Here is a 114007-nt window from a genome sequence, read left to right as displayed (position 1 = left end):
ACGTGCCGTCGGTGCTCATCGTCCGGCTCCATGGAAGCGGGCAGGTCGACCACGTCCAGCAGGGAAAGGCCGTGCGGCTGGGCAGCGAACCCCAGCCGTTCCGCCTGGTCCTGCCGCTCCCGCTGGAAACCGAATGGCCCGTCCAGCTGCGCATCACATGCACCGGCACATGGTCGACCTGGCTGCAAGCGGGTGACAGCGTCCCACCCCTCGAACAGGCCATCGCGTCACGCGGCTCGTTCATCTGCCGGTACATCGGCGGCGCAGCACGAATCCAGATGAAGCACAGGGAAGGGGGCGCGTACACCGTCACCGAACTGACCCCGGAATTCCAGCGAGGCCCGCGCGTCCTGTCCGGTAAAGGGATCTCGTCCGCCGAAGGCGAGCTGGCGGGCTCGGCCTTCCTCCTCGTGGAGGCGCAGGGCGAGTGGCACATCAGGGTGGGCTGACACCTTCCCGGTAGGGTCGGGGCCAGCCATGGACAGCCCGGAGATCCGCCCGCTCACCGCCCGCTCGGTCGTGCTGAGCACACTGCTCGGCGTCCATCCGCCCCGCCTCCCCGCCCGCTACCTCGTCCGCGTCGGCGACCTGTTCGGCATCGCCGAGGGGACGATCCGCGTCGCGCTCTCCCGGATGGTGGCCGCCGGCGACCTCGTCCAGTCCGACGGCGCGTACACGCTCACCGAACGCCTCCTCGCCCGCCAGGCCCGCCAGGACGAGAGCCGCTCCCCGCAGACCCTCCCCTGGGACGGCACCTGGGAGATCGCCGTCATCACCGCCGAACGCCGCCCCGCCGCCGACCGCGCCGCACTCCGCCAGGCCATGTCCGCGCTCCGCCTCGCGGAACTCCGCGAGGGCACCTGGCTGCGTCCCGCCAACCTCACCCGCACCCGCCCGGACCCGGTCGTCCGCCAGTGCACCTTCCTGACGGGCCGCCCCGAAGAGGACCCGGCACTGCTGGCCGCCACCCTCTGGGACCTGGACGCCTGGACGACCAAGGCCGACGCCCTCCGCGCCGCCTTGACGTCCGCCAGCGAAATAGCCGAACGCTTCACCCTGGCCGCCGCCGTCCTCCGCCACCTGTTGAACGACCCGCTGCTGCCCCCGCCCCTCCTCCCGGCCGCATGGCCGGGCCCCGCCCTCCGCACCCTCTACGAATCCTTCGAGAGGGACTTCGGACAACTCCTCACCACCCAAGTGCTCACCTGAACAGCCACTTGCTCCCCCTAGCCCGACCTGTTCGCAACCTCTAACCTGACAACCCGTCGGGCGGGAGGTGCGATGGACCGAGCAGAACAAGCGGCTTCCCTGTTACCGCACGTCAAACGATTAGCCGAAGAAGACGGCCCCGCCCTGAAACGCGCCCACACGCTCCTCCTCGACGGAGCCTTGGTGGGCCCGGCCGCCGACCGCCTCCAGAAGACCTTCGCGAACCAGCACGAGGACGTGCGCTCCGCCTTCTACGCCGCCTTCGACTCCGTCCGGCACCTGGCCGTGGGCGCCGGCCCGCCCCGCGTCCTGGACCCCTACATCCCGGGCGCACCCCGGGGAGGCCGTCCCGCATCGGCCGTCCGCAGCGGCTCACCGGAGAAGCTCGACCAGCTCAGCGCGGAACTGACGCGCGCCTCGAACTCCTGGGAGGGCGCCGCCCAGGCCCTCTCCGAAATACTCGCCAACCTCGCCCTCAGCACCGCCCCCGCCAGGACGATCTCACAAGCCGCGCGCACGATCTCCCAGCAGAAGTCCGAAGTACGCCGAAGCCGCGACGAACTCCTCAAGACCGACCGCCAACAGGTCGTCCAGCCCGCCAAAACCGGCAACGTGTTCCACGACGGCTGGAACGCCTACGCCCACCACTACCTCCCCGGCCTCGGCCAAGGCGTGAAGGACATGGGCCTCGGCGCGTTGGCCGGCAACCCGATGACCGCCCCCTTCTACATAGCGATCAAACCGAAGGGCTGGCTGGAGCGAGGCCCCGTAGGCCAGATTCAGGGCCTCGCCCAAGGCGTCCAACACCCGGTCGCCTTCGCCAAGGCCACCATCAACTGGGAAGAATGGAAACGCGACCCCGTCCGCGCGTTCGGCGAGGCCGCCCCCACGATCGTCATAACAGCAGTGACCGGCGGCACCGGCTCAGGCTCCGGCATAACCGCCCGCCTGGCCACAGCCCTCCGCCGCACCGGCAGAACCGAAACCGCCGCCTCCGCCCGCGCCCTCCAACAAGCCGCCGCCGAAGCCTCCAAAACCAGCAAACTATCCGAGAAACCCTCGGCGGCTCGTCATCCAACCACTCCTCACCCCGAGTCTCCCAAACAACCGAATATCGACACAAAGCCAGCCGACACACAGCCATCGCTCGCCGGAGCTGGAAAACTCGATGAATCCAGAAAGACATTCAACCAAAAAGAGCGCTTGATCGCGGATCTACTGATTTCAGAGGGCCGCCGTGTGGAGGCCGTGCCAGAATCCAAGGTCGACAGAGTGCGGACACCGGATGCTCTCGTGGACGACGTTCCAGTCGAGTTCAAAAGCCTTAAACCAGGTGCCGTACCCGGGAGCATCAAGAACGCCCTGAATACAGCGAAGGGACAGGCACCTAGTGCGATCATCGACGCCCGCGGCAGCGGACTGACAGAAGATGGCGCCAGAGAAGGATTGAACCGGTTCCTACGCCACAATCCCGGACGCATGGATTCAATCCGAATCCTTGGCGACGGGTACGACATAACCTGGCCTTGAGGGGCAACGTGAGCAGCTATCACGAAATATTCATCCGAACGAGCAACTCGATCGATCAACTCGTGACCGACATAGCGACCGCCGCGAACTGCAAGATGCGCAAGTTCGACACGAAAGACAACCCTATCGCCTACGCTGGGCGAACTCGTGACGTGGCAGTAGAGGTCGAACTGCACCACGATTTCGAAGACGACTTCGGCATGAATTTTTCCCAATACCCGATAGTCGTCACACTGCGCTCTTTTGACAGCGACAAGGCACATGAGGAGACGGTGGCCAAGGATATCTTCGAAAAAATGGCCGCGATCGACGACTATGCAATGATCCTCACATTCGACCTCCAGAGACTGATAGCGGAACACCCATCTGGCAATGCACCCCCTGGCCGCGGACAGTGAGGAGGCCGGAGCACGAAGATCGTCCCAGAAGCCCGCACCGCCTTCGGCTTCCGCAACCGCCACAACCAAGGACTCCGGTCACGTTGCGCAACCACCCGACGAGCCCGACGACATGGGTCCCCGCCCAAATTCGAAGACCCCACAAAGTTCACGAACGCAAAAGTCCCCGGCATGACCGGAACAGTATTTGGATCACTGCTCGTCCAGGACGGCGACAGGTCGACCGAACTCGCCGGCCCCCAGATGGGGGCGCCGGCTCAGAAGCAATGGCGCCCACGTCTCACATGCGTCACCGCGGGACGGCGGCGGTCAGGTGGATGCACGTGGTGAGGAGCCAGTGGACGATGCCCCTGACGCGGGACGGTGCGGCGCTCCGCCAGCCTCTGTCCGAGAGGCTCCAGCTTCCGTCGAGCCGACGGGGGGACGGCCGCGAACCATGGGGGACGTTCTCAGTCCTGGCAGTGGGGCGGGGACGGCTGACTGCGTTGGGCCGAGGACACGCGGTCTCGTCATGGGAGCGGGGTGGCGGGCCGGGCGTGACCGTTGCGTGCCGGACGCCATCCGCCGGGTGTACTGCCGGTTCGCGAAATGCGGGCGGGCGTTGCGGGGCGAGGGCGGCGTGGAGCCGACGGGCGAGGTCGGTGGACGTCTTCGCCTCGACCAGGCGGTCCGGGAGGAGCGCCCACAGCGAACCGCTGTATTCGCAATGCCAGATGCACAGGCCGGGAAAAGCGCGGCGCAGGTGGTCGAGGGCTTGGTCGATGTCGGCGTCCATCTCGATCGATGTATGCGGCCGGGCGGTGGGCGCGGCGCTGCTCGTCCGGCCCGAGTAGTCCTCGGGGAAACGGATCATCGGGATACCGCCGGCGGCGTGCGGTGTTACCAGGTGGCGGGGAACATGCGGTGCTTGAGGAGCGTGTCCACCTGCTCGGCGGCGTGCTCGGTGTCGCCGCACGGGGCGAGGTGGCCGTGCCATCCGCGTCCGGCCTCGTAGTAGGCCCAGCTCCCGCCGGACGTGGCGCAAACGGTCACCGCGGCGCGGACGTGGTCGTCCGGCCCGAACGCGAAGACCCACAGCACCGGCGGCCGGGTGGGGAGTTCGCCGGCTTGGTAGAGCTTGATGTGCCGGTAGCCCTTCGCTTGGACGGCGACGGCGAGCAGGTCCAGGTTGCGGGTGGCGGTGGCGCGTCCCAGCCGGGTCCGCCACCGCAGCAGGTGGCGGCGTGCGGCGATCTCAGCGGGCACGGAGCACCGCCCGGATGCGTTCGGCGAGTTGTTCGGGGGTGTCGGCGTCGGCGGACGCCTCCCGGTTGAGGTCTTCACGGGTGAGGGGCCCGCGAGTCGCCCACCAGCGTCCCCGGTCGGTCCGGATGATGCTCCAGCCCGGGAACTCCTCCCGAAAACGGGCCTTGACCCGCTCAATCTCGTCCAAGATGACCCCTTTCCAGGGGATATGTATGAGTAGTACTTCGATCACTGTTAGTGAACATGCGGCAGCGGCGGGGCGACCAGGGGAGAGTTGGGGGAGGAATAGGGGAGAGTTCCTCCTCCCCCACGACGGTCGGAAGGTGCGGTGCAGTGACCTCCCCCGGCAAGAAGGCCATCGGCGCGCGGCTGCGCGAGGCGCGCGAGGCTCCGCCCTACTGGTCGCGCACGACGATGGCCCAGCGTCTGCGTGAGGCGGCCGCCCCCGGCGTCCGGGTCGCCCTGCCCAGCTCCGAATCGCTCGTCGCGATGATCAAGCAGTGGGAGGCGGGGAGATTCGTCCCGCGCCCCGACTACCGCGCCCTCTACGCCAAGGCCACCGGCCGCAACGAACACGACCTCTTCGGCGACTACCCGCACTCCCCCGGCGTCCACTGGCACACCGACGGGATCACCCCGGACGACACCGAGCGCCTCACTCTTGCGACCCTGCGGCCCGCACGGATCGATGCCCCAGTGCTCGACACGCTCGCCGCCGTCCTGGCCGGGCAGCGGAGGCTGGAGGACGCGCTCGGAGCCGCAGCCCTCCTCGTCACCGTCTCCACCCAGCTCAACGCCCTGATGGCGACGCTCAAGGACGTTCGAAGCCCGCTGCGAGGACGACTCGGCCGCATCGTCGCCGAGTGGACCGTGTACGCCGGGTGGCTGAACGCGGCGGTGCGACGCGACAGGCAGGCGATCGCCCTGTTCGGGGTCGGCGAGGAGATGGCCGACGAGTTCGGCGACGGCACCGTCGCGGGGATCGCCACCTCGTTCCGTGGTTATGTCGCACGGCAGCAGGGCCGTCCTCGCGGGGTCGTGCGCGCGTCAATGGCGGCACTGGCCACGCCGGGCGGCCATCCCGTCCAGGCGACGTTCGACCGGTTGCAGGCCGCGCAGGGATACGCCGCGCTCGGGGAGGCCGACCGTGCGCGACGCTTTCTGGACGAGGCCGCCGCCCGGGCCGCTGACGATATCGAACCACCGCCGCCCGTCTATTGGTATTCCAGGCCGTTCTTCGCCCTGAACATCGGCGTCGCGCAGCTCGGCATCGGCGACCATTCGAACGCGGCGGCGCTCTTGGCCGAAGGGCTGGACGGCATCCCACCCGACCAGGCCGACGCCGAGTGGCTCGGCGAGTACCGGGTCGCATTGGCCAGGGCACGTGACCGATCCTGACCGGGTCAGGGGCGGTGGCTGGGCTGGCGGGTCGAAGCCCTGCTGCAGTGGTTGGTTATTCCTGCGGCCGGGCCCGGTCGCGGGTGTGGGAGGCGCTGGGGGTGTTTCAGGTCGTTGGGACGCAGGGATGGACGTCCTCAGAATGTGACGATCTGGCGGACGGCCTTGGCGGTGTGGAGGTGGTCGAAGCCCGAGTTGATGTCGTCCAGGGGGAGGCGGCCGGAGAGCAGGGCGTCCACGGGGAGGGTGCCGTTGCGGTACATGGCGATGAAGCGGGGGACGTCGCGGCGCGGGACGCAGGAGCCCAGGTAGCTGCCGCGCAGGGTCCTCTCCTCGGCGACGAGGCTGAGGGCCGGGAGCGACAGGGGGGCGCCGGGGGCGGGCAGGCCGACGGTGACCGTTGTGCCGCCGGGCCGGGTGGCGGCGTAGGCCTGTTCCAGGACGGGCACGACGCCTGTCGTGTCGATGACCTTCTCGGCGCCGCCGGGCGTCAGGTCGCGGAGGGCTTCGGTGGCGTCCGGGCCGCCCTCGACAGGGTGCGCGCCCAGCTTCTCCGCTAGGTCGAGTTTGTCCGGGACGAGGTCGATCGCGTAGACCGTCGCGGCGCCGGCGGCCTTGGCGGCGAGGACGGCGGCCAGGCCGACACCGCCCAGGCCGAAGACGGCGACGGTGTCGCCGGGGGTCACGGCGGCGCTGTAGAGCGCGGCGCCGGCGCCGGTCAGCACGGCGCAGCCGAACAGGGCCGCGATGTCGAACGGGAGGTCGCGGTCGATCTTCACGGCGGAGCGGGACGAGACGACGGTGTACTCGGAGAACGCCGAGACGCCCAGGTGGTGGTTGGGGCGGGTGCCGTCCGGGGCGACGAAGCGCTTGCCGCCGCCGAGCAGGGTGCCCGCGCCGTTCGCCTGCGCGCCGGGGCCGCAGAGGGCGGGACGTCCGGCGACGCAGCGCTCGCAGTGGCCGCAGGCCGGGACGAACGCGAGGACGACGTGGTCGCCCGGAGCGAATTCCGTGCCGGGGCCGGTCTCGATCACTTCGCCCGCCGCCTCGTGGCCGAGTGCCATCGGGAGGGGGCGGGGACGGGAGCCGTTGATGACCGACAGGTCGGAGTGGCAGAGGCCCGCCGCGCCGATCCTGATCAGGAGTTCGCCGGGGCCGGGCGGGTCGAGGCGCAGGTCGGTGATCTCCAGCGGGCGCGAGGACGCGTAGGGAGCGGGGCGTCCCGACTCGACGAGGACGGCGGCGCGGGTCTCGATCATGGGGTGAGCAGCTTCTCCATCTCGGTGCGGACGGTGCCCGTGATCTCCACCGGGCGGCGGGTGTGCCGGTCGACGAAGACGTGCACGAAATGGCCCTCGGCGACCAGTGCCTCGTCGGACGCGCGGAACATTCCGATCTCCCAGCGGACGCTGGAGCGGCCCAGCTTGCCGATGCGCAGCCCGATCTTGATCGCGTCCGGGAACGACACCTCGGCCTTGTACTCGCAGTGCGACTCGACGCACAGGCCGATGGCGTCGGACGCCGCGGGATCGAAACCGGCCGTCCGGATCATCCACTCGTTGATGACGGTGTCCATGAGCGAGTAGTGGACGACGTTGTTGACGTGCCCGTAGACGTCGTTGTCCTTCCACCGCGTCGGGACGTTCTCCCAGTGCTGGTACTCGCCGGTCATGCAGGGCAGCCTAGGGTCGTCCCGGCGGCATCGCGGCATCGGGCGGGAGGAACGGTGACCGTGCAAAACGGCGTCCGGGCGCGCCGGTGCGGGCGCCCAATGGGGAAGCGGCGTCCACCAGGCCGCGAGGAAAGGTTCTGAGCACGATCCCGGCCAGGTGAACGCCGCCCCCAGGCGGCGCCGCGCGGACGCCGCCCGCCTGTCGGGACGCGCGGGCGGCGTCGCGGGGAGGCGTCAGTGGCGTCGGCGGCCACCGCCTCCGCGTAGCCGGGCGAGCAGGCCGCGCGCCTTAGCCTGGGTGCGGGGGTCGCGGGCGTAGCGTTCGGCCTTCGCCCGCATCCTGCGGCCCTGCGGGCCCCGCGCGTACCTCATGATCCGGTCGACGACAGGCATGTTCGTCCTCCTCGGCCTAGGTCTCCGTTCAACGAGTGCCCGGTCCGAGAAGTTCAGAACGCCTCGTCGAGGGTGACGTTCCCCTCCACGCCGATCTGGTACGCCGAAACCCGCCGCTCGAAGAAGTTGGACAGCTCCTGGACGTCCTGCAGCTCCATGAACGCGAACGGGTTCGCGGTGCCGTAGCGGGCGGGGAGGCCGAGCCGGACGAGCCGCTGGTCCGCCACGTATTCGAGGTAGGCGCGCATGTCGCCGGCGCTCATGCCGGGCAGCCCGTCGCCGCACAGGTCGTGGGCGAAGGCCAGTTCCGCCTGGACGGCCTCCTCCAGCATCGCGGTGACCTGGGACGTCAGCTCGGCGTCGAACAGCTCCGGTTCCTCGGCCCGGACGGTGTCCACCACGGAGAACGCGAATTCCATGTGCATCGACTCGTCCCGGAACACCCAGTTCGTCCCGGAGGCGAGGCCGTTCAGCAGGCCGCGCGACCGGAGCCAGTACACGTAGGCGAAGGCGCCGTAGAAGAACAGCCCCTCGATGCAGGCCGCGAAGCAGATGAGGTTGAGCAGGAAGGTGCGCCGGTCGGCGGCGGAGCGGAGTTCGTCCAGGGCGCCGAGCGAGTCGATCCAGCGGAAGCAGAACTCCGCCTTCGCCCGGATGGACGGGATGTGCTCGATCGCCGCGAACGCCCGCGCGCGCTCGTCCTGATCGGGCAGGTAGGTGTCCAGGAGAGTCAGGTAGAACTGTACGTGGACGGCCTCCTCATATAGCTGCCTGGACAGGTAGAGCCGGGCCTCCGGGGCGTTCACGTGCTTGTAGAGGTTCAGCACCAGGTTGTTCGCCACGATCGAGTCGCCGGTGGCGAAGAACGCGACGAGCCGGTTGACGAGGTGCAGTTCGGCGGGCGTCAGGCGGGCCAGATCGGCCATGTCGGACGCGAGGTCGACCTCTTCCACCGTCCACGTGTTGCGGATCGCGGCCCGGTACCGCTCGTAGAAATCGGGGTAGCGCATGGGCCGCAAGGTCAAGTCCATGCCGGCATCGAGCAGCATGCCGTGCCCTTCCGTTCGCGCGCTCACTGGCAGGCCTCGCAAGTCTCGGGGTTCTCCAGGGAGCACACGGCGGCGGACGCGACGGTCGTCTGCGCGATGCGCGTCGCCGGGCGGGAACGCAGGTAGTAGGTCGTCTTGAGGCCCGCGCGCCACGCGTAGGCGTACATCGAGGAGAGCTTGCCGATCGTCGGCGTCTCCATGAACAGGTTCAGCGAGTGCGCCTGGTCGATGTACGGGGTGCGGGCGGCGGCGAGGTCGATGAGCGCCTTCTGCGGCAGTTCCCAGGCCGTCCGGTAGAGGACGCGCATCTCGTCCGGCAGGTCGGCGAGGCCCTGGACGGACCCGTTCGCCTTCTTGATCGCCTCCCGGACGGACGGCGTCCACCGGCCGAGCGACTTCAGGTCGTCCACCAGGTAGCCGTTGATCTGCAGGAACTCGCCCGACAGCGTCTCGCGCTTGAACAGGTTGGACACCTGCGGCTCGACGCACTCGAAGCAGCCCGCGATGGACGCGATCGTCGCGGTCGGCGCGATCGCGATCAGCAGCGAGTTGCGGAGCCCGACCTCGGCCACGCGAGCGCGAAGCGCCTCCCATTCGGCGGGACGGGTCGGCGCCGCGTCCGGGAAGTGGTCGATGTGGAGTTGGCCTCGCGCGGTGCGCGTCATGTCGTACGCGGGCAGCGGCCCATGGGCGGCGGCGAGATCGGCGGACGCGCCGTAGGCGGCCAGCGCGATCTCCTCCGCGATGCGTGTGGAGAGCGCGCGGGCCTCGTCCGAGTCGAACGGCAGGCGCAGCGTGAAGAAGACGTCCGCCAGGCCCATCACGCCCAGGCCGACCGGTCGCCACTTACGGTTGGCCTTCTCCGCCTCCGGCGTGGGGTAGAAGCCCCTGTCGATGGTGCGGTCCAAGAAGCGGACAGCGGTACGGACGGTCGAACGAAGCCGCTCCCAGTCGACCCCGGCGGACGTGACGTGCGCGGCCAGATTCACCGATCCGAGGTTGCAGACGGCCGCTTCGCCGTCGCTCGTCACCTCGAGGATCTCCGTGCACAGGTTCGACAGGTGGACGGTCTGCCCCGGCTCCGCGGTCTGGTTGCAGGCGCGGTTGGCGGCGTCCTTGAACGTCATCCAGCCGTTGCCTGTCTCGGCCAGGGTCCTCATCATGCGCCCGTACAGCTTGCGGGCCGGGATCTGCCGGACGAACCGCCCCTCCCGCTCCGCCGCCCGGTACGCCTCGTCGAACGCGTCGCCCCACAGGTCGGCCAGCTCGGGGACCTCCTTCGGGTCGAACAGCGACCACGTCGCGTCGTCCTCGACGCGGCGCATGAACTCGTCCGGGATCCAGTTGGCGAGGTTGAGGTTGTGGGTCCGGCGCGCGTCCTCGCCCGTGTTGTCGCGCAGTTCGAGGAACTCCTCGACGTCGGCGTGCCACGGCTCCAGGTACACGCAGGCCGCGCCCTTGCGGCGCCCGCCCTGGTTGACGGCGGCGACGGACGCGTCGAGCGTGCGCAGCCACGGGACGATCCCGTTCGAATGCCCGTTGGTGCCGCGGATCAGCGACCCCCGGGACCGGACCTTCGTCCACGAGATCCCGATGCCGCCCGCGTACTTGCTGAGCCGCGCGACCTGCCCGTACCGCTCGTAGATCGACTCCAGCTCGTCGCGCGGCGAGTCGAGCAGGAAGCAGGACGACAGCTGCGGGCGGCGCGCCGCCGAGTTGAACAGCGTCGGCGAGCTGGGCAGGTACGACAGCGTGCTGAGCAGCCCGTACAGTTCGGCCGCCTCGTCCACGGTGCCGGCGAGGCCGCAGGCCACGCGGAGCAGGAAGTGCTGCGGGTGTTCCAGGACGAGCCGCGACCGCGGATGCCTCAGCAGATACCGGTCGTAGAGGGTGCGCAGCCCGAAGTACTCGAACCGCTCGTCGGCGGAGTCGTCGACGAGCGCGTTCAGGGCGGGCGCGTTGGCGGCGGCGAAGGCGGCCGGGGCGTCCGCCAGCAGGCCCTCGCGGTGCGCGGTGGCGACCGAATCGGCGAACGCGACGACGCCGGCGGACGCCGCCTCGTCCCGGATCCGGGCGCCGAGCAGCCGCGCGGCGACCTTGGAGTAGCCGGGTTCGGCGGGCACGAGGGCGGCGGCCTCCCCGATCGCGAGGTCCCGCAGCGCCGCGGCGTCCAGCCCGTTCCCGGAGCGGACGGCGGCGAGCACCCGGCCCGCTTCGACGTCCGGTATGCCGTCGCAGGCGGCCTCGACCTCCGCGATGATCCCCCGCAAAGACGATGCGGCCGCCGGCGGCGCGGCCAGAGCCTGTGTCACGTGCGTCTCCCCTCGCAAGCCGCCTCGCGGAGGCATGCGGACGGGACGCGACGGCACGCCGCGCTCCGCCCTCCGGCCCACCCGCGAGGCCTGGACGTGTCGGTCCGGGGGACGACCCCCGGACTCCCGAAGAGTCGGTCGGGCGAGCCTCGCTCCGCTGGAGCTCCACTGCGGTCGCCCGGCTTCCTCGAACTGGCAGGTCTTCGGACTCGCGGGCGTCGCCTCATGGAGGCGTCCTACTGGCCGTCGCTTCCCAGGCCCGTAGCGGGCCCAGTGCTCGATGACGGCGGTCGTTCCCGCTCACCGCTGCGGGGCAGCCCCGGATTCACACCGGGTTCCCTCTCACGACGCCCCCGCCGCGAACGGCGGGGGCGTACCAGCACGGGATTGAACCCTACATGTAGTTGACGATCTTTGCGCAACCCCAAGATGTTGGGCGCGTCGACGCGGTTGCGGGGTCGGCTGCACGGACGGCGCCGGCGGTGGCACGATGGTCCCGTCATGCTCGACCGCCCCCGCGAACCCCTGTTCCGGACCGCCCGCGCGGTGGTCTTCGCGACCGCGTGCGTCGCGCTGGCCGTCCTCGGGCACAACCTCGCAGGTGGATGCGCGGTCCCGGTGTGGGCGGGGACGACGGGGTTCGGCGCGGTCCTCGGCGTGACGCTGATGCTGGCGGGCCACGAACGCTCCCTCGCCACGATCCTCGGCGGGCTGCTCGGCGGGCAGTTCGCGCTGCACACGCTGTTCACCAACGCGTCGGCGCACCCCGCACCGGCGATGCCGCACCACACGGCCGCCATGGCGGCGCCGGCCGCGCACGGCGGCAACGGCCTGCTCATGACGCTCGCGCACTGCGTGGCCGCGCTGGTCGCCGCCTGGTGGCTGCGGCGCGGCGAGCGGGCCGCGTGGACGATGGCCCGCCGGGTCGCCGCCGCGGCGGACCGTCCCATCCGGCTGCTGCCGGCCCTGCTCACCATCGAGGAGGCCACGTACCCGCAGCCGATTCCCGTGGTGCCGGAGAAGACCGCGGGCACGGCCAACGACCGGGTGCTGCGGCATCAGGTGGTCCGGCGGGGTCCCCCGCCGCGTTCGAGGGCGCTCGCACACCGCTGAGGTTCCGAGGCGGGCGCCGTACGTCACCGGACGCCGGTCCACGGCGCATCCGGATTTCCCGTACGACTCGAACGGAGTTCCGTCATGTCCTTCTTCCCGCATGTGCGCCGGCTGGGCGCCATCACGTCCCTCGCCGCCATGTCCGTGGCGGCCCTGGCCACCGCCGCGTCCGCGCACGTCACCGCCAACCCGAAGACCGCCGAGCAGGGCTCCTACGCCAAGGTGTCGTTCCGGGTGCCGAACGAGCGCGACAACGCGTCCACGACCAAGATCGTGGTGCACCTGCCGGTCGACCACCCGCTGGCGTCGGTGTCGGTCCGCCCCACCCCGGGCTGGACGGTGAAGGCCGAGAAGTCGAAGCTGCCGAAGCCGATCAAGTCCCACGGCGGCGAGCTGACCCGGGCCGTGACCACGATCACGTGGTCGGGCGGCAAGATCGAAGCGGGCCGGTTCCAGGAGTTCGACGTCTCGATGGGACCGCTTCCGACCGACACCGACCAGCTGATGTTCAAGACCGACCAGACGTACTCCAACGGCGAGGTCGTCAAGTGGCAGGAGGCCCCGGCCGAGGGCGCCGCCGAGCCGGAGCACCCGGCGCCGACGCTCAAGCTCACCCCGGAGGACGCCGCGACCACGGCGGGCCTGACCGCGGAGCGGAAGCCCGCCGCCAAGAGCACGGCGTCGTCCGATGACGGGACGGCCCGGCTCCTCGGCGGCATCGGCATCGCGGTCGGCGTGGCCGGCCTCGGCCTCGGCGGCTACGGCCTGAGCCGCGCGCGGAGCCGGGCATGAACAAGGCAACGCGGCGGATCGCGGCCGGCGTCCTCGCCGCCGGGACGGCCCTCGCCCTGACGGCGGCTCCGGCCTCCGCGCACACCACGCTGACGTCGGCGAACCCGGCGAAGGACGCGACGGTCTCGGCGCCGTCCCAGATCGTCCTCACCTACGCCGACCCGGTGCGCCTGCCCCGCGTGATCCTCATGGACGCGTCCAAGAAGCAGTACCAGACCGGGTCGGCCCAGGCGGTCGACAACAAGGTCACGCAGGCGGTGAACGGCGCGCTGCCGAACGGGAAGTACACGGTGGGCTGGCGCGTCGTGGCCTCGGACGGCCATCCGGTCGAGGGCACCTACACCTTCACCGTGACGGGGTCCTCGGGCGCCGCGCAGCCCGCCGCCCCGGCACCGTCCCCGGCCGCGGCGACGTCCGCGCAGACGTCGCCGGGCTCGTCCGGCTGGCTCTGGATCGGGCTGATCGTGCTGGTCATCGCCCTGGCCGCCGGAGCGGTCGCCTGGCTGCGCCGCTCGTCTTCCGCACAGGACTGATCACCGTCCCCCGGCCGGGTGATCGCGTGCTTCACGCGTGATCATCCGGCCGGGCAGGCCGGTCAATGGGCGGCCGCGTCGCAGCCGCGGGCCGCCGTCCGGGGAACCGTACAGCTATGGAAAAGAGCGGGTCACAACCGGGACCGGAGCAGTTCGCGGGAGGGGACGGCGGGTAATCGGCGCCGCAGAAGGCGCAGCGGGCGACCGCTGGCAGGCCAACGGGGAGGGTACGTATGTCCCGGATACGTCGACTGCCGATGATCATGGCGGGAGCGACCGCCGGAGTGGCTCTGGCGACGGTCGCCGGGTGCGGCGGAGGCGGATCGAGCGGATCGGGATCGTCCGGCTACGGCGGCGGATCGGCGACGTCCTCGGCGCCCACCGGCGGCACGTCCGGCCAGACGATCAAGGCGGCGAGCGTGGGGAACCTGGGGCCGATCCTGGTCGACGGCACGGGCCGGACGGTCTACCTCTTCGAGAAGGACACGGGGGGCAAGTCGTCCTGCTCCGGGGCGTGCACGTCGGTGTGGCCGCCGGTCACGACCAGCGTGCGGCCCCAGCCCGGTTCGGGCGCGGACGCCTCGAAGCTGAGCACCACCAAGCGGAGCGACGGCACGACGGAAGTCAGCTATTCCGGGCACCCGCTGTACTACTACGCGCCCGACGGCACCTCCGGCGGCAGCACCGGGGGGCAAGGGCTCGACCAGTTCGGCGCCAAGTGGTACGTGCTGTCGCCGTCCGGTAGCGCGGTCACCAAATAGTCCTACGGGTGATTGCCATGCGTGACCTACTGCGCTACCTGGGCGCCCTGCTCCTGTTCGGCATCGGCGCCCTCCATCTGTACGAGTACTTCGCCGACGACTACCGCGACGTCCCGACCATCGGCGTCCTGTTCCTGCTCAACTTCGCGGGGGCGGTGGCGCTCGGGCTCCTTCTGGTGAGCCCGCTCGGGTCGCTCCCGGGGGTCCGGTCGGTCCCGGCCGCCGGACGGGCGGCGCACGCGCTCGTGGCGCTCGGGGGGATCGTGTTCGCGGCCGGCACCATCATCGGCCTTCTGATCAGCGAGACGGGCACACTTTTCGGCTTCCAGGAAGGCGGCTACCGGACCGTCATCGCGGTCTCGCTGGGCCTGGAGTCCGCCGCCGTCGTCGTGCTCGCGGGTTTCCTGGCCCTCGAAGCGCGCCGGATGCGGACGCGGCCGTCCCGCTGAAGCACGCCCGTCGCACGGGGAGCCGGACATCCGGCCGGAAGACCACTCGCATCCGCCCCAGATTGATCATTTGGCTTCCGGTCCAATGATTACAGGATTACAGTGATAGCCCGACCGGTCGCTTCTGGGGGCTTCCTTGATCGTTGAGTACATCCGCTACCGCATCGACCCGCACCAGGCCGACGAGTTCGAGGCCGCCTACGCCCGCGCCTCCGTCCCCCTCGCCGCCGCGCCGCAATGCGTGGACTTCGAGCTGTCCCGCTGCGTCGAGGAGCCCTCGTCCTACATCCTGCGCATCGGCTGGACGTCCACCGACGACCACATGAAGGGGTTCCGCGGCGGCGAGCACTTCCCCGCCTTCTTCGCCGAGATCAAGCCGTACGTGCGGCAGATCGAGGAGATGCGGCACTACGAGCAGACGCCCGTGCGCGGCGCCGGCTCGTCCGTCCCGACGATCTACGACTGGGCGGGCGGAACCGAAGCCTTCGAACGCCTCACCGAGGTCTTCTACGGCAACGTCCTCAAGGACGACCTGCTGTTCCCCCTCTTCGAGCACATGGCCCCGGACCACCCGAAATGGGTCGCGATCTGGCTGAGCGAGGTCTTCCGCGGCCCTGAGCGCTACAGCCAGGAGCGCGGCGGCTACCACCACATGGTCCGCCAGCACCTGCGCCGCGGCATCACCGAGGCCCAGCGCCGCCGCTGGGTCTCCCTCCTCATGGACGCCGCGGACGAGGTCGGCCTCCCGGACGACCCCGAGTTCCGCGCCGCCTTCACGTCCTACATCGAGTGGGGCACGCGCATAGCCCTGTCCAACTCCCAGCCCGACGCGACCCCACCCCTGAAGGCCCCCATGCCGCACTGGGGCTGGGGCGTGGCCCCGCCCTACATCCCGTCCAAGTAGACCGGCTGGACGTACCGTCCTCCCCTGCGGAGGGCGGCACGTTCGCGTTTCGGTACAGGCACCCTGGCTCCCGGCCGAGCGCCACCCCGAGGGCACCTCAGCCGCAAGCCACGAGGCCGACTCGATCGAGTCTGGCAGTAAAATTCGCTTGGTTTTCGCCCACGGTGAGAGGTTCGGCACGATGGCAGACCGCGACGAGGTCGCGCTGGACGACCCTGTGGGCGAGTCGCTTCGTGGACACCATGCGCACCTTGCGCGCCGGCTGGGACGGGTCGCCGGTTATGTGCCGGGGGTCTCGACGTTCTCCGCGGTGTCCGCCGAGCCGGACGCGGCGGAGTGGTCCGACCTCGCCCGGCTACTCGGGAGCGGGGAACTCGCCGACATGTTCAGCAGCCCCGCGATCCCGCCGCCGGATTGGGAGCCAGTGTTCGTCCTGGACGGCCTCCAGATGGTGTGGCGCGGTAGCAGCGAGACTGACACGGGGGTGGAGGAACTGGGCGCGGATGACGTACCCGACATGCTCGACCTCGTCGCACGGACCCGGCCGGGGCCGTTCTGGGCGCGCACGCACGAACTCGGCACCTATGTCGGCGTCCGCGAGAACGGCGCCCTGGTGGCGATGGCGGGCGAACGGCTCCGGCCGCCGGGATGGACGGAGATCAGCACCGTCTGCACCGCCCCCGAGGCGCGCGGGCGCGGCCACGCCGCCCGGCTGGTACGCGCGCTCGCTGCCCACATCACGTCCCGGGGCAACCGTCCGTTCCTGCACGCGGCCGAGGCGAACACCGGGGCGATCGCGCTCTACGAACGGCTCGGCTTCAAGACCCGGAAGCACGTGACCTTCCGCGGCTTCCGAGTTCCCTGACGGCCGCGGCGACGTCGTCTGACGCACCGTGCAGAAGCCCCGACGCCCACGCGACTCACCGCTCTGACCTGCGGCGTTGGGGTCGCGAAGAAAATCTTGAAGAAAAATCGGGTGGGGTGTCGATCCGGGCGCGGGCCGTGCGACGCGTTAGTGAAAGGCCGATGAGACGCACCGCACGGAGGGACCACCACCATGACCACCCAGACCGCTCACGCCGCCCCGTCCACCATCACCGCCGCCGACCACGGCACCCGCCGCAAGGTGCTGTGGGGCGCGCAGATCCTGCTGGCCGCGTTCCTGCTGATCGCCTCGGGGCTCCCCAAGCTGATCGGCCAGGCCGACGCCGTCGAGACGTTCGAGCAGATCGGCTGGGGCCAGTGGTTCCGCTACGTCACCGGCCTCGTCGAGGTCGCCGGCGCGATCGGGCTGGTGATCCCCCGCCTGGCCGGGGTCGCCGCGACCGGGCTGATCGGCCTGATGATCGGCGCGATCCTCACCCAGATCCTGGTGCTGGAGCCCGCGTGGAGCGCGATGCCCGCTGCCTTCGCCGTCGTGTTCGCCCTGATCGCCTGGAACCGCCGCCCCGAAACCCGCCGGCTGCTCCACTCCCTCAAGCGCTGACGCGGACCCTGCGGCGGCGGGTGGGATTCCCGCCCCGGACCAGGCGGGTAGGACGGTTTCGACTACCCCCGTTCGGGGGTGGCGCAGGTCACCGGGATGGCGAACCATTCTTGTGACCGGGTGTCCGTCCGGCTACGAGGAGAGACCATGCCCGCAGTCGAGTTCCGCGCGGCGCGCGACTTCCTGCTCGCGCATCGCGACGACTACACGACGGCGTACGAGAAGTTCCGCTGGCCGGTGCTGACCGGTTTCAACTGGGCGCTGGACTGGTTCGACAAGATCGCCGAGGGCAACGACTCGCCCGCGCTGTGGATCGTCGAGGAGGACGGCTCGGAGGCGAAGTACTCGTTCCTGCAGCTGTCGCGGCGGTCCAACCAGGTCGCGAACATGCTGCGCCGGGCGGGCGTGCGGCGCGGCGACCGGGTCATCCTGATGCTCGGCAACCAGGTCGAGCTGTGGGAGACGGTGCTGGCGACGATGAAGATCGGCGCCATCATGATCCCGTGCACGCCGCTGCTGGGCACGGCCGACCTGCAGGACCGGGTGAACCGGGGCAAGGCGCGGCACGTGGTCGTCACCTCGTCCGACACCGGGAAGTTCGACGGGGTCGAGGGCGACTACACGAAGATCGCCGTGGGCGAGCCGGTGGAGGGGTGGGTCACCTACTCGGACGCCTACGAGGAGGCGGAGGGCTTCACCCCGTACGGGCTGACGATGTCGCGGGACACGCTGCTGCTCTACTTCACGTCCGGGACGACAGCGCAGCCGAAGCTGGTCGAGCACACGCACGCGTCCTACCCGGCCGGGCACCTGTCCACGATGTACTGGATCGGGCTGCGGCCCGGGGACGTCCACCTGAACATCTCCTCGCCGGGCTGGGCGAAGCACGCGTGGAGCAACATCTTCGCGCCGTGGGACGCCGAGGCGTGCGTGTTCATCTTCAACTACACGCGCTTCGACCCCGACCGGCTGCTCGACACGCTGGAGCGGTGCGGCGTGACGAGCTTCTGCGCGCCGCCGACCGTGTGGCGGATGCTGATCCAGGCCGATCTCGGCCGGCTCGGCACGCCGCCGCGCGAGGTCGTCGCGGCCGGCGAGCCGCTGAACCCCGAGGTCATCGAGCGGGTGAAGGACGCCTGGGGCCGGACGATCCGGGACGGGTTCGGGCAGACCGAGACGACCGCCCAGATCGCCAACACGCCCGGCCAGATGGTCAAGCCGGGGTCGATGGGACGTCCGCTGCCCGGCTACCAGGTCGTGCTGATCGACCCGCTGACCGGCGAGGCCGCGGACGAGGGCGAGATCTGCCTCGACCTGGAGGACCGTCCGATCGGGCTGATGACCGGGTACCACGGCGACGAGGCGCGCACGGACGAGGCGATGGCGGGCGGCCACTACCACACCGGCGACATCGGCTCCCGCGACAAGGACGGATACATCACCTATGTCGGACGCGCCGACGACGTGTTCAAGGCATCCGACTACAAGATCTCGCCGTTCGAGCTGGAGAGCGTGCTGATCGAGCACGAGGCGGTCGCGGAGGCCGCCGTCGTGCCGTCGCCGGACCCGGTCAGAGCGGCCGTCCCGAAGGCGTACGTGACCCTGGCGAACGGCTGGGCGCCGACCGCCGAGACCGCGCGGGCGATCTTCGCGCACAGCCGGGAGCAGCTGTCGCCGTACAAGCGGATCCGGCTGCTGGAGTTCGCCGAGCTGCCGAAGACGATCTCCGGCAAGATCCGCCGGGTCGAGCTGCGGACCGGCGAGATCGGCAAGCACCCCGGTGCGGAGGACCGGCCGGAGGGCGAGTTCCGTGAGGAGGACCTGCGATGACCCTCTCCTACGCATCCGGCATATCGAGCACCCCGCTGCTCGGTGACACCATCGGTGCGAACCTCGACAAGACGGTCGCCGCCTACTCCGAACGCGATGCGCTCGTCGACAGGACGTCCGGGCAACGCTGGACGTACGAGCAGTTCGCCGACGACGTGGAAGCGGTCGCGCTCGGCCTGCGCGACCTCGGTGTCGTCAAGGGCGACCGCGTCGGGATCTGGTCGCCGAACTGCGCCGAGTGGATGCTCGTCCAGTACGCGACGGCGAAGCTGGGCGCGATCCTGGTCAACATCAACCCCGCCTACCGGGTGCACGAACTGGAGTACGTCCTCAACCAGGCGGGCATACGGACGCTGGTATCGGCATCCACGTTCAAGACGTCCGACTACGCGGCGATGGTGGACGAGGTCAAGCCGAAGTGCACCGCCCTACGCGACGTCATCCTCATCGGCACGTCCGACTGGGACGCGCTCATGGAAGCCGGCCGCACGGCTGACCCGGCCGTCCTGAACGACATCGCCCGGACGCTGACCGCCGACGACCCCATCAACATCCAGTACACGTCCGGGACGACGGGTTTCCCCAAGGGCGCGACACTGTCGCACCACAACATCCTGAACAACGGCTACTTCGTCGGCGAACTGTGCGGCTACGACGAAGAAGACCGCGTGTGCGTCCCGGTGCCCTTCTACCACTGCTTCGGCATGGTCATGGGCAACCTCGCGGCGACCAGCCACGGCGCGTGCGTCGTCATCCCGGCGCCGGCGTTCGACCCGAAGGCGACCCTGGAGGCGGCCGCGGCCGAACGCTGCACGTCGCTGTACGGGGTGCCGACGATGTTCATCGCCGTCCTGAACGAGCCCTCGGTGGACGGCCTCGACCTCTCGGCCCTCCGCACCGGGATCATGGCGGGTTCGCCGTGCCCGGTCGAGGTGATGAAGCAGGTCATCGACCGGCTCGGGATGAGCGAGGTCGCGATCTGCTACGGCATGACGGAGACGTCCCCGGTGTCGACGCAGACCCGGGCGGGCGACTCGCTCGACCGGCGCGTCTCCACGGTCGGCACCGTCCTGCCGCACCTGGAGATCAAGATCATCGACCCGGAGACGGGCGTGACCGTCCCGCGCGGCACCACCGGCGAGTTCTGCACGCGCGGCTACTCGGTGATGCTCGGCTACTGGGAGGAACCCGACAAGACCGCCCAGGCCATCGACGCCGCCCGCTGGATGCACACCGGCGACCTCGCCGTGATGGACGGCGACGGCTACGTCAACATCACCGGCCGCATCAAGGACATGGTGATCCGCGGCGGGGAGAACATCTACCCGCGCGAGATCGAAGAGTTCCTCTACACCCATCCCGACATCGTGGACGCGCAGGTCATCGGCGTCCCCGACGAGAAGTACGGCGAGGAGCTGATGGCGTGGGTGCGCCTCCGCCAGGGCGTGCCGGGCCTGACCGCCGGTGAGCTGCGCGCGTTCTGCGAGGGCAAGCTCGCCCATTACAAGATCCCCCGCTACGTGCACGTCGTGGACGAGTTCCCGATGACGGTCACCGGAAAGATCCGCAAGGTCCAGATGCGCGCCGAGGCCATCGACATCCTGGGCCTGGAGGACGCCGCCACGACCAGGCACGCCTGAGTTTCTCAGCGCGTGACCTTCCGTGACGGCCCAGGGCAAGGCATGCTCGGGAGCATGGATGCGCCTGTACTGGGAGGCCCGGGGAGTGGCCCCAGCATGACGCGCGACGACGCGGGAGCCGTCCGGGCCGCGATACTGACGCTGCACCGCACGACCGGCCTGCCCATGGTGTTCGGCGGCGCGCTGAGCGGCCAGGACCGAATGCGCATCACCGAGCTCGTCGGCAACACGACCGACTCGCTGAACGGCCTGGTCGTGCGGCAGGGCAACGGCCTCGGCGGCAAGGCGATGGCCATGGGACGCCCCGCCTGGGTGAGCAACTACCCGTGCGCGGCGTCGATCAGCGACGACTACGACAGGCCGGTCGGACGCGAGGGGCTGCTGTCGATCGTCGCCGTCCCCATCGTGGTCCGCCGCCGCGTCCGGGGCGTCATCTACGGCGCGCTGCGGGAGCCGCTGGGCCTCGCCGACCGGGTCGTGGGCGCGGCCGTCCAGGTGGCCCGCGACCTCGAGCAGGACCTCGCCGTCCGGGACCGCGCGGACGACGCCCTCGCGCAGCTGCCGCCCGCCACGTCGGCCGCGCGCTGGGAGGAGGTGCGGGCCGTCCACGCCGAGTTGCGGGCGCTGGCCGAGGAGGTCCACGACCTGCCCACCCGCGACCGCCTCCGCCGGGCGTCGCTGCGCCTCGCCGCCGCCGGGCTGGACGAGTCGGACGCCTCGCCGCGGCCCGTCCTGTCGCCCCGCGAGCTGGACGTCCTGTCGTATGTGGCGATCGGGTGCACGAACGCGGAGGCCGCCGAACGCCTCGGCCTGCTGCCCGAGACGGTGAAGAGCTACCTGCGCTCGGCGATGCGCAAGCTCGACAGCCACACCCGCCTGGAGGCGGTGACCGCCGCGCGCCGCGCCGGTCTGCTGCCCTGACCGGGGGACGACCGCGGGGCCGCGCGGTGTTCCGGTGATCGGGGTTCGTCGATCGGACCCGGCGACGGGGTCAGCGCCGTGCCGCGGACGTCGTCCAGTGCAGATCGGCCCCCGTGGCGCACTGCCTGGACGGAACGTTCACCACACGCCGGCTGCGCCGGGCCGTGATCGCACGGCCGTCCCGCCTGCCTCGGCAGGGACGTCCGGCCCCCGTTTGCACACAGAACCGTAACACCACGGCGAACCCGATTGCTCGGAGTAAACGGATTTCCCGGACGCTAGAAGTACGTCCGGACGTAGTCGACGACACGGGGGCGCGGGGCGCCGGCGTCGTCCACGACCGGGATCATCGTCCACTTGTCGAACGCGGTGCAGGGGTGGGAGAGACCGAGCCGGACGACGTCGCCCACCTCGGCGGAGGAGTCGCGGAGGAACGCGTGCTGGTCGTTGAGCGCGGTGATGCGGGCGCCGTCCAGCGGGCCCTTGCCCCGGACGAACTGCGGCTCCGGGAGGCCCTCATCGAACGGGACGTCGCGTTTGCCCACGTCCAGGAGCGCAAGGGCGGGTTCTGGACGGGAGACGACGCGTCCCCAGGCGTGCATGGCCGAACGCAGCGGCGAGCCGGCGCCGCGCGCGAAGGGCGAGATGTTCCGGTAGAAGCCGTCGTCGTGGACGATGTACGCGCCCGACCGCAGCACGACCTTCCCGCCCTCCTCCGCGACCCGGCCGCCGAGCACGTCCGCGACCTGGTCGAAGAACGCGCTGCCGCCGGCGGTCACCATCGGCTCGTCCACCTCGTACTCCAGCCCCCGGTACAGGTTCGCGAGCCGGCGCAGGTAGGCGTCCACGGAGACGCGGCTCCGCTCGGACGCGTCGTGCGCGAGGGCGCCCTCGTACCCGCCGATCCCGACAAGGCGGAGCTTCAGGGCCTTCCGGACGGCGGCGGCGACCTCCCGCGCGTCGCCGTCGTCCCGGACGCCCGTGCGCCCCCTCGGCCCGCCCAGCTCGACGCACACGTCCACCGGGCGCTGGCTCCGCGCCGACCGGAGCGCCCCGTCCATCAGCTCCACGGAACGCACCGAGTCGACCCAGGAGACGAACTCGAAGTCCAGGTTGTCGTCCAGCTCCCCGGACAGCCACGCGAGACCGGCCGGATCGAGCAGCGTGCTCGCGTACACGACGGACCGGACGCCGAACGCGCGGGCGACCCGGAGCTGCGGCAGGTTCGCGACCGTGATCCCCCACGCCCCCGCGTCCAGCTGCCGCCGCCACAGCGCCGGCGCCATCGTCGTCTTCCCGTGGGGAGCGAGCAGGAGCCCGGCGTCGCGGGTCCATTCCGCCATCGTCCGGACGTTGTGGTCGAGCGCGCCGGCGTCGAGGGTCAGCAGCGGCGTCCCGAAGCCGTCCAGCGGCAGCCGCGCCGCGCGCGCCGCGTCGACCGTCATCCCGTGCGCGGACGCGGGGATCGCCTTGAACCGCCAGTCGAGCACCTCATCGCCGAGCGCGTCCAACGCCTTGGCGTCCATTCATGACCTCCTGTACGACTCGGCTTGGTCGACGTGGCCCCTCGCCACCAGTTCCAGTGTGATGAGCACCGCGACGGACTCGATGGCGAGCAGCCCGATGAGGACGAGCAGCTGCACCGCGCCCGCCTCGATCGGGTCGGCGCCGCCGAGCAGCACGCCGACGAACGCGCCCGGCAGCGTGACCAGCCCGACCGTGCGGGTCTGGTCGAGGACGGGGAACAGCGCGAGCGCCGCCGCCGGTCGGCACACCTCCAGCGCGGCGTCCCGCGCCGGCAGGCCGAGGGCGAGGCCGCCCTCGTACTCGCCGCGCCGCGCCGTCAGCTCGTCCAGCGCGCGGCGCCCGGTGAGCCCGGTCGCCGACATCGCGCCGCCGATGAAGATCCCGGCGATCGGCAGCACCGCCACCGTGCGGGCGGGGACCAGCGTGGTCGCCAGCAGCAGCCCGAGCACCGGCGCGACGCCGGCGACGATCGGCAGGGCCGTCCACCACCCGGACCCGCGAAGCGACCCGGTGACGCGGCGCCCCGCCGTCATGACCGCGATCACGACCATGCCCGCGATGAACGCGGCCGTCAGCCCCCCGCTCCGCAGCACCGCCGCGATCAGCAGCGACACGGCGGTGAGCTGCACGGCGGCCCGCACCGACACGACGAGCATGTCCCGGCCGAGCCCCAGCCCGCCGACCCGCATGAGCACCGCGGCGACCGCCGCGAGCGAGGCCAGGACGAAGGCCAGCAGCGGCCCGGCCTGCGGGGCCGCGCTCACCCGCCGCCCAAAACGCCCGATTCTGATGCCATAGCGGTCTCCTACCCGGTTAAAACCTCGATAGCGTGGGACTTGTGGAGGTTGAGGAGTCAGGCGGGACATCCCGCCGCAAAGCGCTCTGGCTGCTGGGAGCCGCCGCCGGGGTGACCGCGCTCGGCGCGGACGCCGCACGTCCCTCGGGCGGTTCCGCCGCCGCGCCCGCGCCCTCGTCGACGCCCCGCGCGCGACCGGTGATACATCCGACGCCGACCCCGAAGCCCACCCCCACCCCGCGGGCCGCGTCCTGGACGCCGGGCAAGCTCACCGCGCTGGACAAGCCCGTCCGCGAACTGTCCGAGCTGGCCCCGCCCGCGCCGCCGAAGTCGATCGCCCTCACCGTCGACGACGGCCCCAGCCCCACCTGGACTCCGAGGATGCTCGACCTGCTGGCCGAGCACGACGTCCACGCGACGTTCTTCATCATCGGCGAGCAGGTGAAGGAGTACCCGAAGCTCACCCGCCGCATCGCCGACGCCGGCCACCAGATCTGCAACCACACCGAGACCCACCCCATCGACATCGCGGACCTCTCGAAGAAGAGGGTCCGCAAGGAGATCGTCGAGGCCCACGACCGGATCGCGGACGTCACCGGCGTCGTCCCCCAGTTCTTCCGCTCCCCCGGCGGCGCGTGGTCGAAGACCGTCCTGGAACTGGTCGCCGAGCACGACATGCTCCCCATCGACTGGGCGGTGGACCCCCGCGACTGGGCCCGCCCCGGCGTGGGCCACATCCGCCGCGCCCTCCTGAAGGGCAAGGAGAACAACATCCTCCTCTGCCACGACGGCGGCGGTGACCGCTCCCAGACCATCAAGGCCCTGAGAACGGCCATCCCCAAGCTGAAGAAGCGCGGCCTGACCTTCGTCGCCCTCTAGCCACCGCGTCCTCTAGCCACCGCGTCCTCCCGACAACGGCGGGCGGGCACCGCGATCACCTCCCGGGGTGGAGGTAAGTACACCCCCTCTCGGTGTGCGGGCACACTGTGCTCGTGAGGGCGCACCAGAAGACTGGACTCCAGACAGCGGGAGAACTACGGAGGATCCAGTGAGCGTTGGATTGGTGAAAGAGAAGACAAGGGTGCAGCAGCACGCTGTCGCCGCCTGGCGCGGGCTCGCGTTCATGTTCCTGGCCGTCCCGGCGACGCTGGTCGGGCTGTGGTTCATCACGGTCATCTCGATGATCACGAGCTTCGTCGGGGTGCTGCTGTTCCCGTCCGCGACGATGCTGCTGCGCAACCAGCTCGACGCCTACCGCGAGCGCATCAACAAGTGGACGGACGTCGAGATCCAGCGGCCGTACCTGCCCGAGCCCGAAGAGGAGCCGGGCCTGCACGGCTACTTCAAGCGGTTCATCGCGCTGATCTCCGACCCGGCGACGTGGCGCGACTACCTGTGGGTGGTGATCGACCCGTTCGTCGCGATCTTCACGGCCGCGCTGCCCGGCCTGCTCATCCTGTACGGGCTGTGGGGGTACGTCCTCGCCGCGTTCGCCGGCGACTTGATCGGCCGGTACGGCGGCAACGACTGGTACGCCTTCGTCCACGTCACCGAGGGATACGGCGACGACATGGGTCGCATCGTGTCCACCCTGGTCGTCGCCACGGCCCTCGTCGCCGTCGGGTACGCGATCGCGCCGAAGATGCTGAACGTGTACGGGCGCTGGGGCCGGACGATCCTCGGGCCGACGACGAAGTCGCAGCTCGCGCTGCGCGTCCAGCACCTCACCGAGACCCGGTCGGAGGCCGTGGACTCGTCCGCCGCCGAGCTGCGCCGCATCGAGCGCGACCTGCACGACGGCGCGCAGGCCCGGCTGGTCGCGATGGGGATGACGCTCGGCGCGATCGAGCACCTGCTCGACAAGGACCCGGCGAAGGCGCGGCTGCTGCTCGCCGAGACCCGCGCGTCGTCGGCGAAGGCGCTGCACGAGCTGCGCGACCTGGTCCGCGGCATCCACCCGCCGGTGCTCGCCGACCGGGGGATCGGCGACGCGGTGAAGGCGCTCGCGCTCGACACCCGGATGCGGGTCGAGGTCACCGCCGACCTGCCGGGACGGGCGGAGCCGCCGGTCGAGTCCGCCGCCTACTTCGCGGTGTCGGAGATCCTCACCAACGCGGCCAAGCACTCCGGCGCGTCCCGCGTGTGGATCGACATCCGGTACGAGGACGGCATGCTGCGCGTCACGGTCACCGACGACGGGCGCGGCGGCGCCACCCTCGACGGCGGGACGGGGCTGCGCGGCATCGAGCGCAGGATCGGTACATTCGACGGCGTCCTCGCCCTCAGCTCGCCGGTGGGCGGCCCGACGATGGTGACCCTGGAGCTGCCGTGCGCGTTGTCCTCGCCGAAGACCTCGCCCTCCTGAGGGAGGGCCTGGTCAGCCTCCTGGAGTCGCACGGCTTCGAGATCGCGGCGGCCGTCGACAACGGCCCCTCGCTCCTGAAGGCACTGCTCGACCACCGCCCGGACGTGGCGGTGGTCGACGTGCGCCTGCCGCCGTCCTTCACCGACGAGGGGCTGCAGGCGGCGCTGGAGGCCCGCCGGCAGGTCCCGGGACTGCCGGTCCTCGTGCTGTCGCAGTACGTGGAGCAGCTCTACGCCCGCGAGCTGCTCGCGGACGGCACCGGAGCCATCGGCTACCTGCTGAAGGACCGGGTGTTCGACGCGGCGCAGTTCGTGGACGCGGTCCGCCGGGTCGCGGCGGGCGGCACCGCGATGGACCCCGAGGTCATCTCCCGGCTGCTCGCCAGCGGCACCCGCGACACCCCGCTGAGCCGGCTCACGCCGCGCGAGACCGAGGTGCTGGAGCTGATGGCGCAGGGCCGGTCCAACGCCGCGATCGCCGAGCGGCTCGTCGTCACCGAGCGGGCCGTCACCAAGCACACCGCGAACATCTTCACCAAGCTCGACCTGCCGGTGACCGGTGACGACAACCGCCGCGTCCTCGCCGTCCTCGCCTACCTGAACAAGTGACCGGTCAGCTGTAGTTGACGCCGTTCATGGACGGCTGGAGCGTGCCCTGGGACAGGGTGCCCGGGCACATCTCGCGCGGGCCGTTCTGCCAGCTCGCGTTGACGGGCAGCCAGCTCCCCTGCCAGGACACCGCCCAGCCGCCCGCGGTCGGGCAGTCGGGGCTCGTCCCGTAGCGGAGGCCGGCGAAGACCGTCCGGCCGGGGCGGACCGTGATGTTCACCCCGGGGCCCGGGTAGTTCTCGCGGGCGCCCTCGGCCGAGCTGTAGTAGGGGCCGCCGGCGCCGCCGAGCCCGAGCGGCGCCCAGCCGGCCGGGACCATGCAGGTCCGCCCCGACGTGTTGGTCAGCATCAGGGTCGCGAGCACCTTCTCCTCGGAGTCGGACGGCTGCTCCTGCATGTCCGCCCGCAACTGGGCGGCCGTGCACCTCGGCACGCTCGCGGCGGGCGCCTGCGCCGCGGGGCTCTGCCCGGACGAGGTGCCCGCGGTCCCGGCGCTGCCGGGCCCCCCGGTGCTGCCGGCGTCCGAACCGGTGGTCGGCTCCGTGTTCCCCACGTGGGCGCCGACCCGGCAGCCGGTGACGGAGAGCGTGAGCGCCAGCCCTGCCCCGGCCAGCATGAGCAGTGATCGACGGTTTGCACTCTGCGTCATCTTCCGGACCCCTTTGTAATCTTTCCTGGTCACTGGATGAGATGACCGATATGCCGGAAGAGTTCGAGCGATCTTCACGTTCGCGCCGTGCACGCTCCGGAGCCGTACCGGGTGGCATAGTTTGCTCCGCGAGACGGCCCCGGGAGGGCGCGATGACGGTGGTTCTGGTCCTGCTGTGCCTGGCGATCGCCGGCCGGGAGCTCTACCTGGCGTTCGAGCGCCGGCACTCGCCGGGCGCACCGGAGATCGCCGACATCCGCACCCAGCTCCGCGCGCTCAAAGACACCCGGGACGAGCTGGAGGGCTTCCGGGCGTCCCAGCGGGAGCGGCTGGACCGGCTCGCCGCCGACCAGGAGCACGACCGGGAGGCGCTCGCCGGCGCCGACGCGCGCATCCGGTCGCTGATCACGCAGATCAACGACCGGCTGCTGCCGGACGTCGGCGGACGGCTGCGGCAGCAGCGGGAGGCGGCCGACGAGCAGCGCGAGGCCCTCGACCGGCTGGCCGCCGAGGTCGCCGCGCTGCGCGCGCACCTGGTCGGGCGGCTCGACCAGGCCGTCGCCGCGTCCCTCGGCGCCGAGCCGGCCGAGCTGGTCACCGGACGTCTCAGCGCCGACCCGGCCGCCGGGCGGCCCGCGCTGACCGGCCCCTACGAGCGGTTCGCGGAGCACCACGGGCTGCGCGTCGAGCTGACCGACCGGGACCGCTACTACCTGTCCGGACGCAGCCCGCGCGCCCTGGAACGCGACTTCGTCGACCTCGTCGCCGCGCTGCGCGAGGACTGCCGGGAGACCACCGGCAGGGCCCGGAACCTGCTGGGCGCGCTGCGCGGCATCGAGCGGGGAGGCGCGCAGATCGGGCCGCTCCTCATCGTCCGCACGCCCGAGTCGCTGGTGTGCGGCGTGCTGCCGCTCGCCGAACTGCGCACGTCCGCGGGAAGCCCGCTGGACGATCCGCCCGCCGCGGCGCGGCGCCTGCACCGGCTCCCCGAGGCCCGGTTCTGCGACGTGCCGGCCTGGCCCGCCGTCAGCGAGCGGGAGACGTCCAGGTGAAGGCGGGGGCGCGGCGCTCCAGGAACGCGGCGATGCCCTCCTCGACCTCGCCGCTCGCGGCGACCTCCGCCAGCCAGCGGGCGGTGCGCTCCTCGACCGGGTCGGCGGCGGCGATGGCGTCCACGATGTCCTTGGTCGCCCGCTGGGTGAGCAGCGAGCGGGACGCGAGGGTCCCGGTGAACGCGGCGACCCGGTCGCGCAGGCCGCCGGCCGGGACGACCTCGTCCAGCAGCCCGATCCGCAGCGCGTGCTCGGCGCCGATCAGATCGGCGGAGAACAGCAGGTACTTCGCGGCGGACGGCCCGACGAGCCGGACGAGCCGGGTCGTCGCGGCGGCCGGGTAGACGATGCCGAGCTTCGCCGGGGTGATCCCGAACCGGGCGTCCGCGGCGGCGAAGCGCAGGTCGCAGGCCGCCGCGAGCTGGCAGCCGCCGCCCACGCAGTAGCCCTCGATCGCGGCGAGCGTCGGCTTCGGGAACGCGGCGAGCGCCCGCTCGGCGACCGTCGACAGGTGCGAGTCGTCGTCGCGGTGGATGTCGCCCAGCTCGGAGATGTCGGCGCCCGCGCAGAAGTCGCCGCCCGCTCCCGTGAGCACCACGGCCCGGACGCCGGAGTCCTTCGCGAGGGTGTCCAGGATGCCGGGAAGCGCCCGCCACATGTCCGCCGACATGGCGTTCCGCTTGGCCGGCCGGTCGATGGTGACCGTCCCGACGCCCGCGGCGACCTCGAAGCCGAGCCCGGCGGCCATGCTCATTCTCGGGTCCTCCCTCTGCCTGCGACGCGGCTCATCGTACGGAGCGCGTTTCCGCCGGCCGTCCCCGGGGCATCTCAATCGTTCGGAACCCCCAGGGCGTTCGCCGAGTCATACCCGGTATCGAGACGGCGGCGAGTACCGGGGGGCCACGCGCCGGCGACACTCCGCCGCGCCACCTCGCCGCGCCACCTCGCCGCGCCACCTCGCCGCGCCACCTCGCCACAGGGGAACCGACCTGCATGAAGGCAATCACCGGACATCGGGGAATGCGAAACCGGCTTCGAGTGCTGTACTGTCAAGGCAACGTCTTCGGAGTACCTCGAATCGCATCGAGGGCGTTTCTTCCCCGCCCGGGCCATCTGAGCGCCCGGTGATCCTCCCGGTTCGGAGCGCGCAGTTCGGCGTTTCGGACCGCCGCACAAGGGAGCCGACGTCAGCCCGGTGAACCGAGCTGCATTTCTCGTATTCCTCTCGCGTACGCGCCGCGGGTTCCGCCGCCGTATCCGGGAATCGAGTCCAGGCGGCGCGGACCGTTCCGCGCGAGCCTGAGAAGGGACCCACATGTCCACTTCCACCCTCACCACCGAACCCTCCGCAGAACGTGTCGCCGCAGACCGTTCCACCGCGGAGCGCTCCACCCCGGGCCGGCGGGCGCAGGCGCACACCGTGCCCGCGCAGGGCGCCCGGAAGGGCGGCCAGCAGGCACGGCGCCCCGCCGATGACGCGCCGGTCGTCCCGTTCCACGGCATCCTCGCCGTCCAGGACAAGCACGCGTTCGTCCGCACCTCCGGATACCTCCCCGGGCCGGACGACGTGCACGTCTCCCTCGCCCAGGTCAAGGCGCACCACCTGCGTCCCGGCGACGCCATCGAGGGCACCGCGAAGGCGCCGAAGTCGAACCGGGAGAAGTTCGGCGCGCTCGCCCGCGTCGAGACCGTCAACGGCCTCCCGGCCGCGGACGCCGCGAACCGCCCCGAGTTCGGCAAGCTGACCCCGCTGTACCCGGACGAGCGGCTGCGCCTCGACACCGGCCCGCTCGCCACCCGCGTCATCGACTTGGTCGCGCCGATCGGCAAGGGCCAGCGCGGGCTCATCGTGTCGCCGCCCAAGGTCGGCAAGACGATGATCCTGCAGGCCGTCGCGAACGCGATCGCGGAGAACAACCCCGAGGTCCACCTCATGGTCGTGCTCATCGACGAGCGGCCGGAGGAGGTCACCGACCTGCAGCGGTCCGTGCGCGGCGAGGTGGTCCACTCGACGTTCGACCGTCCCGCGCAGGACCACACCGCGCTCGCCGAGCTCACCGTGGAGCGGGCCAAGCGGCTCGTCGAGCAGGGCCACGACGTGGTCATGCTGCTCGACTCGATCACCCGGCTCGGCCGCGCCTACAACCTCGCGGCGCCGTCCAGCAGCCGCATCCTCGCCGGCGGTGTCGCGACGACCGCGATCTACCCGCCGAAGAAGTTCTTCGGCGCCGCCCGCAACATCGAGAACGGCGGCTCGCTCACGATTCTCGCGACCGCGCTCGTGGAGACCGGCTCCCGCATGGACGACCTCTTCTTCGAGGAGTACAAGGGCACCGGCAACATGGAGCTGAAGCTCGACCGGGGCCTCGCCGACCGCCGCGTCTTCCCCGCCGTCGACATCGAGGCGTCCGGCACCCGCCGCGACGAACTGCTCATGTCCCCCGAGGAACTCGCCCTCTCCTGGCGCCTGCGCCGCGCCCTCCAGGGGCTGGAGAGGCAGCAGGCCGTCGAGCAGCTCCTGGAGAAGATGAAGGGCACCACCTCCAACGCCGAATTCCTCCTCCGCCTCCAGCAGACCAGCTGACGCGAGCACGGCCCCTCCGGGCCCCGGTCAGTCGTCCTTTTCGGGTCTGAACGACTTGAGGATCCTGTCGTAGAGGCGCTGGCCCGGTGTCCAGCCGGGATCGGGCGCGTAGAAGCAGAACTCGTATCCGGCCGCCCTGCTGCACAGGACGTGCCTGACGCCGTCCTCGTCGCCGGCGTGCCGGCCGTCCCGCCAGGTGAACTCCCATTCGGCGGCGCCCGCGCTCATCTCGGGGACGGGCTCCAGCCGCAGCCGGTGGTAGCCCGGAAAGCGGTGCTGCCCGACGGCCCTGTGCTCTTCGGCGCGCAGCGCGGTCAGCGGATCACCGGGTGCGGGAGCGATGCGCAGGCCCCGCCCGGACGAGGCGTCCTTCCAGGTCATGGCCGAACCGCGCCGCTCGGCCTGCCAGCCCGACGGGACGCGCACCGAGTAGGCGCCCGCCTCGCGGTACCTCGACGTCTTGGCCGTCACCCCCGCCGCCGGACGCAGCGCGAGCGCGTCGCTCTTGCCGACCGACGTCCAGCGGGCCGCCCAGGTGCCCGCGCCCGCCGCGAGCACGGCGAGCACCGCGACGCTGGCGACCGCGCCGGGCCGCAGCCGCCGCCCTCGGAGCGGCCGCCGGGCACGCCGCGCACCGCACGATGGCGCGGCGCCCGATCCGGTGCGCAGCGTCCACGGGACGCGCGGCCCCCGGACGACCCGGCGCGCGGCCGGGACGCGAGCCTCCCTCGGGAGCGCCGCCCGCGTGATGCCCGGTTCCGGGAGGGAGCCGACGACGTCCCGCAGCAGGTCGGCCGTGGCCTCGGCCGTCAGGCGGTCCTCGGGCCGCTGGCGCAGCAGCCCCTCGATGACGGGGGTCAGCGGCCCCGCCCGCACCGGCCGCGCGTAGTCGCCGAGCAGCACCGCCACCATGGACGCGAGCGCGTGGCAGCGCAGGAACGGGGAGAAGCCCTCGACCGCCATGTAGAGCGTCGCGCCGAGCGCCCACAGGTCGGACGCCTCCACGCTCGGCTGCCCGTCGACGCGTTCCGGCGGAAGGTAGGCGGGGGACCCCTCAATGCCGGCGGGCATTGTGTCGGCCATCTCCCGGCCATTGCTCATTTGGACGGCGAGCCCGAAGTCGCCGAGGAGAATGCGCCCGTCGTCGCAGAGAAGGACATTGCTGGGTTTGACGTCGCGGTGCAGGATTCCCGACGCGTGCGACGCGCGGAGCACCGACAGGACCGCCGCGCCGATCTCCGCCGTCCGCCGCACGCCGAGCGGACCGTCCTCGGTGACGAGGCGGTTCAGCGAGGACGACTCCAGGAACTCCATGACGATCCACGGGCGGCCGTCCTCGATGATCAGGTCGTGCACGGCGACCACGCCGGGATGCCGGAGCGCGGCGGTGGCCCGCGCCTCCGCCAGCAGCCGCCGGCACATCACCCTGCGCTCGCTCTGGGTGATGCGCGGCGGCAGATGGACCTCCTTGACCGCGACGTCCCGGTCGAGCATCTCGTCGTAGGCCCGCCAGACGGTGCCCATGCCCCCTCTGCCGACCACAGAGAGCAGGCGATACCGTCGCGCGAGCGGTATCAACCGATCCCCATTCATGCTGGGGATAATCGCCGGAACGCGCCCAAGACACGCCCCTTCGGCATCAATTGATTTTTGACCGGGGCCCAGCGGGAAAGGCGCGCGCAGCCGTGGTATAACCGCGCGCGGCGCATTTACCCGAGGACGCCGTGTTCACCCGAGGACGCCGCGCGCCCACTTGTAGTCGGACTTGCCGACGGCCGTGCGCTGCACCTCGTCCACCACCGTGATCTGCCGGGGCAGTTTGTAGCCGGCGAGCCGGCCGCGGCAGTACTCGGTGAGCTGCTCCAGCGTGACGGACGCGCCGGGACGGGGCGCGACGACGGCCGCGACGCGCTGCCCGAACCGCTCGTCCGGCAGGCCGACGACGACCGCGTCGTACACGTCGGGGTGGTCCTTCAGCGCGACCTCGACCTCCTCCGGGTAGACCTTCTCGCCGCCCGTGTTGATCACGAGGGAGCCGCGGCCGAGGAGGGTGATCGTGCCGTCCTCCTCCAGGCTCGCGAAGTCGCCGGGGATCGACCAGCGGGTCCCGTCGGCGGCGGTGAAGAACGTCGACGCCGTCTTCTCCGGGTCGTTGTAGTAGCCGAGCGGGATGTGGCCGCTGCGGGCGAGCCTGCCGATCTCGCCGGGCTTGACCACGTTGAGGTCGTCGTCCAGGACGGTGATGCCCGGCTTCATCATGAACCGGGCCGTGCCCTCCTTGGCGCCGACGGACGGGCCGCACGCGCCGGTCTCCGAGGCGCCGTAGTTGTCGAGGAACATGATGTTCGGCAGGTGCTCCTGCAGCGCCTGCTTGGCGCCTTCGGTGAGCGGCGCGCCGCCCGACGCGATCGCGATCAGCGCGGACGTGTCGTGGCCGCCGCCCGCCAGCGCCTTCGCGACCGGCCGCGCCATGACGTCGCCGACCAGCATCAGCACGTTCGCCTTCTCCTCGGCGAGCAGCCGCAGCGCCTTGTCCGCGTCGAACGCGTGGTCGGTGTAGAGGACGACCTTGGCCCCGCTGAACAGGCCCATGAACGCGACCCACTGGCCGGCGCCGTGCATGACGGGCGCGCAGTCGAGGACGGCCATCCCGGGCTGGTCGGCGTTGGCGGCCAGCTCCTCGGGGCTGCCGATCGGGTCGCCGAGGACGTTCCCGCCGCCGAGCGCGCCGAAGAAGATGTCCTCGCAGCGCCACTCGACGCCCTTCGGGTAACCGGTCGTGCCGCCGGTGTACATGATGTAGCGGTCGTCGCTGGAACGTGGCGGGAAGTCGTCGCCGGGGCCGGCCTCCGCGAGCGCCTTCTCGTACTCGACCGCGCCCGGGATGTCGTCCACCGGGCCCGTCCGGGCGGCGTGCGGGGTCGTCTCCCCGCCGGAGGGCGCGCCGTCCTCTATGACGACGATGTGCCGCAGCTTGGGCAGATCGCCGCGGATCTCCTCCACCTTCGCCAAGAGCGAACGCTCCCCGATCAGCGCGACCGAGTCGGAGTCGTCGAGCACGTGCCGCAACTCGGCGGCGACGTAGCGGAAGTTCACCGGGATCGGCACGGCGCGGGCCTTGAACGCGCCGAGCATCGACTCGATCCACTCGGCCCGGTTGTAGGCGAGGATCGCGACGTGCTCGCCCGGCCGCACTCCGGCGTCCGCCAGATGGTGGCCGACCCGGCTGGCACGCTCGTTGAGCTGCCGGTACGTCCGCCGCTCGGCCCCCGCGACCAGCGCGGGACGGTCCGGCCCGGCCGCGGCCAGGATCTCGATCAGGTCGGCCAGGTTGTAGCTTCGCGCCATGCCACGTCCTCGCAGGTGTCGGGGGTGGAACCGGTTCCGATCCTGCTGGTGGACGGCGGCCGAACTCAATGCCTATTGGCGTCCGGTCCAATGAGATGAGTCACATCCCACATCGCCTCATCCGGCCACAGGCGAGGTCCTTACACGGCTCTTATCTGGGTACCGGCATGCTTGGCCGTAACGATTCAGTATCAGACGGGGGTAGTGGTGAGCGCAGGTGCGATGGCGTGGACCCCGCCGACGTGGGAGGAGATCGTCAGCGAGCACTCCACGAGAGTGTTCCGGCTGGCGTACCGGCTGACCGGCAACCGGCACGACGCCGAGGACCTGACGCAGGACGTCTTCATCCGGGTCTTCCGCTCGCTGTCCTCCTACAGCCCCGGCACGTTCGAGGGCTGGCTGCACCGGATCACCACGAACCTGTTCCTCGACCGCGCCCGCCGCAAGCAGCGCATCCGGTTCGACTCCCTCGGCGACGACGCCGCCGAGCGCCTGCAGGGCCGCGAGCCGACGCCGGCGCAGGCCTACGACGACCGGCACCTGGACTCCGACATCCAGAAGGCGCTGGACGCGCTCGCCCCCGAGTACCGCGCCGCCGTCGTCCTGTGCGACATCGAGGGCCTCTCCTACGAGGAGATCGCCGCGTCACTCAACGTCAAGCTCGGCACCGTCCGCTCCCGCATCCACCGGGGCCGCGCCCAGTTGCGCAGCGCCCTGGAGCACCGCCGCCCGGCCGAGTGCACGCAGTGACGAGCATCACTAGTGACCGATGAGTAACTTCCGGCCTACCCTTCGGCCGTGGACATCGTCTTCGATCGTCGCGGCGAAGGGCCGCCCCTCGTCCTCCTGCACGGCATCGGACACCGCCGCCAGGGCTGGACCCCCGTCATGGACCTGCTCGCCGCGGAACGCGACGTCATCGCGGTCGACCTGCCCGGCTTCGGCGACTCCCCGCCGCTCCCGCCCGGCACCCCCTACACGCTCGACACCGTCATCTCGATCCTGGCCGGCTCGTTCGCCGAGCTCGGCCTGGAGAAGCCGCACATCGCGGGCAACTCGCTCGGCGGCCTGTTCGCCCTCGAAGCGGCCGACCGCGGCCTCGCCAGCTCGGCGACCGTGCTGTCCCCGGCCGGCTTCTTCAACGCGGCCGAACTGCGCTACGCCGCGTCCGTCCTGCGCGCGTCCCGGCTCGGCGCCCGCGTGCCCGACACCGTCCTTGCCCGCCTGGCCCGCTCCCCGCGCCGCCGCACCGCGATGTTCGGCATGATCTACGGCCGCCCGGACCTGATGGACCTTGAGGCCCTCACCGGCGACGCCCGCGCCATGCGCGAGGCCCCCGGCTTCGAACCGACCCTCCGCGCGGGCCGCACCGCCCGCTTCGCCGGCTCCTGCGCGGACGTCCCCGTCACCATCGCCTGGGGCACCAAGGACCGCCTGCTCCTCCGCAGCCAGGCCATCCGCGCCCAGCGCAAACTGCCGCACGCCCGCTTCGTCTGGCTGGAGGGCTGCGGCCACGTCCCCATGGCCGACGACCCGTCCCTTGTGGCGGAGGTGCTCCTGGCCGGCAGCGCCCACCCTTTGAAGACCCAGACCGCCGCCTGACATCGTGCTGATCGTCATCGGGATTACCTGAGAAACCGAAACTTTTCGTCGCCGCCGAGAGATTGGCGCGTACGAACGGCCGGGTTAGCATCCGATTCATGGGCTCTGGCCATCGGATTCTCAGCGAAGAGCAGGCGGAACACTTCCTCGACCGGGGATATGTCGTCATCAACGACTGCTTCACCCCGGAGGCGGCCGAAGAGTACACGAGAACCATCTGGACGCGTCTCGGCTACGATCCCGACGACCGGTCGACCTGGGCGGAGCCCGCGATCCACCTGCCCGCACACCGTGAGATGGACATCAAGGAGTTCGCGCCCAAGGCATGGGACGCCGTATGCGACCTCATAGGCGGCGAAGACCGGATCGAGCAGCCCTACAACTGGGGCGACGGCTTCGTGGTCAACCTTTCGCAGGGCTCAGAAGAGCCATGGTCGCCGCCGTCGTCCCGATCGCCCGACTGGCACAAGGACGGCGACTTCTTCCGCCACTTCCTCGACTCCCCTGAGCAGGGCCTGCTCACCCTGGTCCTCTGGTCGGACGTCCTGCACCAGGGCGGCGCGACGTTCGTCGCCGCCGACTCGATCGCCCCCGTCGCGCGCTTCCTCGCCGGCCACCCGGAGGGCGTCCTGCCCGCCGATTTCCCTTACTCGAACCTGGTCGGCCAATGCACTGAATTCGTGGAGGCCACCGGCCGCATCGGCGACGTGTACCTGCTGCATCCCTACATCCTCCACGCGAAGGCCCAAAACCTGCGCCGCCTACCGCGCTTCATCACCAACCCACCGGTCACCTTGGCCGAACCGATGAATTTCGACCGGCCGGACCCGGGCGAGTTCTCTTTGGTGGAACGGGCCGTCCTTCGCGGTCTAGGCGTGGACCGCTACGCGTTCACCCCGGCCGCGCCACGGGAAGAGGTCGTCCCCGAACGCGTCCTCCGCCAAGCCCGGATGAAAGCCGAAGAGGAGGCCCGTCTCGCCGCCCGATCCAGTTGATCGTCCGGCTTCCGGCGGTCAGGTGGCCAGGATCGTTCCGAGGATGAGGAGGGCGAGGCTGAGGAGGCCGATCGAGGCGCGCAGCAGACCGGCGCCGCGTGCCCCGCGGCGGACCCGGGCGGCCAGCGGCTCGTCGTCGGGGTGGGCCAGGGCGTCGCGGCGGAGCCTGGTCATTCGGCGTGCCTGGAGGACGCCGAAGCCGAGGGCGGCGACCAGGGCGGCTGCCAGCACGGCGGTCGCGGTGAGCGTGCCGCCCCAGGGGCGGCCGGCGACCAGCGCCGCGCCGCTGCCCAGGGCGATCACCAGCGCGGCGGTTCCCACGATCCCGTACATCCGGCCCAGGGCGCGGAAGAACGCGACGCGGTCGGTGGGGCCGAGAGTCCGGAAGGTGACACGGGCGACCACGCCGATCGCGACGAAGCCGCCGAACCACACGGACGCGGCGGTGACAAGGACGCAGGCGAGCGCGACCTCGATCCCATGAGACATGTTCTCTTTTTTACAAGATGAGTTGTGTAAATACAAGTCCGCCCTGTGAGCTACGCCTTGTGAGCTACAGCTTGCGGGCCACGGCACAGAAGGCGTCCACCTCGGGTTCGCGGATCTCGGGGGCCGGGCGCCAGCGGGAGCAGGAGACCACGCCCGGCTCCTCGATCTCGAGGCCGTCGCAGTAGGCGGCGATCTCGGCGGGGGTGCGGAGGGTGACCGTGGGCCTGCCTCCGGACTCGTTCCACTTGCGGGCGCTCTGCTCCGATCGTTCGCCGTGCACCACGCTGGTCGGGTGGTTGATGACGAGCCGGCTCCCGGACGGCATGGCCGACATGAGGCGGCGCACGATCTCGTGAGACGCGGTGGCCCCCTCGATGTGGTGCAGGATTCCCACCAGCATCACGGCGATCGGGCGGGTGAAGTCGAGCAGGTTCCGTGCCTGGGAGAGGATCTCGTCCGGGTCGTGCAGGTCGGCGTCGATGTAGTGGCACTCGCCTTCGGGGGTGCTGGTCAGGAGGGCGCGCGCGTGCGCCAGGACCAGGGGGTCGTGGTCGACGTAGACGACGTGGCACTCCGGCGCGACCCTCTGCGCGACCTGGTGCGTGTTGTCGGCGGTGGGGAGCCCGGTGCCGATGTCGAGGAACTGGCGGATGCCTTCGTCCCCCGCGAGGTAACGGACGGCGCGGCCGAGGAACGCCCGGTCGGCGCGGGCCTGCTCCACCATGTCGGGCTTCAGGCGGATCGAGCGCTCGGCCGCCTGCCGGTCGGCCTCGAAGTTGTCCTTGCCGCCCAGAAGGTAGTTCCAGACCCGGGCAGAATGGGGGATGTGCGACTTGAGCACGTTCTCCGAGACCTCTCCCTGCTCGCCCATCGGACGGTCCCTCTCACTCGCCGGCAGTGAAACGAGATTCTAGAACGCGGTCGGCTGGCTCGTCCCGGGCTTCAGGCGGTCGGTCAGGTAGGCGAGGATCTCGTCTCTGGCCGTCAGCGTGGGGTGGCCGGCCTCGTCGACGAGGTGGGCGGTGACGACGCTGTGCGGGGTCCCGACCACGTCGCGGAAGAACGGCGGCGGGTCGGTGTTCGCGGCGCCGCCCGGGAGGACGCGGCCGTCGAAGGCGTCGCCGAGGAGGGCCCGGTAGGCGGCAAAGCGCTGCCCGGTGCACCAGCGGTCGTTGTCGAAGCGGTAGGCGAGGACGCTCAAGCCGTCGCGCTCGACGCGGTCGCGGATCGCGCGGGCGTCCTGATCGCTGAGCTCCAGTGCGGCGGGGTCGTCCAGCGGCAGGGACGGGTGGTTCACGACCGGCGCGATGACGGCCGGCTCAAGCGTCATGGTGAGGGCGAAATTGCCGGTGAAGCACAGTCCGATCGCGCCCACTCCCGGGCCGCCGCACTCGGCGTGGGCCCGGCGCGCGAGCCCGCGCAGCCAGGCGGTGACGGGGCTGGTGCCGCCGCCGGCGAACGCCCGGAACTCGGCGCTGACGCACGCGCGGCGGACGACCCGCTCGCCCTCCTTCGCCGTCGGATAGGCGCCGTCCCTCCCGAAGAGCGAGGGGACGTGGACGGTGAAGCCCGCGTCCCGCACCCACCGCGCCAGCCGCAGGACGTCGGGGCTGATGCCGGGCATCTCCGGCATCAGCACGACGGCCGGCCCGGAACCCGCCGTGTAGACCGTCTTCCGCACGCCGTCCACGTCGACAAGCCGGCGGGAGAAGTCCGTGATCGCGTCGTCAGTGTTCATGGTGGCCAGCATCGGGCGATGGGCCCGCAGGGCGGGATAGGCCGGATCGCCATGTTCAGGGGTAATCTCGCCATGTGAGCGCGTTGCGGGTCGGTGTCCTGGCGTATCCGGGCTGCTTCGCGTCCGAGGTGTTCGGCGTCCCCGATCTCCTGACGATGGCCGCGCACGTGGCCGGCCCGGACCGCGCCGGGTACGAGGTGACCGTCGTCTCGCCCCGCGGCCGCGTCGCCGCGTCGGGCGGCGCGGTGCTGGCCGTCGCCCCGCTCCGCGAGGTCGACGTCCTCGTCGTGCCGGGGTTCGAGCTCGTGCCGGGCGTCGACGTGGACGCGAGGCTCGCGGTCCTCACCCCGGAGATCGCGGCGATCCGCGCGCACGCCGCCGCGGGCGGCGCCGTCGTCTCGATCTGCGTCGGCGCGTTCCTGCTCGCCGGGGCCGGTCTCCTCGGCCGCCGCCGGGCCACGACGGCGTGGCTCTTCGCGGACGAGCTGGCCCGCCGCTGCCCGGACGCGGACGTGCGGCCCGAATGCCTGGTCGTCACCGACACGGGGGTGACGACCACGGCGGCCTTCAGCGCCATGTACGACTTCACGCTGGAGCTGATCCGCCGGCACAGCGGTCCCGGCGTGGCCCGGACGACCGCGCGCGTCGCGCTCGTGGACGACGCGCGTACGTCCCAGGCCCCGTACGTCGACGCGCGGCTCCTCCCGCAGCCCGGAGACACGTTCTCCCGCAGGGTGATGCGGCGGCTCGACCAGAACCTCGGCGCCCGCTACGAACTCGCCGGCCTGGCGGCCGCGTTCAACGTCAGCACCCGGACGCTGCTGCGGCGGTTCGCCGCCGAGACCGGCCAGAGCCCGCTGGAGTACCTGCAGGCGGCGCGCGTCCGCCGGGCCCGGCACCTCCTGGAGACCACGGACCGGACGGTCGCCGCCGTCGCCGCCGCCGTCGGGTACGCCGATCCCGGCACCTTCGCCGCCCTCTTCGCCCGGCACACCGGGCGGCGCCCGCGGGCCTACCGGACGGCCTTCCGCCGGGAGCGGGTCCCGGGAACAATCCGGAATTGACAGGTGTTTGAACCCTCAACTAACCTTCGACAAGTCGTTGAAGTTTCAAGCATCACCAGAGGGAGTTCCCATGAGCATCGCCGCCGTCGCCCCCGAACTGACCGCCGGAACCTGGAACATCGACCCCGGGCACTCCGAGGTCACCTTCGTGATCCGGCACCTCATGACCAAGGTGCGCGGCACATTCACCGAGTTCACCGGGGCCGTGCAGATCGCCGAGGACCTGTCGGCGTCCACCGCGGCGGCCGAGATCAAGGTCGCCTCGATCGACACGCGCAACCCCGACCGGGACGCCCACGTGCGCACCTCCGACGTCCTGGACGTCGAGAAGTACCCCACCATGACCTTCACGACCAAGGGCGTGCGCGCCGAGGGCGGCGAGTACCTCCTGGACGGCGAGCTGACGATCAAGGACGTCACCCGTCCGATCACGCTCACGGTCGAGTACAACGGCGTCGGCGAGGACCCCTGGGGCGGGACGCGCGCCGGGTTCTCCGCCGCGGCCACGATCAACCGCAAGGACTGGGGCATCGAGTTCAACATCCCGCTGAAGGGCGAGAAGGCCCTGCTCAGCGACAAGGTCGACATCCAGCTGGAGGTCCAGGCCGTCCGCGCCTGAGCATCCCCGCGCGAACTTCATCGAGAAGGGCCTCGCGGCGCCCGGCCGGTCCGGCGGGCGGCGGTGGCCTCGTCAGGAAGGGCCGTCCGGTTTCGGGCGGCCCTTCTCGCGTCCGGGCGGCGGGACGAGCGGCAGCCGGAGCGCGAAGCGGGCGCCGGCCGGGCCAGGAAGCCGCGGCACTCGGTGTAGTCGCGGACGCGCAGGTTGCTCGACGGCCATAGTCTGCTCACCGGCGGACGGCCGGCGCCGGCGGCCGTGGCGTTGGTCACCCTGCCGCCCGGTTCGACGACCTGGACGAGGATGCGTCCCCGCGTGACGTCCGGGATGGCGCCTTCCAGCGACCCGTCGCGGACCGCGCCGCTCACCCGGCGGGCGTCCACCTGGGTCTGCCGGAGGAGATCGGCCTTGACCTCCCCGCGCACGGCGACGTCGAGGCCGACCGCTGTGATGCCGAGGACCAGCGCCGCGATCACGGCGGCGGCGAGCGTGTCCCTGGCCCGGATGGACCGGGGGCGCATGCGCATGCTCCCTCCCGGGCACACGTTATCCGGCGCTCACCGGCGGGGGGAGCCCGAAAACCGATGTCGGGTTTTCACCTTCCCTCACCGGGACATCCCGTTTTATGACGGTTCTTCCGGAGCACAGGGACGGACACATGGGCAGGGACGTGGCTTCGGTCACCATCAGCGGCGAGGACAGGCGGCGGTATCGGGAGAAGGTGCGCAGATGCCTCGATGTGCTGGCCCGCATGCTGGGCGAATCCCAGTTCGATTTCGAGCGCCCCCATATCGGGCTGGAGATCGAGCTCAATCTGATCGACGCGATCGGCGATCCGCTAATGCGCAATGCGGACGTCCTCAAGGCGATCGCCGACCCGGCCTGGGCAACGGAGCTCGGCCAGTTCAACCTGGAGATCAACATCCCGCCCCGCGAACTCGGCGGGGAGGGCACCGGCGAGCTGGAGGCGGAGGTCCGCGGGCACCTGCAGCACGCCGACGACCGCGCCCACGAGGTCGGCGGCGGGCTCCTCATGATCGGCATCCTGCCGACCCTGCGGCGCTCCGACATCGGCGAGGAGACCCTCTCGTCCAACGCCCGCTACAAGATGCTGAACGACCAGATCTTCGCGGCGCGCGGCGAGGAGATGCGCATCGACATCGAGGGGCCCGAGCCGCTGCACATGCACGCCGACACGATCATCCCGGAGGCCGCCTGCACCAGCGTCCAGTTCCACCTCCAGGTCAGCCCCGACCAGTTCGGCGCCTACTGGAACGCCGCCCAGGCCGTCGCCGGTCCGCAGGTCGCGATGGGCGCCAACTCCCCGTTCCTGTTCGGGCGCCGGCTCTGGCAGGAGACCCGGATCACGCTGTTCGAGCAGGCCACCGACACCCGCCCGGACGAGCTGAAGACGCAGGGCGTCCGGCCCCGCGTCTGGTTCGGCGAGCGCTGGATCACGTCCGTGTTCGATCTGTTCGAGGAGAACACCCGCTACTTCCCGTCGCTGCTGCCGCTCTGCGACGACGAGGAGCCCCGCGAGGTCCTGGACGAGGGCGGCATCCCCGAACTCGGCGAGCTCACCCTCCACAACGGGACGATCTACCGCTGGAACCGCCCCATCTACGCGGTCGTGAAGGGCCGCCCCCACCTGCGCATCGAGAACCGCGTCCTGCCCGCCGGGCCGACCGTCGCCGACGTCGTCGCCAACGGCGCCTTCTACTACGGCGTCGTCCGCATGCTCGCCGAGGCCGACCGCCCCGTCTGGACCCGCATGTCGTTCGCCACCGCCGAGGAGAACCTCCACCGCGCCGCCCGCGACGGCCTCGACTCCACCCTCTACTGGCCCGGCATGGGCGAGGTGCCCGCCGCCGAACTCGTCCTCCGCAGACTGCTCCCCCTGGCCCACGAGGGCCTCGACCGCTGGGGCGTCGACCCGGCCCGCCGCGACCGCCTCCTCGGCATCATCGAACGCCGCTGCGTCACCGGCCAGACCGGCGCCGCCTGGCAGATCGCCACCGTGGACGCCATCGAGGAGTCCTACGGCACCCCGCGCCACGACGCCCTCCGCATGATGACCCGCTCGTACGCCGAGCACATGCGCGCCAACACTCCGGTCCACATGTGGCCCATCGGGCCGTAAACCTTGGGAGGGCGGCCCCAATCCCCGTCGGCGACGTCCCCAGGGGGCGAGTTGAGGTGATCTACACGAGTCCTGCACATTTCGTGCTCGTAGCGCGCATACCGGGCTCTTAGAGTCTGGGGTCGTGACAGGGAACGAGACTCGGGTCCTGGTGGTCGAGGACGAGCCGACCATCGCGCGGGCCGTGGCGGATCGGCTCGCGGCCGAAGGCTTCGGGGTCGAGGTGGCCGGGGACGGCCCCTCGGCCGTCGAGCGGGCGCGCGGCTACGAGCCGCATCTCATCGTGCTGGACGTGATGCTGCCCGGGTTCGACGGGCTTGAGGTGTGCCGGCGCGTCCAGGCGGAACGCCCCGTGCCGGTGCTGATGCTGACGGCGCGCGACGACGAGACCGATCTGCTGGTCGGGCTCGGCGTCGGCGCCGACGACTACGTCACCAAGCCGTTCAGCATGCGGGAGCTGGTCGCGCGCATCCGGGCGGTGCTGCGGCGGGTCGAGCGGCCCGCACTCGGCGCGGCGGGCGGCGCGGCGGCCGGCGGGGCGGTGCGGGTCGGGGAGCTGGAGGTCGACGAGCGGGCCCGGCGGGTCCGCAGGGACGGCCGCGAGGTGCACCTCACGCCGACCGAGTTCGACCTGCTCGCGTGCCTCCTGCGCAACCAGGGGGCGGTGCTCACCCGCGCCGTCCTGCTGGAGCAGGTGTGGAACTGGGCGGACGCGTCCGGAACCCGGGTCGTCGACAGCCACGTGAAGGCGCTGCGGCGGAAACTGGGGCAGGGGCTGATCCGGACGGTGCACGGTGTCGGCTACAGCCTGGAGACCGTGTCGTGACCGCCGTCATCCACAGGCTGTGGGCGCGGCTCCCCCGGCCGCTGGACCCGCTCCGGTCGATCAAGGTCAAGTTCGGCGTGGTGGTCGTCGTGACCGCGTGCGTCGCCGTGCTGATCGTCCTGTGGGGCTATCCGATGGGGTTCCGCGCGCGGCAGACGATGCCGGTCGGCGTGCTGATCTCGCTGGTCGTGATCCAGTTGCTGGCGCACGGGATGACCGCGCCGCTGCGGGAGATGACGGCGGCGGCGCGGGCCATGGCGCGCGGCGACTACAGCCGACGGGTACGGGCCACGTCGCGGGACGAGGTCGGCGAGCTGGCGCAGGCGTTCAACCGGATGGCGGCCGACCTCGCCGAGGTCGAGCGGCAGCGCCGCGAGTTCGTCGCCAACGTGTCGCACGAGCTGCGCACGCCGATCAGCGCGCTGCGGGCCGTCCTGGAGAACGTCGCGGACGGGGTCACGCCCGCGACGCCCGACGTCCTCGAATCGGCGCTCGACCAGACCGAGCGGCTCGGGCGGCTCGTCACGCAGCTCCTCGACCTGTCGCGGGCCGAGGCCGGGGCGGCGGTCCTCGACCTCGCCGACATCGACGTCGCCGAGTTCGTGGACGGCGTCACGGGCGAGGCGCGCGCCGGCCACCCGGACGCCCTGTTCGAGACCGACGTCGCCCCCGGCCTGCACGCCGTCGCCGACCGCGACCGGCTCCACCAGGTCGTCGCGAACCTGCTCGACAACGCCGCCCGGCACGGCCCGGACGGGCGGCCCGTCATCGTCACCGCGCGTCCCGCGAACGAACCGGGCGGACTGATCATCGAAGTGGCCGATGAGGGGCCCGGAATACCACCCGAGGAGCGCGCCCGCGTGTTCGAGCGCTTCTCCCGCGGCTCGGTGTCCGGGCCCGGGACGGCCGGCGGCGGCACCGGCCTCGGCCTCGCCATCGCGAGCTGGGCCACCGACCTGCACGGCGGCGACATCACCGTCCTGGACACGCCGTCCGGCTGCCGCATCCGCGTCATGATCCCCCCGAACATCGGAGAACCCGCATGACGACCAACCCGCCCGAGGACCCGGCCGAGCCCGCCGAGGCCGCTGCCCAGCAACCACCGGCGGCGGGCGGGTTCGCGCCGCCCGCCGCGGCCGCCGCGCCGGTCGTGGCCGGTCACCCGCCGGCCCACGGGCGGCCGGGATACCCGCCGTACGGGAGGCCGGCCGGGTATCCGCCGCCCCCACCGGCGTTCGTCTACCAGCCGACCAAGATCGAGAAGCTGTTCCGGGCGTGGCGGCGGCCCGCGCGGCCCATGTCGCCGTCGCTCGTGGTGGGCGCCCTGGTCGCGGGGGTGATCGGCGCCGTCACGGTCGGTCCCCAGTTCCGGGAGGGGCTGCTGGGCGTCGGTGTCCTCGTCGCCGCCGCGGCCGTCGCGTATGTGGCGGCGGCGTCGGCGTGGTCGGCGGGACGGGTCGTCCGGCCCGCCACCGAGAAGCGGAAAGCGCAGGTCAACCGGACGGCGATCGTGTTCGGGCTGCTCGCCGTGGGGCTGTCCGCGGTCGCGGCGGTGCGGGAGGCGGAGTGGGTCGTCGTCCCCGCGCTGCTGCTCGCCGTCGCGCTCGGCTCGTACGCGGCGTCCGGCGGGCGGTCGTGGCCGGAGGTCCTGTTCGGCGGGCTCGCGGTGCTGCCCGCGGCAGGCGCCATGCTGCCGTGGGCGGGACGCGGCGCGTACGGGGCGGTGACGTCCGACAAGAGCAACGCGTGGCCGGTCATCCGGACGGCGCTCGTCGCGGGCGGGCTGCTCGCGGTGTTCGGCGCGCTGTTCGTCGGCGCGGACGCGGCGTTCGGGAGCCTCGCCGCCGGGCTCGTCCCCGAGGTGTCGGCGGTCTCGGTCATCGTGTACGGGTTCACGGGCGTCGCGACGCTGCTGCTGGCGTCCGCCGGCGCGTACCTCGGGCAGGCGCCGCCGCCGCTGCGCGTGCTGAGCCCGGAGCCCGGCAGGCCCGCCGGACGCTGGTCGTGGGCGGTGCCGATCGCCGCGCTCGACCTGCTCTTCCTGGTGTTCTGCGCCATCCAGGCCGGCGTCTTCCTCGCCGCCGACAAGGACGCGCTGCTGCGCTCGACCGGCCTCACCTACGCCGAGTACGCGCGGCAGGGGTTCTTCCAGCTCGTCATCGTGACGGTGCTCGTGCTCGTCGTCGTCGCCGTCGCCAAGCGCTACGCGCCGAAGGGCGACCAGGGCATGGTCCGGGTGCTCCTCGGGCTGCTGTGCACGCTGACGCTCGTCGTCGTCGCGGTCGCGTTGCGGCGGCTCTACCTGTACGAGCAGATGTTCGGCTGGACGAGGCTGCGGCTGTGGGTGCACGCCTTCGAGCTCTGGCTCGGCTTCGTCGTGGTGCTCGTGGCCGTCGCCGGCGTCGTCAAGGGGCGCGTCCCGTGGCTGCCGCGCACGGTCGCCGTCAGCGGGGCGGTCGCGCTGATCGTCCTCGCGGTGCTCAACCCGGACCGGTTCATCGCCGAGCACAACGTCGCCCGGTACAAGGAGACCGGCAAGATCGACGTCCCGTACCTGCGGGGCCTGTCCGCCGACGCCGTGCCCGCCCTGGACGAGTTGCCCGAGCCGATGCGGAGCTGCGCGCTGCGCCAGATCGCCTTCGGGCTGAGCGAGAACGAACCGGCGATGAGCGCGAACCTGTCCCGCGCCGAAGCCCGGAAGGTCCTGGAGCGGCGCCCCATCGACGAGTCGGCGGACTGCTTCAGCCCGCCTCGTCCATCATGAGCCGGACTCGTCCATTATGAGCAGGGCGTAGGCGGCGATGGTCGAGTCGTCGGTGATGCGGCCCTCCCGGATCAGCGCCTTGAACTCGTCCCGCGAGAACCACTTCTGCCGCATGTCCTGCTCCTCGGGCTCCCGGTCGGCCTCCCCGGCCTCCAGATCGGACGCGACGAAGATGTTGAAGCCCTGGCCGCTCATCCCGTGCGCGCAGTTCAGGCGCCCGAGGTGCGTCAGCGTCCCGGCGCGCAGGCCCGTCTCCTCGGCCAGCTCCCGGCGGGCCAGCTCCTCCGGGTCGGTGTCCCGCCGGCCGGGGGCCGAGCCCTGCGGGAAGTTCCACGTGCGCTTCCCGATCGGGTACCGGTACTCCTCGACGAGGTGGAACCCGTCGCCCTCCACCGGGATGACCAGCACGAAGTCGGGTTTGTCGATGACGCCGTAGATGCCGCGCGAGCCGTCCGGCCGCTCGACCTCGTCCTCCCGGACGACCATCCACGGGTTCTCGTAGACGACGCGCGAGCCGACCTGGCGGACGGCGGGCTCCTCGCTCATGCTCACGCTCCCGACCCGTAGCGGTAGACGAGTTCGTGCCGGTCGCCGACCACCACCCGGTGGGTGACCTCGACGACGCGGTCGTCCTGGTCGTAGGCGCGGCGCCACAGCGTCAGGACGGGCTGCTCCGGGCCGATCCGCAGCGTCTCCTGCTCGTCCGCGCGCGGGAGCCGGCACGTCACCGACTCCTCGAACGTGATCCGGTGGCCCGCCTCCTCCAGCCGCGAGTAGAGCCCGCCCGGACCCGTGTTGACCTCCCGCAGCACCGGGATCTCCGCGACGACCTCCGCGATGATCCAGGTCGTCGCCGTCTGGACCGGCGGCTCCCCCTCCACGCCCTGGACGCGCGCCCGCTCCAGCACCCGGGTGCCGGCGGGGACGTCCAGCCGGGGCGCGAGCCGCTCGTCGGCCTCGACCTCGGTCACGGTCGTCCGCGTGAACGGCCGGCGGCCGTCCTCCTGCGCCGACACGTGGAAGCCGCGCCACTCGCCGACCTGCCGGGTGATGTCGGCCGCCGCGCGGCGCACCTTCGGCGCCGTCCGGACCTGCGCGCCCGCGCCGTGCCGCAGCCGGACGAGGCCCGCCTCGGCCAGCATCCGCAGCGCCCGCCGGACGGTCGAGCGGTCGGCGCCGTACTCGCCGGCCAGCCGCCGCTCGGACGGCAGCCAGGCGCCGGGGTCCAGCTCGCCCTCGACGATGCGGGCGGCGAGCGCGTTGGAGATCACCTGTGCCTTCGTGGGGGGTCGCGGCATACCAGATCCTGCTCCGGGTCATTGCTCTGACCTCACACCGTACAGATCCCACCCGCCCCGGCGGCCTCCCGGGTTCCGCCGAACGCGTTGTGGGCAGCGCTGGGCGGCCCTACGGTAGACCTACCATAGGCCGACCAAGGGAGTCCCGCACGATGTCGGTGATCATGTGCATGCCCGGGTGGCACAGCGAGCGCTCGGACAAGGGCCTGCGGGCCACCCGGATCACCCAGTTGTCGGACTACCAGCTCCTCAACGGCTGCCTCGAAGAGGTCGTCGCGGCGGACGAGGGCGAGCTGTGGCTGCTCTGCGACGCGCAGACCAGGCTCGCCGAACGCGTCGCCACCGCCGAGCGGTTCCGCTCGTCCCGCCGGAACTAGCCGCGGGTCAGGTTCGGCGGATGCTGACGACCTCGCCGGAGTCGCCGACCGCCTCACGGGCCGGCGGGATGATCCGCTCGCCCGCGTTGTCGGCCAGCAGCGCGCGGGCGCGCAGCACGATCTCCAGGTCGAAGCGCAGGTCCGGGTCGAGCAGCTGGTCGCCGAACAGCTCCTCCAGCTGGCGCAGCCGGTACCGCACCGTCTGCGGGTGGACGTGCAGCCGCATCGCGACCTCGTTGGCGTTGCGGCCCGACTGAAGCCAGGCCAGCAGCGTCTCGGCGAGCCGGTCCTGCTGGCTCGGCCGCAGGTGCGCGAGCGGCGCGAGGCGCAGGTCGGCGAGCGAGGTGATGAGGCCCTCGTCCTGGAACAGGATCAGCGTGGACATGTGCTCCACGCTGCGGATCACGCCGCTCTCCTCCTCGATCACGCCCCGCTGGACGAGGCACAGCGTCTTGCGCGCCCACTGGATGGAACGTGCCGCCTCCATCAGCGGGACGGTCGGGCCGACGACGGCGAGCGTCCCGGCCAGGGCGCGGTCGACGAGCTTGGCGCGGCCGGGGCCGTCCGGATCGGGGATGATCAGGCTGGGGGTGCGCCGGGTGAGGTCGGCGAGGACGTCCGGCGGGAACGCGGGCTGCCGGCCGTCCTGGTGCCGGCCGAGCGCGACCGCGGCGATCGTCCGCGGGATGGGCCAGTGCGCGGCGGCGGCGAGGTCGGCGATGGCCTCCTGCGCGGCGGGCGGATCGGCGAACAGCAGGTCGAGCAGCCGCTTGCGGCGGCGCTGCATCTCGCCCGCGACGGCGGCCTTGGCCTGGGAGAACCCCTCGGCGGCGGCGTGCGCCAGCTCGTCCTGGAACTGCATCAGCACCTCGCCGACGGCGCCGAGCGTGCGCGGCGACACCTCCAGCGCCTCGGCGCCCTCGGTCATCCGCCGCCACGCCACCATGCCGCCGACCCGCATCGCGGTCTGCATGGCGTCGAGGCTGCGCCCCTCGCCGGCCTCGCCGCGGCCGATGGCGCGGAAGAAGTCGGTCACCGGGGCGGGGTCGTGCGCCGGGTCGGCCACCCGGTCCACGAAGTAGTGGAGCACGCGCTCGACGGCGAGCCGCAGGGTGCCCGAGTAGGAGCCGTCTCCGGGGCGGTCGTACTCCCTGACGCGCGTCTGGATCTCCTGGATCATGTCGTCCGCCACCTCGTCGAGGTGCGGCCGCATGTGATCCGCCAGTTCCCTGGGCAGATCCGCCCACGGGCGCCCGCTGGTGGTCGAACCTTCGTTCGCCACAGAACCTCCCTTTCGTCCCCCAGCGTTGCGCGCCGTACACAGGGGGTAATTACTTACTTATGAGACCTGTGTGAGGCAAATCATGACCTGTGGGGTGCTCGGGCGCAAAGTCTAGGTCGACTTTCGACCAGCTTCGGCCTACCGGATGACGAACGATCGACATGCGCCAGGCATAGCGGGGACCGGCTCGCGGCGTCTGAAGGGGGGACAGCAATCCGGAGGTGACGATGGATGCCGCATCAGAGCGACATTTCCGTGAGTTCGTGGAGACGAGGTCGGTGGCGCTGATGCGCCTGGCGTACCTGCTCGCCGGAGGCGACCAGCACGCGGCCGAGGACCTTCTGCAGTCCGCGCTCGCCAAGACGGCGGCGCGCTGGAGCAGCGTCGACAACCCCGAGCCGTACGTGCGGCGGACCATGTACCGCCAGCAGGTCAGCACCTGGCGGCGGGCGGGGCGGCGGCGCGAGACGCGGGTCGCTGCGCTCCCCGACGAGGCCGGGCTCGACGCCACGTCGGCGGTCGACCTGAAGCTGACCGTGCGCAACGCCCTGGCGCGCCTCACGGCCAAGCAGCGGGCGGTGCTGGTGCTGCGGTTCTTCGAGGACCTGCCCGAGGCGGAGGTCGCGCGGATCCTCGGCTGCAGCGTCGGGACGGTCCGCAGCACGACGCATCGCTCGCTCGCACGCCTGCGCCAGCTCGCCCCCGAACTGAACGACCCGAAGCCGGAGGAGGCTCGACGATGAAGCCGGAAACGATCGTCAAAAGCACGCTCGACGAATGGGCCGCGGAGGCCCGCGTCCCCGTCGGCCTCGCCGACCGCGCGCTGCGCGGACGCACCCGCCGCCGCTCCCTCAAGTTCACGCTGATCGGCGGGACGAGCGCGCTCCTCGCCGGCGCGACGGCCGTCGCGCTCTTCTCCGCCGGCGGGCCCGTGCGGTCGGAGCCCTCCGAGGTCGCGTTCAAGCCCGCGTCCCTGTCCTCGGACACGAGCCTGCGCACCGACCTCGGCAGCGACTTCCCCCGCCGCCTCGTCGCCGCCGGGCACATGGCCGTGGCCGCCTACTACACGAGCGACACCCCGATGGGCGCCATAAAGGGCACTTTCCGCCGCACCTGGTACCTCTACAACCCGTCCACGGGCATGTACGAGCAGACGAACTGGACGTACCTCAGCGTCGCGCCCGGCATGCAGCGCGCGGCCGTTCTGCAGGGGCCGCTGCCCACGTCCCGGGTCGGAGTGCTCGACATGAGGACGCGCAAGGTCACGCGCTGGATCAAGGTCGACAAGCCGGTCGGAGGCGTCGCCTGGTCGCCGGACGCCCGTCGGCTGCTCCTCACGTCCTACGCCGCGAACCCCGACACACTGGGAGGCGATCCGAGGAAGTCGCCGAGGACGGGCTACTACGTCGTCAACAGCGCGGCCGAGCCCGGTGCGTTCCACGCCCTACCGGGGATGCGCGACAACCCGAACAACCGGCAGGACCTGGGGTGGAGCCGGGACGGCAAGCTGATCTGGGCGCCGACCGCCACCGTCCCGACCAAGGTCTTCTACGCCCCGGACGGCCGGCGGCAGTCCGCACCCGCGCACGAGGCGGAGACCGAGGACGCAGAGGCGGGCCTGTCCCCGAACGGCACCCTGCTGCCCGCTTTCGGCCCGCGCCCCGGCCCCGCCGTCACCGTCACCAACGTGGACAGCGGCCGGAAGGTGGCGGTCCTCCCGATCGAGCAGGCCCTGGCATGGGCCGACGACAGCCGGCTGTTCGCCATCGGCTGCGACGTCGAGAAGTGCACCGGCAAGGGCGAGTTCCGCAACCGGCTCCTGCTGGTCACCCTCAAGGGCAAGATCACCCCGCTCACCGGGTACCAGCATTCCGACCGGGCCGGCTCCTGGACTCCGGTCTTCACCCACCGCTGAACCGCGAACGATGCGCGTCGGCCGGGCGACGACACCCCCGGCCGGCGTGCTCGGCGATCCGCGGTCGCGTGCTGGCGCCGTCCGATCGCCCGGGAGCTCCCTACCTGGATTCCCGCGTCGAATCGGAGTCAGGCGAGGACGTGGTCTAGGAGCAAGTAGCCGCCCAGGGCGATCATGGCGGCGCCGGAGAGGCGGGTGATCAAGCGGGTTCCGTGGGGCGTGCCGTTCAGGACGGTCCGGGTGAGAGTGCCCAGGCAGAGGTACCAGACGGCGCCGGTGGCCATGAAGGTGAGACCGAGGACGCCGATCTGGCCCGCGATGGGCCAGCTGCCGCCGGGGTCGGTGAACTGCGGCAGGAGGGCCAGGAAGATCAGGAGGCCCTTGGGGTTGAGGCCGCTGACGCCGATGCCGCGCAGGAAGGTGCCCCAGTCGGTGCCGGGCGCGGCTTCGGTGCCGGGCGCGGCGGGGCGCGCGAAGGTCGACGCGCCCTGCCAGATGAGGTAGGCGCCGCCGGTCAGGGTCAGAGCGGTGAGGGCGGACGGGGAGCCGGCGACCAGCGCACCGACGCCCGCCGCGACGACGAGGGTCACGGCGGCGTAGCCGGCGACCAGCCCGCTCACCGCGGGGACGACGGAACGGCCGCGCAGGCCGGCGCCGATGGTGAACGCCCAGTCCGGGCCCGGCACGGCGATGAGCAGGAGCGCGACCGACCAGAAGGCGAGTACGGAGCCGGGCGCCATGGTCTTTCCCTTCCCCTTTGGCGGGTGTTCGGGGAAGCGTATTCTCGAATGGCCGGAAGGTGTTCCCAAGTTTGTCTCTGAAATACGGGTTCTGTGGAAGGATCTTCTCAGTGGACGCGATTGACCGGAAGATCCTTGCTGTACTCCAGCAGAACGGCCGCCTGACGATCACGGAACTGGCGGCCCGGGTCGGGTTGAGCGTCTCGCCGTGCCACCGGCGGCTGCGGGAACTGGAGCGCAGCGGCGCCATTCGCGGCTACCGGGCGGTCGTTGACGCCGCCGCTCTCGGGCTGACCTTCCAGGCGCTCGTTTTCGTCACCATGCGGCAGGAGGACCGGGAGACACTGCTCGGTTTCGAGGAGGCGGTCGCGCGCGTGCCCGAGGTCGTCCAGGCGCAGCGGCTGTTCGGCGACCCCGATTACCTGCTGCGCATCGTCACCGCGGATCTCACCGCGTACCAGGAGCTGGAGGACGATGTGCTGAGCGCCCTGCCCGGTGTGCAGCGGCTGAACTCCACGCTCGTGATGAAGCACGTCGTGGACGAACGGCCGCTGCCCACCTGAGCCCGGCGTTCAGCCGTCCCGTCCGGACGGGACGGCTGAACGCCCATGCTGCTCGTTACCTCTGGTGCTGGTGCCCGTGATGGCCGTGGTGGTGGCCGTGGTGCCCGTGGTGGTGGCCGTGGTGCCCGTGGTGGTGACCGTGCTTGCAGTGGTGGCCGTGGTGGCCGTGGTGACGGACACAAACGCACTTGTGCAGGTACCGGTTCCAGTACGTGCCGCGCGGGCAGTCGCGCCACGCCGCCTGTCCCGCGCCCTGCTGAACGTCGCCCTGCTGAACGGCGGCCGTTCGCACCGCGGCCGTTTCCGCCGCGCTCGCCGAAGTCGCGGGAGCGAACGCGGTCAGCCCCGCGGCCATGACCAGGCTGGCGGCGGTGACCGCCGCCGAACGCAGCGGGTTCGAAATTCTCATCTCTTCCTCCATGAGGCATGGGGACCCCGACGAGGTCCCTGCTCCTCACAGCATCTACCCGCTGCGCATTCAGTCGACTACTTAAAGTGAGTAGATCAAATTCTCTTCGGCCCCTGCGACATGTCGCACCCATGCCAATCTGCCGGTCACGGATTCGGCTGCTTATGCCCGGTGAAAGGTTTACACAATCCTCAAAGATGACCAAGTCCGGCCATTATGGAGCGAAGCGACTCATATTGCCCCGCAATAGCACAAACGCCCGCTAGGCTGCGAAGCTCATCGTTTTCTTCGGTCTCCCTGGCGCTCGTACCGCGAGTGCCCTGCATGCCAGCCGCCGGCCCGCGGCCCTTTCCCCGCCATTGCACGGGCACGTCTCGCCTCGCCCGGGGACGCGAAGAGCTCCGAACAGAGGAGAAGGGCAATGCGCGCAAGTCGGCTGGCTGCGGTGGGAATCGCTGCGGGATCCATGATGCTCGGAATGGCCGCGCCCGCACTCGCGGACACCCCGCCCAAGGCGGGTGACAACTGCACGAAGGAGCAGGTGGGCAGCACCACCAAGGCGGAGGACGGCACGCTCCTGAAGTGCGTGCTGCCGGACGGAGGCGACCAGCCCACGTGGGTCAAGGTCGGAGACGGCGACCCCGGCGGCGGCGAGCCCGGCGACGGCGACCCCAGTGAGTCGCCGACGCCGACACCGACCCCGACGCCGACGAAGCCGGCGTTCAAGTTCGGCTACGACAAGGTGAAGCTGTCCAGCCTGCGCGTCGCGCCCGGCTACAAGACGACCTTCACCGTGACCTGCCCGACGGCGGTCGTCATCACCGGAAACGGCTACACGCAGAACCCGCTGCCGGTGAAGAAGATCGGTGACGACACCTGGACGGCCACCGGGACGTTCCGCACCAAGCTGCCCAACCCGACGACCGCCACGGTGGCCTGCAAGGGCTACGGGTCGGTCGGCTACAGCACCGAGCCCGACAAGGGCGGGAACGGCGGCGGCGGAGGGAACGGCGGCAACACGATGAAGCCGAAGACGCCGAAGATCCCGTCCGGCCGCATCGACACCGGGGACGGCAGCATGTACATGCGCGGCGGGGGCTCGCCGCTGCCGGCCGCCGGCTGGGGCGCGCTGGCGCTCGCCGGCCTCGGCGGTCTCGGCGCGGCCGCGCTGCGCCGCCGGGCGGTTCGGGAGCGGTCGTAACGTTGCCGGAACTCCCAGCATCGGCCACCGGCCGCCGCGCCGCGGGCGCGGCGGCCGGTGCGCTGCTCATCGGACTGCTGTTCACCGGCTGCGGCGGGGACGGGGGCACCGCCTCTACAGCGAACTCGTCCGGCACCCCGGAGCCCGCGGCGACGGAGACGACCGGTGCGACCACGCCCGCGTCCAACATCCATCCCATGCCGCAGTCGCCGCCGACGAAGATCGCCATCCCGAAGATCGGCGTGTCGGCTCCGGTGGGTTCGATCGGGCTGCTGCCCGACGGACGCGTCGAGGAGCCGCCGCTGAGCAAGCCCGGCCTGGCCGGCTGGTACAAGGAGGGCGTCACGCCGGGCGAGATCGGCCCGGCGGTGATCCTCGGCCACGTCGACGCCAACGGCCGGCCGGCGGTGTTCTACCGGCTGAAGGACCTGAGGCCCGGCGACCGGATCCGGGTGGCCCGCCAGGACGGGTCCACCGCGACGTTCGCCGTGCGGCGGGCCCAGCGGGTCGACAAGGACGCCTTCCCGCACAAGAAGGTGTTCGGCGAGTCGCTCGACCACGCGGCGCTGCGGCTGGTGACGTGCGGCGGCGCCTTCGACCCGAAGATCGGCCACTACACCGACAACCTGATCGTCTACGCCGACCTGACCGGTTCCTGACCGCGAACGCCGGAACGCCCGCCGGAGCATGACCGGCGGGCGTTCCCCGATTCCGCTACCACCCGGCTACCAGGCCCCCCGCACTCGGCTGGACTCTCTCGCCGACCGAGACTTCGGCCGAGGGTGCAGCGGTCCAGCCTGCGTCCGGCTCGGGTAAAGGTCTTTCGCCGGCAGAGCCTTGTCCCCGCCAATGCACTTGACAGGATGATCAGCCTTTCTCATTCTTGGCTTCGGCTGACGATTTTCCATGGCGATCACCGGGGGCGGGTATGTCTTTCTGGAGTCGGCGGATAGTCGCACGGAGCGCGACCGGGCTTCTGTTGCTCACGGGATCGCCGGTAGCATTCGGCGCGGAACCCGCCATGGGGGCCGCCGACTCGAGTGTCACGGTCTGCGCGGTGCCGAAGAATTCCCCGCATACCGAGAAGACCGTGCAGGTGCCGAAGCGGGCTGTCGGCAAACTACTCGCCCGCTCCCTCTCCTATCCCGGGCCGTGTGCCCAGTACGGGCAGAGCGCGCCCCTCGGGAACGGGAGGCTCACCGCGTTCTCGCAGACAAGGGGGAGGACCCCGCTGGTCATCGGGCTCCTCGCCAAGGACAGCACCTACGACGGTCTTCCGTACGAACCGCCCACCAGCGGGATCTGGTGCTACGACAAGAACGGCGACGGTACCGTCGACCAGCACCGTGAATGCACGGGCGGGCATGAGAGATCCCTCCGGTTGAGCCCGAAGTTCAAGAAGAGGGTCGACTCGCCGTTCACCTACGTCCTGGCCAACTGGAACCCGACGGGGCACATGCCTGCCCACATATGGGACGTGCCGCATTTCGACGTCCATTTCTACATGAATCCCGAAGCGGAGCGGCTGGCGATCCGCCCCGGACCGTGCCCGCAGCTCACCAACTGCGATGACTACCCCAAGGGCAAGATTCTCCCGGCCGCGAAGTATCTGCACCCCGACTACAAGGACACCGACGCCGTCGAGCCTGGAATGGGCAACCACCTCGTTGACACAACCGCCCCCGAATTCCATGGGGGAAGATTCACGTCCTCGTTCATCTACGGCATCTGGAACGGCAAGGTCACCTTCTACGAGCCGATGGTGAACCTCACGCAATACAACGGATTGCGCAACGGCACCATTGATGACCGCTGCGTTCCGATCAAGCTGCCGCAGGCGTATGCGCGCTCGGGCTGGTACCCCACGCAATACTGCATGCGGCACCGCTACAACCGCGCCGAGACAGTGACCTCGCTTGAGGGGTTCGTCTACAGGACGGCGGGCTGAGCGGTCAGGCGATGCGGCGGAAGCGGCTCGTTCACCCTCGTCCAGAACGGACCGCGGAAGGCAAACCCGGGCGTTGAGACGTACGTTGTCCGCCAGCACGTCTACCAGGGTCTTCTCTGCATCCGATGGGGCGGGGGTTGGTGTATCGCGCGCGTATCGAAAATCGCATACGCCACCGCGACAATCTCCGGTCTTCGATGGAGGCACGGACCACAGTGGCGCGGGTCCAGGGCCCGGAGCCCGGCTTCGGCGTCCATCGCGGGAGAGGGAGAAGGAAAGGACATGGCCAGTGCGAATGACGGGGCATGGGATCGGCGTTCGATGTTGCGGGGCGCCGCCGTGGTGGCCGGTGCCGGCGCGGCCACGCCGCTGCTGGGCGGGGCGGCCACGGCACGAACCGGCAGAGGTGCACAGCTCGGCCCGATCCCGCCGGACACCCGTCCCGGCGGCGCCTACGACCGGTACATCGCGAAGCTGGCCGCCGAGGACGAGTTCTCCGGGGTGGTGCTGCTGTCGCACCGGGGCCGGACGGTGCTCTCGCGCAGCTGCGGCATGGCCGACAAGGAGAAGGGCATCCGCAACCATGAGGGTGTCGCGTTCAACCAGTACGGCGGGCCGTTCGTCAGCCTGTCCATCGTGCAGCTGGCGCAGCGGGGCAAGGTGAAGCTGTGGGACACGGTGGGCGCCTACCTGACCGGTTTCGCCAAGGAGATCGCTGAGCAGGTGCGCGTCCATCACCTGCTCAGGGGCACCTCGGGGTTGTCCTTTCCGGAGCGCGACTACCAGCGCATCTTCCACAGCAAGGACGAGCAGCGGGAGTACGACCAGCAGTACGCCCGGCAGGCCACGCTGGTCGCGGCCCCAGGTGCGGGTTCGCAGAAACCCGGCTGGGGTTCGGAAGTCGTCGTGCAGATCGTCGAGGCGGTGTCCGGCATGACGTTCTGGGACTACGTGCACAAGCACATCTTCGAGCGCTGCGGCATGACCGGCTCGGGGTACTACACCAGGCCGCAGTGGCTGGCCGACGAACATATCGCGCACTCGTACATGAAGCAGGCCGACGGCAGCCGGGTGGACGCCGTCCGCAACCTGGACAAGGGCAGCCCTGACCCGGGTATGGCGGGTATGAACAATGCCCGCAACTTCGTCCCGGACGGCGGGTTCGTCACCGCACCGGACATGGTCCGGTTCGCGGAAGCGTTGTACGACGGCACCGTGCTCGACCCGTCCTGGGCCGACGTGTACACCTCGGTCAAGGCCCCCAACTTCCGAGGCTCCCCGGGGTTCGCCACCTACGGGCCGACAGCCCACATCGTCGAAGGCCAGTGGGAGCTGGGGCGCGGCGGGCCCCACCCCGGCAGTTCCACCTACTACAGCATCTACCCGGATAGCGGGTGGGTCGGCGTCATCCTCGGCAACTACGACGACATATCGCTGCAGGAGATCACCGGACGGCAGACGCAGGCCATCACCGGGGCCGCACCCGGCGAGGGCGGCGGCTGACGCAGCCGACGACGACGCGGCGGCGGACGAAGCATGAGCAAAGGACGGACCCGGCGGCCCGGGCCCGTCCTTTGGGGCATGCGTCAGCGGCGGTAGAGGTTCAGCTTCTCCTCGCCGATGCGCTCGCGCAGCGCCGGGTCGTCAACGCCCTGGCCCTCCGCGGTGGCGCCGCACAGGACGGCGACCTTGCCGATGTGCTGGTTCGTCTGGACGGCGCGGGTCGCGTCCCCGGCCTCGTCCAGCGGGAACACCTTCGACAGCGTCGGGTGGATCATGCCGAGGCTGAACAGGCGGTTCACCTCGACGGCCTCGTGGTAGTTGAAGCCGTGCGAGCCGATGATGCTCTTCAGCCGCATCCACAGGAACCGGTTGTCGTACTCGTGCTTGAAGCCGGTCGACGAGCCGCAGGTGACGATCCTGCCGCCGCGCTTGGCGACGTAGACGGATGCGCCGAACGTCTCGCGGCCGAGGTACTCGAACACGATGCCCGGGTCCTCGCCGACGAGGCTCCGGATCGCCTCGCCGAGGACGCGGCCGGCCTTCGGGTGGCGCAGGCCCTGCTCGCCGAGGTTCAGCTCGTTGCGGTTGATGACGTGCTCGCAGCCCTGCGACCGGACGATGTCGGCCTTCTCGTCCGACGAGACGACCCCGACCGGGATGCCGCCGCCGTTCTTGACGAGCTGCGTCGCGAACGAGCCGAGCCCGCCGGTCGCGCCCCAGATCAGCACGACGTCGCCCTGCTTCATGCGGGCGCCGTGCGTCCCGACGAGCATCCGGTAGGCGGTGGCGGCGCAGAGGGTGTTGGAGCCCGCCTCCTCCCACGTCAGGTGCGCGGGCTTGCGGATCAGCTGGTTCGCCTTGACGATGCAGTACTCGCCGAGCGACCCGAAGTTCGTCTCGAAGCCCCAGGCGAGCTGCGTCTCCGACATCATGCCGTCGTCGTAGGAGCCGTGGTCCTCCTCGTCGACGTAGGACGGGGAGAGGACGACCTTGTCGCCGACCTTCCAGTGCTTCACGCCGGCGCCGGTGCGCACGACGACGCCCGAGCCGTCCGAGCCGAGGATGTGGTACGGCAGGTCGTGCCGGGCGCCGTACCAGCCCTGCCGCCCGAACTTCTCCAGGAACGCGAACGTCGGGATCGGCTCGAAGATCGCCGACCAGACGGTGTTGAAGTTGATCGCGGCCGACATCACCGCGACCACGCACTCGTCCGGCGCCAGTTCGGGCATGTCGACCTCGCCGACGTGCATGGAGCGGCGCACGTCCTTGTCGGTCTGACCCTCGAAGATGCCGACTTCTTCCTTGCGGGTGTGCGCGGCGCGGAAGCGTGTCGGAAGGTCGATCTCCTGCAGCTCGGGGCCGCTCGCGCCGCCGCGGACGGCGTCGAGCAGGGCATGAGACGAGCCGGAGTGGGCCATGGGTGTCCTCCGTGGAACGACGGGGTTCGGGGTGGGCCCTCAGCGGGCCGTTGTGGACATGAGGACGGCGTCGCTCTCCTGCCGTCCGGCCAGCCTGCCCTCCAGGTGCGCGGCGAGAACCTCCACACCGGGCGGGTCGAGCAGGTTGAGGTGGTGCACCCCGGGGATCGTGACGATCTCCAGGTGGGAGCAGAGCCCGCCGAAACCGTTGGTCCCGTCGAGCACATAGCGGGCATCCCGGACGGCCCAGGGGGTCTCCTCAGGCGCGTAGTAAAGGATGACGCGTCCGTCGTACGGCTCGGGCTGGTACGCCTCCAGGGAACGGGTGTCCTGGTGCGACGTGAGCTGGTGGGTCAGGGCCGCCGGCGGGATGTAGTCCACGAGCGGGGCCGCGCGCTCCATGACGAGCGCGAACTGTGCTTCCTCGTCCAGACCGGACAGCTCCTCGTAGGTGAGGGTGACGTCCAGGCCGTACGTCTCGTTGATGTAGTCGGCGAACGCGGAGAAGCGGCGGGCGAGGGTGTCGGACTCGTCGTCCACCGGCAGCGGCAGCCCCGCGTCGAACAGCGCGACGAACTCGACCTCGCGTCCGGCGGCCGTCAGCTGCCGGGCGGTCTCGTAGGCGAGGACGCCGCCGAACGACCAGCCGCCGAGCCGGAACGCGCCCTCGGGCTGCGCTTCGAGCAGGTGCTGGACGTAGCGGGCGGCGCGCTCCTCGACGGACGGCGCGTCCTCGAACCGCTCCAGCCCGTACACCGGCTGGTCGTCGCCGAGCAGGTCGATGAGCTGGCGGTAGCAGGCGGTGGTGCCGCCCGCCGGGTGCGCGATGAAGATCGGCCGCCGGGTGCCGGAAGGCTTGAGCGGGCGTACGGTCTGCCGCGCCGCCTCCTCGTCCGCGGCCCGGATGTACTCGGCGACGTTCTCCGCCGTCGGGACCTCGAACAGCTCGCCGCGGGTGACCTCGGCGCCGAGTTCGGTGGAGACGAGCGCCACGACCTGGTCGGCCTGGTGCTCCCGGCCGCCGAGGTCGGCGAAGAAGTCGGCGGTGACGCCGACGCGGTCGAGGCCGAGGACGTCCTCGAAGATGCGGGCCGCGAGCCGCTCGGCGGCGTCGCGCGGCATGACGTACCCGGATTCGGCGTTCGAGACGGCCGTGGGCGCCGGGGCGTCCGCGAGACCGAGCTCGCCCGCGGCCCACTCCTCGAACACGTTCACGCTGGCGCCCTGCAGCAGCACCGACGCGGGGACGGTCAACCCGAGGTCGTGCTCGACGCCGCTCTTGATCCGCACCGCGACGAGGGAGTCGAGGCCGAGGTCGGTGAGCGGGACGGACGGGTCCAGGCGCTGCGGCTCGAACCCGAGCACGGCCGCGATCCGGTGCTTGACCTGCGCGGCGATCATCTTCCGCGCGGTGGCGGGGTCGAGTTCCCTGAGCGCCTCGACGCCGGGCCAGTCGCCCGCGTCGTCGGCTCCGGCCTCGTCCGCCGCCTCGGTCAGCGCCGCGAAGTACGGCATGTCGCGGATCTCGGGGAACAGCCCGACCGCCGTGGCCGGGTCGAACCGCAGCACGCCCGTCGCGGCCATGCCGTGGACGAGCAGCGCCTCCAGCGCCTCCGCGCCCTCCGCCGGGCTGATCGGGTCGATGACGGCCACCGCCGCCTCGGCGGCGCCGCCGACCTGCGACCAGGTGCCCCAGTTGATGGTGGTCCCGGGGCGTCCGTTCGCGCGGCGGCGGGCCATCAGCGCGTCGATCGCGGCGTTCGCGGCGGCGTAGGCGCCCTGGCCGGGCGAGCCGAGCAGCGCGGCGGCCGACGAGTGCATGACGAGCCAGTCGAGGTCGAGGTCCCAGGTCGCCTCGCTGAGGCGGCGGGCGCCCTCGACCTTCGCCGTCCACACCCTGTGGAGATCGTCCGGGCCGAGGTCGGCGATCAGCCGGTCGTCGATCGCGCCGGCGCCGTGCACGATGCCGCACAGCCGCTTGCCGCCCTCCTGGGCGACCCTGATGAGGCGCTCGGCGGTGCCGGGCTCCGCGATGTCGCCGAGCACGACGCCGACGTCCACGCCGCCTTCGCGCAGGCGTGCGATCACCTTCTCGGCGTCGGCGTCGGGCCCGCTCCGCCCGGACAGGACGACGCGCCCGGCGCCCCTCTCGCCCAGCAGCCGCGCGGTGACGAGGCCGATGCCGCCGTACCCGCCGGTGATGATGTAGGCGCCGCCGCGCCGGACGATCCGCTTCTTCTTCGCCGCCGTCTCCGGCAGGACCGCCTGCCCGAGCCGCGCCACGTACCGCGTCCCCGCCCGCCAGGCGACCTCGCGGGCGGCGCCGTCGGCGAGAAGCTCCGCGACCAGGTCCTGCGGGCGGTCGATGTCCACATGCGTGGCCCGCTGCACGGTCCGCTCGAACGCCAGCACGCGCGTGAGCGCACTGACGAACCCGTGGCCGGGCAGCCCTTCCCCGCCGTCCAGGGCGAGGGCGTCGCGCGTCGCGACGTAGAGGCGCGGCCCGTCCGGCAGCGAACGGCTCACCCCGGCGACGGCGAGCACGAGATCCTCGTCGACCAGCTCGGCCGAGGGCACGAGAACGACGCCTTCGACCGGCTCGTCCATGGCCGGATGGTCGTCCGGCGTCCGGTTCGTCACCCGATGCCGGACGACCCGCTTCCCGCGCTCCGCCAGGCCGGCGGCCGCCACGTCGGCCAGCGCGTCGTTCTCCTCGGACAGCACCAGCCACGTGTCACCGGCGCGTTCGGCATCGGAGTCGGAGTCGGGAAGGGGGGATTCGTCCCAGACGAGTTCGACGAGTTTGTCTTCCAGGGGGACAGGGATGTCGGGGCGGTCGACCTTGCGCAGGACGACGCCCGTCGCCTCGGCCAGGAGGCCGCCGTCGGCGGACAGGAGGGTGACCGTGCCGGTCACGCCCTCGTCTTCGCGGACCACCGCCGCCTGGACGTGGCCGCCGCGGTGGGTCGGGCCGTAGACGCGGAGGCTGCCGATGGTCTCGGCCTGCCACAGGCCGCCCTCTCCGCCGTCCACCGGGCCGGCCGCCTCGTCCGACAGCACGGACAGGCAGCGGTCGAAGACCTCGGGGTGCAGCCGGTAGTGGCGGCTGCCGCGCTCGGCGGCGGCGACCTCGGTGGCGGCGACGGGCTCGGACGCCGCCGGCGCGCGGTGGTCCTCGCCGACGTCCGCGCTGGCCAGCCGCACCCAGGTGCCCGCCGGCGTCAGCGCGTGGATCTCGACCCGCTGCTCCGCCTCGGTGAACGTCGTGGTGACGGTCGTGTGGTCGGTGAGCGCGAGCGGCCGCTCCATCCACAGGCTGTTGACGCGGACGTCGTCGGTGCCGAGCGCGGTCGCGCCGGCGGCCAGTGCCATCTCGGCGAACGCGGCGACCGGGAGCACGTGCAGCCCGTGGACGGACGTGCCGGCGAGCCACGGCTGCGCGGCCAGGCCGACGTCGGCGCGCCAGGCGTGCCGGTCCTCGCCGGGCATCTCCACGTGCGCGCCCAGCAGCGGGTGCTCGTCCTTCTTGCCCGCCGTGCGGGCCGAGAGGTCGACCCAGTGGTGCTCGTGCCGCCACGGTGACTGCGGGACGCCGACGATGCGCCCGTCCGAGGGCGTGGCGACCTTGTGGCCGTGGGCGGCGAGGGTCGCGAGCTGCGCGTGGAAGGTCAGCGTGTCGTCGGTCTCCTCGCCCTTGCGCGCCCGCTTGAGCGTGTGGGTGACGAGCGCGCCCGTCCCGTCGAGGGTCTCGCCGACCGCGTGGGCGAGGATCGGGTGCGCGTTGACCTCGACGAACGTCCGGAACCCGTCCTCGGCGGCGGCCGAGACCGCGTCGGTGAGCCGCACCGCGTTGCGCAGGTTCGCGGCCCAGTGCTCGACGCCGAGCAGGGGGCCGGACGAGGGATCGGACCCGAGGTAGACACGGGGGTCGTCGAGGGCGGTCGTGTAGAGCTGGATGCCGTCGGCGAGCGGGGTGCCGCGCTCGGTGCCGACCTCGGCGAGGAGTTCGCGCAGTTCGGGGAGCAGCGGGTCGACCTGCGGGGAGTGTCCCGCGCCTTCGGCCTGGACCATCCGGGCGAGGCGTCCCTCGGCCTCGGCGCGCTTCACGACCTCGGCGATCTGGTCGGCGTCGCCGGTGACGACGGTCTGCTTCGGGGAGGAGTGCACGGCCGCGTAGACCTCGGGGAGGCCGTCCGCGAGGCGGGCGACCTCGTCGGCGGACGCGCCGAGGACCGCCATCGCGCCGCCGCCGACCAGGCGGGTCAGCAGCCGGGACCGGCGGCAGATGACGCGGACGCCGTCCTCCGGCGTGAGCGCCCCGGCGACGACGGCCGCCGCGACCTCGCCCATCGAGTGGCCGACCACCGCGCCGGGCGTGACGCCGTACGACTTCCACATGCGGGCCAGGGCGATCTGGATGGCGAACAGGACCGGCATGGCGTCGGCCGGCCCGGCCGGCTTGCGGCCCTCTTCGAGCAGCGCCCACAGGTCGGGGCCGCCCTCCTCGGCGAACAGGCCGTCCAGGTCGTCGATGGCCTCGGCGAACGCGGGCTCCTCCTCGAGGAGGCGCTGCGCCATGCCCGCGCGCTGCGCGCCGTACCCGGAGAAGACCCACACGGGACGGCCCGGCATACCGAGCGCGGAACCCGTCACCACACCGGGGTGGGGACGGCCTTCGGCGAGGGCGGTCAGCCCTTCGACGAACCCCGCGCGGTCCCTGGCGGCGACGGCGGCGCGAGCTCGTCCGCGGCCGGCGCGCCGGTGCAGCGTCCGGGCGACGTCGGCGAGCTTCACATCGTCCTGGGCCGGGAGCCACTCGGCGAGAAGGGCCGCGTGGTCGCGGATACGGTCGTCGCTGGTGTCCGACAGCGGGAACGTCCTGACGACGGCCGGGTGGACGGTCGTCTCCTGCGCGGGCGCCTCTTCCAGGACGACGTGCGCGTTCGTCCCGCCGAAGCCGAACCCGGACACGCCCGCGCGCGCGGGGTGGCCCCTGTCGGGCCACGGCGTCTCCTCCGCGACGACCGCGAGGTGCAGTTCGTCGAACGGGATGTGCGGGTTGGGTTCCTTGTAGTGCGCGCTAGGCGGGATGACCCGGTGATGCAGCGCGAGGACGGCCTTGATGAGCCCGGCTATGCCCGCCGCGGACTCCATGTGACCGAGATTCGACTTCGCGGAGCCCAGCAGGAGGGGCGCGTCGTCTTCGCGTCCCGCACCGAGGATCTCGCCGACCGACTTGGCCTCGATCGGGTCGCCGAGGAACGTCCCGGTCCCGTGGGCCTCGACGTAGTCGACCTCGCGCGTGTCGATGCCCGCGGTCGCGTAGACGTCCCGGAGCAGGGCGCGCTGCGCGTCGGAGTTCGGGGCGACGAGGCCGTTGGAGCGCCCGTCGGAGTTGACGCCGGAGCCCCTGACGACGGCGAGGATCCGGTCGCCGTCCCGCTGCGCGTCCGAGAGGCGCTTCAGGACGACGGCGCCGCAGCCCTCCGCGCGGACCATGCCGTCGGCGGACGCGTCGAACGCCTTGCAGTGCCCGTCCGCCGCCGTCCCGCCCGCGAGGTCGAACGTCATCGTGACGGTCGGCGACAGCAGCAGGTTCACGCCGCCCGCGAGCGCCACATCGGCCTCGCCGCTGCGCAGCGCCTGGACGGCGAGGTGCGTGGACACCAGCGACGACGAGCACGCCGTGTCGACGATCATGCTGGGGCCGCGCAGGTCGAGCAGGTAGGACAGCCGGTTCGCGATGATGCTGAGCGCGGCGCCGGTCGCCGTGAACGGTTCCAGGGACGCCAGGTCGGACGCGGTGAACGCCGCGTACTCGGGCGCCGACACGCCGACGAACACGCCGGTGCGGCTGCCGCGCAGCGACGCCGGGCCGATGCCCGCGTGCTCGAACGCCTCCCACGCCACTTCGAGGACGAGGCGCTGCTGCGGGTCCATGACGGCGGCCTCGCGCGGCGTGATGCCGAAGAACTGCGCGTCGAACCCGGCGACGTCGTCGAGGAAGCCGCCGAGCCGGGTCGTCCTGCCGAGGAGGTCGCGGACCTCGGGGGAGCCGTCGTCGAACGGGTCCCAGCGGCCGTCCGGCACCTCGCGGACGGCGTCGCCGCGTCCGGTCAGGAAGCGCCAGTAGTCGGCGGGGCCGGTCAGGTCGCGGTCGCCGCCGGGGAAGCGGCAGCCGATGCCGACGACGGCGATCGGCTCGTCGTTCGCGGCCGTCCGGACGGGCTCCGGCTCGGCCTGCGGCTCCTGCGCGGCGCCGCCCGCCAGCGCGACGGAGAGCTTGTTGATCGTGGGGTATTCCCAGACGAGGGTGGCCGGCAGGGAGCGTCCCAGCATCTGCTCCAGGTCGCCGGCGATCGCGACGGCGTCCCGGGACGCGAGCCCGAACTCCTCCAGGGGACGGTCGGGGTCGATCTCGGCGGCGGTGGTCCGGGAGCGACGCGCGATCTGCTCGATCAGGTGCCGGCGGATCGAATCCCCACTGATCCGAGTCTCGTCCTGCGGGGTCTCCCGCGCGGCTCCGGAACGATCATTGCTCTGCATGCGCTGGGGTCCCCCCATGAAACCGGGATCGTTCATCGAAGCGGAGGGACCACTTTGTCCTACACTGACCGGCTTACGATGCGCATCCAGACCACTTTTCTCAGCGACGTCTTGTCACGGTGATGACAAGACTCGGGAGTAACCAATGTGGCCTGATGGGATAGTTGAGGCAGCCCGGCACAGAGTCAGGGCTGAGTAACGAGACGCCAACCAATAGTAACAATAGCGACGACTGCTTTTAGGGGGAAGCGGCGGATTTCCCGGCGGTACGGGACCCTCGCCGTACGGACTCTTGACCCGGGGCCGATACCGATGGGCGCTGGCGGTGGTGGCCGTCAGCGCGTTCATGACCACCATGGACAACACGGTGGTCTTCACGGCGCTGCCCACGATCATGGCCGACCTCGACATGTCGTCCTCGGCCAAGGACTGGGTCGCCACCGGGTACATCCTGATGTTCTCCTGCCTGATGATCACGGGCGGGCGGCTCAGCGACGTGTACGGCTGCCGCGTCACGTTCACGTCCGGCATGGTCGTGTTCACCGCCGCGTCCGCCGTCTGCGGGCTCGCGCAGACCTCCGAGGTGCTCATCGTCGCCCGCATCGTGCAGGGCGCCGGGTCCGCGCTCGTGCTCCCCGCCACGCAGGTCATGGTCACCGTCGGACGCAACGACAAGCAGCGCTCGATCGGCAACATCGCCTTCATCGGCGCCGCGTCCGCCGCGACCGCGCTCGGCCCCGCGATCGGCGGGTTCATCGTCGAGCACTGGCACTGGGGCTGGATCTTCCTGATCAACATCCTGCCCGGCATCCTGGTGACCGTCCTCGGCCTGTTCGTCCTCACCTCCCGCGGCGAGAACAAGCACTCCCGCATCGACCTGCCCGGCGTGCTGATCTCCGCGACGATGCTGTTCGCGTTCATCTACGGGCTGGAGGCCGGCAACAAGCACGGCTGGGCCGACCCGTCGGTGCTCAGCGTCTTCGCGCTCGGCGCGATCGCGCTCGCCTGCTTCATCGTGGTGGAGAACTGGGCCCCGGAGCCGATGATCGACCTGCGGTTCTTCCGCAACCGGGTGTTCACCGGCGGGCTGCTGTCGCAGATGCTCTACGGCATCGGCTTCAACGGCATGATGTTCTACTCGCAGCCGTTCCTGCAGCGCTTCCTCGGCTTCTCGCCGTCCGAGGCGGGCCTGGTCATGCTGCCGCCGGCCCTCGCGATCATCGTGCTGACGCCGGTGGCGTTCCTGATGGCCGCCAAGATCGGCCCGCGCCCGGCGATCGGCGCCGGCATGGCGCTGATGGGCCTCGGCATGGTGCTGTTCTCCATGCTGCAGGTCGGCGACGGCTACGCCGACCTGATGCCCGGCGTCATGCTCGTCGGCGTCGGCGCCGCCCTCGGCATGCCGCTGGTGATGTACGTGCTGAAGGCCGTCCCGGAGCGGCGGGCCGGGGTCGCGAGCGGCGTCATCAACGTGATCCGCGAGGCCTCGGGCGCGTTCGGCATCGCCATCGTCGGCCTCCTCATCCTCCACATCCCGGACGAGGGCGCGAGCGCCGCCGAACTGGAGACGTTCCGCGCCGGCACGTCCTCGGGCCTCATCCTCGGCGCCGTCCTCGTCCTCATCGGCGGCCTGATCAGCGCCCTCACCCTGCCGAGCCGCCGCGGCTGGCTCGGCCCGAAGCACGGCAGGACGCCCCCGGTCATCGCCGACGCCCCGAAGTCCGACCCGGCCGCGACCCCCCGCGACCCGGTCCCGGCCCTCGTCGCGCCCGCGTCCGAGCCCCTCACGGCGCCCGTCGCCGTGGCGAGCGCCGCCCCACCGAACGTGCCCCTCCCGCTTCCCGTCACCTGGGAGGACGACCCCATGCCGGACGAGCCCGTCCCCGCCCCCACTCCAGGCCCCCACTGGTGGACCGACGACCTGAAGCCCACGGAGGACACCTACTCCTGGCAGGACGACGACCAGCCCGTCCCCTCGGCCCCATGGTCCGTACCCCCCGCCTCCCCGCCGCCGTCCCCCGGCCCCGCGAACACCTGGGAGGACTGGCCCGCCACCGACCCCGCCGGCCCGGCCGCCCCGCTCCCGGGTCCTCCCCCGCAGGTCCCCGCCAAGAGCGCCATAAGGCCCGCTCAACCCACCGAGGCGGCGCGTACCCCGGAGAAGCGTCCAGCCAGCGATGTGAACGTCGCACCGGACGAAACCGTCCTGGAACAGGCTCCCGCGCACACCAAGCCCGTCACCGCGGAACAGGACCGCGTCCAGAGCCGTATCCCACCGCTCGCGGCCGAGGCGGCGGAGTCGGGCGCACCGGAGCGCGCGGAGGAAGCACCGGCCTCGTTGCGGGCGTCCTGGAACCCCACTGAGGCGGGGCAGAGCGTATCGCCGCCGGCGACGGCCGTGGGTGAGGACGAGGTGCTCGAGGGGGAGCGGCCGGCACCGCCTGACGGGTGGTACGTGCCCTATGCCCCGGAAGAGGACGGCCCGGCGGAAGAGCCACAGGTCAGCCCGCGTAGCGACGCCTGGTAGGAGGCACCGTGAGCAGAATCGTGATCTTCGCGGCCGGGTCGCGGGGGGACATCCAGCCCTGCGTCGCGCTCGGGCGGGCGCTGCGGGCCCGCGGGGACGAGGTGCGGCTCGTGGCGAGCGCGCGGTACTCGCCGATGGTCGTCGCGGCGGGGCTGGAACTGGCGCCGCTGACGGCCGATCCGACGGAGATCCTCGAATCCGACGCTGGGCAGGAGTTGCTCGCCGGCGGGCGGAATCCGGTGAAGTTCCTCGGCGGGTTCCGGCGCATCCTCGGGCCTATGGCCGAACGGCTGCTGGCCGAGTGTTTGGACGCTTGTAAGGGCGCGGACCTCGTCTTGGGGCCTACTCTCGGTTTCCTTCCGCGCCATATCGGTGAGCATCTCGGGGTCCCTTGGGCGCTGATTCATTTCCAGCCGAGCGAGCCGACGGGCGCTTTCCCGCATCCGTTCGTCCCGCAGGCGGGGGCGCTCGGGCCGTGGGCGAAGCGGGCGAGCTTCCGGGCGGTCGACCAGATCGCGTGGCAGCTGTCGCGGCCCTTCATCAACCCGTGGCGGGACGAGACGCTGGGCCTGCGGCGGCTGCCGCTGCGGGGGCGGCGGCCGGACGGTCCGGTGCTGGCGTGCTTCAGCCCGGTGGTCGTCCCGAGGCCGAAGGACTGGGGACCCAACGTGCACCTGACGGGGTACTGGTTCCTTGAGGAGCCCGAGTGGGAGCCCCCGGAGGAGCTCGCGGAGTTCCTCGCGGCCGGGCCCGCGCCCGTCTACGCCGGGTTCGGAAGCATGGTCCCGAAGGACGCCGAGGTGACCGACCTGACCGTGCGGACGGCGTTGAAGCTCGCCGGGGTACGCGGCATCGTGCAGGGCGATCCGGCGACGTCGGACGAGGACGTGCTCGCGGTCCGGGACGTCCCGCACTCGTGGCTGTTCCCGCGCATGGCGGCGGTCGTCCACCACGGCGGCGCCGGGACGACCGCGGCCGGGCTGCGGGCCGGCGTGCCGACCGTCGTGTGCCCGTTCTTCGGCGACCAGCCCTACTGGGGCGAGCGCGTGGCGGCGCTGGGCGCGGGCACGAAGCCGCTGCCGTTCCGCGCGATGACGGTGCCGAGGCTCGCGTCGAAGATCCGGCAGGCGGTCCGGGACCGGGACATGGCGGACCGCGCGGACGCCCTCGGGCGGCGCGTCCGGGCCGAGGACGGCGTCGGCCGCGCCCGCGAGATCATCGACTCGCTCCTGCCGGCGCGTTGACCCGCGGCCCGCTCCGCTGACAGGGCGGCCCCGCCGGTGAGGCCGGGGTCAGGGCGCGCCGTGGTCCGGTACTTCGGCCCAGGACCACCCTGAGCCGTCCGGGTTCGGGACGATCGCCCGCTTGGTGCGCGGATTGTGCGGCGGCCTCGGCCGCGGCGGGCCGTCCGCCCAGGGACGCCACGGCGCGCCGCCGGCCGGGGCGCGCCCGTTGCCCCCCTCGGGGCCGCCGTCGGGCGTCCGGAAGACCATGCGCGGCGGCTCCGCGGCGCCCGCCGGCGGCACCGAGGCGGGCCGGAGACGTTGCTGCGCGGCCTCCGGCGCCGGGCGCGCCCGTTCGTGCGCGAGCGGCGGCTCCGCCGGTCTGAAGACCTCGCGGGGCGGGGCGTGGCGGGGCGGCCGGGGCGCCGGGGCGCGGACGGCCTCGTGCGCGTCCGCGTGCTGCGGGGCGGGCGGAGCGGGCGGAGCGGGCGGAGCGGCGCCCGCCTCCTCCCAGTGGAGGGCGTACGGGTACGGCTGCTCGTCCGGGAGGCGCGGCGGCCGGACGGTCGCCCCGGCCGGGACCATGGCGCTGTGCTCCCGCAGGTCCATGCGGGCGTGCAGGCCCGCGAGGAACGGCGGCAGCCACCAGTTCGCCGCGCCCATGAACCGCATCGTCGCCGGGACGAGCAGCGAGCGGACGAGCACGGCGTCCACGACGACCGCGACGAACATGCCGACGCCGATCAGCTTGACGACCGTGATGCCCGCCATGCTGAACGCGCCGATGACGACGAGGAACAGCAGGGCCGCGCTGGTGATGATGCCGCCCGTGTGCTGCATGCCGGACGCGACGGCCGTCCGGTTGTCGTGCGTGCGGTCCCATTCCTCCCGGATGCGGCTGAGCAGGAAGACCTCGTAGTCCATCGACAGGCCGAACACGACCGCGAGGATGAGGATCATGCTGGTGGCCTCGACGCCGCCCGTCGGGGTGAAGTTCAGGACGCCGGCGAGATGCCCGTACTGGAAGCCCCACACGATCGCGCCGAACGAGGCGCCGATCGACAGGACGTTCATCACGATCGCCTTCAGCGGCAGCACGATCGACCCGAAGAACATGAAGAGCAGGATGAACGTGGCGACCCCGACGAAGAGCGCCATCTTCGGCAGGGTGCGCATCAGGCTGGACATCAGGTCCATCTGCGCGGCCGTGCTGCCGCCGACGTCGACGTGCATCGGGTAGCCGTCCTTGGACAGGCTCATCCCGCGGATGTCGGAGACGAGGTCCTGGGCGTTCTGGGCCATCGGCTCGTACTTGTGCGTGACGGAGATGCGCACGCCCCCGTACGAGCCCGAGTAGCCGGTGAACTGGGCCTCCGTGACACCGGGGAGCTTCTCCAGGCGCTGCCGGAAGTCCTCCAGGTAGGGCGGGATGGGGTCGTCCTTCTTGGCGGGCTTCCAGTCGCGCGGGATGAGGTCTCCGGAGATGACCACGTCGATGGGCTCGGCGGAACCGTTGGGGAACTCGCTCTTGACGGTCTCGACCACCTGGCGGGTGGGGCTGCCCTTGGGCAGGACGCGGGCGTCCACACTCCCGAACTGGACGTTCAGGAACGGCACGAACATCACGCCGAGGATGACGAGCACGACCGTGAAGTACGGCAGCGGATGCTTCATCACGCTGTGGCCCAGGCGGTACCAGAAGCCGCTCTCGGGGTCGCGCTGCGCGCGCTTGGCCGTGGGTCGCCGCCATGGCATGCGGCCGATCTCGACGCGCGGCCCCAGCAGCGCCAAGAGCGTCGGGAGGAGGACCGTGGCGCCGAAGACGGCGACCATGACGGTGGCTATGCCGGCGAGCCCGATCGTCCGGAGGAACATCTGCGGGAAGAGCAGCAGCCCGGCGAGAGCCGCCGACACGGTGACGCCGCTGACGATGATGGTGCGGCCCGCGGTCGCCATGGTGGCGGACAGGGCCGACTGCCGGATCGGCTTCAAGTCAGTCTTGTACGCCTTCTTGGCGGCCTTGCGCGAAGCCCTGTCCCGCTCACGTTTCCACGGTTTGCCCGGTGGCAGCCCGTGCGCGGACATGCCTCGCTCCAGTTCCTCACGGAACCGGCTGATGATGAACAGCGAGTAGTCGATCGACAGGCCGACGCCCATCATCGTGACGACTTCCAAGGCGAACGACGTCACGTCCGCCGCATACGTCACCACATGGAGGACGGCCAGGCCGCCGATCGTCGAGAAGATCGCCACGGCCATCGGCAGCGTCGACGCCATGAACGCGCCGAACAGCACCATCAGCAGGATGAGCAGCGGCAGCGCGGTGATCATCTCGGCGCGCACGATGTCGGCGACGACCTGCTTGCCGAACTCCTCGCCCAGCGGGACGCTGCCGCCGTACTGGACGCTGAGCCCCGGCGCCGACAGCCGCTCCTTCACGGCGTGGTAGTTCTCGGCCTTGGTCGCGCCGTCCTTGCCGCGCAGCTTCACCGCGACGAACGTCTTGTGCCGGTCGTGGGACGCGAACGTCTCCGCCGCCTTACCGTCGAACGACCAGTAGGAGATGATCTCCTCGACGTTCGCCTTCGGCAGCCGCGACACGGTGGTGATGACGCTCGCCTCGTAGCGCGGGTCGTTCACCGTCATCGTGTCGCTGGAGTACAGGACGAGGACGTCGGGGTTGGTGCTGCCGAAGTAGGTCGCGCCCAGCTTGGCGACGAGCGTGGAGGACGCGTCCGGGTCCTCGAAGCCGCCCTCCTTGAACTTGGCGAACACGCCGAGGCCCCAGCCGCCCGCGATGACGGTCGTCACCAAGATCAGCACAAGGCTGGTCCAGCGTCGCCGGTGGATGAGACGCCCCAGCCCCGAAAGCATGATCCTCCTGTTTCGCCGCGGCCGGCGGGCCGCCACGGACGTGAGCTACTTGCGGGACGCTACTTGCGAGAAGCGAGGCGCGCCGCGGTCGTCGGCAGCTTGCCGTCAAGGTAGCGCTGCCGCGTCGCCGCGCGCGCGATCTTTCCGCTGGACGTGCGGGACACGCCGCCGGGCTCGATCAGCACGAAGTCGTGGACGCTCATCTCGTGCTCGATGTTGACGGCGCCGCGCACCGCCGCCTCGACCTCGTCCGCGTCCAGCCGTCCGAGGGGGACCCGGCGGTTGCGCTCGGCCACGATGACCAGGCGCTCCGTCTCCTCCCCGGTGAGCGCGAACGCCGCGACGTACTCGGGACGGATGGCGGGGTGCGCCTCCTGCGTCGTGACCTCGATGTCCTGCGGGTAGTGGTTGCGGCCGTCCACGATGATGAGGTCCTTGATGCGGCCGGTGACGTACAGCTCGCCTTCGTGGACGACGCCGTAGTCGCCCGTCTTCATCCAGGGCCCGGCGGGGAGTTCCCCGGGCTCGCGCAGCTCGCCGCCGAACGTCTCCTGGCTCCGCTCGGAGTTGCGCCAGTACCCGGGCGCGGTGTTGGGGCCGTGCACCCAGATCTCGCCGACGCGGCCGTCCGGCTGCTCCAGCCGGGTCTCCGGGTCGACGATCGCGACGAGCTGCCCGTAGGGGCCGCCGCACGACACGAGCTCGGACCCGCCGTCACTGAGCCGCAGCTCGCCGCGGGTGAGCGCCTCCCGGTCCACGGAGATGATCTTCGGCGGGGTGTCCTCGGCCGCCGCGGACACGAACACGGTCGCCTCCGCCAGCCCGTAGCCCGGCGCCTGCGCGCCCGGCCGCAGCCCGGCCGGCGCCAGCGCCTCCGCGAACGTCGACAGCGTCGACGTGCGGATCGGCTCGGCGCCGTTCAGGCAGGTCGTGAGGCCGGACAGGTCCAGACTCGCGATCTTCTCCGGCGACACCGCCGACGCGACGTACTCGTAGGCGAAGTTCGGCCCCGCCGTGTAGACGTTCTTGCCCGGCCGCTGCGCGATCAGCTGCAGCCAGCGCATCGGGTTCATGATGAACGACACGGGGTCGGTGTAGATGGCATGGTCGCCGTTCACCAGCGGCAGCGCCATCGTCGCGATCAGCCCCATGTCGTGGAACAGCGGCAGCCAGCTGACCAGCTCCGGGTCCGGCCGGTCGGGCGCCCACCCGGCCCACAGCTGCGCCGCGTTCGCCGTCACGTTCCCGTGCGTGATCTCCACACCCGCGGGGCGGCGCGTCGACCCCGACGTGTACTGCAGGTACGCGAGGTCGTCGAACGCGATGGGCTCGTCGTCCCACCGGTCGGCCAGCGCGAGATCGACCTCCTCGGCGAAGAGGATCTCCTTCGGCTGCGGGACGTCGTGGTCGGCGAGGAACTTCTCCACGTGCGGCAGCGCGTTCCGCGTCGTGACGATCACCGCGGGCTCGGCGTCGGAGTAGGCGCCGATCAGCCGGTCGGCGTGCCCGGGAAGGTCCGGCGAGAACAGCGGCACCGCGATGACGTGCGCGTACATCGCGCCGAGCATCGTCATCATGTACTCCAGCGTCTGCGGCAGCAGCAGCGCGGCCCGCTCACCGGGCCCGGTCACCTGCCGCAGCGTCGCCGCGACCGCCCGCGCGCGCCGGTCCGTCTCCGCCCAGCTCACCGTGATGTGCGCGCCCGCCGGGTCGGCCGAGTAGTCGACGAAGGTGTAGGCCGGCGCGTCCGGCTTCTCCTCCGCCCACCTCGCGACCCGTTCGATCAGCGGGGTGCGGCCGGAGCCGCCGGGCAGGAGTTCGGGAAGCAGCGAGCCCAATGCCATTGATCATTCTCCCGAGGGGACGGGCCTGACGGGACCCTGTGCGGTACGGGTGGGCGCCATCGGCGGATGTGGGCCGCGTCAGCCGGACGGCTGTGTCTGGACGGCCCGGCGACCGGCGATGATCGTAAAGCTACCGGATGGTAGTCAGTGAGCGATATTAGCCCGCGGACACATTCGGCAGCGCCGGGTTTGTCACCCTCGTGACAAGAGGAAATCCCCCTTCACACATGGGCGTACGCGCCGTCACCGACCGTGCCGGAGCCTACTGGTCAACGGCGAAGATCCGCTCCACGATGCCCCGGCGGTGCCGCCCCTGGTAGGTCGTCTCCGGGTTCACCTCGTCCGGAAGCTCGGCCAGGTAGCGGCTCTCCGCGTCGATCAGCTGCTCCAGCTCGCCGCGGTCGAGGAACACGCCCTTGCACCCCGGGCATTCCTCGATCACGACCCCGTGGCGCTCATGGGTGTCGAGCCTCGACTCGCACTTCGGGCATTGCAGCGTCGCGTCTGACATACCGGATCCCCTGTCCGTCACGACAGCGTTTACAGTCCGGCGGTCAGCTTACTGACACCGGGCCCGATTTGGGGTGGCACGTCCTTCGATACGGCTGTCTAGAACGGGCGCACCCACCGTTCTCGTCGTCGACGAACCGCGTCATCCGTCGGACAGGGCCCGCCGCAGTGCCAGCCGCCGCCGCACCAGGGCGACACAGGCGAAACCCCACAAGAGGCCGATCTCGGCCACGAGCGCGACGGCGATGACGACCGCCCAGTCCGTCTCGTCCGACTCCCGCATCCCGGCCGGCGCCACCAGCGTCATCCGGCTCTCCCCGGGCGCCACCACCGGCCCCGCCGGCGCATTGACAGGAGGCAGCGCAACCGCCCCGGGCGGCGACACGGTAGGCAGATCCGGCACTTCAAACCCTCCCGGCGACGGACCGCCCGCCCCACCGTGACCCCCCTGAGTCGGCGCAACCCCAGAATGTCCACCCGGCAACGGCCCACCCGTCGACGTATGGCTACCGCCAACGGTCGGCTCCGGGCTAGCAGGTTGCGCCGACACACAGGGCCTCTGACCCGCGCTCGCCTTACTGGACGTGCAGTGACCGGCCGTGGGCGCAACCCCAGAATGGCCACCCGGCAACGGCCCGCCTGTCGGCGTATGGCTGCCACCAACGCTCGGCCCCGGGCTGGCAGGCTGCGCAGACGGACACGTCCTCCCACCCGCACTCGCTTTACTGGACGTGCAGTGACCAGCCGTGGGCGCAAGCCCAGAATGGCCACTCTGGGATGGCTTGGCCCCCGTTGGCTTCGACGTAGGGCACGCACCACCACCCGCACACGGCACACCTGCCGACGAGTGACCGCCACCCACAGTCGGCCTCGGGCTAGGAGGTTGCGCAGACGTACAGGGCCTTCCACCCGCGCTCGCCTTACTGGACGTGCAGTGTCCGGCCCCGGGCGGCGTGACGGAGTGGCCGCTCGGGGTCGGCTTGCTCCCTGAGGGCTGCGTCGTAGGGCACGGTCGGGTGTGCGTGCACGGCGCTCTTGTCGGCGAGTGGCCGTCACCTGCAGTCGGCTTCGGGCTAGGGGGCTGCGTGGTCGGGCATGGGTTTTCGTGTGCGTTCGGCTTGCCGGTTCCGCACGGCTGCGGGCACGGGTCGTCGCCAGTCTTGGTCTTGGTGGACGGGCAGTCACCGGGTGTGCTGGAGAGGGCGAATTCCGCGCGGAGCGTGCGGCGGAGGGCGTTCGAGGCGTCCGCTACTGCGACGACGCTCAGGGACGGAGCAGACATCGCTGAGGGTGGGACTCGGATGGTGGCCGTTCGTTCTTGGGCGTCCTCGCCCAGGTCGCCCAGGGGGCAGCGGAGCCGGTGGGCGGAATCGGGCAGGCAGCCTGGAGAGTGCCGCGTCCAGGAAAGGGGGCGTTCGGCGGTGAGGCGCAGGGCCGTGTTGTGAGCGACGCCGTCTTCGGCGTGGACGCGGACCGTGTAGGTCAGGGCGTAGTCCGGTCCGGTGGTGGTGACCTTGGAGGTCGTGATGTCCATCAGCAACTGGACGGCGGGCTGCTCGGCCTCGGCGGACGTGCTCGCCAGCGTCAGTGGCGCGGCCAGTGCGGCACCGGCCGCGATGGCGCCCCAGCGTGTCCTCACCGTTCCCCCCCAGCGGTCTCCTGCATGGCTGCCAGGGGGGCGGCGCCGTGGCGCCGGGCACAGACTGTTATTGCCACGTCGCGCGGGCGAGTAACGTGCATCACTCTGGCAACCACCCCTCTTTCGCACAGTGAAATCGGTTCTCCGTAGAATCGGGTGGGTTGCGAGGGAGAGGAGACCCGGGGTGGCGGAGGCCGTTCGGTCGCTGGAGCGCGCGTTCGACCTGCTGGAGCATCTGGCGGACGCGGGGGGCGAGATGGCGCTGTCGGAGCTGACGGAGGTCTCCGGGCTGCCTATGCCGACGATCTACCGGCTGATGCGGACGCTGGTGAACCAGGGTTACGTGCGGCAGGAGCCGTCCAAGCGCTACGCCCTGGGCCCGCGGCTCGTCCGGCTGGGCGAGGGCGCGAGCCGGCTGCTCGGCACGTGGGCGCGGCCGGTGCTGGCCCGGCTGGTGGACGAAATCGGCGAGACGGCCAACATGGCGGTACTCGAAGGCGACGAGGCCGTCTACGTCGCGCAGGTGCCGTCCAAGCATTCGATGCGCATGTTCACCGAGGTGGGACGGCGCGTACAACCGCATTGCACCGGTGTAGGGAAGGCGCTGCTGTCGCAACTGCCCGATCAGCGGGTGCGGGAGATCCTGGCGCGGACCGGCATGGACGCGCACACCCCCAAGACCTTCACCGACCCCGACGCGCTCCTGGCGGAGCTGCGGCGGATCCGCGAGCGGGGCTACGCGCTGGACGACGAGGAGCAGGAGATCGGTGTCCGCTGCGTCGCGGTGCCGCTGCCCGGGGCGCCGGCGCTGACGGCGATCTCGGTCTCCGGCCCGTCCGGACGCATGACGCGCGAGGCCGTCCCGGACGTCGTGCCCATCATGCGGGACGCCGCCGAGCGGTTCGCGAAAGAGCTGAGCCCGGCCACGTGACGCGGCCGGGCCTCAGGTGACGCGGGTCAGTCGACGGGTTCGCCGACGATGACGGTGGGCCGGCCGCCGCGCTCCCAGGTGACGAAGTCGCCCGCGGACTTGACGAGCAGGGCGGCCAGCCACAGGGCCAGGCCGGTGTCGTCGGCGATGCCCGCGATCGGGATCACGTCGGGAATGGCGTCGATCGGGGAGACGATGTAGACGAGCCCCAGGGCGAGCAGTCCGAGCGTCCCGAAGGACATGCCCTTGTACCGCCCGCGCAGGACCGACTTCAGCATCCGGGGGACGGCGCGTACCCGCGTCCAGAGCCCCGGGGCGTCGGGCTGAAGTGTCTCGCTGTAGATCTGCCACGCCTGCCCGGCGGCGGCCGCACTGCGCTTCCTGTCCACAGGCACTCCTCGTCCGAACGTTCGGAGGGCGCGCCCCCGCGGCGCCCACGCATAACTAGGACGCGACGTCTGCCGGAAATGTTCCCTCACCTCGGGCATGAGGCGGGAGTCACAGGCGCCGCGCCGGAGGCGGTGCCGGAATGATCGCGGAGGATGCCTGCAAAACATCGCGCCGCGGTTCCATCCGGGTTACCTGAGGTGAGTCCTTCATCACTCTCCTGGACGACCTGCGGCGTTTCACGGCGTGTTCCCTCGCGCGCACTGCGAGCATGGGCCCGCGGGCGCCTCCCCCAGCACGACCGGCACGGCCCGTCGAGCATCGCAGGAGCTGACGAACCGACATGAGCGGCGACCCTACGCACCGTCCCGTCCACGGCGTCGCGGCAGGCGACGCCTACGTCGCGCTGCCGCCGACCGCGGTCGACGCGGCCGCCTCGGGCCCGACCCGGCTGATCGCGGCCTGGCCGGGTTTCGACCCGCCCCGCACGGCGGCCGCACTCGCGGCGGCGGTCCCGATGACCGGCGTGCCGGTGTGGCGGGTCTTCCTCGACCTGCCGGGACGCTCGCCCGGCGGGCTCGGCTCGGGCGCGATCCTGGAGACCGAGGCCATCGAGCTGTACTGCGCGGCGGTGGAGAGCGCCGTCGAGCGGCTGCCCGGCGCCCTCGCGGAGATCCGCCGCGACCTCGCGCTCCCGGACGGCCCCGTCGCCCTGGCCGGCTTCAGCGCGGGCGCCGCCGCCGCGCTGCTGGCCGTGCTGCGCGGCGCGGTGCCGGTGAGCACCGCCGCGCTCGTGGCGCCCGTCGTCGCCCCGGCGCGGGCCGCGCGGGCGGTGGAGAAGCGGTCCGGCCGCGACCGGGACTGGACGGCGCACGCCGCCGGCCTCGCCGACCGGCTCGACCTCGGCTCCCTCGCCTCCGGGCTCGCCGGGCGGGACGTCCCGACGCTGCTCATCGGCGGCGCGAAGGACCGCGTCGTCCCCGCGCGGGAGATCACGTCCCTGCGCGACGCCCTGCGCGGGCACGGCACCGGGCCGGTCGAGTCCGCCACGTTCCGCATGGGGCACGCGCTGGCCGCCGAGCCCGGCACCGAGCCCCGCCCGCCGATCACCGAGGCCGTCCAGGTGGACACCGCCCTCACCGACTGGTTCCGCGACCACCTGGCCCGCCCGCTGACCGACCGGGCCGCCGGCCCGCCCGCCGACGCGGACCCGGTGCCGGACCAGGCGGGCGATGGCGATCCGGCCGGCGGGGCGCCGGCCGGCGATCTGCACGGGGCCTGGGCCGCGAGGTGAAACGCCCGGCGGGCGCGGTTCGGCGCCCGCCGGGCGGGTGGTGGATCCACACGGATCAGCCGCGGGACAGGACCTCGTAGCGGACGGGGATCACGCCCGCCCCGGTACCGCCGACCTTCTTCATCGCGGCCCTGGACAGGTCCAGGCAGCGGCCGCCCGCGTACGGGCCCCGGTCGTTGATGCGGACGGTGACCGACCGGCCGTTGTTCTTGTTCGTCACGCGGACCTTGGAGCCCATCGGCAGCGTCTTGTGCGCGGCCGTCAGCTCGCTCGGGTCGAAGCGCTCACCGCTCGCCGTCATCTGGCCCTCCCAGTAGTAGGAGGCCTCGCAGGAGCCCGAGTCGATCACCTTGTCGTGCTTCTTCCCGGTCTTCTTCTTCGGCTTCGCCAGGTGCGCCGCCTTGGTGTCGGACTTGTGAGCCTTCTTCTTCGCGGACTCGGTCGGCGACGGTTCCGGTGCGCGCGGCTCGCCGCGGCTCGCCCGCGGCGGATCGGCGTTCGGCCGGCCGGCCAGCGGGTCGGCGGGCGGTGGCGCGGTCTGCGCGGCCTGCGCCGATCTTGCGGATCCGCCGTTGTTGGCCAGCGCGAACGCGCTCGCCGCCAGGACGGCGACGGCGGCGGCTCCGGAGACGATCAGGATGGTACGAAGGCGTGTTCGCAGAAGACGCCTGACAGGGCTACCCACAGATGGGTCCTTTGTTCGGGGACAGGGCCCCGGACGCCCGGCTCATCTCACGGCGCGCTCGGGCGACCTCGTTCGTCCCCGAGTCGTTCGCCGCCCGCGGGTCCTCGCCCGCTCGTCTCCGCGCCGCTCTCTCGCGTGCGCGTCCGCGTCATCGCGGTCCGGCGTCCGGCACGTGCGGCTGGAAAGGCATCTTCACTTTTGATCAGAAGTGCCGCACAAGTCCTTGACCGTACGTTGCGTGTCGCGTGAATCAAGACGTAGGGCCCTAGTTTGTGGGGTTTGTCACCCTAGTCTTTGCGCTGGGGAGTTGACCGGCTCCATGCGGTAACTGGGTTTGTAGATCTTCTTTACTCGCCATTGAAGGTGTGATCTCGGACATATAACAATCGCTTGCTCGGCAAACGGAACGGGGCGTTCCGCACATGCCATCGCATGTGCGGAACGCCCCGTGAGCGCGGCGGAGAGTGTGCGCGTCACCCGATCCCGGGCAGCGCGGGCAGCGCGGGGAGCCCGAGCGCGGCCGCGTCGGGCATGGACAGCGGGCCGTCCGATCCCGGGCCGCTCGCCGGGCGCGCGGCCCGCTCCTTGGCCTTGAGCACGTCCACGACCCGCCCGACGCCCTGCTCCGGCTGGTCGAGGTTCGCGCCGGCCTTGTTCACGGTGCCGTTCGCCTTCCCGAGGACGTCGTCGGACGGCACCGGCGTGGCGTGCCGGGCCCCCGCCGGGAACAGCCCGGAGCCGACCGGCAGCCCGCCGGGCTGCGCCGAGCCGAGCACGGGCGGCACGGCCGGCAGATCCGCGGGAAGCGCCATGCTCACCGGCATGTCGGCGCGGCGGGCGCCCAGGCAGTCACCCTTGGCCAGGCCGCCCAGCGGGGTCCGGCCGACGGCGGGCAGCGGCGTCTCCGGCAGGCCCGCGCCGGTCTTCGAGTTGACCGTCCTGCCCGGGTTCAGCTTGCAGCGGTCGGCTCCGGGGCGGACGCGGGACGTCCCCGGGGCGGCGCGGAGGACGCCGTCGACGGCGCCGGTGACCGTCTCGGCGGTCTGGCCGCCGGTCCGCACGACCGGGTCAGGGAGCGTCCGGGTGACCGGGTAGGCAGCGGCGGCGGTGTCGTAGAGGAACGCGGTGGACGGGCCCGGCGCGGCGTTCGCGGGCGCGGCCGCTACGGCGAGCGCGGCGAGCGGAGCGAGGGCGGCGACGCCCAGCAGGACTCTGGCTGATCGGTTCATTCTTTCCCCCGGGGTTTTTTCGGCTTTGACCCTGCACGTGCTGTGCGCCCGCTCGGGTGGTAGAACGGTGCACCGTCGAGCGGGGACATTAGTACAGCCCGGGGTCCGGCACGGCGAATTCGAGAATCCATGGGTAAACCCCGGAAAGATCTCTCGAATTGATCGGCGACATTCCGCCGTACGCGAAAAGAACGACAATGTCCGACAAAAGGCGAAGCGGGGGCGCCCAGTGGGACGCCCCCGCCTGACCGGGTGCCGGCTACTCGGCCGTGCCGAGCGAGATGGCCTCGTCGACCTCGCCCTTGCGCGCCGCGAGCTCGGCCGCGTACTTCTCCTCGTCGACCTTCTCGGCGATCTCCTCGTCCTGCTTCATGAGCGCCTCGAGGTCGGCCTTGGCGTTGTCGAGAACGCCCATGTCCTGGTAGGCGGCCTGCACCTTGTCGCCCCAGAGGCCCACGTCCCGGACGCACGGGACGATACGGCTGAACAGCAGCGACTGATAGAGGGTGTACATATCGGAGTTGTCGACGAACTCCATGCACTTGTCGACGGGCATGTCGAGCTGCTCGAAGATCTCGCGTCCCTTGAACCGGTCGCGCATCAGGTAGCAGCCCTCGACGACGAACTCCTCGCGCTCGGCCCGCTCCTTGTCGGTGAGCTCGGCGTAGTAGTCCTTGAGCGCGAGCCGCCCGAACGCGACGTGCCGCGCCTCGTCCTGCATGACGTACGCGAGCAGCTGCTTGACCAGCGGGTTCGTCGACATGTCGCGGTACAGCCCGAACGCGGCGAGGGCGAGGCCCTCGATGAGGACCTGCATGCCGAGGTAGGGGAGGTCCCAGCGGCTGTCCTCCAGCGACTCGGCGAGCAGCTTCGCCAGGTCCTGGTTGATCGGGTAGTACATGCCGATCTTCTCGTGCACGAACTTCGTGTAGAGCTCGACGTGCCGCGCCTCGTCCATGGTCTGGGTCGCGGCGTAGAACTTCGAGTCCAGGTCGGGGACGGACTGGACGATGCGCGCCGACACGTTCAGCGCGCCCTGCTCGCCGTGCAGGAACTGGCTGAACAGCCACGATCCCTGGTGGCGGCCGAACTCGTCCCGCTCCTTCTGCGACATCTTCTCCCAGATGTCGGACCCGAAGAGGGGGTTGAAGTTCTCCGGCAGGCCGGCGACGTTGATCGGGTCGACCTCAAGGTCCCAGTCGATGCGCTTCTGCGCGTCCCACTGCTTGTCCTTGCCCTTCTGGTACAGGTTCAGCAGCCGGTCGCGTCCTTCGTCGTACTCCCAGGTGAAGCGGGTGTCGCCCGCCATGGGGACGTTCCACGTCTCGGTCGGGACCGGGGTGGAGTAGAGGTCAAAGGAACTCACGGGGGGATCCTCCTCCAGGCGTTGCGCCGCGCCCTCGCGACGCCGGTTGCACCGCCCATGGCTTTACATACCTTAGTAACATGTAAAGCGCGCGGAAACCAGCGTCAAGCGGGAACCAAGCGCTGGAAAAGCCGTCGCCCGCACCCCTGCACGGGGAGGCGGGCGACGGCTGAACCCGTCCACGCGGACGGCGTCACGCCTGCGAAAGGGCAGGTCAGCGCGACTGGAGGGCGTCGAGGCCGACGGCCTGGGCGATGACCAGGCGCCGGTCGAGACGCTGGTCCTTGATGTCGACGGTGTACCGGTCGCGGAAGCCGAACTTCTTCTCCACCGAGAAGACGACCTGGTCACCGGCGTAGAAGTCGAAGTGGTACGGCCACGCGAACGGCAGGCTGTCCACGTACGGGATGATCTGCCAGACCCGCCGCAGGACCGCCACGAACTTGTTGCGCTCGGAGCCCGTGGTCACGCCGAGGCCCGGCTGCTCCAGATGCCAGGTCGACGCCAGCAGCGACTTCTTGAAGTCCTTGCGGAAGACCCCGATGGGCTGGCCGTGCGCGTCCGTGATGTCGTAGGCGGAGGCCAGGTCGATGCGCTTGCGCGCCTTGAACCCGAGGATCGGACGCGTCTTGGAGTCGTCCGAGTACAGGGTGACCTGTTCCTTGAACGCCAGCCGCTTCTGCTGGGCGAAGGCGAGCAGCTCGCCCTCCCCGCCGCCGGGCGCCTCGGCGTGCACCTCGTACTGGTTCACCATCAGGCGCACCCGCTGCCGGATCAGCAGCCTGTTCTGCGCTTGGAGTCTCTCTTCGTCCAGCGAACTCACCCGTTCTGTCGCGTTGTGCGGTGGGAGTCTGCCACAGCGCGTCCGCTCCATCCCGGGTTTTCCAGGAGTACAGCCCCAACCACCGCATCTTGGACGAAACCACCCCATCCGCGGTTCCGGCCCGGCGGGGCGGGCGCGGTGCGGTCTCGGGGCGGGGTGGGGTGGGGTGGGGCCGGGTCAGGACTCCTGGATGTGGTCGGCCAGGTAGCCGTGTATCAAGCGCTCCGCCTCGGCGAGGATCTCCGGATCGCCGTCCGGGCTGCGGCGGAACGCCATCTTCAGGACGGCGTCGCCGGCCTCGACCGAGATGGCGAGCGCGGTGGCGAGGCCGGGGGTGTCCTGGATGCCGAACGTCTCGACGATCATCGTGCGCAGCCGGTCGGCGACCACCGCGTTGTTGTCGGCGTCGGAGTCGAGCAGGTTGACGTCGGCGACGTCGCCGAACCGCAGCACCCGGAAGCCGGGGACGGTGCGGTGCATCTCCACGAAGATCTCGATGATCGCGCCGACCGTGTCGGACCAGGCGCCGAAGCCGCCCTCGGCGAGCCGGGCCGAGATGCGGTCGCCGAACTCCTCCAGGTTGCGCAGCGCGAGGGCCTGCGCGACCGCGCGCTTGTCGGGGAAGAACTGGTACACCGAGCCGATCGCCACCTCGGCGCGCTGCGCGATGCGCGTCGTGGTGAGGCCGTCGTAGCCGTCCTCGTCGAGGATCTCCGCGCAGGCGTCGAGCATCCGCTGGACGCGTTCGGCGCTGCGGCGCTGGGCTGGGCGGCGGCGGAGCGGGGTACGGATCTCGGTCACCCCGCCATTGTCCCCCGGACGGGAGGGTGCCCCGCATGCATGGCCTGGCGTTCGGCACCCCGGGGCCACCGGAGTCTTCCGCCCGCACCACCCCCCGACTAATATCCGAAAGCTATTCGCATTTTGGCCGGCACGCGGGGAGGGGAACTGCCATGGGGCTTCCAGACGGCTTCCGATGGGGCGTCGCCACCGCCGCCTACCAGATCGAGGGCGCGGTGGACGAGGACGGGCGGGGACCGTCCACCTGGGACACCTTCGCGCACACGCCGGGACGCGTCCGGGACGGCCACACCGGCGACATCGCCTGCGACCACTACCACCGGTGGCCCGAGGACGTCGCGCTGATGTCGGGTCTCGGGGTCGGCTCCTACCGGTTCTCGATCGCGTGGCCGCGCGTACAGCCGTCCGGGAACGGCCCGGTCAACGCCAAGGGCCTCGACTTCTACGAGCGGCTCGTCGACGGGCTGCTCGCCGCCGGCATCGCGCCCGCCGCCACCCTCTACCACTGGGACCTCCCGCAGCCGCTCGAAGACGCCGGCGGCTGGATGGAACGCGACACCGCCTACCGGTTCGCCGAATTCTCCTACCTGGTGGCCGAGCGACTCGCCGACCGCGTGGACATGTGGATAACCCTGAACGAGCCCGTGGTCGTCATGGCCTACGGCTACGCGTTCGGCGTCTACGCGCCCGGCCGGGCCCTCATGATGGACGCGCTCCCCACCGCGCACCACCAGCTCCTCGCCCACGGCCTCTCCGTGAACGCGCTGCGCAGCCGGGGCGCCCGCGCCGTCGGGCTGACGAACCACTACTCCCCCGCGTGGGCCGCGTCCCCCGGAGACCAGCCGGCCGCCGACGCGTTCGACGCGTTCATGAACCGGCTGTTCACCGACCCCGTGCTGCTCGGCCGCTACCCCGCCCTGATCGGGGACGCGCCGTACATCCGCTCGGAGGACCTGACGGTCATCGCCTCGCCCATCGACTTCCTGGGCGTGAACTACTACCACCCGACGCGGGTGGCGAACGCGTCCGAGGGGCCGCTGCCCTTCGACATCGTGGACATCACCGAGTACCCGACCACGGGGATGGGCTGGCCGATCGTCCCGGACGCGTTCCTGTCACTGCTCCGTACGCTCGACACCAGGTACGACCTGCCGCCCCTCTACATCACTGAGAACGGGTGCTCGTTCCAGGACGAGATCGGTCCGGACGGAGTGGTGGACGACTCGTCCCGCATCGAGTTCCTGGACGCCCACATCAAGGCCATGCGCACGGCCATCGACGAGGGCATCGATATCCGCGGCTACTACGCGTGGTCGCTCCTGGACAACTTCGAATGGGCCGAGGGGTACCACCCGCGCTTCGGGCTCGTCCACGTCGACTACGAGACGCAGAAGCGCACGCCGAAGAAGTCCTACGCCTGGTACAGGGACCTCATCGCGTCGTCCTGACCCCGCTCTAAGCTGGGCACATGGCCGTCGAAGGACAAGTCCTGGGGAGAGCGGTCGAGCAGGCCCAGCACCGGCAGCACCGGATGCTCGACAGCAGGCTCGCCGCAATCGGCACCACGCTGGCGCAATGGGACGCGCTGCGGGCGATCGGCCGGTCGCCGGGAGCGTCCGCCCGGGCCCTGGCCGCGGACACGTTCCAGAGCGAGCAGGCGTTCGGGACGCTCGCCGGGCGCCTCACCGCCCAGCACCTCATCGACCGGTGCCCCGGACGCGGGCGGAGCATCGAGCACCACCTCACGCCCGCCGGCGAGAAGGTCCTGGCGGACGGGCACGCCGTCGCCGACGACGTCCTCGCCGAGTTCTTCGCCCCGCTGTCCGACGGCGAGCGGGCGACCCTCCTCGACCTGCTGCTGCGGCTCGGCCGGGCGGAGTGACGCCGATAGTCTGCTCTCTCCGTTTTCATCGGGGAGGTCATGAATGCCGGAGACCCGTCCGCTGCGCGCCAACGATCCCCGTGAGGTCGGCGGGTTCCGGTTGGCCTCCCGCATCGGTGAAGGCGCCCAGGGCACCGTCTACCTGGGCGAGTCGGACACCGGGCAGCGCGTCGCGGTCAAGCTCCTGCACGCCGACTTCGGGCGGGACCCCCGCGCCCGCACCGCCTTCGAGCGGGAACTGGCCGCGGCCCGGCGGGTCGCGCCGTTCTGCACCGCGCGCATCCTCGCCGCCGCGGCCGACGACGACCTCCCGCACATCATCACCGAGTACGTGGCCGGGCCGTCGCTCAAGGACCTGATCGCCGAGCGGGGCGCCGCGTCCTCCGACGAGCAGGTCAGGCTGGCCATCGGCACCGCCACGGCGCTGGCGGCGATCCACGAGGCGGGCGTCGTCCACCGCGACTTCAAACCGGCGAACGTGCTGCTCGGCCCGGACGGCCCGAAGGTCATCGACTTCGGCATCGCCCGGCCGCTCGACGCCACGTCCGCCACCATGACCGGCGCCGTCGGCACGCCCGCCTACATGGCGCCCGAGCAGGTCTCGGGGTCGCCCGGCGGCGCACCGGTGGACATGTTCGCGTGGGGCTGCACGATGGCGTTCGCCGCCAACGGTGTGCCGCCGTTCGGCACCGACTCCGTCCCGGCGATCATGCAGCGCATCCTGTACGGGGAGCCGGAGCTGGGCGCGCTGACCGACCGGCTGCGCGACCTGGTGGCGTCCTGCCTGGCCAAGGACCCGGCGGCCCGCCTCACCGCCACCCAGGTCCTCCAGCGCCTCCTCGGCATCGGGCCGGACGCCGACCTCCTCGCCGAAGGCACCTCCGCCGCCGGCGCCCCGTCCGGCGCCGGTCCGCTGCCGGGCGCCGGTCCGCTGCCGGTCGGCTGGGCGCCGCCGGGCGCCTGGCCGGGTACCGGAACGCCGGGTGCCGCCGCCGGGCCGCCGCCGGGCATGCCGGCACCGCACAACGCCGGGACGCTGCCGGGCGCCGGACGGGCACCCGGCGCAGGGATGCCCGGCGGGTTCCCTCCCGCGGGGAGCGGACGCGCGGCGGGTGGACGGCCGCTGCTGGTCGTCGGGGCGGCGGCGGCCGGAGTGCTCCTGGTGGTGGGCGGGCTCGCCACCGCGCTCTTGGTCAAGAACGGCGGGGAGAAGGCCCGCGAGCCGGTCGTGCGGACCCAGGCCGCGGCGGCGACGTGCGACTATCCGCCCGCGTCGGGCAAGGGCGCCAAGTCCGTCGGGACGCCGCCGGTCCGCGTGCCGGACGCGCAGCCGACCAGTGCCACCATCAGGACGAACCTGGGCACGCTGGAACTGAAGCTGGATCCCGCGGCGGCGCCCTGCACGGTGAACTCGCTGGCCTTCCTCGTGAGCAAGGGCTTCTACGACGGCACGTCCTGCCACCGCCTGACGACGAACCCCACCTTGAAGGTGCTCCAGTGCGGCGACCCGACCGGCACCGGGACGGGAGGGCCGTCCTACATGTTCGACAACGAGAACACGTCCGGCGCGTCCTACGCCAGGGGGACGGTGGCGATGGCCAACGCGGGGCCGAACACCAACGGCAGCCAGTTCTTCATCCTCTACGGGGACGCACCCGACCTTCCGTCCGACTACCCAGTGTTCGGGCAGATCAGGTCCGGCATGGACATCATCGACCAGATCGCCAAGAAGGGCGTGAAGGGCGGCGGTGACGACGGCCAACCCGCACAGAAGGTCACGATCACCCAGTTCACCACTTCGGCGACATAGCCCCCGCCATGGGAGCATCGACCCATGGAATCGCTGGCCGAGGTGCGTGCCCGGATCGACGGGATCGACGGTGAGCTCGTCCGGCTGCTGGCCGAGCGGCAGGGACTGGTGCGTGCCGCCGCCGCCTTCAAGACCGACGAGCAGGCCGTCCGCGCCCCCGACCGGGTGGAGCGGGTCGTCGCCCTGGCCCGGCGGCGCGCGGCGGACGCCGGCCTGGCGCCCGAGGTCGCCGAGGCCGTGTGGCGGGCGATGATCGCCGCGTTCATCGACCTTGAGCTGGAAGAGCACGCGGGCGGACGCCCGTCCTGACGGAGTGATCAGTCCCAGGTGGCCCCGGCGGGCTCCCCGATGGTCGTGTTGATGCGGTTGAACAGGTTCGTCAGCGAGATCACGAGGATGAGGGCCGACAGCCGCCGCTCGTCGAAGTGGCCGGTGACCTCGTCCCACAGGTCGTCCGGGACCGACGGCGCGGAGCGGTCGGCGAGCCGGGTGACGTGCTCGGTGAGGTCCAGCGCCGCCCGCTCGGCGGCCGTGAAGAACGGCGCGTCCCGCCAGGCCGCGACAGCCGCCATCCGCTCGGCGGTCTCACCGGCCATGATCAGGTTGTGGACGTGCCCGTACGCGCAGGCACCGCACCCGTTGATCTGGCTGACGCGCAGCGAGACCAGTTCCTGCAGCTCGTGCGTCAGACCGCCCGCGTTGATGGCCTGTATCAGGCACCCGATGCCCTCCATCGCGCTGGGCAGGACGTGGGCCGGGTTCTTCATCCGCGCTTCCATGGCTTCTCCTTCAAGCGGTCCGACACATGGGCGACGGACCGCACCGGACGCGATGTGACATCACGCCGCGGCCGGCACACCGCGCACGGTGCGGCGGCGGCAGTAGTGGACGGTCAGGATCGCCAGCAGCGGCCCCCAGGCGAGGAAGGGCGCGTAGGCGAGCGTCATCACCGTTCCGGCGAAACCGCGGGGGCTGTCGCTGTCGGCCATCGCGTCCGTCCAGCCGGAGGCCCCGGTCAGGCCGATGAGCGTGACCGCCACCGCCCCCAGCGACGCGGCGCCCACGGCGAACGGCACGGGCACCCGGCGCCCGCCGACCAGCGGGAACCAGTGCGGGAACACCTCGCCCCAGGGCCGGACCAGGCCGAACGCGAGCAGGGCGAAGAGTTCGGCGACGGTGCTGAGCGCGAAGACGTACGGGGTGCCGATCGGATGCGGGAAGTCGGCGAGCGCGCTGCCCTCCGCGAACCCCATCGGCACGCCGAGGCCCAGAGCGATCCGCCACAGGCCGGACGGCAGCACGGTGAACGGGACGGCGTGGGCGACCCATTCGGCCCATCGGGGCACAGGACGGGCGGTGGTCATGGAGTCCTCCTTGATCGGCAGGACTTCATGCTCATCTGACCGCCCCGCCCGGCACGTCCCCCTAGGGAGCCGCGGCCTTCCCCCGCGTGGGGGAACCCGGCGCTACGCGTTCTCGGCGCCGAGAACGCCCAGGGGATCGGCCAGCAGCGAGGCGAAGCCCAGCTCGGCCGCCCCCGCCAGGGTCGCGTCGTATCCGAGGGCGGCGGTGCGGAGCGCGACGCGCTCGCGGGACACCGGCAGGCCACCGGTCGTCACCCGGTCACGGATGAGAGGCGCCGCCCAGCGGTAGATCTCGCTGAGCATGCCGCCGAAGACGACGGCGCCGGGATTGAACAGGTTGATCAGGTTGACCACGCCGATGCCGAGCCAGCCGCCGACCTGGTCCAGGGCCGCGCGGGCCGCCGGGTCGCCGTCCTCCGCCGCCCGCACGACCGCCCGGACGCCCTCCCGGCCGACCGGGCCGCCGGTGCGCCCGGCCGCCTCCAGCAGCGCCGCCTCGCCCACCTCCGCCTCCAGGCAGCCGCGCGAACCGCAGTTGCAGGGACGGCCGTCGTACGGGTTGACGATCATGTGGCCGAGTTCGGCGGCGTAGCCCTCGTCACCGTCCAGCAGCCGTCCGCCGACGATGATGCCGCCGCCCACCCCGACGTCCCCGTGCAGGTAGACGAGGTTCTGACGGCCGGCGCCCGCACCGCGCACCTGCTCGGCCAGAGCGCCCAGATGCGCCTCGTTGCCGACGTCCACGGGCAGCCCGAGACCCAGTCGCCTACCCAGCTCCGGGCCGACGTCGAGGTCCGTCCACCCCATGGTGGGCGCCAGCCGCACCTTCCCGTCGACGGCCCTGATCAGGCCGCAGTAGGACACGCCGACGCCCACGCACTCCGCTTCCGGCGGGGCGGCGGCCACGAGCGCGTCGCCGAACGCGGCGAGGACGCCGACCACCTCGTCCAGGTCGTCCTGCCCCCTGCGCCGCGGCGCCTCCCGGCGCTCCAGGACCGTGCCGCCGAGCCCGACCCTGGCGGCGGCCAGCCGGTCCACCGCGACGTCGAACGCCAGCACGTACACGCGGCCGGTCTCGGCGCGGACGACCAGCGACGGCCGGCCCGCCCGTCCCGTCCCCGCCGACGGCTCCTCCCGCACCAGCCCCGTCGCGGCGAGCTTGGCGATCAGCGTCAGGATCGTGCTGCGGTTCACGCCCATCCGCTCGGCGAGCTCGGTGCGCGACACCGCCCCGTCTCGGTGCACCTCCCGCAGCACGGCCCCGAGGTTGCGCCGCCGCGTCGACGGCGCGACCTGCCGCGGCGACACGAGAGAGGACGACATGCGTCCCAAGCTACCCAAGGAGCATGCCCCGACCGAGACGGCCGCAGGGACTACAACCGCGCCGGCACGGCGTTGACAGAGGTGGACCCAACCCCTGGGCAGGAAGGACGCTGACCCGTGGCCCTGAGACGACCGGCCTTCCTGCCGTCCATGGACGACCGCGAACGGCAGGCCGAGGCGCGCTCGACGCAGCGCGGCCGTCCCGGCTCCCACTTCGATCACCCGACGGCGAAGAACCTCTTCATCGCCATCCTGATCATCACGGTCGTCGCGCACGTCGTCGGCGGCATCGTCTTCCTCTACATCGGCTTCTGACCAGCGCAGAACGTTTCGATCTAGAGCAGCCAGCGGCTGCTGCGAATGACGGGTAGGCGCGCCCAGGCACGGCCCAGTCCCCAGGTGTTCCCCGCGTACACCGCCGCCAGCACGATCAGCAGTACCGCGTAGACGACGTGGTAGTCGACGATCGGGTTGGTGGACATCGTGGGTTTGCCGTCGGAGGCATGCTGGGCCGGTGGCCACTCGGCCGCCCACATGAACGCCATCAGCACGGTGCCGGCCAGAGCGGCGGGGCGCAGCGCGATGCCCAGTACGACGGCCAGCCCGATCGCGCCCAGCCCGAGCATGAACAGCCAGTCCGCCCAGGTGTCTCCGGCCCAGTTGTGGAAGGACGATTCGAGCGGCCCCACCGCCACGGTGGACAGGAAGCCCCGAGTGGGGGACCCGCCTTCGATCCAGGCCTTCTTGGCGTCGGTCGCGTATCCCCACCCGAAGGTCTTGTCCAGGAACGCCCACACGAACACGAAACCGAGCACCATGCGGGCGATCGCCGCAATGCGCGCCGCCGCGGGAGTCATCACCGCACCGTGGCCGGACGCGGTCTGCGCCACGCTGCGGTCGGGGATCTGCGCCGCTTCCCGGTGGCCTCTGTCCTCGTGTGCGGAATGCTGGGGGGACATCATCGCTGTCCTTCCCGGCGTCCGGTCCTCCCGGACCGTCGGACGTCGACGGTCGCCGCCGGATCGGTCGTCGGCTGTGTCGCGTAGCGCCATGTGATCTAGCTACGCGCCCGTACGCCTGCCCCCCAAGATTCGCTTCACACATGCCTCGGATTTCGCCGCCGGGTGGGCTCAGAAAAAGGCCCTGGTCACAGCGCGTCTCTCCGCACAGCGACGTACGTTGCCGCTGCCGCCATCGTCAGCATCACGCTCAATGCTCAAGGCCGCGCACGAGCCGCAGCAACGCGAATGGTCAGCCAGTGCCGTTCGTGTCGGCGTGCGGAACCGCGACCACGAACGCGCTGGACAGCTGGGTCACTCGCGGGACGACTCGTCATCCTGTGGTTGCTCACCAGTCGGGCGCTGCTCAACATCCGGCGCTACGTAGGTCGCCTTTCCGACTACGGCGACGGTCAGGCCCTTCTCGCGCAGGAGGCGCAGGGCGGTCTCTGCGGTTCGCATCCCGACACCCGCTTCGTCAGCGATCTCCCTCGCGGACGGAATGCGCTGCCCCGGCCGCAACCTGCCCGCGCGTATCTCGTCCTCGATCGTCTCGGCGATGACGAGATACGCGGCGCGCGGCTGCTCCAGATCGAACTCCACTCGTCCATGGTGGGTCGCACGGGGTCATGCCGGGTTACCCGGTGTACCGCAGCGTTACACGGGTATGGTGTGGCCAGACCAAAGCGCCCCGCCCAGACGTCGGAACCGTCCAGGCGGGGCTACGGACCGAACGCCAGTAGGAGGCGAACGACCCTTGGACAACGAGACTACGGCGCGCGCGTCGCGGCGGTGGGAAGCATTGGAGTTCGACGCGGACGGGAAATACTGGACGGCCCGGCTGAGTGGGCGCCTGTCGGGCCGCGAGATCGCGGCGGGGCTGGAGTCCGTCGTGTACGGGCCGGATGCTGACGCGTGTGTCAGGGAGGCGGCCCGGCAGGACCGCATGTGGGCCGAGTTCCCGCTGCGTGCCGACGACCGTGACGGCGCGCGCCGGCGGCTGCACTACCTCGCGGGAGGCGCGGTATGACGCTGGTCGCCGCGCTCCTGGGCATGCCGTGTGCGGCCCTGCTGACATGGACCGCCACCACATACGCCGCGTCCCGGAGGTACGGCTACGTCGGCAAGCATCGCGCGACCTGGTGACATCCCCGGGAGGTGTGCCGCCTGCCGGGCCGTGCGACCCTTTGGGTAACCGAACATGAGGGTCGCCATTGATGCACTTTCAGGACGCCGCCGAGTGGGGCGCGTGGCTGGCCGCGCACCACGACACCGAGGACGGCGTCTGGTTGAAGATCGCCAAGAAGGGTGCGCCCGTCGCGTCGCTCACCATCGGGGACGCGGGCGAGGTGGCGCTGTGCCACGGCTGGATCGACAGCCGGCGCAAGGCCTATGACGAGCACTTCTACCTGCAGCGATACTCGCGCCGCCGACCAGGGAGTCCGTGGTCGCGGATCAACGTCGAGCGCGCGGAGGCGCTGATCGCCGCCGGCCGGATGCGTCCGGCCGGCATGGCGGAGATCGACGCCGCCCGCGCGGACGGCCGCTGGGCCGCCGCCTACGCCGCCCAGCGCGACGCCGCCGTCCCGCCCGACCTGGCCGCCGCCCTCGCCGACCACCCGCAGGCCGCGGCGCGCTTCGAGAAGCTCGGCAAGACCGACCGCTACCTGCTCATCCTCCCGCTCCTCAAAGCCCGGACTCCGGCTGTCCGCACGTCCCGCCTGAACAAGACGATCGCCACCCTGCTGGCCTCGTGACCCCGTCGCCGCCGTCACCAGCCGTGGGTACTGAAATGCAACGCCCATCAGTCTCGCCGCCATGGCGCCCGGCGCTGTCCGCTCGTCGGGGGTGGCCCGCTACCAGGGCGGCTAGGCGGTGAGGCGATATGTGGTGCCGCTGCTTCCCTGCACCCAGGCGTCGGGGAGGGTGGCGGCCAGGGCGTGCTGGGCGCGCCAGCCGGTGCAGTGGCCGGGGACGATCAGGCTCGGCGCCAACTCGGTCAGCGCGTCCACGGTTGGCGCGATGACCGGTTCGAAGGCTGGGCCGCCGAGATGCAGTCCGCCGACGAGCGCGTGCAGCCGGTCGACGCCGGTCAGCCGGCGCGCGTGCCGGACGATGTTGACCGCGCCCGCGTGCCCGCAGCCCGTCAGCACGACCAGGCCCCGGTCGCGGACATGGACGACGAGCGCCTGGTCATCGGTCACCAGCGGGTCGTGCGCCCACTCCGACCCCGTCCACGCCTGGTGCGGCGGGGGCATGCCGCGCTCGAACTCGGTGGTGCGGTCGACCTCGCCGGTGATCAGCACGCTGCCGTCCAGCAGGAGGGACGGCTCGCGGCGCTCGATGATCTCGAAGCCCTCCGCGTCCAGCGCACGCTTGCTGAGCGTCGGCAGTTCCTCCGGCTCCCGGCCGGGCACCGCGAACCGGCGGCGCGTCCACACCAGCGGGTGCAGCACCATCGGCAGCGACCGGACGCCGCGCTTGCCCGCCAGCCCGGCCAGCCCGCCCGTGTGGTCGAAATGGCCGTGGCTGAGCACGACGGCCTGGACGTCCCCGAAGTCGACGCCGAGCCGATCGGCGTTGGTGACCATCGCGTCCGGGGACCGGCCGGTGTCGAACAGCAGCGTGGTCGCGCGGCCGCCGCGGCGCACCGTGACCAGCGCGGCGAAGCCGTGCTCGGCGATCATCCCGGTGAAGGTCCGGCCGCCCTCGAACAGCGGCGCCGCCACCGCGCCCGCGCCCGCCCCGGCCCGCCGGGTGCGCTCGTCGCTCGTCAGCAGGGAGTCGAAGACGTTGTCGACCAGGGTGACGATCTCGACCTCGTCCACCGGCTCCAGCACGATCGGATCGACCGCCGCTCCCGGCGCCGGACGCGGCATCGCCGCCAGCGCCTCCCCGGCCCCGCCCCCTGTTTCGCACATATCGGCAGCCTAACCCCGGCCCGGCGGGTGGGCCGGGCCGGAACGCAGCGGTCGTCAGTAGACGTACGGCCAGGCGGCGCCGTCCCAGCCGATGAGGTTGATGCCGAGGTAGGACGCGCCGCTGTCCGCGTAGTAGTGGTAGAAGAGCACGTCGCCGTCGACGTCGCTGAGGACGGCCTCGTGGCCGGGCCCGTGGATCGAGCCGTGGCCGGCGAGTATCTCGGTGCCGCCGCCGCTGTTCATGGAAACGCCGTTGCGGTCGGTGTAGGGGCCGGTGATGGACGCCGACCGGCCGACCATGACGCGGTACGTGCTGGCGGCGCCCCGGCAGCAGTAGTCGAAGGACACGAACAGGTAGTAGTAGCCGCCGTGCCGGTAGATGAACGGCGCCTCGATCGGGCCGCCGCCCCGGGAGGCGATGGACCGGACAGACGTGTCGGACGTGGAGCGCAGGCCGCTGCCGGCGTCCAGGCGGATCATCTTGATGCCGGACCAGAACGACCCGAAGGTCAGCCACCACTGGCCCGATCCGTCGACGACGAGGTTCGGGTCGATCGCGTTGTAGTTCACCGAACCGCTGCTCTCGATGACCTTCCCGCGGTTCGTCCAGGTTCCGGACGCGCCGGTGGGGCTGGTGGCGAGGAAGATCGCAGAGTGCTGAGAGCCGAAGGTGGACGCCGAGTAGTACAGGTAGAACTGGCCGTTGCGGTAGGAGATGTCGGGCGCCCACAGGCTGCGGGAGCCACCGGTGTACGACGTGGTCCACGGCGCGCCGCCGGGGAAGGCGGCCCCGGCGTTCCGCCACGCGGTCCGGTCGGTGGACGTCTTGATCGGGATGTTGTCGCCGGTCGTGACGACGATGTACGTCCCGTTGGGCGCCCGGACGGCGGAGGGGTCGTGCGCGCCGGTCGAGCCGGTGACGTAGCCGGGGTTCGGGTACGCCGCCAGTGCCTTCTCGGCGGCCGTGTTGACGAACCGTACCTGCGGGCCGGTGCCCGCGTCACGGATGATCAGGACGGCGGACGAGGCCGCCGCGAGCGCGACCGCTAGGGCGATCGCCAGGGCGCGCCAGGGTCGCCGCCTCGCGTGCGGCAGGACGGGAGCGGTCATGTGACGGGCTCTCCTTTCGGGTGACGCTGCCGGCCCGAAATGCGCGGCGGGAGCCTGACCGGGTGGCCGGGGACCGCGCAGAGCAGCGGGTGTGACCGGTAACATCTACGCCGACGTGGGAGTCTTCGCTTTCTTCCGGGATCATCGGGCATCGGCGCTCGGCGCCGCGATGGCCGGCGGCATGCGCGCTGGGTGCCTCGCCGCCAACGATTGCAGCGCTGCAAGACAGGATGCACCGGCACCTGGCCCGGTGCAAGGCCGGCATGAAAACTCCGCGCCGCGCCGGTCCGGCTCAGGCGGACGCTCGGCCGGCCGTGCTCTCGCGGACGATCAGGCGGTGCGGGGCGCGGAGCTCCAGGCCCGGCGGCGGGGCCTTGCTGCCGATGCGCAGGAGCAGGCGTTCGACCGCGGTGGCCGCGATCATGCTCTTGTCCGGCGAGATCGTGGTGACCGTGGGGTTGGAGTAGCGGCCGTCCTCGATGTCGTCGTAGCCGATCACCGCCACGTCCTCCGGCACCCGCATGCCGCGCGAGACGAGGGTGTGGATGGCGCCCAGCGCGACGAGGTCGCTGTAGCAGAAGACGGCGTCCGGGGGGTCGTCCCGGTCGAGGAGGCGGGCCATGGCCTCGGCGCCGTCGGCCCGGTTGAAGCGGGGGCGGCGGATGATGAGGTCCTCGTGCACCGGGAGCCCGCGGCGCTCGTGGGCCGCGCGGAAGCCGCGGGTGCGCAGCTGGGCCGCCTCGCCGGTCTCGTACGGCTGGTCGCCGATCGCGGCGACGCGGCGGCGGCCGAGGTCCAGCAGGTGCTCGGTGGCGTGCCGGGACGCCTCGACGTCGTCGATGCCGACGTGGTCGAACGTTCCATCGCTGACCCGCTCGCCGAGGATGACCAGCGGAAGGTTCGGGTCGCGGTCGGCGAGGGCGTCCTGCGGGAGGCCGAGCGGGCTGAAGATGACCCCGTCGAAGAGCAGCCGGCTGGAGCCGTGGTCGATGAGCATCCGCTCGTGCTCGCGGTCGCCGTCCGTCTGGTCGATCAGCACGTTGTAGCCCCGCACGCGAGCGGCCCGGATGATGTCCTGGAGCAGCTCGGAGAAGTACGGGGTGTCCAGGTACGGGACGACCACGGCGATCTGCCCGGAGCGGCCGCGGGCGAGGTTGCGGGCGAGCACGTTGGGCCGGTAGCCGAGCTGGTCGACGGCCTCCTGGACGCGCCGCCGGGTGTGCTCGGTGACGTTGGCGTAGCCGTTCACCACGTTGGAGACCGTCCGGCTGGACACGCCCGCGAGTTCGGCCACGTCGCGCAGGGTCACCTCGCGTCCTCGTCGCATGCCCGTCCCTCCGCCCCGTGCCGGTCGGCGGCCCCGCTCCGGCCCTCGACCAGCTTCCGGCAGGCCGCCTCTTGCCGTCCACCGCCTTCGCGTGCATCCTGTTTGCAGCGCTGCAAAATGATAGTGGAACCCGGTGGGCTCCGTGTCCATCGGGAACGGCATGCGACTCCCGCCACCCCCGAGCCCCGGCGGGGACGGGACGTGCGCGGGACCTGACAGCCGGTCCTTGGTGTGCCAGCACCAAGGACCGACCCACCCAACACGCGATACCAGCGCGTCGAATCCCCCATGGGAGGGACCAATGAGTGTCAGGCACCTCAGTGTAAAACGCGGGCGGCGGCGGCCCGTCCGGACCGTGGCGGCGGTGGTCGCCGCGGGCGCGCTGCTGGCGGGCTGCGGCGGCTCCGGTGACGCGGGCGGCACGTCCGACGGCCCCGTCAAGATCAAGGTTTGGGCCTGGTACCCCTCGTTCAAGCCCGTGGTCGACCTGTTCAACAAGACCCACGCCGACGTCCAGATCGAGTGGACGAACGCCGGCACCGGCCAGGACCAGTACACCAAGCTGCAGACCGCGCTGAAGGCGGGCAAGGGCGCGCCGGACGTGGTGATGATCGAGTTCCAGGAGATCCCCACGTTCCAGCTCACCAAGCACCTGGTCGACATGGGCGAGTACGGCGCGAACGCGGCCAAGGGCAACTACGTCGACTGGGCCTGGAAGCAGGTCAGCAACGGCGACAAGGTGTACGCGATCCCGGTCGACGCCGGGCCGATGGCGATGCTGTACCGGAAGGACATCTTCGACAAGTACCGGCTCACCGTCCCGAGGACCTGGGCGGAGTTCAAGGAGCAGGCGCAGAAGCTGAAGAAGGCGTCGCCGTCCAGCTTCATGACCGACTTCGGTGCCAACGACGGCGGCTTCATGACCGGGCTGCTCTGGCAGGCCGGGGCGCGCCCGTTCGACTACACCGCCGCGAAGGCGCCCGGCATCGGCCTCAGCATCAACGGTCCGCAGGCGAAGCAGACGATGGCGTACTGGGAGGACATGGTGGACAGCGGCCTCGCCGACACCAAGGCCTTCGCCACCACCGACTTCTACACGGGGCTGACCACCGGCAAGTACGCCACCTACCTGGCCGCCGGCTGGGGCCCCGGCTACCTGGCGAGCGTCGCCAAGAAGACCGAGGGCAAGTGGCGGGCCGCGCCGCTGCCGCAGTGGACGGCCGGGGCGAACGCGCAGGGCGACTGGGGCGGCTCGGCGTTCGCCGTGACCGACCAGTCGAAGCACCCGAAGGAGGCGGCCAAGGTCGCCATGGAGATCTTCGGGACGAGCAAGGACGCGTGGCGGATCGGCATCGACCAGGCGTTCCTGTTCCCGACCGTGGCGCCGATCCTGGAGTGGGACTACTTCCGGGGCAAGGAGTACGGCTTCTTCGGCGGCCAGAAGGTCAACGAGGTGTTCGTGCCCGCGTACAACGCCATCGGCGAGTTCCGCTGGAGCCCGTTCAACAGCTACTACTTCAGCCAGCTCACGACGGCCATGAACCAGGCGGTGGAGAAGAAGACGCCATGGCCGGCGGCCCTGGACGGCGTCCAGCAGAACGTGTCGAAGTACGCCTCGCAGCAGGGCTTCAAGGTCGCGCCGTGAGGATACGCAGGGGACCCGGCCGCCAGGCGGCGGCCGGGTGGCTGTTCGTCACGCCGTTCACGATCCTGCTCGCGGCGTTCCTGCTGCTGCCGATGGCGTACGCGGCCAAGCTCAGCCTGTACCGGTCGACGCTGGTGCAGGGCGAGGTCTTCGCCTGGCTGGACAACTACCGGCAGGCGCTCGGCGACCCCGAGTTCCGCCGCGGCGTCGTCCGGGTGATCGTCTTCGGTGTGGTGCAGACCCCGGTGATGATCGCGCTGGCGCTGGTGTTCGCGCTGCTCATCGACGCGGGCACGTCGCGCCTGTCGCGGTTCTTCCGGCTGGCGGCGTTCGTCCCGTACGCGGTGCCGGTGGTGATCGGGACGCTGATGTGGGGGTTCCTCTACAGCCCGCGTACCGGCCTGTTCAGCTTCGCGGGGGACCTGGACGTCCTGTCCAGCGACACCGTGCTGTTCTCGCTGGGCAACATCGTGACCTGGCAGTGGGCCGGATACAACATGATCGTCCTGTACGCGGCGCTGCAGGGGCTGCCGCGCGAGGTCTACGAGTCGGCTCGGATCGACGGCGCCGGGCCGCTGCAGATCGCCGTCCGCATCAAGACGCCGATGATCTCCGCGGCGATCGTGCTGGTCACCATCTTCACGATCATCGGCACCCTCCAGTTCTTCACCGAGCCGCTGATCCTGCAGCCGCTCAACCCGGGCGCCGTGACCAACAGCTACACGCCCAACATGTACGCCTACCACCAGGCGTTCTCCTACCAGCAGTACAACTACTCCGCCGCCATCTCGTTCCTGCTGGGCGCCGTCGTCTTCGTCGGGTCGTACATCTTCCTGTTCGCCACGAGGCGGAGGAGCGCGCTGCGATGAGCACGGTGACGATGGACGGAACGTCCGCCGGGAACCGGACCGCCCCGGCGCCGCGCGGGACGGCGCGGGCCGGCGCCGGGCGGATCGCCTCGCACGCGGTGATGGCGGTCATGGCGGTGTACTTCCTGCTCCCGTTCTGGTGGCTGCTGGTCGCGGCGACCAAGAACAACGACGGGCTGTTCGGCTCGCAGCCGCTGTGGTTCGGCGGCGACTTCAGCCTGTTCGGCAACCTGTCGGAGCTGTTCACCCAGAGCGACGGCATCTACCTCAAGTGGCTGCGGAACTCGGCGCTGTACTCGGTGGTCAGCGGGTTCGGCGCCACCGCGGTCGCCGCGCTCGCCGGGTACGCGTTCGCCAAGCTGCGCTTCCCCGGCCGCAACGCGCTGTTCGCGACGCTGCTCGGCCTGATCATGGTTCCGATGACGGCGCTCGTCCTGCCGACGTACCTGCTGATGAGCGAGATCGGGCTCACCGACTCGGTCTGGGCGGTCATCCTGCCGTCGCTGCTCAACCCGTTCGGCGTGTACCTGCTGCGCGTCTACGCGCACGACTCGGTGCCGGACGAGATGCTGGAGGCCGCCCGCATCGACGGCGCCGGCGAGTTCCGGGTGTTCGTCAGCGTGGCGCTGCCGGCGATGCGTCCCGCGCTGGTCACCGTGCTGCTGTTCACGATGGTGGCGACCTGGAACAACTTCTTCCTGCCGCTGGTGATGCTCAGCGACGACGACCTGTTCCCGCTGACCGTGGGCCTGCGCACCTGGTACCAGTCCGCGACCATCGGCAGCGGCGGCGGGGAGGCCCTGTTCAACGTCATCGTGGCCGGCTCGCTCGTCGCGATCGTCCCCCTGATCATCGCGTTCCTGCTGCTCCAGCGGTACTGGCGCGGCGGCCTGACCATCGGCGCCCTCAAGTGACCGCCCCCCGAACGACCGCCTCCGAATGACCGCCCTCCGAAGGGGAAACATGCTGCACGCATCCGTCGTCCTCGACCCGGCCTCCGTCGTGGCCCCGGTCAGCCGCCGCACGTTCGGCTCGTTCGTCGAGCACATGGGACGCTGCGTCTACACCGGCATCTACGAACCGGACCACCCGTCGGCGGACGAGGACGGGTTCCGCGCCGACGTCCTCGCGCTGACCCGCGAACTGGGCGTCACGATGGTGCGCTATCCCGGCGGCAACTTCGTCTCCGGCTACCGCTGGGAGGACGGCGTCGGGCCGCGCGACCGGCGCCCCCGCCGCCGCGACCTCGCCTGGCACAGCATCGAGACGAACCAGGTCGGCATCGACGAGTTCGCCCGGTGGGCCGCCAAGGCGGACGTCGAGATCATGTACGCGGTGAACCTCGGCACCCGGGGCGTCCAGGAGGCGCTGGACGTCCACGAGTACGTCAACCATCCCGAAGGGACGGCCCTGTCCGAGCTGCGGCGGGCGAACGGGGCGGCCAAGCCGTACGGCATCGGGCTGTGGTGCCTCGGCAACGAGATGGACGGGCCGTGGCAGACCGGGCACAAGACCGCCCACGAGTACGGGCTGCTCGCCGCGTCCACCGCGCGGGCGCTGCGCTCGGCGGAACCGGGCCTGGAGCTGGTGGCCTGCGGCAGCTCCGGCTCGGCGATGCCGACGTTCGGCGCCTGGGAGGCGACCGTCCTGGAGCACGCCTACGACCTCGTCGACTACGTCTCCTGCCACGCCTACTACGAGGAGCTGGACGGCGACCTGGGCTCGTTCCTGGCCAGCGCCGCCGACATGGACCACTTCGTGAACAGCATCGTCGCCACCGCCGACAGCGTCGGCGCGCGGCTGCGCAGCAAGAAGAAGATCAACCTCTCCTTCGACGAGTGGAACGTCTGGTACCTGTCCCGCTTCCAGGGCCAGGACCCGCCCGCCGGCTGGGACGTCGCGCCGCGCGTCATCGAGGACGAGTACAACGTCGCGGACGCGGTCGTCGTCGGCAACCTGCTGATCTCCCTGCTGCGGCACAGCGACCGGGTGACCGCCGCCTGCCAGGCGCAGCTGGTCAATGTGATCGCCCCGATCCGCACCGAGCCGGGCGGCCCGGCGTGGCGGCAGACGATCTTCCACCCGTTCGCGAAGACCGCCGCCCTCGCGCGGGGGGACGTCCTGTGCACCCGCCTCACGTCCCCCACCTACGACACCGCCCGCTACGGCGAGGTCCCAGTCGTGGACGCCGTCGCCACGCACGACACGGAAACCGGCGAAGTGGTCGTCTTCGCCGTCAACCGCGACCAGAACGACCCCGTGGAGCTGACCCTGGACCTGCACCTGTTCAGCGAGGCCCACCGCCTCGCCGACGCGTGCACCCTGACCGACGCCGATCTGACCGCCACCAACACCCGCGAAGCCCCCGACCGCGTCGTCCCCCGTCCCAACGAGCGGGTGACGGTCGACGGCGACACGCTCAAGGTCGTCCTGCCCCGGGTGTCGTGGAACGCCATCCGGCTGGAACCGGTGTCGTGATGTTCAGAGGTGGAGGGCGGCTTCTATGGCGTAGTGGTCGGAGAGGTGGGCGCGATCGCCTCCGGCCAGGCGGATCTCGTCCTTGAAGACGACGCGGGCTTCCGCCTTCAGGCCGGGTCTGTGGAGGAGCTGGTCTATCGCCCCGATGTCGGCGCATTCGGGGCGGTAGGTGGGTTCTGTGCTGCCGGCCAGAGCGTCCCGCAGGCCGGCGGCGGACGCGAACGTCGCGAAGTAGGGGGAGTCGCGGGGGACGTTGAAGTCGCCCGCGGCCACCAGGGGTTCTGCCGGGTCGATCCTGGTGACGGCGTCCGCCAGCCGGGCCAGTTCGGCCTGCTCGACCTTCGTGTAGCGGTTGGACGGCGACCAGTCCATGTCCATGTTCGCGGAGAGGTGCGTGTTCACCACCGTCAGGTATCCGCTTGGCAGTTTTATTCGAGTGAACAGGGCGCCTTTGTTCAGCAGCAATTCGGGGCGGACGGGGCGGGCGGGCGTGAATGGCTCGTAGTGGGTGCGGGTTATGGGCCAGCGGGAGAGGGTGACGAGGCCGCCTCGGACGAGCGGGAACGTCCAGGCTCGCGCCATGTGCGGATAGGACGGGGTCGCGCGGCGAAGGCGGGACAAGATGAGCGGCGATATCACCTCTTGCAGGCAGACTATGTCGTAGCCGGAGGCGTCCAGGAGGCCGGCCAAGGCGTCCATCCGGGCCTGGGTGCGGCCGCGGAAGAGCGTATTGAACGTGAGGAGGCCCGTCGCGGGGTGTTCCGCCATGGTCGCCACTGTACGTCGTGGCGGACGCGGGGCCATTCGGCCGGCTCCCGCTTGGCGCCATACCGGTGCGAGTGTGGCTGATTCCGGCCATTGCCCCTCGTCCGGGGGCTTCCGATACTGGCGGGACAATACCGAACGCGATCGGATCGAAAAGGGACGGCATGGGATTCCAGCTTGGCTTGTTCTCCCCCAACACCGAATCGGGACTCGCGATCACGACCGCTCCGGAAAGATGGCACGCGACCTGGGACGACAACCTCCGGCTGGCCCGGCTCGCCGACGAGACCGGCATCGACTTCCTGCTCCCCGTGGCCCGCTGGACGGACTGGGGCCCCGGCACCGACTTCCACAAGAGCGCCCTCGACCCGCTCGTATGGGCGTCCGGGATGCTCGCCCACACCAGCCGGCTGCGCGTGTTCAGCACCGTCCACACGGCGTTCCACCACCCGGTCGTCGCGGCGAAGCAGCTCGCGACCGCCGACCACCTCAGCAAGGGGCGGGTCGGGCTGAACATCGTGGCGGGCTGGCACGCTCCCGAGTACGAGATGTTCGGCCTCACGCTGCCCGGCGACCACGACACGCGCTACGCGCTCGCCCAGGAGTGGTGGGACGTCGTCAAGCGCATCTGGTCGACCGACGAGCCGTTCGACCATGACGGGAAGTTCTTCCAGCTCCAGCACGTCGTGGGACGGCCCAAGCCGTTCAACGGGCACAGCCTGCCGGTCATCAACGCGGGGTCGTCCACGCAGGGACGGTCGTTCGCCGCGCGCAACGCCGATCGGGCGTTCACCGTCGTCGGCGGCCCGGAGGACGGCGCCGGGATCGTGAAGGCCATCCGTGCCGAGGCCGCGTCCTACGGGCGGACGGTCGGCGTCTTCACGCTCGGGCACGTCGTGTGCCGTCCTACCAAGGCGGAGGCGGAGGAGTTCCTGCACTACTACGCCGACGAGCACGCCGACTGGCCCGCCGTCGACGAGGTGATGCGGCTGCAAGGGCTGCACGCGCAGTCGTTCACTCCGGAGATGCTCCAGATTTACCGGGACAGGTTCGCCGCCGGGCACGGAAGCTGCCCGCTGATCGGCGACCCCGACACCGTGGCGGACGGCCTCGCGGAGTTCGCGCGTGCTGGATTCGACGGTATCGCTCTGTCGTTCCTCAATTACGCTGATGAACTGGGCTACTTCGCCGCCGAGGTCATGCCGCGGCTGCGGGCCCGGGGTGTCCTGTCCACCGACCGAGCAGAAACGGCTCCGCCTACACGAACATGACTCCTGCCGACACCTTGCCGCCTCTGTCCGCCTACCAGCGGGTCGCCAGCACGGACATCGACGTCCTGCACGACACTGTCGAGCCGTTCGCCGTGGGTCACGACCTCCAGGTCCGTGAACCGGGCGTCCCGCTGGACGGTCTGGTCAACGGCCTCGGTGTGGGCGCGGTCAATCTGGTGTGGGTGCGGTACGGAGGCGGCGGGGTCATCGTGGACACTCCCCCGACGAACGGTCATTTCGCCATGTGCGCGCCGATGGCCCCCATGGGCGTCGAGTACCTGGAGACGAGGAACCGCGACACCGCCGACGGCAGCCTCGTGCTGTCCCATGACGAGCCCATGCGGATGACGCCGCATCCCCTGCTGGGCTGCCTCGTCATCGCCACGAGCACCGGACGCCTCGCCGACCATCTCGCCGGTCACCTCGGACGGGAGCACACCGCTCCGCTGCGTTTCCACAGCGTGGACGGGCCCGCCATCGCGCCGGCGTCGATCGTCGAACGCACCTGGCGGCACGTGTGCGACGTCCTCTGCCACGCGACGGCCCAGGGCGGGCTTCACGCGCTGGCGGCGCGCAGCCTGGAGGAGTCGCTGCTCACCGCCATCCTGCTCGGCCTGCCGCACACGGCCACCGCTTGCCTCGCCGAGGCGCCGGCGCCGTCACCGCACCATCTGGCCGGCGCCATCCGCGACTGGGTGGAGGCCCATCACCACCGTCCGATCGGCATCACCGACATCGCGGCGGCGGTGGGCATCAGCGTGCGCCAGCTCCAAGCGATCTGCCAGGACCAGTGGGGTCTGACCCCGACGCAGCTCTTGCGCGGGATGAGGCTCGATCACGCGCGCGCGGCCCTCACCGTGGCGGAGCAGGGGCCGGGCGCGGTCACGGACGTCGCCAGAGCCGCCGGCTACCTCCACATGAGCCGTTTCGCCGCCCACTACAGGCAGCGCTTCGGGGAGACCCCCACGCAGACGCTCAAACGGGCCGGTTAGCTCATCCGGTCTATGACGCGGTCTCCGGCGCGGCGTCCGATGCGGGCGACCGCCCTGTTGGCGGTCGGGGACACGCGGGAGAGCGCGCGGCCGAAGCGCGCTTCGACGGCGACCAGCGCGACCGGGGTGTCCTTCCGGACGGCCCGCAGGATCGCCTTCGCCACCTTCTCCGGCGGGAACCCGCGACGCTCGACCGCGCGTCCCATCCGCTCGCGCAACTCGTCGTCCACACCCGGCGGCAGGCCGACGAAACGGGTCCGGCCCGTGAGGGGCGTGTCGATGGCGCCGGGGCAGATGGCGGAGACACCGATCCCGTAGCGGTCGAGGTCCAGGCGGAGGCCCTCCGTCATCTGGAGCACGGCGGCCTTGGTCGCGCTGTAGGCGGGCAGTTCGGGGCTCGGCAGGAACGCGGCCATGGACGAGATGTTGACGATGTGGCCCCACTCGCCGCGTTCCACCATCTGGCGTCCGAACAAGCGGGAGCCGCGATACATGCCGTCCAGGTTGATGGAACGTATGCGCGTCCACTCGTCCTCGGACATGTCGAGCAGGGAGCCCGCCACGACGACACCCGCGTTGTTGACCACGATGTCGGGGACGCCGAACGTGTCACGGACGTAGTCGGCGAAGCGTTCCATCGCGTCGGCGTCGGCAACGTCGACCTCATAGACGTGGGCTTCACCGCCGGTGGACTCGATCTCGTCCATGGTCCGCTTGGCGGCGCTCTCGTCGATGTCGGCGACGACTACACGGGCCCCTTCGGCGGCGAAGGCGCGGGCGGTGGCGCGTCCGATACCGCTGCCCGCCCCCGTGATGACGACGAGATCGCCTCCGAAGTCCCTGCCGGGTCGTCCTGCCGCGCGCGCGTGGGCGAGCCCCGGTGTCTCTGGGCCGCCCTCGATGTGGTCTACGAACTCGGTGACCCAGCGGGCTATGAGGTCAGGGTGGCTACGCGCCACCCAATGCCCGGCTGGAGCACGGCGCACGTAGAGGCGTGACACCGGCCCACGCGCCGACAGCAGCAGCGATTTCGAGCCGTAACGGTCCTTGACCGGGACGATGAGCTGGACGGGCACGTCCGTGCGTCCATCGCCGGCACTGCCCGCTCCGCGTCCGAGATTGGCGCGGTACAGGCCGAGCCCGTTGCGGGCGTCCGCCGGCAGCGTGTCCGCCGGGTGGCCGGGACGCGGCTCGGCGCCCTCGCGCAGCCGCATCAGCCGCCCGAACCCGGCAGCGAGCGCGCGGGCCGCGGCCTCACCGGCACGCGGCGCCATGAACACCGGCATGTAGACGCTGCGTCGCGCCTGGCCGAGCACCTCCGCGACACCCCGCGGCCCGGACCGGACGGCCTCGCGCGCCCACCGCGCCATGTGCCGCCGGTCCGGGCCCGAGATCGAGGTGAAGGACGCGATCCGCCCCCGCAGCCGGTCGCCGATGACGGCCTCCCAGCCCTGCACCGAGCCCCAGTCGTGCCCGACCAGGTGGACGGGCTCGTCGGCGCCCACCCCGTCCAGGACGGCCTCCAGATCGCCCATCAGCGCGTCCAGCCGGTAGTCCAGCGGGTCGGACGGGGCGCCGGACGCGCCGGCGCCCCGCACGTCGTAGGCGACGACGCGGAACCGCCCGGCCAGGCGCTCGGCCACGTCGTCCCACATCGCGCCCGTGTCGGGGTAGCCGTGCACGAGGACGACCGTCGGCCGCTCCGCCCGGCCGGACACCCGTACCGCCAACTCGATCTCGCCCGACCTCACCCGTTGATCTCGCATGAGCCCGAAACTACGCCTATCGGACGGGCGGTCCAAAGACCTACCGGACGGGCTGGCGCAGGATCGTGCGCATCTTCTCCGGGTCGGTCTCCGCAGGGTCGGACAGGTAGACCTCATGGTGCAGCCCGTTCACCACGAGCCCCTCCCACGGTGGGAGAGTCCAGCTCACGACGGGTTGGCCGACAGCCCCGTGCAGCCGCGCAGCCCGTTCCACCGCTTGAGCTCCGTCTTCGCGGCGGCGCCCTTCATCGGAATCGGAAGGCCGCCCTGGATGAGGGCCGGAGTCCACTTGTCCTTCACGACCTTGCCGTTCTGCACCTTCAGGAACAGCACGCCGGACTTCGCCGTCTGGCCGTTGGCGGAGTAGAACACGAAGTTGCCCATGCCATAGTGGACGTACGCGTCGTTCATGTAGCCGCCGCCCAGCGGAATGTGGGCGTGGCCCCCGACGACGATGTCGGCGCCCGCCTCAACGAGTTGCTGGGCGAGTTCCTTCTGGCGTGGCAGCGGGCACGGCTGAAGTTCGGCGCCCCAATGCAGGTGGACGATGACGACGTCCGACCCCTTGCGCGCTTCCTTCACCGCCTGGACCATCCGCGGGACGTCCTTGGCCGACGCGAGACCACCCTTGGTGCCGGTCGCCGTCCACGCCTGGATCAGATTGTCGTCCAGCACCTGCGTGGCACCGACGATGGCGAGCTTGTTGCCCTTCACGGTGACGCGGTACGGCTTGAAGGCGGCGTCGGCGTTCTTGCCGATGCCCACGATCGGGAACCCCGTCTGCCTGATCGCGGCCAAGGAGTCGCGCAGGCCGCCCTCCATGTAGTCCATGCCGTGGTTGTTGGCCATGGAGGCGACGTCCACCCCGGCGGCCTTCAACGCCTTCAACGCGGACGGCGGCGCCCGGAAGGTGAACTGCTTGCCCGGCGCGGGCGTACCACCCGTCGTGATGGCCGTTTCCAGGTTGACCATGGCGAGGTCGGCGGCGCGCAACTGCTTGGCCACGGGCCCGAGCGCCGTGGACGGGTCGCCGAGCCGCGCGCGCAGCTGCCCCTCGAAATGAGTGTCGCCGCCGAACGCGAGGATGATCGGCTCCTTGGCCGGCGGCGCCGGCTTCCGCTCGCCGCCCTTCGCACCGGACGTCGAGGGCGGCGAGGTCGCGCCCTCCGCCTCGGAGTCCCCCGAACTCCCGCACGCCGCCGCGGTCAGCGCCACCGCGGCCATCGCCGCGACCGCGGCCGCCGTCCCCCGCCTGCTCATCGCCTCGCCTCCGTCCGGCCCGCCCGGGCCTGCTGGGTCGGCCAAGCATGCCACGACCGCCGCCCGCCCCCACGGCCCCGACGCCGCCCCTCATCTCCCCGAAGCGGCCGGGCGGCCTCCCCCGCCCGGCCGCTTCTCTTCCCGCCCAGCACCCCGGCCGCCCCGCAGATAGGCTCTGATCAGGTACCGGACCGATCCCAGGAGCCCGAGCATGCCTCTTCCCGCGTGGGCGACGGACCCCTCAAGCCTCCTCATCACCAAGGAGCAGTACGAGGCCCTGCCAGAAGAGGTGTGCAAGTCCATCGAAGTGGTGGACGGCAGTGTCATCTTCTGTGAATCGCCATCACCCCGGCACCAGCGCGTCCTGCGGAACCTCACCCGTGCATTGCAAGACGCACGGCCGGCCAACGGTCCGTGCATCGACGTGCTCCCGGACACCGACATGTACTACGTCGAGCGCAGTTGCCATGTCACTGACAAGGGACACCGGTTCACCATGCGCCGTCCGGACATCAGCGTCCTGTACTGCCTCGAAGGGGACGCCAAGTTGACGAGCGCGAACGTCTTCACCGCCGTCGAGATCGCGGGATTCGACAGCAGACAGCGGGACTTCCAGGACAAGAAGGCCGAATACGCGGGCCAGCGCATTCCGGTGTACCTCATCGTCGCTCTGAACGCCGACGAGACGATCAACTCCGTGGAGGAGTACCGGCTCGATTGGTCAGGGCGCAGCTACCAGCTCGCCGCCGTTCACCGCGATGCCCTGGACACCGAGCTTCCGGAGGGCATGAAGCTGAGCGTGGGCTTCTCGGAGCTACAGAGCGTCTGAAGATCCCGCCCGGTCGACAGGGTCTTCTCGGCCGTTGTGCTCGCCCGGCGAGAGGTCGAAGGCGTCCGGGCGGAGCAGTTCCTGCGGCGCGGAAGAACCGGGGTCGGGCTTCGCCGTGGCCGGCTTGGCCTCGTCCAGGGTGCCGCCGAAGGCTTGGCTGACGGCCTGCAGTGCGGTCGTCACTTCGCTCGGGATGACCCAGAAGGTGTTGCCCTGGCCCTCGGCCAGCTTCGGCAGGGTCTGGAGGTACTGGTAGGCGAGGAGCTTCGGGTCCGGGTCGGCGGCGTGGATGGAGTTGAAGACCTGCTCGATCGCCGCGGACTGGCCCTCGGCCTCCAGGATGGCGGCCTGCCGGGTGCCCTCCGCCCTGAGGATCGTCGACTGCCGCTCGCCCTCCGCGGTGAGGATGGCGGACGCGCGGGCGCCCTCGGCGGTGAGGATCGCGGCGCGCTTCTCCCGCTCGGCGCGCATCTGCTTCTCCATCGCGTCCTTGATGGACGGCGGCGGCTCGATCGCCTTGATCTCCACGCGGGTGACGCGGATGCCCCACTTGCCGGACGCGTCGTCCAGCACTCCGCGCAGCGCCGTGTTGATCCGGTCCCGGGACGTCAGGGTCGCCTCCAGGTCAAGGGTGCCGATGACGTTGCGGAGCGTCGTCGCGGTGAGCTGCTCGATCGCCTTGATGTAGTTCACGATCTCGTAGTCGGCGGCGCGCGGGTCGGTGACCTGGAAGAACAGCACGGTGTCGATGTGGACGACGACGTTGTCCTCGGTGATGACGGGCTGCGCCTTGAACGAGACCACCTGCTCGCGCAGGTCCAAGAGGGACTTCACCCGGTCGACGAACGGGACGACGAAGCTGATGCCGGGTTCGAGAGTGCGGTGGTAGCGGCCGAGGCGCTCGACGTTGCGGGCGCGGGCCTGGGGGATGATCCAGACGGCCCGCATCACCGCGGTGGCCAGGACGAAGATCCCGGCGACGATGACGACGAGGACGGCGATGGCGATGTCGGTCATGGTGGCTCCTCGGCCGAGACCGGATAGAGCAGGGCGGTGGCCCCTTCGATGGCGAGGACGTCGGCGGTGGCGCCGGCCGGGATGACGAGGTCGGGGTCGTAGGGGCGGGCCGTCCACTCCTCGCCGCCGATCCGGGCGCGCCCGCCGCGGCGGTTGACCTCGGTGAGGGTGTACGCCTCGCGTCCGACCAGCGCGGCCGTGCCGGAGCGCAGCGGCGGCGGCTGCCTGATGTGGCGGGTCGCGATGGGGCGGACGACGGCGATGCCGGCGATCGAGCCGACGGCGAAGACGGCGGCCTGGGCGGCGAGCGGCAGGCCGAGAGCGCCGGTCAGGCCGGCGGCGAGGGCGGCCACGGCGAGGATCCCGAGCGCGAACGTGAGCGTGAGCAACTCGGCGATTCCGAGCAGCGCGGCGACGAGCAACCAGACAACCCACGGCTCCATAGCAGCTCCTCAAGGCTGCCGAAAGTCCTCTCTTTCAAGGTAACTCCCAAATCACCGTTACGGCCATGCCCAGGGGGCGGCCATGGTGCGGGACGGGCCGACCAGTCATCATGGGGCCGACGGTCCCGTTCACCAAGGAGTGTCTCGATGGGCGACCGCACGGCGTTCCGCACCTGTCCCCTCTGCGAAGCCCTGTGCGGGCTCGAACTCACCCTGGACGACGCGGGAACGATCACCCGCGTACGGGGTGATGAGAAGGACCCGTTCAGCAGGGACTTCATCTGCCCCAAGGGCGCGACCCTCGGCAGCCTCGACGGGGACCCGGACCGATTGGCGGAGCCGCTGGTCAAGGGCGGGACCGCCGGGTGGGAGGAGGCGTTCGCGGCCGTCCGGCAGGGCCTCGCGGACGTCATCGAGCGGCACGGGCGGGACGCGGTCGCCGTCTACATCGGCAACCCGACCGCGCACTCGATCGCCGGCCCCCTGTACGGCGGCGCGATCGTGAAGGCGCTCGGCACGCGCAACCTGTTCACGGCCAGCACCGCCGACCAGATGCCGAAGCACGTCTCGTGCGGGCACATGTTCGGCGACCCCCTCGCGATTCCGGTGCCCGATCTCGACCGGACCCAGCACCTGCTGATGCTGGGCGCGAATCCGCTGGAGTCGAACGGCAGCCTCGCGTCCGCGCCCGACTTCCCCGGACGGCTCAAGGCGATCAAGGCGCGCGGCGGCAAGGTCACCGTCGTCGACCCGCGCCGCACGCGGACGGCCGCGCTCGCCGACGAGCACCTGTTCATCCGCCCCGGGACGGACGCGTTCTTCCTCATGGCGCTCGTCCACACCCTGTTCGCCGAGGACCTCGTCACCGACCGCCTGCCGGGACGCGTCAACGGCCTGGACGACCTGCGCGCCCTCGCCGTCGACTTCACCCCCGAGCGCGTCGCGTCCGCCACGGGCATTCCGGCGGACGTGATCCGGCGGACGGCCCGCGAGCTGGCCGCCGCCGACCGCGCCGCCGTCTACGGCCGCATCGGCACCTGCACGCAGGCGTTCGGGACGCTCAACAGCTGGCTCGTGGACGCCCTGAACGTCCTCACCGGGAACCTCGACCGGGAGGGCGGCGCGATGTTCCCGCGTCCCGCGCACGCGCCCGTGTACCGCCGCAAGAAGCCGTTCACCACCGGACGGTGGCGCAGCCGGGTCCGCGGGCTGCCGGAGGTCAACGGGGAGCTTCCGGTCGCGACGCTCGCGGACGAGATCGAGACGGAGGGCGAAGGCCAGGTCAAGGCGCTGATCACCATCGGGGGGAACCCGGCGCTGTCGGCGCCGAACGCCGCCCGGCTCGACCGCGCGCTCGCCGGGCTCGAGTTCATGGTGAGCGTCGACCCGTACCTGAACGAGACGACCCGGCACGCGCACGTGGTGCTGCCGCCGCCGCGCCCCGCGCAGACGCCGCACTACGACCTCGCGCTGACGGGCCTCGCCGTCCGCGACTACGCGCGCTACTCGCCGCCCGTCGTCGAACTGCCGGACGGGCGCCCCAGCGAGGCGGTCGTCCTCGGCCGGCTCGCCGTGATCGCCTCCGGGACGGACGGCGACCCGGCCGCCCTCGACGAGATGATCATCACCTCGACGCTGGCGAAGGCGACCGCGCTCGCCGGGTCCCCCGTGCACGGCCGCGAACCGGACGAGCTGCGCAAGATGCTCGACACCGGCACGCCCACCGAGCAGCGGCTCGACATGATGCTGCGCCTCGGCCCGTACGGCGACGGCTTCGGCGCCGAGCCGTCCGGCCTCACCCTCACCCGGCTGCGCACCGAGCACCCGCACGGCCTCGACCTCGGCGCCCTCAAGCCGCGCCTGGACGAGGTGCTCTGCACGACGTCCGGCCGCGTCGAGCTGTGCCCGTCCACGTTCGCCGCCGACGTCGACCGGCTGCACGCCGCCCTGAACGCCCCGCGGAACGGCGGCATGGTGCTGATCGGACGCCGCCACCTGCGCTCCAACAACAGCTGGCTGCACAACGTCCCCGAACTGGTGCGCGGCTCCAACACCTGCACCCTCCAGCTCAACCCGGGCGACGCCGACCGGCTCGGCGTCACCGGAGGCGACACGATCCGGGTCACGTCCCGGACGGGCACCGTCGACGCCGTCGCCGAACCCACCGACACCGTCATGCCCGGCGTCGTCAGCCTGCCGCACGGCTGGGGCCACGACCGTCCCGGAACGCGCACCGGCGTCGCGCACGAGCACGCGGGCGTCAACGTCAACGCCGTCACCGACGAGCAGGAGATCGACCCTCTGTCCGGCAACGCGGTCTTCAACGGCGTCCCCGTCACGCTGACCGTCCCGCCGCGCTGACCCCGTGGTTTATCCCCTCCGGCCGCAGGTAGGGGTAAGACTGGCCGCAGGAGAACGCGGAAGACTAATGTCGCAACAGGCGTCTCACATACCGCGGAGGAGGGGACATGCCCCGACGGGTGAACAAATTCCGGCGCGGGTCCGAGCCCCAGACGCCCGCGCGGCTCGCGGACGCGACCGAGGCGCTGGAGCAGGCGACCGGCCTGGACCGCACCATCCGGGTGCTGTCCACGGCCGTGCGGCGGACGCTGCGCCCCGGGCCGGTCAAGGACGCCCTGCACGGCGTCCCGGTCGGCCACCCCGCCCATCCGCCGCTCACCGACGTGCCCGTCGGACTGTGGATCTCCGCCGCCCTCCTCGACCTCATGCCGGGGACGCGCCGCGCCTCGCAGACCCTGGTCGCCGCCGGGCTCGCGGGCGCCGTCCCGGCCGTCCTCACCGGCATCGCCGACTGGGGGTCGCTGCACCGCGAGCAGCAGCGCGTCGGGCTCGTCCACGCCGCCGGGATGGCCACGAGCAGCGCGCTGTACTCGGCGTCCCTCGTGGCCCGCTACCAGGGACGGGACGCCGCCGGCCGCGCGTTCGGCTTCGCCGGCCTGTCCGCCCTGTTCGCGGGCACCTACCTCGGCGGGCACCTCGCGTTCCGGCAGGCCGCGGGCGCCAGCCACGCCGACAAGGTCGGCCACCTCGTCCCGCTCGGCTGGCACGACCTGTGCAGCGCCGCCGACCTCCCGGACGGCTGGCCCGTCACCCGGCGGCTCGGCTACATCAGCCTGTTCGTCCTGCGCACCGGCGACGACGTCCACGTCCTCACCGACCGGTGCAGCCACCTCGCCGGGCCGCTCCACCAGGGCCGCGTCATCACCGACGACAACGCCGACGTCTGCGTCATCTGCCCCTGGCATGGCAGCACCTTCCGCGTCACCGACGGCTCCGTCGTCCACGGCCCCGCCACCGCCCGCCAGCCGGCCTTCGAAACCCGCGTCACCGACGACGGCACCCTCCAGGTCCGCCCCGTCTAACCTCCCCCGCTGGGCGCCCGGTGCTGTCCTACCCGGATGGCAGGTTCGCGTTCATGTCACTCCATGTCGCGAGCCGCCGCCGCACCACACTCCGCCGGGACTTCCCCGACGCGCTGATCCTCGATGTGACGTCGCGTGCCCCGGAGCCCTGGGTGCGGCTCAGTCCGTTCTATCCGCACGGTGGCATCCCGGTGCCCGGCCACCCGGACCGTACGGCGCAGTCGGTCGAGGGCGTCTGGCAGGCCCTGAAGGTGTTCGCCTCAGAGGAGGAGGATTTCTCCAAACTAGAGGTGACAACCATGAAGGGGATCAAACGAACGGTCCGCCGGCTCGGCCCCCCGCTCGGCCACCGGTTCGAAGGCCGGCTGCTCGGCTATGAGGAGGCCAGGCGGTTGATCTATCTGCCGACCTACCGCTGGATGC

The 114007-nt window shown here is 71.3% G+C and carries 106 protein-coding genes, 1 pseudogene and 1 riboswitch (1 of these 108 only partly in view); of the genes and pseudogenes, 59 read left to right on the top strand and 48 right to left on the bottom strand.

All coding sequences use genetic code 11. The features are described from left to right. Positions 1–2: 2 nt before the first annotated feature. From AL2_RS02600 to AL2_RS02580, 4 genes are all read left to right on the top strand, one after another. On the top strand, positions 3–449 hold the full coding sequence (locus AL2_RS02600) for a hypothetical protein (protein WP_157437974.1): 447 nt from the start codon (positions 3–5) through the stop codon (positions 447–449). Between the two features lie 28 nt (positions 450–477). Then, positions 478–1209: a PaaX family transcriptional regulator C-terminal domain-containing protein gene (locus AL2_RS02595; protein ID WP_067628722.1), complete on the top strand. Its 732-nt coding sequence runs from the start codon at positions 478–480 to the stop codon at positions 1207–1209. A 72-nt stretch (positions 1210–1281) separates the two neighbouring features. Further along, entirely contained in the window at positions 1282–2739 is a 1458-nt protein-coding gene (locus AL2_RS39695; protein WP_210748143.1) for a CdiA C-terminal domain-containing protein, read from the top strand. A gap of 8 nt (positions 2740–2747) precedes the next feature. Further along, the gene (locus AL2_RS02580; RefSeq protein WP_067628716.1) at positions 2748–3137 is read left to right on the top strand and encodes a hypothetical protein; all 390 of its coding nucleotides are present in this window, start codon (positions 2748–2750) and stop codon (positions 3135–3137) included. Positions 3138–3426: 289 nt separating this feature from the next. Here AL2_RS02580 and AL2_RS37175 read toward each other — a convergent pair whose 3' ends face one another. Genes AL2_RS37175 through AL2_RS02570 form a run of 3 tightly spaced genes read right to left on the bottom strand, consistent with a single transcriptional unit; the run spans position 3427 to position 4569 of the window. Continuing rightward, positions 3427–3990 (bottom strand): hypothetical protein, encoded by a 564-nt coding sequence (locus AL2_RS37175; protein ID WP_157437973.1) that lies wholly within the window; start codon positions 3988–3990, stop codon positions 3427–3429. A 26-nt stretch (positions 3991–4016) separates the two neighbouring features. Next, positions 4017–4382 (bottom strand): hypothetical protein, encoded by a 366-nt coding sequence (locus AL2_RS02575; protein WP_067628714.1) that lies wholly within the window; start codon positions 4380–4382, stop codon positions 4017–4019. Next, the gene (locus AL2_RS02570) at positions 4372–4569 is read right to left on the bottom strand and encodes a hypothetical protein (RefSeq protein ID WP_210748142.1); all 198 of its coding nucleotides are present in this window, start codon (positions 4567–4569) and stop codon (positions 4372–4374) included. The genes AL2_RS02575 and AL2_RS02570 overlap by 11 nt, the downstream gene beginning before the upstream one ends. 146 nt (positions 4570–4715) lie before the next feature. Here AL2_RS02570 and AL2_RS02565 point away from each other — a divergent pair, with 146 nt between their 5' ends. Then, on the top strand, positions 4716–5780 hold the full coding sequence (locus AL2_RS02565) for an NsdA family TPR-like regulatory protein (RefSeq protein ID WP_067628711.1): 1065 nt from the start codon (positions 4716–4718) through the stop codon (positions 5778–5780). Positions 5781–5917: 137 nt separating this feature from the next. On the opposite strand, the gene AL2_RS02560 is transcribed toward AL2_RS02565, so the two are convergent. The 5 genes from AL2_RS02560 to AL2_RS02545 all read right to left on the bottom strand — a co-directional run bounded on the left by AL2_RS02560 (position 5918) and on the right by AL2_RS02545 (position 11206). After that, positions 5918–7039 carry a zinc-dependent alcohol dehydrogenase family protein gene (locus AL2_RS02560; RefSeq protein WP_067628708.1) on the bottom strand — a complete coding sequence of 374 codons (1122 nt, stop codon included), beginning with the start codon at positions 7037–7039 and terminating at the stop codon, positions 5918–5920. Continuing rightward, on the bottom strand, positions 7036–7452 hold the full coding sequence (locus tag AL2_RS02555; protein WP_083945864.1) for an acyl-CoA thioesterase: 417 nt from the start codon (positions 7450–7452) through the stop codon (positions 7036–7038). The genes AL2_RS02560 and AL2_RS02555 overlap by 4 nt, the downstream gene beginning before the upstream one ends. A gap of 234 nt (positions 7453–7686) precedes the next feature. Beyond that, positions 7687–7845, bottom strand: a complete 159-nt coding sequence (locus AL2_RS37980; RefSeq protein ID WP_168444682.1) for a hypothetical protein — start codon at positions 7843–7845, stop codon at positions 7687–7689. A gap of 53 nt (positions 7846–7898) precedes the next feature. Then, positions 7899–8855, bottom strand: a complete 957-nt coding sequence (locus AL2_RS02550; RefSeq protein ID WP_245666267.1) for a ribonucleotide-diphosphate reductase subunit beta — start codon at positions 8853–8855, stop codon at positions 7899–7901. A 62-nt stretch (positions 8856–8917) separates the two neighbouring features. Next, positions 8918–11206, bottom strand: a complete 2289-nt coding sequence (locus AL2_RS02545; RefSeq protein ID WP_067628703.1) for a ribonucleoside-diphosphate reductase subunit alpha — start codon at positions 11204–11206, stop codon at positions 8918–8920. A 177-nt stretch (positions 11207–11383) separates the two neighbouring features. Further along, positions 11384–11602: riboswitch (cobalamin riboswitch) on the bottom strand. Positions 11603–11707: 105 nt separating this feature from the next. Between AL2_RS02545 and AL2_RS02540 the strand changes: the two genes are divergently transcribed. The 11 genes from AL2_RS02540 to AL2_RS02490 all read left to right on the top strand — a co-directional run bounded on the left by AL2_RS02540 (position 11708) and on the right by AL2_RS02490 (position 21635). Further along, positions 11708–12319, top strand: coding sequence for a hypothetical protein (locus AL2_RS02540; RefSeq protein WP_067628702.1), 612 nt, complete (start codon positions 11708–11710; stop codon positions 12317–12319). Between the two features lie 84 nt (positions 12320–12403). Next, the gene (locus AL2_RS02535; protein ID WP_174550805.1) at positions 12404–13111 is read left to right on the top strand and encodes a YcnI family copper-binding membrane protein; all 708 of its coding nucleotides are present in this window, start codon (positions 12404–12406) and stop codon (positions 13109–13111) included. Next, positions 13108–13644, top strand: a complete 537-nt coding sequence (locus AL2_RS02530) for a copper resistance CopC family protein (protein ID WP_067628700.1) — start codon at positions 13108–13110, stop codon at positions 13642–13644. The genes AL2_RS02535 and AL2_RS02530 overlap by 4 nt, the downstream gene beginning before the upstream one ends. A gap of 233 nt (positions 13645–13877) precedes the next feature. Next, a complete protein-coding gene (locus tag AL2_RS02525) occupies positions 13878–14405 on the top strand; it encodes a COG4315 family predicted lipoprotein (RefSeq protein WP_067628699.1) in 528 nt (175 codons plus the stop codon). Between the two features lie 17 nt (positions 14406–14422). Next, complete coding sequence (locus AL2_RS02520) at positions 14423–14854, top strand: hypothetical protein (RefSeq protein ID WP_067628697.1); 432 nt, start codon at positions 14423–14425, stop codon at positions 14852–14854. Positions 14855–14990: 136 nt separating this feature from the next. Beyond that, the gene (locus AL2_RS02515) at positions 14991–15758 is read left to right on the top strand and encodes a group II truncated hemoglobin (protein WP_067628696.1); all 768 of its coding nucleotides are present in this window, start codon (positions 14991–14993) and stop codon (positions 15756–15758) included. A gap of 181 nt (positions 15759–15939) precedes the next feature. Next, on the top strand, positions 15940–16623 hold the full coding sequence (locus AL2_RS02510) for a GNAT family N-acetyltransferase (protein WP_067628694.1): 684 nt from the start codon (positions 15940–15942) through the stop codon (positions 16621–16623). A 192-nt stretch (positions 16624–16815) separates the two neighbouring features. Then, on the top strand, positions 16816–17244 hold the full coding sequence (locus AL2_RS02505) for a DoxX family protein (protein WP_067628691.1): 429 nt from the start codon (positions 16816–16818) through the stop codon (positions 17242–17244). 147 nt (positions 17245–17391) lie between these two features. After that, positions 17392–19074, top strand: coding sequence for an AMP-binding protein (locus AL2_RS02500; protein WP_067628689.1), 1683 nt, complete (start codon positions 17392–17394; stop codon positions 19072–19074). Next, positions 19071–20714, top strand: a complete 1644-nt coding sequence (locus tag AL2_RS02495) for an AMP-binding protein (protein ID WP_067628687.1) — start codon at positions 19071–19073, stop codon at positions 20712–20714. Before AL2_RS02500 ends, AL2_RS02495 begins: the two co-directional genes overlap by 4 nt. Before the next feature lie 96 nt (positions 20715–20810). Further along, on the top strand, positions 20811–21635 hold the full coding sequence (locus AL2_RS02490) for a helix-turn-helix transcriptional regulator (protein ID WP_067628684.1): 825 nt from the start codon (positions 20811–20813) through the stop codon (positions 21633–21635). Positions 21636–21913: 278 nt separating this feature from the next. On the opposite strand, the gene AL2_RS02485 is transcribed toward AL2_RS02490, so the two are convergent. Both AL2_RS02485 and AL2_RS02480 read right to left on the bottom strand, forming a co-directional pair. Beyond that, entirely contained in the window at positions 21914–23161 is a 1248-nt protein-coding gene (locus AL2_RS02485) for an alanine racemase (RefSeq protein ID WP_067628683.1), read from the bottom strand. Then, complete coding sequence (locus tag AL2_RS02480) at positions 23162–23926, bottom strand: ABC transporter permease (protein WP_067628680.1); 765 nt, start codon at positions 23924–23926, stop codon at positions 23162–23164. Positions 23927–24000: 74 nt separating this feature from the next. Here AL2_RS02480 and AL2_RS02475 point away from each other — a divergent pair, with 74 nt between their 5' ends. From AL2_RS02475 to AL2_RS02465, 3 genes are all read left to right on the top strand, one after another. Then, positions 24001–24837, top strand: a complete 837-nt coding sequence (locus AL2_RS02475) for a polysaccharide deacetylase family protein (protein WP_083945862.1) — start codon at positions 24001–24003, stop codon at positions 24835–24837. Between the two features lie 202 nt (positions 24838–25039). Continuing rightward, positions 25040–26323, top strand: coding sequence for a sensor histidine kinase (locus AL2_RS02470; protein WP_245666265.1), 1284 nt, complete (start codon positions 25040–25042; stop codon positions 26321–26323). Beyond that, a complete protein-coding gene (locus AL2_RS02465; protein WP_067628676.1) occupies positions 26287–26931 on the top strand; it encodes a response regulator in 645 nt (214 codons plus the stop codon). The genes AL2_RS02470 and AL2_RS02465 overlap by 37 nt, the downstream gene beginning before the upstream one ends. A gap of 4 nt (positions 26932–26935) precedes the next feature. Here AL2_RS02465 and AL2_RS37170 read toward each other — a convergent pair whose 3' ends face one another. Beyond that, positions 26936–27580: a DUF4232 domain-containing protein gene (locus tag AL2_RS37170; protein WP_157437972.1), complete on the bottom strand. Its 645-nt coding sequence runs from the start codon at positions 27578–27580 to the stop codon at positions 26936–26938. 152 nt (positions 27581–27732) lie between these two features. Between AL2_RS37170 and AL2_RS02455 the strand changes: the two genes are divergently transcribed. Then, positions 27733–28632 (top strand): hypothetical protein, encoded by a 900-nt coding sequence (locus AL2_RS02455; RefSeq protein ID WP_067628673.1) that lies wholly within the window; start codon positions 27733–27735, stop codon positions 28630–28632. Here the strand turns inward: AL2_RS02455 and AL2_RS02450 are convergent. Then, positions 28607–29386 carry an enoyl-CoA hydratase/isomerase family protein gene (locus AL2_RS02450; RefSeq protein ID WP_210748141.1) on the bottom strand — a complete coding sequence of 260 codons (780 nt, stop codon included), beginning with the start codon at positions 29384–29386 and terminating at the stop codon, positions 28607–28609. The genes AL2_RS02455 and AL2_RS02450 overlap by 26 nt on opposite strands. A 735-nt stretch (positions 29387–30121) precedes the next feature. On the opposite strand from AL2_RS02450, the pseudogene rho reads away from it, so the two are divergent. Further along, positions 30122–31216 (top strand): annotated as a pseudogene (rho, locus tag AL2_RS02445) (transcription termination factor Rho); the annotation flags it as partial. Positions 31217–31243: 27 nt separating this feature from the next. Here the strand turns inward: rho and AL2_RS02440 are convergent. After that, a complete protein-coding gene (locus AL2_RS02440) occupies positions 31244–32809 on the bottom strand; it encodes a serine/threonine-protein kinase (RefSeq protein ID WP_083945857.1) in 1566 nt (521 codons plus the stop codon). A gap of 135 nt (positions 32810–32944) precedes the next feature. Next, positions 32945–34564: an acyl-CoA synthetase gene (locus AL2_RS02435; protein ID WP_067628668.1), complete on the bottom strand. Its 1620-nt coding sequence runs from the start codon at positions 34562–34564 to the stop codon at positions 32945–32947. Positions 34565–34786: 222 nt separating this feature from the next. On the opposite strand from AL2_RS02435, the gene sigE reads away from it, so the two are divergent. The 3 genes from sigE to AL2_RS02420 all read left to right on the top strand — a co-directional run bounded on the left by sigE (position 34787) and on the right by AL2_RS02420 (position 37161). Further along, entirely contained in the window at positions 34787–35314 is a 528-nt protein-coding gene (sigE, locus tag AL2_RS02430) for an RNA polymerase sigma factor SigE (protein WP_157438025.1), read from the top strand. A gap of 48 nt (positions 35315–35362) precedes the next feature. Continuing rightward, the gene (locus tag AL2_RS02425) at positions 35363–36166 is read left to right on the top strand and encodes an alpha/beta fold hydrolase (protein WP_067628664.1); all 804 of its coding nucleotides are present in this window, start codon (positions 35363–35365) and stop codon (positions 36164–36166) included. A 98-nt stretch (positions 36167–36264) separates the two neighbouring features. Then, positions 36265–37161: a phytanoyl-CoA dioxygenase family protein gene (locus AL2_RS02420; protein ID WP_067628662.1), complete on the top strand. Its 897-nt coding sequence runs from the start codon at positions 36265–36267 to the stop codon at positions 37159–37161. An 18-nt stretch (positions 37162–37179) separates the two neighbouring features. Here AL2_RS02420 and AL2_RS37165 read toward each other — a convergent pair whose 3' ends face one another. From AL2_RS37165 to AL2_RS02405, 3 genes are all read right to left on the bottom strand, one after another. Continuing rightward, positions 37180–37650 (bottom strand): hypothetical protein, encoded by a 471-nt coding sequence (locus AL2_RS37165; protein WP_067628659.1) that lies wholly within the window; start codon positions 37648–37650, stop codon positions 37180–37182. Between the two features lie 64 nt (positions 37651–37714). Next, the gene (locus AL2_RS02410; protein WP_067628657.1) at positions 37715–38521 is read right to left on the bottom strand and encodes an SAM-dependent methyltransferase; all 807 of its coding nucleotides are present in this window, start codon (positions 38519–38521) and stop codon (positions 37715–37717) included. Positions 38522–38560: 39 nt separating this feature from the next. Further along, positions 38561–39388, bottom strand: coding sequence for a dienelactone hydrolase family protein (locus AL2_RS02405; RefSeq protein ID WP_083945989.1), 828 nt, complete (start codon positions 39386–39388; stop codon positions 38561–38563). Positions 39389–39462: 74 nt separating this feature from the next. On the opposite strand from AL2_RS02405, the gene AL2_RS02400 reads away from it, so the two are divergent. Together AL2_RS02400 and AL2_RS02395 are read left to right on the top strand one after the other, a co-directional pair. Next, complete coding sequence (locus AL2_RS02400; RefSeq protein WP_067628653.1) at positions 39463–40452, top strand: GlxA family transcriptional regulator; 990 nt, start codon at positions 39463–39465, stop codon at positions 40450–40452. A 70-nt stretch (positions 40453–40522) separates the two neighbouring features. Further along, positions 40523–41071 carry a YceI family protein gene (locus AL2_RS02395; RefSeq protein ID WP_067628652.1) on the top strand — a complete coding sequence of 183 codons (549 nt, stop codon included), beginning with the start codon at positions 40523–40525 and terminating at the stop codon, positions 41069–41071. Positions 41072–41088: 17 nt separating this feature from the next. Here the strand turns inward: AL2_RS02395 and AL2_RS02390 are convergent, their stop codons facing one another. Further along, positions 41089–41595 carry a hypothetical protein gene (locus AL2_RS02390; RefSeq protein WP_157437971.1) on the bottom strand — a complete coding sequence of 169 codons (507 nt, stop codon included), beginning with the start codon at positions 41593–41595 and terminating at the stop codon, positions 41089–41091. A 131-nt stretch (positions 41596–41726) separates the two neighbouring features. On the opposite strand from AL2_RS02390, the gene AL2_RS02385 reads away from it, so the two are divergent. From AL2_RS02385 to AL2_RS02370, 4 genes are all read left to right on the top strand, one after another. After that, a complete protein-coding gene (locus AL2_RS02385) occupies positions 41727–43208 on the top strand; it encodes a glutamate-cysteine ligase family protein (protein WP_067628648.1) in 1482 nt (493 codons plus the stop codon). Positions 43209–43332: 124 nt separating this feature from the next. Next, positions 43333–44034, top strand: a complete 702-nt coding sequence (locus AL2_RS02380) for a response regulator transcription factor (protein WP_067628646.1) — start codon at positions 43333–43335, stop codon at positions 44032–44034. After that, entirely contained in the window at positions 44031–45080 is a 1050-nt protein-coding gene (locus tag AL2_RS02375) for a HAMP domain-containing sensor histidine kinase (RefSeq protein WP_245666263.1), read from the top strand. Before AL2_RS02380 ends, AL2_RS02375 begins: the two co-directional genes overlap by 4 nt. Continuing rightward, positions 45077–46798: a DUF4153 domain-containing protein gene (locus tag AL2_RS02370; RefSeq protein WP_067628644.1), complete on the top strand. Its 1722-nt coding sequence runs from the start codon at positions 45077–45079 to the stop codon at positions 46796–46798. Before AL2_RS02375 ends, AL2_RS02370 begins: the two co-directional genes overlap by 4 nt. Here the strand turns inward: AL2_RS02370 and AL2_RS02365 are convergent. Both AL2_RS02365 and AL2_RS02360 read right to left on the bottom strand, forming a co-directional pair. After that, positions 46793–47344 (bottom strand): NUDIX domain-containing protein, encoded by a 552-nt coding sequence (locus tag AL2_RS02365; protein WP_067628642.1) that lies wholly within the window; start codon positions 47342–47344, stop codon positions 46793–46795. The genes AL2_RS02370 and AL2_RS02365 overlap by 6 nt on opposite strands. A 2-nt stretch (positions 47345–47346) precedes the next feature. Further along, a complete protein-coding gene (locus AL2_RS02360) occupies positions 47347–48096 on the bottom strand; it encodes a GntR family transcriptional regulator (RefSeq protein WP_067628640.1) in 750 nt (249 codons plus the stop codon). A gap of 152 nt (positions 48097–48248) precedes the next feature. Between AL2_RS02360 and AL2_RS02355 the strand changes: the two genes are divergently transcribed. Beyond that, complete coding sequence (locus AL2_RS02355; protein WP_067628639.1) at positions 48249–48473, top strand: hypothetical protein; 225 nt, start codon at positions 48249–48251, stop codon at positions 48471–48473. Between the two features lie 7 nt (positions 48474–48480). Here AL2_RS02355 and AL2_RS02350 read toward each other — a convergent pair whose 3' ends face one another. After that, positions 48481–49755 carry a PucR family transcriptional regulator gene (locus tag AL2_RS02350; RefSeq protein ID WP_067628637.1) on the bottom strand — a complete coding sequence of 425 codons (1275 nt, stop codon included), beginning with the start codon at positions 49753–49755 and terminating at the stop codon, positions 48481–48483. A gap of 227 nt (positions 49756–49982) precedes the next feature. On the opposite strand from AL2_RS02350, the gene AL2_RS02345 reads away from it, so the two are divergent. Further along, positions 49983–50498 (top strand): SigE family RNA polymerase sigma factor, encoded by a 516-nt coding sequence (locus tag AL2_RS02345; RefSeq protein ID WP_067628633.1) that lies wholly within the window; start codon positions 49983–49985, stop codon positions 50496–50498. Next, entirely contained in the window at positions 50495–51670 is a 1176-nt protein-coding gene (locus AL2_RS02340) for a hypothetical protein (RefSeq protein ID WP_067628632.1), read from the top strand. The genes AL2_RS02345 and AL2_RS02340 overlap by 4 nt, the downstream gene beginning before the upstream one ends. A gap of 128 nt (positions 51671–51798) precedes the next feature. Here AL2_RS02340 and AL2_RS02335 read toward each other — a convergent pair whose 3' ends face one another. Next, positions 51799–52410 (bottom strand): LysE family translocator, encoded by a 612-nt coding sequence (locus AL2_RS02335; RefSeq protein ID WP_067628631.1) that lies wholly within the window; start codon positions 52408–52410, stop codon positions 51799–51801. A 110-nt stretch (positions 52411–52520) separates the two neighbouring features. On the opposite strand from AL2_RS02335, the gene AL2_RS02330 reads away from it, so the two are divergent. Continuing rightward, complete coding sequence (locus tag AL2_RS02330) at positions 52521–52973, top strand: Lrp/AsnC family transcriptional regulator (RefSeq protein WP_067628629.1); 453 nt, start codon at positions 52521–52523, stop codon at positions 52971–52973. Positions 52974–53028: 55 nt separating this feature from the next. On the opposite strand, the gene AL2_RS02325 is transcribed toward AL2_RS02330, so the two are convergent. Further along, positions 53029–53382 carry a hypothetical protein gene (locus AL2_RS02325; RefSeq protein WP_157437970.1) on the bottom strand — a complete coding sequence of 118 codons (354 nt, stop codon included), beginning with the start codon at positions 53380–53382 and terminating at the stop codon, positions 53029–53031. A gap of 478 nt (positions 53383–53860) precedes the next feature. Here AL2_RS02325 and AL2_RS02320 point away from each other — a divergent pair, with 478 nt between their 5' ends. The 4 genes from AL2_RS02320 (at position 53861) to AL2_RS02305 (ending at position 58034) form a co-directional block, all read left to right on the top strand. Then, positions 53861–54583, top strand: a complete 723-nt coding sequence (locus AL2_RS02320) for a hypothetical protein (RefSeq protein ID WP_157437969.1) — start codon at positions 53861–53863, stop codon at positions 54581–54583. Between the two features lie 2 nt (positions 54584–54585). After that, complete coding sequence (locus AL2_RS02315) at positions 54586–55242, top strand: class F sortase (RefSeq protein ID WP_067628626.1); 657 nt, start codon at positions 54586–54588, stop codon at positions 55240–55242. 362 nt (positions 55243–55604) lie between these two features. Beyond that, complete coding sequence (locus AL2_RS02310) at positions 55605–56531, top strand: hypothetical protein (protein WP_067628625.1); 927 nt, start codon at positions 55605–55607, stop codon at positions 56529–56531. 282 nt (positions 56532–56813) lie between these two features. Then, on the top strand, positions 56814–58034 hold the full coding sequence (locus AL2_RS02305) for a serine hydrolase domain-containing protein (protein WP_067628622.1): 1221 nt from the start codon (positions 56814–56816) through the stop codon (positions 58032–58034). Positions 58035–58117: 83 nt separating this feature from the next. On the opposite strand, the gene ccrA is transcribed toward AL2_RS02305, so the two are convergent. Continuing rightward, on the bottom strand, positions 58118–59452 hold the full coding sequence (gene ccrA, locus AL2_RS02300; protein WP_067628620.1) for a crotonyl-CoA carboxylase/reductase: 1335 nt from the start codon (positions 59450–59452) through the stop codon (positions 58118–58120). A gap of 39 nt (positions 59453–59491) precedes the next feature. Then, the gene (locus AL2_RS02295) at positions 59492–65998 is read right to left on the bottom strand and encodes a type I polyketide synthase (RefSeq protein ID WP_067628618.1); all 6507 of its coding nucleotides are present in this window, start codon (positions 65996–65998) and stop codon (positions 59492–59494) included. Between the two features lie 292 nt (positions 65999–66290). Here AL2_RS02295 and AL2_RS02290 point away from each other — a divergent pair, with 292 nt between their 5' ends. Further along, positions 66291–68525 carry an MFS transporter gene (locus AL2_RS02290; protein WP_083945853.1) on the top strand — a complete coding sequence of 745 codons (2235 nt, stop codon included), beginning with the start codon at positions 66291–66293 and terminating at the stop codon, positions 68523–68525. A gap of 8 nt (positions 68526–68533) precedes the next feature. Further along, positions 68534–69769 carry a glycosyltransferase gene (locus AL2_RS02285; protein ID WP_067628615.1) on the top strand — a complete coding sequence of 412 codons (1236 nt, stop codon included), beginning with the start codon at positions 68534–68536 and terminating at the stop codon, positions 69767–69769. A 48-nt stretch (positions 69770–69817) separates the two neighbouring features. Here AL2_RS02285 and AL2_RS02280 read toward each other — a convergent pair whose 3' ends face one another. The 4 genes from AL2_RS02280 to AL2_RS37160 form a co-directional block, all read right to left on the bottom strand. Beyond that, positions 69818–72559 (bottom strand): MMPL family transporter, encoded by a 2742-nt coding sequence (locus tag AL2_RS02280; RefSeq protein WP_245666261.1) that lies wholly within the window; start codon positions 72557–72559, stop codon positions 69818–69820. Positions 72560–72681: 122 nt separating this feature from the next. Further along, a complete protein-coding gene (locus AL2_RS02275) occupies positions 72682–74466 on the bottom strand; it encodes a fatty acyl-AMP ligase (protein ID WP_067628611.1) in 1785 nt (594 codons plus the stop codon). Between the two features lie 262 nt (positions 74467–74728). After that, positions 74729–74977, bottom strand: coding sequence for a TFIIB-type zinc ribbon-containing protein (locus AL2_RS02270; RefSeq protein ID WP_067628608.1), 249 nt, complete (start codon positions 74975–74977; stop codon positions 74729–74731). Between the two features lie 141 nt (positions 74978–75118). Next, positions 75119–75283 (bottom strand): hypothetical protein, encoded by a 165-nt coding sequence (locus tag AL2_RS37160; protein WP_157437968.1) that lies wholly within the window; start codon positions 75281–75283, stop codon positions 75119–75121. A 1516-nt stretch (positions 75284–76799) separates the two neighbouring features. Between AL2_RS37160 and AL2_RS02265 the strand changes: the two genes are divergently transcribed. Continuing rightward, complete coding sequence (locus AL2_RS02265) at positions 76800–77546, top strand: IclR family transcriptional regulator (protein ID WP_281181563.1); 747 nt, start codon at positions 76800–76802, stop codon at positions 77544–77546. Between the two features lie 26 nt (positions 77547–77572). Here AL2_RS02265 and AL2_RS02260 read toward each other — a convergent pair whose 3' ends face one another. Then, the gene (locus AL2_RS02260; protein WP_067628606.1) at positions 77573–77935 is read right to left on the bottom strand and encodes a YkvA family protein; all 363 of its coding nucleotides are present in this window, start codon (positions 77933–77935) and stop codon (positions 77573–77575) included. Positions 77936–78276: 341 nt separating this feature from the next. Here AL2_RS02260 and AL2_RS02255 point away from each other — a divergent pair, with 341 nt between their 5' ends. Then, complete coding sequence (locus tag AL2_RS02255) at positions 78277–79227, top strand: alpha/beta hydrolase (protein ID WP_174550804.1); 951 nt, start codon at positions 78277–78279, stop codon at positions 79225–79227. Positions 79228–79282: 55 nt separating this feature from the next. Here AL2_RS02255 and AL2_RS39690 read toward each other — a convergent pair whose 3' ends face one another. From AL2_RS39690 to AL2_RS02230, 5 genes are all read right to left on the bottom strand, one after another. Continuing rightward, a complete protein-coding gene (locus AL2_RS39690; RefSeq protein ID WP_281181562.1) occupies positions 79283–79912 on the bottom strand; it encodes a septal ring lytic transglycosylase RlpA family protein in 630 nt (209 codons plus the stop codon). A gap of 473 nt (positions 79913–80385) precedes the next feature. Further along, entirely contained in the window at positions 80386–81141 is a 756-nt protein-coding gene (locus AL2_RS02245) for a hypothetical protein (RefSeq protein ID WP_067628603.1), read from the bottom strand. A 259-nt stretch (positions 81142–81400) separates the two neighbouring features. After that, a complete protein-coding gene (locus AL2_RS02240) occupies positions 81401–82507 on the bottom strand; it encodes a ferritin-like domain-containing protein (RefSeq protein ID WP_067628601.1) in 1107 nt (368 codons plus the stop codon). 214 nt (positions 82508–82721) lie between these two features. Continuing rightward, the gene (locus AL2_RS02235; RefSeq protein WP_245666259.1) at positions 82722–83330 is read right to left on the bottom strand and encodes an LURP-one-related family protein; all 609 of its coding nucleotides are present in this window, start codon (positions 83328–83330) and stop codon (positions 82722–82724) included. 177 nt (positions 83331–83507) lie between these two features. Beyond that, positions 83508–84131, bottom strand: a complete 624-nt coding sequence (locus AL2_RS02230; protein ID WP_067628600.1) for a TetR/AcrR family transcriptional regulator — start codon at positions 84129–84131, stop codon at positions 83508–83510. Positions 84132–84283: 152 nt separating this feature from the next. Here AL2_RS02230 and AL2_RS02225 point away from each other — a divergent pair, with 152 nt between their 5' ends. Genes AL2_RS02225 through AL2_RS02210 form a run of 4 tightly spaced genes read left to right on the top strand, consistent with a single transcriptional unit; the run spans position 84284 to position 88132 of the window. Beyond that, positions 84284–85579, top strand: a complete 1296-nt coding sequence (locus tag AL2_RS02225) for a GH1 family beta-glucosidase (protein WP_067628598.1) — start codon at positions 84284–84286, stop codon at positions 85577–85579. A 20-nt stretch (positions 85580–85599) separates the two neighbouring features. Beyond that, complete coding sequence (locus AL2_RS02220) at positions 85600–86013, top strand: MarR family winged helix-turn-helix transcriptional regulator (protein ID WP_067628595.1); 414 nt, start codon at positions 85600–85602, stop codon at positions 86011–86013. A gap of 43 nt (positions 86014–86056) precedes the next feature. Beyond that, the gene (locus AL2_RS02215; RefSeq protein ID WP_067628593.1) at positions 86057–87823 is read left to right on the top strand and encodes a protein kinase domain-containing protein; all 1767 of its coding nucleotides are present in this window, start codon (positions 86057–86059) and stop codon (positions 87821–87823) included. 24 nt (positions 87824–87847) lie between these two features. Further along, the gene (locus AL2_RS02210; RefSeq protein WP_067628591.1) at positions 87848–88132 is read left to right on the top strand and encodes a chorismate mutase; all 285 of its coding nucleotides are present in this window, start codon (positions 87848–87850) and stop codon (positions 88130–88132) included. A gap of 8 nt (positions 88133–88140) precedes the next feature. On the opposite strand, the gene AL2_RS02205 is transcribed toward AL2_RS02210, so the two are convergent. The 3 genes from AL2_RS02205 to AL2_RS02195 form a co-directional block, all read right to left on the bottom strand. Then, positions 88141–88602 carry a carboxymuconolactone decarboxylase family protein gene (locus AL2_RS02205; protein ID WP_067628589.1) on the bottom strand — a complete coding sequence of 154 codons (462 nt, stop codon included), beginning with the start codon at positions 88600–88602 and terminating at the stop codon, positions 88141–88143. Between the two features lie 60 nt (positions 88603–88662). Then, positions 88663–89187 (bottom strand): hypothetical protein, encoded by a 525-nt coding sequence (locus AL2_RS02200; protein ID WP_067628588.1) that lies wholly within the window; start codon positions 89185–89187, stop codon positions 88663–88665. Between the two features lie 102 nt (positions 89188–89289). Beyond that, positions 89290–90510: an ROK family transcriptional regulator gene (locus AL2_RS02195; RefSeq protein WP_067628584.1), complete on the bottom strand. Its 1221-nt coding sequence runs from the start codon at positions 90508–90510 to the stop codon at positions 89290–89292. Positions 90511–90627: 117 nt separating this feature from the next. Between AL2_RS02195 and AL2_RS02190 the strand changes: the two genes are divergently transcribed. Further along, the gene (locus AL2_RS02190) at positions 90628–90825 is read left to right on the top strand and encodes a hypothetical protein (RefSeq protein ID WP_067628582.1); all 198 of its coding nucleotides are present in this window, start codon (positions 90628–90630) and stop codon (positions 90823–90825) included. Between the two features lie 20 nt (positions 90826–90845). Here AL2_RS02190 and AL2_RS02185 read toward each other — a convergent pair whose 3' ends face one another. After that, the gene (locus AL2_RS02185; protein ID WP_067630076.1) at positions 90846–91469 is read right to left on the bottom strand and encodes a DoxX family membrane protein; all 624 of its coding nucleotides are present in this window, start codon (positions 91467–91469) and stop codon (positions 90846–90848) included. 354 nt (positions 91470–91823) lie between these two features. After that, the gene (locus tag AL2_RS02180) at positions 91824–92111 is read right to left on the bottom strand and encodes a GntR family transcriptional regulator (RefSeq protein ID WP_083945851.1); all 288 of its coding nucleotides are present in this window, start codon (positions 92109–92111) and stop codon (positions 91824–91826) included. Positions 92112–92265: 154 nt separating this feature from the next. On the opposite strand from AL2_RS02180, the gene AL2_RS02175 reads away from it, so the two are divergent. Together AL2_RS02175 and AL2_RS02170 are read left to right on the top strand one after the other, a co-directional pair. Further along, positions 92266–92538: a hypothetical protein gene (locus AL2_RS02175; protein ID WP_067628580.1), complete on the top strand. Its 273-nt coding sequence runs from the start codon at positions 92266–92268 to the stop codon at positions 92536–92538. Positions 92539–92725: 187 nt separating this feature from the next. Further along, entirely contained in the window at positions 92726–93265 is a 540-nt protein-coding gene (locus AL2_RS02170; protein WP_067628579.1) for a YdeI/OmpD-associated family protein, read from the top strand. A gap of 111 nt (positions 93266–93376) precedes the next feature. On the opposite strand, the gene AL2_RS02165 is transcribed toward AL2_RS02170, so the two are convergent. From AL2_RS02165 to AL2_RS02155, 3 genes are all read right to left on the bottom strand, one after another. Further along, on the bottom strand, positions 93377–94429 hold the full coding sequence (locus AL2_RS02165; RefSeq protein WP_067628578.1) for an MBL fold metallo-hydrolase: 1053 nt from the start codon (positions 94427–94429) through the stop codon (positions 93377–93379). Positions 94430–94483: 54 nt separating this feature from the next. Beyond that, positions 94484–95539 carry an arabinan endo-1,5-alpha-L-arabinosidase gene (locus AL2_RS02160; RefSeq protein ID WP_174550803.1) on the bottom strand — a complete coding sequence of 352 codons (1056 nt, stop codon included), beginning with the start codon at positions 95537–95539 and terminating at the stop codon, positions 94484–94486. Positions 95540–95831: 292 nt separating this feature from the next. Next, positions 95832–96866 carry a LacI family DNA-binding transcriptional regulator gene (locus AL2_RS02155; RefSeq protein ID WP_067628576.1) on the bottom strand — a complete coding sequence of 345 codons (1035 nt, stop codon included), beginning with the start codon at positions 96864–96866 and terminating at the stop codon, positions 95832–95834. A 355-nt stretch (positions 96867–97221) separates the two neighbouring features. Here AL2_RS02155 and AL2_RS02150 point away from each other — a divergent pair, with 355 nt between their 5' ends. From AL2_RS02150 to arfA, 4 genes are read left to right on the top strand one after another with little or no spacing between them, the layout of a single operon-like run. Further along, the gene (locus AL2_RS02150; protein ID WP_168444799.1) at positions 97222–98511 is read left to right on the top strand and encodes an ABC transporter substrate-binding protein; all 1290 of its coding nucleotides are present in this window, start codon (positions 97222–97224) and stop codon (positions 98509–98511) included. Beyond that, a complete protein-coding gene (locus AL2_RS02145) occupies positions 98508–99380 on the top strand; it encodes a carbohydrate ABC transporter permease (RefSeq protein ID WP_067628572.1) in 873 nt (290 codons plus the stop codon). Before AL2_RS02150 ends, AL2_RS02145 begins: the two co-directional genes overlap by 4 nt. After that, positions 99377–100294: a carbohydrate ABC transporter permease gene (locus AL2_RS02140; protein WP_067628570.1), complete on the top strand. Its 918-nt coding sequence runs from the start codon at positions 99377–99379 to the stop codon at positions 100292–100294. Before AL2_RS02145 ends, AL2_RS02140 begins: the two co-directional genes overlap by 4 nt. 49 nt (positions 100295–100343) lie before the next feature. Continuing rightward, positions 100344–101858, top strand: a complete 1515-nt coding sequence (arfA, locus tag AL2_RS02135; RefSeq protein ID WP_067628569.1) for an arabinosylfuranosidase ArfA — start codon at positions 100344–100346, stop codon at positions 101856–101858. A gap of 3 nt (positions 101859–101861) precedes the next feature. Here arfA and AL2_RS02130 read toward each other — a convergent pair whose 3' ends face one another. Next, complete coding sequence (locus tag AL2_RS02130; protein WP_168444798.1) at positions 101862–102626, bottom strand: endonuclease/exonuclease/phosphatase family protein; 765 nt, start codon at positions 102624–102626, stop codon at positions 101862–101864. Positions 102627–102787: 161 nt separating this feature from the next. On the opposite strand from AL2_RS02130, the gene AL2_RS02125 reads away from it, so the two are divergent. Next, complete coding sequence (locus AL2_RS02125; RefSeq protein ID WP_067628565.1) at positions 102788–103894, top strand: LLM class flavin-dependent oxidoreductase; 1107 nt, start codon at positions 102788–102790, stop codon at positions 103892–103894. Beyond that, on the top strand, positions 103891–104886 hold the full coding sequence (locus AL2_RS35985; protein ID WP_083945846.1) for an AraC family transcriptional regulator: 996 nt from the start codon (positions 103891–103893) through the stop codon (positions 104884–104886). Before AL2_RS02125 ends, AL2_RS35985 begins: the two co-directional genes overlap by 4 nt. On the opposite strand, the gene AL2_RS02115 is transcribed toward AL2_RS35985, so the two are convergent. Beyond that, positions 104883–106652, bottom strand: a complete 1770-nt coding sequence (locus tag AL2_RS02115; RefSeq protein WP_067628563.1) for an SDR family oxidoreductase — start codon at positions 106650–106652, stop codon at positions 104883–104885. The two genes, AL2_RS35985 and AL2_RS02115, sit on opposite strands and share 4 nt — an antisense overlap. A gap of 165 nt (positions 106653–106817) precedes the next feature. Continuing rightward, positions 106818–107912 (bottom strand): CapA family protein, encoded by a 1095-nt coding sequence (locus AL2_RS02110; protein ID WP_067628562.1) that lies wholly within the window; start codon positions 107910–107912, stop codon positions 106818–106820. 211 nt (positions 107913–108123) lie between these two features. Here AL2_RS02110 and AL2_RS02105 point away from each other — a divergent pair, with 211 nt between their 5' ends. Continuing rightward, positions 108124–108741, top strand: coding sequence for a Uma2 family endonuclease (locus AL2_RS02105; RefSeq protein ID WP_067628560.1), 618 nt, complete (start codon positions 108124–108126; stop codon positions 108739–108741). On the opposite strand, the gene AL2_RS02100 is transcribed toward AL2_RS02105, so the two are convergent. Beyond that, the gene (locus AL2_RS02100; RefSeq protein WP_083945845.1) at positions 108727–109758 is read right to left on the bottom strand and encodes an SPFH domain-containing protein; all 1032 of its coding nucleotides are present in this window, start codon (positions 109756–109758) and stop codon (positions 108727–108729) included. The genes AL2_RS02105 and AL2_RS02100 overlap by 15 nt on opposite strands. Next, positions 109755–110201: an NfeD family protein gene (locus tag AL2_RS02095; RefSeq protein WP_067628557.1), complete on the bottom strand. Its 447-nt coding sequence runs from the start codon at positions 110199–110201 to the stop codon at positions 109755–109757. Before AL2_RS02095 ends, AL2_RS02100 begins: the two co-directional genes overlap by 4 nt. Positions 110202–110348: 147 nt before the next feature. Between AL2_RS02095 and AL2_RS02090 the strand changes: the two genes are divergently transcribed. From AL2_RS02090 to AL2_RS02080, 3 genes are all read left to right on the top strand, one after another. After that, positions 110349–112562 (top strand): molybdopterin dinucleotide binding domain-containing protein, encoded by a 2214-nt coding sequence (locus tag AL2_RS02090; protein ID WP_067628555.1) that lies wholly within the window; start codon positions 110349–110351, stop codon positions 112560–112562. Positions 112563–112669: 107 nt separating this feature from the next. Beyond that, entirely contained in the window at positions 112670–113584 is a 915-nt protein-coding gene (locus AL2_RS02085; RefSeq protein ID WP_067628553.1) for a Rieske (2Fe-2S) protein, read from the top strand. Positions 113585–113637: 53 nt separating this feature from the next. Further along, positions 113638–114007, top strand: the 5' portion of a protein-coding gene (locus tag AL2_RS02080; RefSeq protein ID WP_067628551.1) for a DUF6939 family protein. Its footprint extends 158 nt past the window's final position; 370 of the gene's 528 nt are visible here — the first part of the coding sequence; it begins with the start codon at positions 113638–113640; its stop codon lies beyond the right edge, outside the window.

Source organism: Actinomadura latina NBRC 106108 (genome assembly GCF_001552195.1).
Taxonomy (GTDB): domain Bacteria; phylum Actinomycetota; class Actinomycetes; order Streptosporangiales; family Streptosporangiaceae; genus Spirillospora; species Spirillospora latina.
The sequence above is the reverse complement of the archived record's forward strand: the minus strand, read 5'-3'. Positions and strand labels throughout refer to the sequence as shown.

Bases quoted from the DNA above. Each gene is read 5' to 3' on its own strand.
- sigE (WP_157438025.1), top strand. From the start codon at position 34,787: ATGGCGTGGACCCCGCCGACGTGGGAGGAGATCGTCAGCGAGCACTCC.
- AL2_RS02115 (WP_067628563.1), bottom strand. From the start codon at position 106,652: ATGCGAGATCAACGGGTGAGGTCGGGCGAGATCGAGTTGGCGGTACGG.
- AL2_RS02495 (WP_067628687.1), top strand. From the start codon at position 19,071: ATGACCCTCTCCTACGCATCCGGCATATCGAGCACCCCGCTGCTCGGT.
- AL2_RS02105 (WP_067628560.1), top strand. From the start codon at position 108,124: ATGCCTCTTCCCGCGTGGGCGACGGACCCCTCAAGCCTCCTCATCACC.
- AL2_RS02520 (WP_067628697.1), top strand. From the start codon at position 14,423: ATGCGTGACCTACTGCGCTACCTGGGCGCCCTGCTCCTGTTCGGCATC.
- AL2_RS02245 (WP_067628603.1), bottom strand. From the start codon at position 81,141: ATGAACCGATCAGCCAGAGTCCTGCTGGGCGTCGCCGCCCTCGCTCCG.
- AL2_RS02185 (WP_067630076.1), bottom strand. From the start codon at position 91,469: ATGTCCCCCCAGCATTCCGCACACGAGGACAGAGGCCACCGGGAAGCG.
- AL2_RS02365 (WP_067628642.1), bottom strand. From the start codon at position 47,344: ATGAGCGAGGAGCCCGCCGTCCGCCAGGTCGGCTCGCGCGTCGTCTAC.
- AL2_RS02140 (WP_067628570.1), top strand. From the start codon at position 99,377: ATGAGCACGGTGACGATGGACGGAACGTCCGCCGGGAACCGGACCGCC.
- AL2_RS02155 (WP_067628576.1), bottom strand. From the start codon at position 96,866: ATGCGACGAGGACGCGAGGTGACCCTGCGCGACGTGGCCGAACTCGCG.
- AL2_RS39695 (WP_210748143.1), top strand. From the start codon at position 1,282: ATGGACCGAGCAGAACAAGCGGCTTCCCTGTTACCGCACGTCAAACGA.
- AL2_RS02100 (WP_083945845.1), bottom strand. From the start codon at position 109,758: ATGACCGACATCGCCATCGCCGTCCTCGTCGTCATCGTCGCCGGGATC.
- AL2_RS02210 (WP_067628591.1), top strand. From the start codon at position 87,848: ATGGAATCGCTGGCCGAGGTGCGTGCCCGGATCGACGGGATCGACGGT.
- arfA (WP_067628569.1), top strand. From the start codon at position 100,344: ATGCTGCACGCATCCGTCGTCCTCGACCCGGCCTCCGTCGTGGCCCCG.
- AL2_RS02395 (WP_067628652.1), top strand. From the start codon at position 40,523: ATGAGCATCGCCGCCGTCGCCCCCGAACTGACCGCCGGAACCTGGAAC.
- AL2_RS02205 (WP_067628589.1), bottom strand. From the start codon at position 88,602: ATGGAAGCGCGGATGAAGAACCCGGCCCACGTCCTGCCCAGCGCGATG.
- AL2_RS02530 (WP_067628700.1), top strand. From the start codon at position 13,108: ATGAACAAGGCAACGCGGCGGATCGCGGCCGGCGTCCTCGCCGCCGGG.
- AL2_RS02555 (WP_083945864.1), bottom strand. From the start codon at position 7,452: ATGACCGGCGAGTACCAGCACTGGGAGAACGTCCCGACGCGGTGGAAG.
- AL2_RS02130 (WP_168444798.1), bottom strand. From the start codon at position 102,626: ATGGCGGAACACCCCGCGACGGGCCTCCTCACGTTCAATACGCTCTTC.
- AL2_RS02505 (WP_067628691.1), top strand. From the start codon at position 16,816: ATGACCACCCAGACCGCTCACGCCGCCCCGTCCACCATCACCGCCGCC.
- AL2_RS37980 (WP_168444682.1), bottom strand. From the start codon at position 7,845: ATGCCTGTCGTCGACCGGATCATGAGGTACGCGCGGGGCCCGCAGGGC.
- AL2_RS02370 (WP_067628644.1), top strand. From the start codon at position 45,077: ATGACGACCAACCCGCCCGAGGACCCGGCCGAGCCCGCCGAGGCCGCT.
- AL2_RS02340 (WP_067628632.1), top strand. From the start codon at position 50,495: ATGAAGCCGGAAACGATCGTCAAAAGCACGCTCGACGAATGGGCCGCG.
- AL2_RS02450 (WP_210748141.1), bottom strand. From the start codon at position 29,386: ATGAGCATGGCCGCCGGGCTCGGCTTCGAGGTCGCCGCGGGCGTCGGG.
- AL2_RS02295 (WP_067628618.1), bottom strand. From the start codon at position 65,998: ATGCAGAGCAATGATCGTTCCGGAGCCGCGCGGGAGACCCCGCAGGAC.
- AL2_RS02595 (WP_067628722.1), top strand. From the start codon at position 478: ATGGACAGCCCGGAGATCCGCCCGCTCACCGCCCGCTCGGTCGTGCTG.
- AL2_RS02165 (WP_067628578.1), bottom strand. From the start codon at position 94,429: ATGTGCGAAACAGGGGGCGGGGCCGGGGAGGCGCTGGCGGCGATGCCG.
- AL2_RS02215 (WP_067628593.1), top strand. From the start codon at position 86,057: ATGCCGGAGACCCGTCCGCTGCGCGCCAACGATCCCCGTGAGGTCGGC.
- AL2_RS02525 (WP_067628699.1), top strand. From the start codon at position 13,878: ATGTCCCGGATACGTCGACTGCCGATGATCATGGCGGGAGCGACCGCC.
- AL2_RS37170 (WP_157437972.1), bottom strand. From the start codon at position 27,580: ATGACGCAGAGTGCAAACCGTCGATCACTGCTCATGCTGGCCGGGGCA.
- AL2_RS02095 (WP_067628557.1), bottom strand. From the start codon at position 110,201: ATGGAGCCGTGGGTTGTCTGGTTGCTCGTCGCCGCGCTGCTCGGAATC.
- AL2_RS02440 (WP_083945857.1), bottom strand. From the start codon at position 32,809: ATGAATGGGGATCGGTTGATACCGCTCGCGCGACGGTATCGCCTGCTC.
- AL2_RS02170 (WP_067628579.1), top strand. From the start codon at position 92,726: ATGCACTTTCAGGACGCCGCCGAGTGGGGCGCGTGGCTGGCCGCGCAC.
- AL2_RS02320 (WP_157437969.1), top strand. From the start codon at position 53,861: ATGGCCGCGCCCGCACTCGCGGACACCCCGCCCAAGGCGGGTGACAAC.
- AL2_RS02420 (WP_067628662.1), top strand. From the start codon at position 36,265: ATGGGCTCTGGCCATCGGATTCTCAGCGAAGAGCAGGCGGAACACTTC.
- AL2_RS02200 (WP_067628588.1), bottom strand. From the start codon at position 89,187: ATGACCACCGCCCGTCCTGTGCCCCGATGGGCCGAATGGGTCGCCCAC.
- AL2_RS02385 (WP_067628648.1), top strand. From the start codon at position 41,727: ATGGGCAGGGACGTGGCTTCGGTCACCATCAGCGGCGAGGACAGGCGG.
- AL2_RS02110 (WP_067628562.1), bottom strand. From the start codon at position 107,912: ATGAGCAGGCGGGGGACGGCGGCCGCGGTCGCGGCGATGGCCGCGGTG.
- AL2_RS02090 (WP_067628555.1), top strand. From the start codon at position 110,349: ATGGGCGACCGCACGGCGTTCCGCACCTGTCCCCTCTGCGAAGCCCTG.
- AL2_RS02550 (WP_245666267.1), bottom strand. From the start codon at position 8,855: ATGCGCTACCCCGATTTCTACGAGCGGTACCGGGCCGCGATCCGCAAC.
- AL2_RS02335 (WP_067628631.1), bottom strand. From the start codon at position 52,410: ATGGCGCCCGGCTCCGTACTCGCCTTCTGGTCGGTCGCGCTCCTGCTC.
- AL2_RS37160 (WP_157437968.1), bottom strand. From the start codon at position 75,283: ATGACGCTGGTGGCGCCGGCCGGGATGCGGGAGTCGGACGAGACGGAC.
- AL2_RS02160 (WP_174550803.1), bottom strand. From the start codon at position 95,539: ATGACCGCTCCCGTCCTGCCGCACGCGAGGCGGCGACCCTGGCGCGCC.
- AL2_RS02270 (WP_067628608.1), bottom strand. From the start codon at position 74,977: ATGTCAGACGCGACGCTGCAATGCCCGAAGTGCGAGTCGAGGCTCGAC.
- AL2_RS02225 (WP_067628598.1), top strand. From the start codon at position 84,284: ATGGGGCTTCCAGACGGCTTCCGATGGGGCGTCGCCACCGCCGCCTAC.
- AL2_RS02405 (WP_083945989.1), bottom strand. From the start codon at position 39,388: ATGAACACTGACGACGCGATCACGGACTTCTCCCGCCGGCTTGTCGAC.
- AL2_RS02345 (WP_067628633.1), top strand. From the start codon at position 49,983: ATGGATGCCGCATCAGAGCGACATTTCCGTGAGTTCGTGGAGACGAGG.
- AL2_RS02325 (WP_157437970.1), bottom strand. From the start codon at position 53,382: ATGAGAATTTCGAACCCGCTGCGTTCGGCGGCGGTCACCGCCGCCAGC.
- AL2_RS02510 (WP_067628694.1), top strand. From the start codon at position 15,940: ATGGCAGACCGCGACGAGGTCGCGCTGGACGACCCTGTGGGCGAGTCG.
- AL2_RS37175 (WP_157437973.1), bottom strand. From the start codon at position 3,990: ATGATCCGTTTCCCCGAGGACTACTCGGGCCGGACGAGCAGCGCCGCG.
- AL2_RS02540 (WP_067628702.1), top strand. From the start codon at position 11,708: ATGCTCGACCGCCCCCGCGAACCCCTGTTCCGGACCGCCCGCGCGGTG.
- AL2_RS02485 (WP_067628683.1), bottom strand. From the start codon at position 23,161: ATGGACGCCAAGGCGTTGGACGCGCTCGGCGATGAGGTGCTCGACTGG.
- AL2_RS02310 (WP_067628625.1), top strand. From the start codon at position 55,605: ATGGGGGCCGCCGACTCGAGTGTCACGGTCTGCGCGGTGCCGAAGAAT.
- AL2_RS02500 (WP_067628689.1), top strand. From the start codon at position 17,392: ATGCCCGCAGTCGAGTTCCGCGCGGCGCGCGACTTCCTGCTCGCGCAT.
- AL2_RS02360 (WP_067628640.1), bottom strand. From the start codon at position 48,096: ATGCCGCGACCCCCCACGAAGGCACAGGTGATCTCCAACGCGCTCGCC.
- AL2_RS02410 (WP_067628657.1), bottom strand. From the start codon at position 38,521: ATGGGCGAGCAGGGAGAGGTCTCGGAGAACGTGCTCAAGTCGCACATC.
- ccrA (WP_067628620.1), bottom strand. From the start codon at position 59,452: ATGGCCCACTCCGGCTCGTCTCATGCCCTGCTCGACGCCGTCCGCGGC.
- AL2_RS02560 (WP_067628708.1), bottom strand. From the start codon at position 7,039: ATGATCGAGACCCGCGCCGCCGTCCTCGTCGAGTCGGGACGCCCCGCT.
- AL2_RS02125 (WP_067628565.1), top strand. From the start codon at position 102,788: ATGGGATTCCAGCTTGGCTTGTTCTCCCCCAACACCGAATCGGGACTC.
- AL2_RS02275 (WP_067628611.1), bottom strand. From the start codon at position 74,466: ATGGCATTGGGCTCGCTGCTTCCCGAACTCCTGCCCGGCGGCTCCGGC.
- AL2_RS02535 (WP_174550805.1), top strand. From the start codon at position 12,404: ATGTCCTTCTTCCCGCATGTGCGCCGGCTGGGCGCCATCACGTCCCTC.
- AL2_RS02255 (WP_174550804.1), top strand. From the start codon at position 78,277: ATGAGCGGCGACCCTACGCACCGTCCCGTCCACGGCGTCGCGGCAGGC.
- AL2_RS02220 (WP_067628595.1), top strand. From the start codon at position 85,600: ATGGCCGTCGAAGGACAAGTCCTGGGGAGAGCGGTCGAGCAGGCCCAG.
- AL2_RS02435 (WP_067628668.1), bottom strand. From the start codon at position 34,564: ATGGCGCGAAGCTACAACCTGGCCGACCTGATCGAGATCCTGGCCGCG.
- AL2_RS02390 (WP_157437971.1), bottom strand. From the start codon at position 41,595: ATGCGCATGCGCCCCCGGTCCATCCGGGCCAGGGACACGCTCGCCGCC.
- AL2_RS37165 (WP_067628659.1), bottom strand. From the start codon at position 37,650: ATGTCTCATGGGATCGAGGTCGCGCTCGCCTGCGTCCTTGTCACCGCC.
- AL2_RS02305 (WP_067628622.1), top strand. From the start codon at position 56,814: ATGGCCAGTGCGAATGACGGGGCATGGGATCGGCGTTCGATGTTGCGG.
- AL2_RS02455 (WP_067628673.1), top strand. From the start codon at position 27,733: ATGACGGTGGTTCTGGTCCTGCTGTGCCTGGCGATCGCCGGCCGGGAG.
- AL2_RS02490 (WP_067628684.1), top strand. From the start codon at position 20,811: ATGACGCGCGACGACGCGGGAGCCGTCCGGGCCGCGATACTGACGCTG.
- AL2_RS02085 (WP_067628553.1), top strand. From the start codon at position 112,670: ATGCCCCGACGGGTGAACAAATTCCGGCGCGGGTCCGAGCCCCAGACG.
- AL2_RS02355 (WP_067628639.1), top strand. From the start codon at position 48,249: ATGTCGGTGATCATGTGCATGCCCGGGTGGCACAGCGAGCGCTCGGAC.
- AL2_RS02195 (WP_067628584.1), bottom strand. From the start codon at position 90,510: ATGTCGTCCTCTCTCGTGTCGCCGCGGCAGGTCGCGCCGTCGACGCGG.
- AL2_RS35985 (WP_083945846.1), top strand. From the start codon at position 103,891: ATGACTCCTGCCGACACCTTGCCGCCTCTGTCCGCCTACCAGCGGGTC.